Origin of the sequence: Acinetobacter nosocomialis, from assembly GCF_041021905.1 — a bacterium.
Taxonomy (GTDB): Bacteria; Pseudomonadota; Gammaproteobacteria; order Pseudomonadales; family Moraxellaceae; genus Acinetobacter; species Acinetobacter nosocomialis.
Genome location: NZ_CP157432.1, coordinates 230686 through 346028, shown reverse-complemented (window position 1 = coordinate 346028; position 115343 = coordinate 230686). Strand labels below are relative to the sequence as shown.

105 protein-coding genes, 5 tRNA genes, 2 pseudogenes and 1 riboswitch (2 of these 113 only partly in view) are annotated in these 115343 nt (G+C 39.6%); of the genes and pseudogenes, 40 read left to right on the top strand and 72 right to left on the bottom strand.

From position 1 onward, the window contains the following. Positions 1 to 101 carry the 5' end (the start) of a Na+/H+ antiporter family protein gene (locus tag ABLC00_RS01650; protein ID WP_033846376.1) on the bottom strand. The gene continues 1324 nt to the left of window position 1, outside the view, so 101 of the gene's 1425 nt are visible here — the first part of the coding sequence; it begins with the start codon at positions 99 to 101; its stop codon lies off the left edge, out of view. 104 nt (positions 102 to 205) lie between these two features. After that, positions 206 to 1084 (bottom strand): alpha/beta fold hydrolase, encoded by an 879-nt coding sequence (locus ABLC00_RS01645; protein ID WP_348941080.1) that lies wholly within the window; start codon positions 1082 to 1084, stop codon positions 206 to 208. Positions 1085 to 1201: 117 nt separating this feature from the next. Here ABLC00_RS01645 and ABLC00_RS01640 point away from each other — a divergent pair, with 117 nt between their 5' ends. After that, on the top strand, positions 1202 to 1687 hold the full coding sequence (locus ABLC00_RS01640; protein ID WP_002156984.1) for a DUF4442 domain-containing protein: 486 nt from the start codon (positions 1202 to 1204) through the stop codon (positions 1685 to 1687). A gap of 41 nt (positions 1688 to 1728) precedes the next feature. On the opposite strand, the gene ABLC00_RS01635 is transcribed toward ABLC00_RS01640, so the two are convergent. From ABLC00_RS01635 to ABLC00_RS01490, 30 genes are all read right to left on the bottom strand, one after another. After that, positions 1729 to 2085, bottom strand: a complete 357-nt coding sequence (locus ABLC00_RS01635) for a hypothetical protein (RefSeq protein ID WP_023187972.1) — start codon at positions 2083 to 2085, stop codon at positions 1729 to 1731. 212 nt (positions 2086 to 2297) lie between these two features. Further along, a complete protein-coding gene (locus tag ABLC00_RS01630) occupies positions 2298 to 2663 on the bottom strand; it encodes a hypothetical protein (protein ID WP_002157021.1) in 366 nt (121 codons plus the stop codon). A gap of 166 nt (positions 2664 to 2829) precedes the next feature. Continuing rightward, positions 2830 to 7023 (bottom strand): DNA-directed RNA polymerase subunit beta', encoded by a 4194-nt coding sequence (gene rpoC, locus ABLC00_RS01625; protein ID WP_002053534.1) that lies wholly within the window; start codon positions 7021 to 7023, stop codon positions 2830 to 2832. A gap of 86 nt (positions 7024 to 7109) precedes the next feature. Beyond that, on the bottom strand, positions 7110 to 11198 hold the full coding sequence (rpoB, locus tag ABLC00_RS01620) for a DNA-directed RNA polymerase subunit beta (RefSeq protein WP_002156925.1): 4089 nt from the start codon (positions 11196 to 11198) through the stop codon (positions 7110 to 7112). 304 nt (positions 11199 to 11502) lie between these two features. Further along, positions 11503 to 11874 carry a 50S ribosomal protein L7/L12 gene (gene rplL / locus ABLC00_RS01615; protein ID WP_001229360.1) on the bottom strand — a complete coding sequence of 124 codons (372 nt, stop codon included), beginning with the start codon at positions 11872 to 11874 and terminating at the stop codon, positions 11503 to 11505. Positions 11875 to 11916: 42 nt separating this feature from the next. Continuing rightward, on the bottom strand, positions 11917 to 12423 hold the full coding sequence (rplJ, locus tag ABLC00_RS01610) for a 50S ribosomal protein L10 (RefSeq protein ID WP_002157004.1): 507 nt from the start codon (positions 12421 to 12423) through the stop codon (positions 11917 to 11919). 319 nt (positions 12424 to 12742) lie between these two features. Continuing rightward, positions 12743 to 13438, bottom strand: a complete 696-nt coding sequence (gene rplA / locus ABLC00_RS01605) for a 50S ribosomal protein L1 (protein WP_002156922.1) — start codon at positions 13436 to 13438, stop codon at positions 12743 to 12745. Between the two features lie 3 nt (positions 13439 to 13441). After that, positions 13442 to 13870: a 50S ribosomal protein L11 gene (rplK, locus tag ABLC00_RS01600; RefSeq protein ID WP_001074682.1), complete on the bottom strand. Its 429-nt coding sequence runs from the start codon at positions 13868 to 13870 to the stop codon at positions 13442 to 13444. Between the two features lie 109 nt (positions 13871 to 13979). Next, on the bottom strand, positions 13980 to 14513 hold the full coding sequence (nusG, locus tag ABLC00_RS01595) for a transcription termination/antitermination protein NusG (protein ID WP_002115092.1): 534 nt from the start codon (positions 14511 to 14513) through the stop codon (positions 13980 to 13982). Between the two features lie 7 nt (positions 14514 to 14520). Continuing rightward, positions 14521 to 14961: a preprotein translocase subunit SecE gene (gene secE, locus ABLC00_RS01590; protein ID WP_002157045.1), complete on the bottom strand. Its 441-nt coding sequence runs from the start codon at positions 14959 to 14961 to the stop codon at positions 14521 to 14523. Between the two features lie 75 nt (positions 14962 to 15036). Continuing rightward, positions 15037 to 15112 (bottom strand) — tRNA-Trp (locus ABLC00_RS01585). Between the two features lie 60 nt (positions 15113 to 15172). Continuing rightward, on the bottom strand, positions 15173 to 16363 hold the full coding sequence (tuf, locus tag ABLC00_RS01580; protein ID WP_002157016.1) for an elongation factor Tu: 1191 nt from the start codon (positions 16361 to 16363) through the stop codon (positions 15173 to 15175). A 159-nt stretch (positions 16364 to 16522) separates the two neighbouring features. Next, a tRNA-Thr gene (locus tag ABLC00_RS01575) sits at positions 16523 to 16597 on the bottom strand. Positions 16598 to 16610: 13 nt separating this feature from the next. Continuing rightward, positions 16611 to 16686 (bottom strand) — tRNA-Gly (locus ABLC00_RS01570). 36 nt (positions 16687 to 16722) lie between these two features. After that, positions 16723 to 16806: transfer RNA gene (locus ABLC00_RS01565), tRNA-Tyr, on the bottom strand. Positions 16807 to 16862: 56 nt separating this feature from the next. Beyond that, positions 16863 to 16938: transfer RNA gene (locus ABLC00_RS01560), tRNA-Thr, on the bottom strand. A 98-nt stretch (positions 16939 to 17036) separates the two neighbouring features. After that, positions 17037 to 18530: an anthranilate synthase component I gene (gene trpE / locus ABLC00_RS01555; RefSeq protein WP_002053173.1), complete on the bottom strand. Its 1494-nt coding sequence runs from the start codon at positions 18528 to 18530 to the stop codon at positions 17037 to 17039. 108 nt (positions 18531 to 18638) lie between these two features. Next, on the bottom strand, positions 18639 to 19307 hold the full coding sequence (locus ABLC00_RS01550) for a phosphoglycolate phosphatase (protein ID WP_002053177.1): 669 nt from the start codon (positions 19305 to 19307) through the stop codon (positions 18639 to 18641). Between the two features lie 65 nt (positions 19308 to 19372). Further along, on the bottom strand, positions 19373 to 20002 hold the full coding sequence (locus ABLC00_RS01545) for an FHA domain-containing protein (protein ID WP_004710890.1): 630 nt from the start codon (positions 20000 to 20002) through the stop codon (positions 19373 to 19375). A 40-nt stretch (positions 20003 to 20042) separates the two neighbouring features. After that, positions 20043 to 22319 (bottom strand): type II secretion system secretin GspD, encoded by a 2277-nt coding sequence (gene gspD / locus ABLC00_RS01540; protein ID WP_044423594.1) that lies wholly within the window; start codon positions 22317 to 22319, stop codon positions 20043 to 20045. A gap of 41 nt (positions 22320 to 22360) precedes the next feature. Further along, positions 22361 to 23197, bottom strand: a complete 837-nt coding sequence (locus ABLC00_RS01535) for a type II secretion system protein N (RefSeq protein ID WP_033846939.1) — start codon at positions 23195 to 23197, stop codon at positions 22361 to 22363. Continuing rightward, positions 23197 to 23940, bottom strand: coding sequence for a type II secretion system protein N (gene gspN / locus ABLC00_RS01530; protein ID WP_004710896.1), 744 nt, complete (start codon positions 23938 to 23940; stop codon positions 23197 to 23199). Before gspN ends, ABLC00_RS01535 begins: the two co-directional genes overlap by 1 nt. Before the next feature lie 331 nt (positions 23941 to 24271). After that, positions 24272 to 24598, bottom strand: coding sequence for an H-NS family nucleoid-associated regulatory protein (locus tag ABLC00_RS01525; protein ID WP_002053185.1), 327 nt, complete (start codon positions 24596 to 24598; stop codon positions 24272 to 24274). A 194-nt stretch (positions 24599 to 24792) separates the two neighbouring features. Continuing rightward, positions 24793 to 25233, bottom strand: coding sequence for a thioesterase family protein (locus tag ABLC00_RS01520; protein WP_016803694.1), 441 nt, complete (start codon positions 25231 to 25233; stop codon positions 24793 to 24795). A gap of 7 nt (positions 25234 to 25240) precedes the next feature. After that, positions 25241 to 26434, bottom strand: a complete 1194-nt coding sequence (locus tag ABLC00_RS01515) for a hypothetical protein (RefSeq protein WP_033846938.1) — start codon at positions 26432 to 26434, stop codon at positions 25241 to 25243. A 9-nt stretch (positions 26435 to 26443) separates the two neighbouring features. Continuing rightward, a complete protein-coding gene (locus ABLC00_RS01510) occupies positions 26444 to 27283 on the bottom strand; it encodes a hypothetical protein (protein ID WP_031956189.1) in 840 nt (279 codons plus the stop codon). Positions 27284 to 27291: 8 nt separating this feature from the next. After that, positions 27292 to 28059 carry a uroporphyrinogen-III synthase gene (locus tag ABLC00_RS01505; RefSeq protein WP_031956188.1) on the bottom strand — a complete coding sequence of 256 codons (768 nt, stop codon included), beginning with the start codon at positions 28057 to 28059 and terminating at the stop codon, positions 27292 to 27294. A 4-nt stretch (positions 28060 to 28063) separates the two neighbouring features. After that, the gene (hemC, locus tag ABLC00_RS01500) at positions 28064 to 28981 is read right to left on the bottom strand and encodes a hydroxymethylbilane synthase (protein WP_193786317.1); all 918 of its coding nucleotides are present in this window, start codon (positions 28979 to 28981) and stop codon (positions 28064 to 28066) included. A gap of 99 nt (positions 28982 to 29080) precedes the next feature. Beyond that, positions 29081 to 29821, bottom strand: a complete 741-nt coding sequence (locus ABLC00_RS01495) for a LytTR family DNA-binding domain-containing protein (protein WP_004710910.1) — start codon at positions 29819 to 29821, stop codon at positions 29081 to 29083. Positions 29822 to 29881: 60 nt separating this feature from the next. Further along, a complete protein-coding gene (locus ABLC00_RS01490; protein ID WP_033846936.1) occupies positions 29882 to 31021 on the bottom strand; it encodes a sensor histidine kinase in 1140 nt (379 codons plus the stop codon). Here ABLC00_RS01490 and argH point away from each other — a divergent pair. Together argH and ABLC00_RS01480 are read left to right on the top strand one after the other, a co-directional pair. Further along, positions 31012 to 32445 carry an argininosuccinate lyase gene (gene argH, locus ABLC00_RS01485; protein WP_033846935.1) on the top strand — a complete coding sequence of 478 codons (1434 nt, stop codon included), beginning with the start codon at positions 31012 to 31014 and terminating at the stop codon, positions 32443 to 32445. The genes ABLC00_RS01490 and argH overlap by 10 nt on opposite strands. A gap of 9 nt (positions 32446 to 32454) precedes the next feature. Beyond that, complete coding sequence (locus ABLC00_RS01480; RefSeq protein WP_002053140.1) at positions 32455 to 32724, top strand: oxidative damage protection protein; 270 nt, start codon at positions 32455 to 32457, stop codon at positions 32722 to 32724. Between the two features lie 315 nt (positions 32725 to 33039). On the opposite strand, the gene phoU is transcribed toward ABLC00_RS01480, so the two are convergent. The 4 genes from phoU to ABLC00_RS01460 all read right to left on the bottom strand — a co-directional run bounded on the left by phoU (position 33040) and on the right by ABLC00_RS01460 (position 36776). Continuing rightward, positions 33040 to 33762, bottom strand: a complete 723-nt coding sequence (gene phoU / locus ABLC00_RS01475) for a phosphate signaling complex protein PhoU (RefSeq protein WP_000075183.1) — start codon at positions 33760 to 33762, stop codon at positions 33040 to 33042. Positions 33763 to 33870: 108 nt separating this feature from the next. Further along, the gene (locus ABLC00_RS01470) at positions 33871 to 35202 is read right to left on the bottom strand and encodes a TolC family outer membrane protein (RefSeq protein WP_016803687.1); all 1332 of its coding nucleotides are present in this window, start codon (positions 35200 to 35202) and stop codon (positions 33871 to 33873) included. A 94-nt stretch (positions 35203 to 35296) separates the two neighbouring features. Then, on the bottom strand, positions 35297 to 36202 hold the full coding sequence (locus ABLC00_RS01465; protein WP_033846934.1) for a DMT family transporter: 906 nt from the start codon (positions 36200 to 36202) through the stop codon (positions 35297 to 35299). After that, complete coding sequence (locus tag ABLC00_RS01460) at positions 36195 to 36776, bottom strand: TetR/AcrR family transcriptional regulator (protein WP_033846933.1); 582 nt, start codon at positions 36774 to 36776, stop codon at positions 36195 to 36197. The genes ABLC00_RS01465 and ABLC00_RS01460 overlap by 8 nt, the downstream gene beginning before the upstream one ends. Before the next feature lie 110 nt (positions 36777 to 36886). Here ABLC00_RS01460 and ABLC00_RS01455 point away from each other — a divergent pair, with 110 nt between their 5' ends. The 6 genes from ABLC00_RS01455 (at position 36887) to gluQRS (ending at position 43357) form a co-directional block, all read left to right on the top strand. Next, positions 36887 to 37969, top strand: coding sequence for a hypothetical protein (locus ABLC00_RS01455; RefSeq protein ID WP_205200837.1), 1083 nt, complete (start codon positions 36887 to 36889; stop codon positions 37967 to 37969). Between the two features lie 34 nt (positions 37970 to 38003). Continuing rightward, a riboswitch (TPP riboswitch) is annotated at positions 38004 to 38138 on the top strand. A gap of 89 nt (positions 38139 to 38227) precedes the next feature. Then, complete coding sequence (gene thiC, locus ABLC00_RS01450; RefSeq protein ID WP_001072861.1) at positions 38228 to 40105, top strand: phosphomethylpyrimidine synthase ThiC; 1878 nt, start codon at positions 38228 to 38230, stop codon at positions 40103 to 40105. Positions 40106 to 40180: 75 nt separating this feature from the next. Then, positions 40181 to 40807: an NUDIX domain-containing protein gene (locus ABLC00_RS01445; RefSeq protein WP_033846932.1), complete on the top strand. Its 627-nt coding sequence runs from the start codon at positions 40181 to 40183 to the stop codon at positions 40805 to 40807. A 4-nt stretch (positions 40808 to 40811) separates the two neighbouring features. Then, positions 40812 to 41624, top strand: coding sequence for a 3',5'-cyclic-AMP phosphodiesterase (cpdA, locus tag ABLC00_RS01440; protein WP_033846931.1), 813 nt, complete (start codon positions 40812 to 40814; stop codon positions 41622 to 41624). Between the two features lie 210 nt (positions 41625 to 41834). Beyond that, positions 41835 to 42371 (top strand): RNA polymerase-binding protein DksA, encoded by a 537-nt coding sequence (gene dksA / locus ABLC00_RS01435; protein ID WP_001262524.1) that lies wholly within the window; start codon positions 41835 to 41837, stop codon positions 42369 to 42371. A 2-nt stretch (positions 42372 to 42373) separates the two neighbouring features. Then, positions 42374 to 43357, top strand: a complete 984-nt coding sequence (gene gluQRS / locus ABLC00_RS01430; protein WP_033846930.1) for a tRNA glutamyl-Q(34) synthetase GluQRS — start codon at positions 42374 to 42376, stop codon at positions 43355 to 43357. Positions 43358 to 43407: 50 nt separating this feature from the next. On the opposite strand, the gene ftsW is transcribed toward gluQRS, so the two are convergent. The 5 genes from ftsW to ABLC00_RS01405 all read right to left on the bottom strand — a co-directional run bounded on the left by ftsW (position 43408) and on the right by ABLC00_RS01405 (position 48500). After that, the gene (ftsW, locus tag ABLC00_RS01425; protein ID WP_004710933.1) at positions 43408 to 44604 is read right to left on the bottom strand and encodes a putative lipid II flippase FtsW; all 1197 of its coding nucleotides are present in this window, start codon (positions 44602 to 44604) and stop codon (positions 43408 to 43410) included. A 24-nt stretch (positions 44605 to 44628) separates the two neighbouring features. Then, the gene (gene murD / locus ABLC00_RS01420) at positions 44629 to 45975 is read right to left on the bottom strand and encodes a UDP-N-acetylmuramoyl-L-alanine--D-glutamate ligase (protein WP_033846929.1); all 1347 of its coding nucleotides are present in this window, start codon (positions 45973 to 45975) and stop codon (positions 44629 to 44631) included. 147 nt (positions 45976 to 46122) lie between these two features. Next, a complete protein-coding gene (locus ABLC00_RS01415) occupies positions 46123 to 46374 on the bottom strand; it encodes a DUF6587 family protein (RefSeq protein WP_002053159.1) in 252 nt (83 codons plus the stop codon). A 12-nt stretch (positions 46375 to 46386) separates the two neighbouring features. After that, positions 46387 to 48243, bottom strand: coding sequence for a ferrous iron transporter B (locus ABLC00_RS01410; protein ID WP_004710937.1), 1857 nt, complete (start codon positions 48241 to 48243; stop codon positions 46387 to 46389). Beyond that, positions 48240 to 48500, bottom strand: a complete 261-nt coding sequence (locus tag ABLC00_RS01405; RefSeq protein ID WP_002053176.1) for a FeoA family protein — start codon at positions 48498 to 48500, stop codon at positions 48240 to 48242. Before ABLC00_RS01405 ends, ABLC00_RS01410 begins: the two co-directional genes overlap by 4 nt. Before the next feature lie 143 nt (positions 48501 to 48643). Between ABLC00_RS01405 and xerD the strand changes: the two genes are divergently transcribed. The 4 genes from xerD to thrC all read left to right on the top strand — a co-directional run bounded on the left by xerD (position 48644) and on the right by thrC (position 53267). Next, on the top strand, positions 48644 to 49564 hold the full coding sequence (xerD, locus tag ABLC00_RS01400; protein ID WP_002053149.1) for a site-specific tyrosine recombinase XerD: 921 nt from the start codon (positions 48644 to 48646) through the stop codon (positions 49562 to 49564). Positions 49565 to 49710: 146 nt separating this feature from the next. Then, positions 49711 to 50526, top strand: a complete 816-nt coding sequence (locus ABLC00_RS01395; RefSeq protein ID WP_004710941.1) for a DsbC family protein — start codon at positions 49711 to 49713, stop codon at positions 50524 to 50526. Positions 50527 to 50770: 244 nt separating this feature from the next. Next, positions 50771 to 52072: a homoserine dehydrogenase gene (locus tag ABLC00_RS01390; RefSeq protein ID WP_002048970.1), complete on the top strand. Its 1302-nt coding sequence runs from the start codon at positions 50771 to 50773 to the stop codon at positions 52070 to 52072. Positions 52073 to 52127: 55 nt separating this feature from the next. Continuing rightward, entirely contained in the window at positions 52128 to 53267 is a 1140-nt protein-coding gene (thrC, locus tag ABLC00_RS01385; RefSeq protein WP_002048893.1) for a threonine synthase, read from the top strand. Between the two features lie 108 nt (positions 53268 to 53375). Here the strand turns inward: thrC and pbpG are convergent, their stop codons facing one another. Beyond that, positions 53376 to 54422: a D-alanyl-D-alanine endopeptidase PBP7/8 gene (pbpG, locus tag ABLC00_RS01380; protein WP_004710943.1), complete on the bottom strand. Its 1047-nt coding sequence runs from the start codon at positions 54420 to 54422 to the stop codon at positions 53376 to 53378. Positions 54423 to 54633: 211 nt separating this feature from the next. On the opposite strand from pbpG, the gene ABLC00_RS01375 reads away from it, so the two are divergent. The 3 genes from ABLC00_RS01375 to ABLC00_RS01365 are packed head-to-tail and all read left to right on the top strand — an operon-like array spanning position 54634 to position 58293. Next, positions 54634 to 55269, top strand: a complete 636-nt coding sequence (locus ABLC00_RS01375; RefSeq protein WP_000633799.1) for a response regulator — start codon at positions 54634 to 54636, stop codon at positions 55267 to 55269. A gap of 10 nt (positions 55270 to 55279) precedes the next feature. Further along, positions 55280 to 56848: a PAS domain-containing sensor histidine kinase gene (locus ABLC00_RS01370; RefSeq protein WP_348941171.1), complete on the top strand. Its 1569-nt coding sequence runs from the start codon at positions 55280 to 55282 to the stop codon at positions 56846 to 56848. Between the two features lie 23 nt (positions 56849 to 56871). Further along, positions 56872 to 58293 carry a sigma-54 dependent transcriptional regulator gene (locus ABLC00_RS01365; RefSeq protein ID WP_033846927.1) on the top strand — a complete coding sequence of 474 codons (1422 nt, stop codon included), beginning with the start codon at positions 56872 to 56874 and terminating at the stop codon, positions 58291 to 58293. A gap of 3 nt (positions 58294 to 58296) precedes the next feature. Here ABLC00_RS01365 and ABLC00_RS01360 read toward each other — a convergent pair whose 3' ends face one another. From ABLC00_RS01360 to lptF, 4 genes are all read right to left on the bottom strand, one after another. Further along, positions 58297 to 59481: a S41 family peptidase gene (locus ABLC00_RS01360; protein ID WP_348941169.1), complete on the bottom strand. Its 1185-nt coding sequence runs from the start codon at positions 59479 to 59481 to the stop codon at positions 58297 to 58299. 15 nt (positions 59482 to 59496) lie between these two features. Further along, on the bottom strand, positions 59497 to 61044 hold the full coding sequence (gpmI, locus tag ABLC00_RS01355; RefSeq protein WP_022575138.1) for a 2,3-bisphosphoglycerate-independent phosphoglycerate mutase: 1548 nt from the start codon (positions 61042 to 61044) through the stop codon (positions 59497 to 59499). 125 nt (positions 61045 to 61169) lie between these two features. Next, positions 61170 to 62240 (bottom strand): LPS export ABC transporter permease LptG, encoded by a 1071-nt coding sequence (gene lptG, locus ABLC00_RS01350; protein WP_002048976.1) that lies wholly within the window; start codon positions 62238 to 62240, stop codon positions 61170 to 61172. Continuing rightward, positions 62240 to 63340: an LPS export ABC transporter permease LptF gene (lptF, locus tag ABLC00_RS01345; protein WP_002048889.1), complete on the bottom strand. Its 1101-nt coding sequence runs from the start codon at positions 63338 to 63340 to the stop codon at positions 62240 to 62242. The genes lptG and lptF overlap by 1 nt, the downstream gene beginning before the upstream one ends. A 143-nt stretch (positions 63341 to 63483) precedes the next feature. Here lptF and ABLC00_RS01340 point away from each other — a divergent pair, with 143 nt between their 5' ends. The 4 genes from ABLC00_RS01340 (at position 63484) to ABLC00_RS01325 (ending at position 66358) form a co-directional block, all read left to right on the top strand. Continuing rightward, complete coding sequence (locus tag ABLC00_RS01340; RefSeq protein ID WP_033846926.1) at positions 63484 to 64932, top strand: leucyl aminopeptidase; 1449 nt, start codon at positions 63484 to 63486, stop codon at positions 64930 to 64932. Further along, positions 64925 to 65332 (top strand): DNA polymerase III subunit chi, encoded by a 408-nt coding sequence (locus tag ABLC00_RS01335; protein ID WP_006581179.1) that lies wholly within the window; start codon positions 64925 to 64927, stop codon positions 65330 to 65332. The genes ABLC00_RS01340 and ABLC00_RS01335 overlap by 8 nt, the downstream gene beginning before the upstream one ends. Before the next feature lie 38 nt (positions 65333 to 65370). Next, a complete protein-coding gene (locus ABLC00_RS01330) occupies positions 65371 to 66009 on the top strand; it encodes a hypothetical protein (protein ID WP_017393526.1) in 639 nt (212 codons plus the stop codon). 130 nt (positions 66010 to 66139) lie between these two features. After that, the gene (locus ABLC00_RS01325; RefSeq protein ID WP_002048916.1) at positions 66140 to 66358 is read left to right on the top strand and encodes a hypothetical protein; all 219 of its coding nucleotides are present in this window, start codon (positions 66140 to 66142) and stop codon (positions 66356 to 66358) included. Between the two features lie 59 nt (positions 66359 to 66417). On the opposite strand, the gene ABLC00_RS01320 is transcribed toward ABLC00_RS01325, so the two are convergent. The 6 genes from ABLC00_RS01320 to glnK all read right to left on the bottom strand — a co-directional run bounded on the left by ABLC00_RS01320 (position 66418) and on the right by glnK (position 71922). After that, positions 66418 to 67077: a riboflavin synthase gene (locus ABLC00_RS01320; RefSeq protein ID WP_004710964.1), complete on the bottom strand. Its 660-nt coding sequence runs from the start codon at positions 67075 to 67077 to the stop codon at positions 66418 to 66420. 42 nt (positions 67078 to 67119) lie between these two features. Then, the gene (locus ABLC00_RS01315) at positions 67120 to 68412 is read right to left on the bottom strand and encodes a DNA adenine methylase (RefSeq protein WP_001083669.1); all 1293 of its coding nucleotides are present in this window, start codon (positions 68410 to 68412) and stop codon (positions 67120 to 67122) included. Beyond that, complete coding sequence (gene ribD, locus ABLC00_RS01310) at positions 68409 to 69494, bottom strand: bifunctional diaminohydroxyphosphoribosylaminopyrimidine deaminase/5-amino-6-(5-phosphoribosylamino)uracil reductase RibD (protein WP_033846925.1); 1086 nt, start codon at positions 69492 to 69494, stop codon at positions 68409 to 68411. The genes ABLC00_RS01315 and ribD overlap by 4 nt, the downstream gene beginning before the upstream one ends. 15 nt (positions 69495 to 69509) lie before the next feature. Beyond that, a complete protein-coding gene (nrdR, locus tag ABLC00_RS01305; RefSeq protein ID WP_004710970.1) occupies positions 69510 to 69968 on the bottom strand; it encodes a transcriptional regulator NrdR in 459 nt (152 codons plus the stop codon). Between the two features lie 160 nt (positions 69969 to 70128). Next, the gene (locus ABLC00_RS01300) at positions 70129 to 71526 is read right to left on the bottom strand and encodes an ammonium transporter (protein ID WP_002048891.1); all 1398 of its coding nucleotides are present in this window, start codon (positions 71524 to 71526) and stop codon (positions 70129 to 70131) included. A gap of 57 nt (positions 71527 to 71583) precedes the next feature. Beyond that, positions 71584 to 71922 carry a P-II family nitrogen regulator gene (gene glnK, locus ABLC00_RS01295; protein ID WP_000780326.1) on the bottom strand — a complete coding sequence of 113 codons (339 nt, stop codon included), beginning with the start codon at positions 71920 to 71922 and terminating at the stop codon, positions 71584 to 71586. A gap of 279 nt (positions 71923 to 72201) precedes the next feature. On the opposite strand from glnK, the gene ABLC00_RS01290 reads away from it, so the two are divergent. Both ABLC00_RS01290 and ABLC00_RS01285 read left to right on the top strand, forming a co-directional pair. Then, positions 72202 to 72429, top strand: a complete 228-nt coding sequence (locus ABLC00_RS01290) for an accessory factor UbiK family protein (RefSeq protein ID WP_002048939.1) — start codon at positions 72202 to 72204, stop codon at positions 72427 to 72429. A 65-nt stretch (positions 72430 to 72494) separates the two neighbouring features. Next, positions 72495 to 73334 (top strand): annotated as a pseudogene (locus tag ABLC00_RS01285) (YifB family Mg chelatase-like AAA ATPase); the annotation flags it as partial. Between the two features lie 141 nt (positions 73335 to 73475). On the opposite strand, the gene ABLC00_RS01280 reads toward ABLC00_RS01285, so the two are convergent. Next, complete coding sequence (locus tag ABLC00_RS01280) at positions 73476 to 73715, bottom strand: helix-turn-helix domain-containing protein (RefSeq protein ID WP_005301602.1); 240 nt, start codon at positions 73713 to 73715, stop codon at positions 73476 to 73478. A 69-nt stretch (positions 73716 to 73784) separates the two neighbouring features. Between ABLC00_RS01280 and ABLC00_RS01275 the strand changes: the two genes are divergently transcribed. From ABLC00_RS01275 to ABLC00_RS01235, 9 genes are all read left to right on the top strand, one after another. Further along, on the top strand, positions 73785 to 74267 hold the full coding sequence (locus ABLC00_RS01275) for a hypothetical protein (RefSeq protein ID WP_348941167.1): 483 nt from the start codon (positions 73785 to 73787) through the stop codon (positions 74265 to 74267). A gap of 542 nt (positions 74268 to 74809) precedes the next feature. Further along, positions 74810 to 75514, top strand: coding sequence for a metallophosphoesterase (locus ABLC00_RS01270; protein ID WP_033846923.1), 705 nt, complete (start codon positions 74810 to 74812; stop codon positions 75512 to 75514). 318 nt (positions 75515 to 75832) lie between these two features. Beyond that, a complete protein-coding gene (locus ABLC00_RS01265; protein ID WP_033846922.1) occupies positions 75833 to 76903 on the top strand; it encodes an XRE family transcriptional regulator in 1071 nt (356 codons plus the stop codon). Between the two features lie 239 nt (positions 76904 to 77142). Next, a complete protein-coding gene (locus ABLC00_RS01260; protein ID WP_000106063.1) occupies positions 77143 to 77271 on the top strand; it encodes a hypothetical protein in 129 nt (42 codons plus the stop codon). Positions 77272 to 77380: 109 nt separating this feature from the next. Then, a complete protein-coding gene (locus ABLC00_RS01255) occupies positions 77381 to 78421 on the top strand; it encodes a nucleotidyltransferase (RefSeq protein WP_033846921.1) in 1041 nt (346 codons plus the stop codon). Continuing rightward, entirely contained in the window at positions 78418 to 80148 is a 1731-nt protein-coding gene (locus tag ABLC00_RS01250) for a ThiF family adenylyltransferase (protein WP_033846920.1), read from the top strand. Before ABLC00_RS01255 ends, ABLC00_RS01250 begins: the two co-directional genes overlap by 4 nt. Beyond that, positions 80141 to 80632 carry a Mov34/MPN/PAD-1 family protein gene (locus ABLC00_RS01245; protein WP_033846918.1) on the top strand — a complete coding sequence of 164 codons (492 nt, stop codon included), beginning with the start codon at positions 80141 to 80143 and terminating at the stop codon, positions 80630 to 80632. Before ABLC00_RS01250 ends, ABLC00_RS01245 begins: the two co-directional genes overlap by 8 nt. An 11-nt stretch (positions 80633 to 80643) precedes the next feature. After that, on the top strand, positions 80644 to 82245 hold the full coding sequence (locus tag ABLC00_RS01240; RefSeq protein WP_033846917.1) for an SAVED domain-containing protein: 1602 nt from the start codon (positions 80644 to 80646) through the stop codon (positions 82243 to 82245). A 52-nt stretch (positions 82246 to 82297) separates the two neighbouring features. After that, the gene (locus ABLC00_RS01235; RefSeq protein WP_033846916.1) at positions 82298 to 84103 is read left to right on the top strand and encodes a hypothetical protein; all 1806 of its coding nucleotides are present in this window, start codon (positions 82298 to 82300) and stop codon (positions 84101 to 84103) included. Between the two features lie 73 nt (positions 84104 to 84176). Here ABLC00_RS01235 and ABLC00_RS01230 read toward each other — a convergent pair whose 3' ends face one another. From ABLC00_RS01230 to ABLC00_RS01195, 8 genes are all read right to left on the bottom strand, one after another. Beyond that, positions 84177 to 84542, bottom strand: a complete 366-nt coding sequence (locus ABLC00_RS01230) for a copper-binding protein (protein WP_033846915.1) — start codon at positions 84540 to 84542, stop codon at positions 84177 to 84179. Between the two features lie 32 nt (positions 84543 to 84574). Next, positions 84575 to 87721 carry an efflux RND transporter permease subunit gene (locus tag ABLC00_RS01225; protein ID WP_044423601.1) on the bottom strand — a complete coding sequence of 1049 codons (3147 nt, stop codon included), beginning with the start codon at positions 87719 to 87721 and terminating at the stop codon, positions 84575 to 84577. Between the two features lie 13 nt (positions 87722 to 87734). Beyond that, positions 87735 to 89234: an efflux RND transporter periplasmic adaptor subunit gene (locus tag ABLC00_RS01220; RefSeq protein ID WP_033846913.1), complete on the bottom strand. Its 1500-nt coding sequence runs from the start codon at positions 89232 to 89234 to the stop codon at positions 87735 to 87737. Further along, on the bottom strand, positions 89234 to 90538 hold the full coding sequence (locus ABLC00_RS01215) for a TolC family protein (protein WP_033854514.1): 1305 nt from the start codon (positions 90536 to 90538) through the stop codon (positions 89234 to 89236). The genes ABLC00_RS01220 and ABLC00_RS01215 overlap by 1 nt, the downstream gene beginning before the upstream one ends. Positions 90539 to 90615: 77 nt before the next feature. Beyond that, positions 90616 to 91011, bottom strand: coding sequence for a hypothetical protein (locus tag ABLC00_RS01210; RefSeq protein ID WP_033846944.1), 396 nt, complete (start codon positions 91009 to 91011; stop codon positions 90616 to 90618). A 161-nt stretch (positions 91012 to 91172) separates the two neighbouring features. Then, complete coding sequence (locus ABLC00_RS01205) at positions 91173 to 93002, bottom strand: ferrous iron transporter B (RefSeq protein ID WP_033846911.1); 1830 nt, start codon at positions 93000 to 93002, stop codon at positions 91173 to 91175. Beyond that, entirely contained in the window at positions 92992 to 93249 is a 258-nt protein-coding gene (locus tag ABLC00_RS01200; protein ID WP_033846910.1) for a FeoA family protein, read from the bottom strand. The genes ABLC00_RS01205 and ABLC00_RS01200 overlap by 11 nt, the downstream gene beginning before the upstream one ends. A 10-nt stretch (positions 93250 to 93259) precedes the next feature. Further along, the gene (locus ABLC00_RS01195) at positions 93260 to 94555 is read right to left on the bottom strand and encodes a cation transporter (RefSeq protein WP_033846909.1); all 1296 of its coding nucleotides are present in this window, start codon (positions 94553 to 94555) and stop codon (positions 93260 to 93262) included. Between the two features lie 86 nt (positions 94556 to 94641). On the opposite strand from ABLC00_RS01195, the gene cadR reads away from it, so the two are divergent. Beyond that, positions 94642 to 95034 (top strand): Cd(II)/Pb(II)-responsive transcriptional regulator, encoded by a 393-nt coding sequence (gene cadR / locus ABLC00_RS01190; RefSeq protein ID WP_033846908.1) that lies wholly within the window; start codon positions 94642 to 94644, stop codon positions 95032 to 95034. 127 nt (positions 95035 to 95161) lie between these two features. Here the strand turns inward: cadR and ABLC00_RS01185 are convergent, their stop codons facing one another. From ABLC00_RS01185 to ABLC00_RS01175, 3 genes are all read right to left on the bottom strand, one after another. Further along, positions 95162 to 96091 (bottom strand): copper resistance protein B, encoded by a 930-nt coding sequence (locus ABLC00_RS01185; protein ID WP_033846907.1) that lies wholly within the window; start codon positions 96089 to 96091, stop codon positions 95162 to 95164. Beyond that, positions 96078 to 97985, bottom strand: a complete 1908-nt coding sequence (locus ABLC00_RS01180; RefSeq protein WP_065675064.1) for a copper resistance system multicopper oxidase — start codon at positions 97983 to 97985, stop codon at positions 96078 to 96080. Before ABLC00_RS01180 ends, ABLC00_RS01185 begins: the two co-directional genes overlap by 14 nt. Positions 97986 to 98068: 83 nt before the next feature. Then, the gene (locus ABLC00_RS01175) at positions 98069 to 98410 is read right to left on the bottom strand and encodes a hypothetical protein (protein ID WP_033846905.1); all 342 of its coding nucleotides are present in this window, start codon (positions 98408 to 98410) and stop codon (positions 98069 to 98071) included. A 149-nt stretch (positions 98411 to 98559) separates the two neighbouring features. On the opposite strand from ABLC00_RS01175, the gene ABLC00_RS01170 reads away from it, so the two are divergent. Continuing rightward, positions 98560 to 99243 carry a heavy metal response regulator transcription factor gene (locus tag ABLC00_RS01170; protein ID WP_033846904.1) on the top strand — a complete coding sequence of 228 codons (684 nt, stop codon included), beginning with the start codon at positions 98560 to 98562 and terminating at the stop codon, positions 99241 to 99243. Further along, positions 99233 to 100609: a heavy metal sensor histidine kinase gene (locus ABLC00_RS01165; RefSeq protein ID WP_033846903.1), complete on the top strand. Its 1377-nt coding sequence runs from the start codon at positions 99233 to 99235 to the stop codon at positions 100607 to 100609. Before ABLC00_RS01170 ends, ABLC00_RS01165 begins: the two co-directional genes overlap by 11 nt. 77 nt (positions 100610 to 100686) lie before the next feature. On the opposite strand, the gene ABLC00_RS01160 is transcribed toward ABLC00_RS01165, so the two are convergent. Next, the gene (locus tag ABLC00_RS01160) at positions 100687 to 103026 is read right to left on the bottom strand and encodes a heavy metal translocating P-type ATPase (protein ID WP_033846902.1); all 2340 of its coding nucleotides are present in this window, start codon (positions 103024 to 103026) and stop codon (positions 100687 to 100689) included. A 284-nt stretch (positions 103027 to 103310) separates the two neighbouring features. Here ABLC00_RS01160 and ABLC00_RS01155 point away from each other — a divergent pair, with 284 nt between their 5' ends. The 3 genes from ABLC00_RS01155 (at position 103311) to ABLC00_RS01145 (ending at position 104912) form a co-directional block, all read left to right on the top strand. After that, complete coding sequence (locus tag ABLC00_RS01155; protein ID WP_033846901.1) at positions 103311 to 103691, top strand: copper resistance protein CopC; 381 nt, start codon at positions 103311 to 103313, stop codon at positions 103689 to 103691. A gap of 66 nt (positions 103692 to 103757) precedes the next feature. Next, the gene (locus tag ABLC00_RS01150) at positions 103758 to 104639 is read left to right on the top strand and encodes a CopD family protein (protein ID WP_348941164.1); all 882 of its coding nucleotides are present in this window, start codon (positions 103758 to 103760) and stop codon (positions 104637 to 104639) included. A gap of 15 nt (positions 104640 to 104654) precedes the next feature. Further along, a complete protein-coding gene (locus ABLC00_RS01145) occupies positions 104655 to 104912 on the top strand; it encodes a hypothetical protein (RefSeq protein WP_033846899.1) in 258 nt (85 codons plus the stop codon). Positions 104913 to 105017: 105 nt separating this feature from the next. Here ABLC00_RS01145 and ABLC00_RS01140 read toward each other — a convergent pair whose 3' ends face one another. Genes ABLC00_RS01140 through ABLC00_RS01120 form a run of 5 tightly spaced genes read right to left on the bottom strand, consistent with a single transcriptional unit; the run spans position 105018 to position 111009 of the window. Next, positions 105018 to 106460, bottom strand: a complete 1443-nt coding sequence (locus tag ABLC00_RS01140; RefSeq protein WP_033846898.1) for a hypothetical protein — start codon at positions 106458 to 106460, stop codon at positions 105018 to 105020. 18 nt (positions 106461 to 106478) lie between these two features. Beyond that, positions 106479 to 107564, bottom strand: coding sequence for a TniQ family protein (locus ABLC00_RS01135; RefSeq protein ID WP_033854511.1), 1086 nt, complete (start codon positions 107562 to 107564; stop codon positions 106479 to 106481). Between the two features lie 16 nt (positions 107565 to 107580). After that, positions 107581 to 108432: a TniB family NTP-binding protein gene (locus ABLC00_RS01130; RefSeq protein WP_033846896.1), complete on the bottom strand. Its 852-nt coding sequence runs from the start codon at positions 108430 to 108432 to the stop codon at positions 107581 to 107583. Then, a complete protein-coding gene (locus ABLC00_RS01125) occupies positions 108429 to 110318 on the bottom strand; it encodes a Mu transposase C-terminal domain-containing protein (protein WP_033846895.1) in 1890 nt (629 codons plus the stop codon). Before ABLC00_RS01125 ends, ABLC00_RS01130 begins: the two co-directional genes overlap by 4 nt. After that, positions 110311 to 111009: a heteromeric transposase endonuclease subunit TnsA gene (locus ABLC00_RS01120; protein ID WP_033846894.1), complete on the bottom strand. Its 699-nt coding sequence runs from the start codon at positions 111007 to 111009 to the stop codon at positions 110311 to 110313. Before ABLC00_RS01120 ends, ABLC00_RS01125 begins: the two co-directional genes overlap by 8 nt. Before the next feature lie 114 nt (positions 111010 to 111123). On the opposite strand from ABLC00_RS01120, the pseudogene ABLC00_RS01115 reads away from it, so the two are divergent. Continuing rightward, positions 111124 to 111774 (top strand): annotated as a pseudogene (locus ABLC00_RS01115) (ATP-binding protein); the annotation flags it as partial. 29 nt (positions 111775 to 111803) lie between these two features. Here the strand turns inward: ABLC00_RS01115 and ABLC00_RS01110 are convergent. Further along, a complete protein-coding gene (locus ABLC00_RS01110; protein ID WP_023188012.1) occupies positions 111804 to 113228 on the bottom strand; it encodes a PLP-dependent aminotransferase family protein in 1425 nt (474 codons plus the stop codon). A 111-nt stretch (positions 113229 to 113339) separates the two neighbouring features. On the opposite strand from ABLC00_RS01110, the gene ABLC00_RS01105 reads away from it, so the two are divergent. Together ABLC00_RS01105 and ABLC00_RS01100 are read left to right on the top strand one after the other, a co-directional pair. Continuing rightward, positions 113340 to 114116, top strand: coding sequence for an aldolase (locus tag ABLC00_RS01105; RefSeq protein ID WP_004883678.1), 777 nt, complete (start codon positions 113340 to 113342; stop codon positions 114114 to 114116). A gap of 15 nt (positions 114117 to 114131) precedes the next feature. Further along, positions 114132 to 115010: a dihydrodipicolinate synthase family protein gene (locus tag ABLC00_RS01100; RefSeq protein ID WP_031944163.1), complete on the top strand. Its 879-nt coding sequence runs from the start codon at positions 114132 to 114134 to the stop codon at positions 115008 to 115010. A gap of 42 nt (positions 115011 to 115052) precedes the next feature. Here the strand turns inward: ABLC00_RS01100 and ABLC00_RS01095 are convergent, their stop codons facing one another. Then, on the bottom strand, positions 115053 to 115343 hold the final stretch of the coding sequence (locus tag ABLC00_RS01095) for a TorF family putative porin (RefSeq protein WP_006582289.1). Its footprint extends 531 nt past the window's final position; the window shows 291 of its 822 coding nt (coding positions 532-822); the start codon falls outside the window, past its right edge; the stop codon is at positions 115053 to 115055.

Here is a 115343-nt window from a genome sequence, read left to right as displayed (position 1 = left end):
AGACCACCAACAATGGCAGAGACCACTAATGTCAATACGACAGAAACGCGTGCTAGTGATAGTAAAAACATCACAGCAATCGCCACAACAACAGCATTCATGAACAAATTCAGAACAAAACAAAAGGCGATATTCTATCAGATTCACATCTACGAAGCCGAAAATATCGCCAAATTATCAGTTTTGTAAATTAAACAGTCACTTATTAACTTTGTGATTCGATGAACTGACGAATATGTCCTGCCACTTTTTCAGCCTGACTCAGAATCGCCCAATGGTTTGCTTCAAGCTCAACATACTCAAAGTTTTCAACCCATTTTGGCATTGCTTCCGTAATATATTCAGGACTCACAAAAGTATCGTATTTTAAAATTATTGCTTTGACTGGACACTGTGCATAACGCTGGCGAGGAGTTGTTAAGCGAGAAATAAAATTCGCACGATATAAATTAATCCCGTATTTACCATCAGCAGAAATATTACTATTTAACGGTAAATTATCTTTTCTCTCTAAGTCTTTTAATATTTTGCCCCATTTTTCTGGAGTAAAAAGAGACCACACCGTCGGAGCAATTAATGGTAAATGGAAAGCACCGATATACCATGATTTTGTTAGTATTTTTAAGATTTTTGCAGGAGTCGTTTTAAATTTATCTCTTAAGAACAGCGCAGCATGATCTAAACAAGGACCAGAAATGGTTGTATAAGAGAGTAAACGGCCTTTAAATTTAGGTTCAGTTGCAGACTCCCAAGACTGAATTGATCCCCAATCATGGGCAGCCATATGGAACTGTCGATTTGGGAGTACTTCATCGACGACTTCTTGTAAGTCTAAAGATAAACGTTCTAAACGATAATCCCGTATTCGTTTAGGAATAGATGACAAACCCGCTCCACGGACATCATAAGTAACAATATAAAAATCATTGATTAAATGCTCAATGACCGATTCCCATACTTCCTGATTATCTGGATAACCATGTACTAAAACTAATGGAGTATTTTTCTCATCACCCCAAGCCTTAGCGCATAGAGTTTGTTGATCACTTGTTGTTACTGTATAAATCTTTGGCTGCATAATCATTTCCTATTTTGTTTTTCAATCGATCATGTCGTTAATCGGATAAAGCATTGCCATCAATATAAAAAAGATGATACTTATCTAGTATGACCAGTGTTGCAATAAAAAAAATTGACTATTATGGCTATTTTAAAAAAACTTCAGAACATTCCCTCAATTTCTAAATTCTTATTTAATTATTATCCTCCCTACCGTGGTGCAGGGATTCATATTGAAATCATGAATTTAGAGCTTTGTCATGTTCGCGTAAAAATGCCACTGACCTGGAAAAACCAAAATCTGGTAGGTACTCATTTTGGGGGTAGTCTTTATTCTATGGTTGATCCATTTTATATGCTGATTCTTATGCATCACCTTGGATCAAAATATATAGTTTGGGATAAAGCGGCTGAGATTAATTTTTTATCGCCTGGGCGAAGCACTGTTTATGCTGATATTCGAGTTGATTTAGCAGAAATTGAACAGATTCGAGAACTTGCCGAGAACTATGCTCCAGTGCTTAGAACATATCATTTAAATATTTTTGATGAATCAGGTGTGAGAATTGCTGAAGTGCAAAAGACGCTATACATCCGTAGAAAAAAGGCAAAAGCCTTATACCCATAAAAATAAGTGCCTAAAGGCACTTATTTTTATTTTAGTAAATTCTAACGCTTTTCTTCAATCGCAGCGCCGGCACCACCACCAAGTGCACCACCAATCGCAGCGCCTGTGTCACCACCAAAAATGGCTTTCCCTACTACAGATCCAATACCGGCACCGATAGCACTACTTGTTGTGGAACTCTTATTACTACCTTTAGCATTCGCACCTACACCCGCACCAGCTGCTGCACCTACACCAGCGCCTAGCCCGCCACCAACATGGTTACCGACACCACCACCAACAGCACCGCCTAATGCCGCTGCACCAATACGCTGATCAGATGGACTCATATTCTGACAACCAGTGAACATGAATGCAGATAACATTAAAGTAGAAATTAAACCAATTGTTTTTTTCATGACCATACTCACTCCATTGTGCTCTAATCAAAGCATAATCTTCTTTTATGAGGAATTTGATCAGTTTATGTTATCGCACTGTGGCAATAGATTGATATTTTGTAAAAGCATTCTAGGTCTAGTTATTATTTAAATTTCAATCTAATAAGCAAAGAAAATAGAAGCTCTTATTTTACAAAGAGCTTCTAGTTTAAATATATTTAAAGGTACTTTTAGTATTTCCCTTTTTTCTCTTCATAGGCCGCGCCCGCACTACCACCAAGTGCACCACCTGCAGCAGCACCAGCATCACCACCAATCACTGCACCACCTAAGATTGCACCAACACCGGCACCAATTGCACTGTTACGTACAGTTTTACTGTTAGACCCTTTTGCATTTGCTGCAACGCCTGCGCCAAGAGCTGCCCCTAAACCTGCACCAATATTACCGCCCACATGTTTACCTACCGCCCCCCCTGCACCGCCACCAATAGCTGCAGAACCAATACGTTTACTTTCTGGACTTGCATTTTGGCAACCTACAAATAGAGTGGTTGACATCAGACCCACACCTGCAATCATCATCATTTTTTTCATTGAAAGCTACTCCTCTACTCAGTTGTGCCTAGGATAGTATGCTTTCATGAAGAGTTTTTTCTCATTAAGTAATAGATTAAGAGTGCTTTAATAGACTTTTGTAAAAATAGCTTATTTTTTCCACAAAAAAGACGCCCTAAGGCGTCTTTTTAATAGAACTTTAAGCTTAGAATTGTTCTGAGTTTAAAGCTTGGCTAAATGCTTGGTCTACTTCGCTGAAGTCATTATGAAGCTCATGTTCTGCAGCTTCTGCTTCTTGACGACGACGTTCTAAATGGTATGCAAGACCAGTACCAGCTGGAATCAAGCGACCCACTACAACGTTCTCTTTCAAGCCGCGTAAATCATCTTCTTTACCTGTTACAGCCGCTTCAGTTAACACACGAGTTGTTTCCTGGAACGATGCAGCAGAGATGAACGAGTCAGTAGAAAGCGATGCTTTCGTAATACCCATCAATTGACGTTCAAACTTCGCAGGGAACTTGTTCTGAGCCAAGACAGCTTGGTTCTCTTGAACAACGCGGATGTAATCCACTTGTTCGCCTTTAATGAAGCTTGTATCACCACCATCGATGATATCAACTTTACGCAACATTTGACGTACGATAACTTCAATGTGCTTATCGTTGATTTTTACACCTTGGAGACGGTAAACGTCTTGAACTTCGTTCACGATGTAGTTAGTTAAAGCAACTTCGCCTTTCAAGCGTAAGATGTCATGTGGGTTTTGTGGACCATCAGAAATGGTTTCACCACGGTTCACATGTTCACCTTCAAACACGTTGATTTGACGCCATTTTGGAATCAACTCTTCGTAAATTTCAGAACCGTCATCTGGAGTAATTACTAAACGGTTCTTACCTTTAGTCTCTTTACCAAAGCTTACGATACCAGACACTTCTGCCAAGATCGCGTGTTCTTTCGGCTTACGTGCTTCGAACAAGTCAGCAACACGTGGAAGACCACCGGTAATATCACGAGTACGTGAAGATTCTTGTGGTACACGACCAATAACGTCACCCACACCAATTGTTTCGCCATCACGAACGGTAACAATTGTGTTTTGTGGCAAGAAGTAGAACTGTTCGCCGCCATCAGCCGTATCCAATACGATTGCTGGACGTAAATCTTTACCAGAAGCAGGACGTGCTGTTACAGGCAAGATTTCAACAGTTGTCATACCAGTTGCATCATCAGTTTTCGATGTTGCAGTTACACCATCAGCGATTTGGCTGAAACGTGCTTTACCAGCAACTTCTGTTACTAATGGATGTGTATGCGGATCCCAAGTCGCAACGATACCACCTGCCTCAACGACTTCACCATCTTTCAACAAGATGCTTGCACCGTAAGGAAGTTTATAACGCTCACGCTCACGACCTAACTCATCGGCAATACCAATTTCACCTGAACGTGAAACTGAAACCAAGTGACCTTTCGCGTGTTGTACAGTTTTCACGTTGTGGAAACGTACAGTACCTTTGTTACGTACTTGAACACTGTTTGCAGCAGAAGTTCGGCTCGCAGCACCACCTACGTGGAACGTACGCATCGTTAACTGTGTACCTGGCTCACCAATTGATTGCGCAGCCATTACACCTACTGATTCACCTGGGTTCACCAAGTGACCACGTGCAAGGTCACGACCATAACAACGAGCACATACACCGAATGTAGATTCACATGCGATTACTGAACGTACTTTAACTTCATCGACACCAGCCTCTTCAAGCTGAGCTGCGATTTTCTCGTCAATTAACGTACCGCGAGGTAATACAACTTCATCATCAGAAGCACGACGTACATCTTCAGCAGTTACACGACCTAATACACGGTCACGTAATGGCTCGATGACATCACCACCTTGAATGAATGGAGTCATTACTAGGCCGCCATTTGTACCACAATCAGGCTCAGTAATTACCAAGTCTTGTGCTACGTCTACAAGACGACGAGTCAAGTAACCAGAGTTCGCTGTTTTCAATGCTGTATCGGCCAAACCTTTACGCGCACCGTGTGTAGAAATAAAGTACTGAAGTACTGTTAAACCTTCACGGAAGTTCGCTTTAATTGGTGTCTCAATAATCGAGCCATCCGGTTTTGCCATCAAACCACGCATACCAGCAAGCTGACGAATCTGCGCCGCACTACCACGGGCACCAGAGTCAGACATCATATAGATGCTGTTGAATGATTTTTGCTTCTCATCTTCACCTTGTTTGTTTTTCACAAGTGTGTAAGACAAGTTATCCATCATCGCTTTAGCAACTTGGTCGTTTGTACGCGCCCAAATATCGACAACTTTGTTATAACGCTCACCAGCAGTTACGAAACCTTGTTCGAACTGTTGTTCGATTTCACGAACTTCTGTTTCAGCTTTATCAATAATTGTGTGCTTAGTAGGTGGAATTAACATGTCTTCCATACCTACAGATACACCTGAACGAGTCGCTTGACGGAAGCCCAAGTACATTAACTGGTCAGCGAAAATAACTGTATCTTTCAAACCAAGTTTACGGTAGCAAGAGTTGATTAACTTCGAGATGTTCTTTTTAGTCATCTCAAGGTTGATCATGTCAAAGCTTAAACCTTCTGGAACAACTTCCCAAAGTAAGCAACGACCTGGTGTCGTATCAACAATAATAGTTTGCTGTTCACGCTCACCATTTTCATTGATAACAGTTTGATGCACACGTACTTTAACACGAGCATGAATCGCAACTTGACCAGTTGCAAGTGCACGGTTTACTTCGTGAGTATCCGCAAACACCATGCCTTCACCTTTAGCATTTACTGCATCACGTGTGATGTAGTAAAGACCCAAGACAACGTCCTGAGAAGGAACGATAATTGGCTCACCGTTTGCTGGTGACAAGATGTTGTTTGTTGACATCATCAATGCACGAGCTTCTAACTGTGCTTCAAGTGTCAATGGAACGTGTACCGCCATTTGGTCACCATCGAAGTCGGCGTTAAACGCAGCACAAACGAGTGGGTGAAGACGGATTGCCTTACCTTCAATAAGAATAGGTTCAAATGCTTGAAGACCTAAACGGTGAAGTGTTGGCGCACGGTTCAACATTACTGGATGTTGACGAATTACAGATGCAAGAACGTCCCAAACTTCCGGAGTCTCACGCTCAACCATTTTCTTCGCAGCTTTAATGGTTGTTGCCTGACCTGAAGCTTGTAATTTCGCGAAAATGAATGGCTTGAATAATTCAAGTGCCATTTTCTTCGGAAGACCACATTGGTGAAGACGTAAAGTAGGACCTACAGTAATTACCGAACGACCAGAGTAGTCAACACGCTTACCTAACAAGTTCTGACGGAAACGACCTTGTTTACCTTTGATCATGTCTGCCAAAGATTTTAATGGACGTTTGTTAGAACCAGTAATTGCACGACCACGACGACCGTTATCAAGCAACGCATCTACAGACTCTTGTAACATACGTTTTTCGTTACGTACGATGATGTCCGGCGCTGCAAGGTCAAGAAGACGCTTCAAACGGTTGTTACGGTTAATTACACGACGATATAAATCGTTCAAGTCAGAAGTCGCGAAACGACCACCTTCAAGTGGAACTAATGGACGTAAATCTGGTGGAAGCACCGGAAGTACATTCATTACCATCCATTCTGGCTTGTTGTTCGAGTCTTTGAATGCTTCCATCAATTTCAAGCGTTTAGATGCTTTTTTCAACTTCGTTTCAGAAGTTGTTTGAGGAATTTCTTCACGTAAACGAGCAATCTCAGCTTCAAGATCAATGTCTTTCAACAAGTCTTGAACTGCTTCCGCACCCATTTTTGCAACGAACTCGTCACCGTGCTCTTCTAAAGCTGTAAAGTATTCTTCGTCATTAAGAAGTTGATACTTTTCGAAAGGCGTCATGCCAGGATCAGTAACAACATATGATTCGAAATACAATACACGTTCGATATCACGAAGTGTCATATCAAGTAATAAACCGATACGGCTAGGTAACGATTTTAAGAACCAGATATGCGCAACTGGAGAAGCAAGTTCAATGTGACCCATACGTTCACGACGAACTTTCGCTGTAGTTACTTCAACGCCACATTTTTCACAAATGACGCCTTTGTATTTCATACGCTTGTATTTACCACACAAGCATTCGTAATCTTTTACTGGACCAAAGATTTTGGCACAGAATAAACCGTCACGTTCTGGCTTGAACGTACGATAGTTGATCGTCTCAGGTTTTTTAACTTCACCATGAGACCATGACTTAATCATTTCTGGTGACGCAAGACCAATACGGATACGGTCAAACTCAACTGGCGCATGACCATCTGAATCCGTTTTCTTACGCATGATATCGAGCAAGTCTTTCAATTTTTTTCTCCGTGTGTCGGGAAGCCTCGCTTACCCGACTGGGTCACAAATATTGTTTTTTCCTAAAAAATCGTGAGTCTTACGACTTAATCACCATTTTTCAGTTCAATGTTGATACCTAAAGAACGGATCTCTTTGGTCAATACGTTGAACGATTCAGGCATACCCGGATCCATATAATGGTTACCATCTACAATATTCTTATAGATGCGAGTACGGCCTTCAACGTCATCCGATTTCACTGTGAGCATTTCTTGGAGTGTATATGCTGCACCGTATGCTTCAAGTGCCCATACTTCCATCTCACCGAAACGCTGACCACCGAATTGTGCTTTACCACCAAGCGGTTGTTGTGTAACTAATGAGTAAGAACCAGTTGAACGCGCATGCATCTTGTCATCAACTAAGTGGTTCAACTTCAACATGTACATGTAACCAACAGTTACTGGACGGTCAAACTGTTCACCTGTACGTCCATCAAACAATACTGTTTGACCTGTACGTGAAATGTCAGCCAACTCAAGTAAATCTTTAATTTGACTTTCTTCAGCACCATCAAATACAGGAGTAGCCAAAGGAACACCAGCACGCAAGTTGCCTGAAAGTGCTAGGATTTCATCATCAGTCAAGCTATCAAGATCTTCTTGCTCGCCACCGACTTTGTTATAAATCTTGTCTAAGAATTCACGTAGTTCTAAAACTGTACGCTGTTCTTTCAACATTTTTTCGATTTTGTCACCAAGCCCTTTAGCCGCCATACCCAAGTGAGTCTCGAGAATCTGACCCACGTTCATACGAGATGGTACGCCCAACGGGTTCAATACGATATCTACAGGTACACCGTTCGCATCGTGTGGCATGTCTTCAACAGGTAAGATGTTAGAAACAACACCCTTGTTACCATGACGACCAGCCATCTTATCACCAGGCTGAATACGACGTTTAACAGCTAAGTAAACTTTAACAACTTTCAATACGCCAGTTGTTAACTCATCACCTGTTGCAAGCTTACGTTTCTTCTCAGCGAATTTCTCATCGATTTCTGCGCTCTTCTCTTTCAAGAACACTTGAATCTGAGTTAAACGCTCAGCGATTGCTTCATCTGTCGGTTGAATTTCAAGTAAATCAACAAGCTCTAAACCAGACAATAAATCTTCAGAAAGTTTATCGCCACGTTTAGTTGAACCACCGCCATTAGACTCTTGGCCTTTAAGTAAACGGATTACACGTTCACGAGCCGCTTCTTCGAAGATTTTATATTCTTCTTTCAAGTCTTTACGATAAGAATCAAGCTGTGCTTTTTCAATCGCTAATGCACGGTCATCTTTCTCTAAGCCATCACGAGTGAAGACTTGAACGTCGATAACTGTACCTTTAGTACCAGATGGAACACGTAAAGATGAATCTTTAACGTCAGCAGCTTTTTCACCAAAGATTGCACGAAGCAATTTTTCTTCAGGAGTTAACTGAGTTTCGCCTTTAGGGGTTACTTTACCAACTAAGATGTCACCAGCAGTAACTTCAGCACCGATATAAACGATACCTGATTCATCAAGTTTAGAAAGCGCAGCTTCACCTACGTTAGGAATATCGGCAGTAATTTCTTCTGCACCTAACTTAGTATCACGTGCCACACATGACAATTCTTGAATATGAATAGAAGTTAAACGGTCTTCTTGAAGAACACGCTCAGATAATAAGATCGAGTCTTCATAGTTGTAACCATTCCATGTCATGAACGCTACACGCATGTTTTGACCAAGCGCAAGTTCACCCATGTCTGTTGACGGACCATCTGCCAAGATGTCACCACGAGCAACTTTGTCGCCCAAATTCACGATAACATTTTGGTTAATACAAGTATTTTGGTTCGAACGTGTATATTTGATGAGGTTATAGATATCTACACCTGCCTCACCTGCAACCATTTCATCTTCGTTTACACGAATAACGATACGAGAAGCATCTACATATTCAATTGCACCACCACGGTTTGCGATTACACACACACCCGAATCACGTGCTACATTCGCTTCCATACCAGTACCAACAAGAGGCTTGTCAGCACGTAAAGTAGGAACAGCCTGACGTTGCATGTTCGAACCCATCAATGCACGGTTCGCGTCATCGTGTTCAAGGAATGGAATAAGTGATGCAGCAACAGATACAACCTGCTGTGCAGAAACGTCCATATGCGTCACTTTTTCAGGTGGCATACGTACGAATTCACCTTGGTGACGAACAGAAACAAATTCTTCTGTTAAGTTGCCATCTTTATCTACTGCTGAGTCGGCCTGTGCAATAACAGTACCTACTTCTTCAATTGCAGATAAATATTCAACATCATCAGTTACACGACCATCTACAACTTTACGGTATGGTGTTTCCAAGAAACCGAAGTCATTCGCTTTTGCATATACAGAAAGCGAGTTAATCAAACCAATGTTTGGACCTTCAGGTGTTTCAATTGGACACACACGACCATAGTGAGTTTGATGTACGTCACGTACTTCAAAGCCTGCACGTTCACGTGTTAAACCACCTGGGCCAAGCGCAGATACACGACGCTTATGTGTAATCTCAGATAATGGGTTGTTTTGGTCCATGAACTGAGATAACTGGCTTGAACCAAAGAATTCTTTGATTGCAGCAGCAACTGGCTTAGCATTAATCAAGTCTTGTGGAGACAAGTTATCAGTTTCTGCTTGGCTTAAACGCTCTTTAACAGCACGCTCAACACGTACTAAACCAACACGGAATTGGTTCTCTGTCATTTCACCAACAGAACGTACACGACGGTTACCTAAATGGTCGATATCGTCTACTTCGCCTTTACCGTTACGGATTTCAACCAACGTACGTAATACATCGATGATATCTTCGTGCGATAAAATACCTTCAACTTCACGAGATTTTTGATCAGTGCCAACTTCGTAAGGACGACCTAGACGACGGTTGAACTTCATACGACCTACTGGAGATAAGTCATAACGCTCAGAAGAGAAGAATAAGTTATTGAATAGGTTTTCAGCAGCTTCTTTTGTTGGCGGCTCGCCTGGACGCATTACTTTGTAGATTTCTACTAATGCTTCTTCACGTCCCGCTGTTGTGTCTGCACGCAATGTATCAGCAACAAATGAACCACGGTCGATGTCGTTCGTGAATAGGATGTTAAATTGTTTAACACCACCTTCTGCCAACTTCACCATTACTTCATGGCTTAACAACGTATTTGCAGCAATTACTTCACCATCACGTAAAGTAATATCTTCAGCCGTAATACGTTCATATAAGTACTCATCAGGAACTGAAAGTTTAGTTAAACCTGCAGCTTCCATTTGACGTACGTGACGCGCATTAATACGTTTGCCTTGCTCAACAATGACTTTACCTTCATTGTCAGCAATATCAAATTGAGCCATTTCACCACGTAAACGCTCAGGAACAAGGTCAATTTGATAGCTGCCCATGTCAAGATACACAGGTACTTTTTCGTAGAACAAATTCAAGATTTGTTCATTGTTATAACCTAGTGCACGTAACACAACAGTAGCAAGTAATTTACGACGACGGTCAATACGTACGTAAACAAGGTCTTTTGCATCAAATTCAAAGTCTAACCATGAACCACGGTAAGGAATGATACGTGCTGAATACAACACTTTACCACTTGAGTGAGTCTTACCTTTATCATGGTCAAAGAATACGCCTGGTGAACGGTGTAATTGAGATACGATTACACGCTCAGTACCATTGATAACAAAGGTACCGTTTTCAGTCATGAGTGGAATTTCACCCATATAGACTTCTTGTTCACGTACGTCTTTAATTGATTTAGTTTCGCGATCTTTAATAATCAAACGAATTTTAACGCGCATTGGTGCCGCATAAGTCGAACCACGAAGAATACATTCGCGTACATCGAACTCAGGTTTACCAAGGCTATACTCAACAAATTCTAAAGCAGCATTGCCAGAATAACTTTCGATAGGAAAAACTGAACGAAATGCGGCTTGGAGACCGATATCTTCGCGGTTTTTTGGAGTTTTGCCATCTTGCAAGAATGTTCTGTACGAATCGACCTGAATCGATAGTAAGTACGGTGCATCCATTACTTGGGGCAATTTACCAAAATTCTTACGGATCCGTTTCTTTTCGGTATATGAGTATGCCATCTGGAGTCCTCGGAAAGTAAACTAAGCCCGCCTGCAGAACGGGCTCAGAAGGAATTACGCAGGCCGATATGGCCACCACTGTTTACAAATGCTGCAATTTTTAGTGGTATAAAAACGCTTAACAATATTTTTAAAAAAGAAAAATATTGGTAAACATTTGAAATTTCTTGTTTTATTTAGATTTTTCTAAAAATCAAACAAAACTAACAAAAATCGAGCCGATTATTGTAACGCAAAAAGGCTGATGACCCAAGAGCCATCAGCCATTTTATGGAGCCGATTTAAAAACCGACTCCTTTTACAATTACTTAAGTGTAACTGTAGCACCAGCTTCTTCAAGTTTCTTCTTAAGTTCTTCGCCTTCTTCTTTAGAAACGCCTTCTTTAAGAACTTGAGGAGCACCTTCAACTAGGTCTTTAGCTTCTTTAAGACCAAGGCCAGTTGCTTCACGAACTGCTTTAATAACAGCTACTTTGTTAGCACCGAAAGAAGTCAACTCAACGTTGAATTCAGATTGTTCTTCAGCAGCTGCAGCAGCGCCACCAGCTGGAGCAGCAACAGCAACAGCTGCAGCTGAAACGTTGAATTTCTCTTCGAAAGCAGAAATTAATTCAACAAGTTCAAGAACAGTTTTTTCAGCAACTGCGTTTAAGATTTCTTCGTTAGTTAAAGCCATGAGAATAACTCCAAATGGATATTGAATGGTGTGTAAAATTGATTAAGCAGCTTCTGACTCGTTTTTCTCTTTGAGCGCTGTAATGAGGCGACCCAATTTCGAAATAGGAGCTTGAAGAACAGAGGCAAGCATAGTAAGCGCTTTCTCTTGGTTTGGAAGATTAGCAATTACGCTAACATCAGCACCTTGATAAACTTTGCCGTCAAATGCAGCAGCTTTTAATTCAAATGCTTTGTTAGTTTTTGCAAATTCTTCAAACAAGCGTGCAGCTGCACCCATGTCATCTTCAGAAGTTGAAAAACCTAGAATTGTTGGACCAACAAGGTTGTCGTTCAAGATATCAAATTGAGTACCTTGGAATGCGCGCTTAGCCAAAGTGTTACGTACGATACGTGTAGTTACACCTAACTTACGAGCTTCAACACGAAGTGTTGTTAATTGCTCTACGCTTAAACCTTGATAGTCAGCAACAACGGCTGCAAACGCTTTAGAAGCAACTTCACTTACTTCTGAAACGATCTGTTTTTTGTCTTCGATAAGAAGAGCCATTGTAAAACCTCCTAAGGTGATTTATGCACCCAATGGGCACACTCCCAATTCGTAAGCCTTTCGACTTACACGCGGAGGAGGAACAAATCACACCACCGCGTCTACGCAGGCTGGATTATTAAGAAAAGCCGCTATCCGAAAATAACGCCTTCTCGCCTGAGGTCTTTGACGCTGATAAATTCTCATTCATCAATTCAAAGTCCGCCTGATAAGCAAGAGTCAAAGCGTTGCTTTAACTGCGCAAAAATAGAAACTTATTTCTATTTTTGCTACCTACTCAATCAGGACTTTAAAATTCTGTACAGAACTAAGTTAAAACTTAGTTAGAAACGTTGTTTACATCAACAGTAAGACCAGGACCCATAGTTGAGCTCAAAGTGATCTTTTTGATGTATACACCTTTAGAAGTTGCAGGTTTTAACTTTTTCAAGTCAGCAACTAAAGTTTCAACGTTTTGACGGATTGCAGCAGCATCAAAGCCAACTTGACCAATCGCAGCGTGGATAATACCCGCTTTGTCTACACGGTAACGAGCCTGACCAGATTTCGCGTTTTTAACAGCATTCGCAACATCAGGAGTTACAGTACCTACTTTAGGGTTTGGCATTAAACCACGTGGACCAAGAATTGTACCGAGCTTACCAACAACACGCATAGCGTCTGGAGCAGCGATCACAACATCAAAGTCAAGGTTTCCACCTTGGATGCTTTCAGCAAGGTCATCAAAACCTACAACATCAGCACCAGCTTCTTTAGCAGCTTCTGCTTGAGCGCCTTGAGCAAATACAGCTACACGTACAGTTTTACCAGTACCTGCAGGTAATGTAGTCGCACCACGAACAACCTGATCAGATTTACGTGGATCTACACCAAGGTTTACAGAGATGTCTAAAGATTCTTTGAACTTTGCAGCAGGTAAGCTGTTAAGAACCTGTACTGCTTCTTCCAAAGTGTAAACTTTGTTTGCTTCTACAGCAGCAGCAATGGCTTTTTGACGTTTAGTTAACTTTGCCATGTCTTATAGCTCCACTTCCAAGCCCATAGAACGTGCAGAACCAGCAATGGTACGAACACGCGCGTCTAAATCAGCACCAGTTAAGTCTGGTTCTTTAGTAGTCGCGATTTCTTCTAATTGAGCACGAGTCAACTTACCAACTTTAGTTTTGTTAGGTACAGATGAACCCTTTTGGATACCAGCAGCTTTCTTAAGAAGAATAGAAGCTGGAGGAGTTTTCATGATGAATGTGAACGACTTGTCGTTGTACACAGTAATCACTACAGGAATTGGAAGACCTGGTTCAACTTTTTGTGTAGCAGCATTGAATTCTTTACAGAATGCCATGATGTTTACACCACGTTGACCTAGTGCAGGACCAATTGGTGGAGATGGATTTGCTTTACCAGCTGGAACTTGCAGCTTGATATAGCCGTCAATCTTCTTAGCCATTTTAAAATACCTCTGGGTACAGGCGCCGTTAGGCTCCCCAATTTCTACGTAACAACACTGTTACAACAACAATGCCCGATAAAATCGGGCGCTTTTCAACCAATTAAGATTAAATCGTTTTTTCGACTTGGCGAAATTCGAGTTCAACCTGAGTTGGTCGATTAAACACGTTAATCGTCAACGTTAAACGTGACTTGTCGTATTGAACCTCTTCCACCACACCTTTAAAGTCTGTGAATGGACCGTCAATAACGAGTAATTCTTCACCTGGTTCAAACATCGTCTTAGGACGTGGAGCTTCACCAGTATTACGTACACGCGCAAGAATCGCATCTGCTTCACGTTGAGTGATTGGCGCAGGTTTTTCAGGTGTACCCCCGATAAAACCTAATACTTTTGGACATTCTTTAACAATGTGCCAAGTATCATCATTCATTTCCATTTCAACTAACACATAGCCAGGAAAGAATTTACGCTCAGATTTACGTTTCTTACCATCCTTCATTTCTACCACTTCTTCGGTAGGAACTAGGACATCACCAAAGCTATCGGCAACAGCGCTACGCTGGATTCGTTCTGTAAGTGAACGCATCACTTGTTTTTCATAACCAGAGTAGGCATGAATAATGTACCAACGTTTCATAGCTCTTTTACCCGATAATCAACTTAATTAACCAACCCAAACCATAGTCGAAGCACCATAATACTAACGATGCAACAACTACAACCAATAGAACTTGCCACGATGTAGTGACTGTTTCTTGTTTTGTTGGCCAAGTTACTCGACGCAATTCGACTCGTGCATCTTTCAGCAAACGAACGAAGCCTTTACCTTGATGGGTGGCGTATAATAAACCTAAAGCCACAACGATACAAGCAAAAATTACCCCAACGCGCACCCATACATTATTTGCAGGGGCCCAATACGCTGGTAAATGCTGATTCACCATGGTAGCCGAGAGCAATAATGCAATTGCTATCACCCATAGAACGATATCTAAAGGCGAACCAGTACGAACAACTTCAGCAGAATTATTTCTTTGAGGAATTGGCGCGTCGCTCAATGCGTCACGCGATTTATCATTCGACATTTTTGTACTCGTCGTAGAACTCGCGACTTATTATATGAACAACTAAGCCAGCATCAAGCTTTTTATTTCAAAATATGGCAGGTCAGGAGGGACTCGAACCCCCAACATTCGGTTTTGGAGACCGACGCTCTACCAATTGAACTACTGACCTATAAAGCAAGTTGAGAGCCAAAGCTCTCAACTTGAGACGTAATACGTCACTATATTATGCTTATGCAGTTACTTTCGCAACAACACCAGCACCTACAGTACGACCACCTTCACGGATCGCAAAACGTAGACCTGGGTCCATTGCGATTGGGTGGATTAATTCTACTGACATTTCAACGTTGTCACCTGGCATTACCATTTCAACGCCTTCTTTCAACTGGATCGCACCAGTTACGTCAGTTGTACGGAAGTAGAACTGTGGACGGTAACCATTTAAGAATGGAGTGTGACGACCACCTTCTTCTTTAGAAAGTACGTATACTTCTGCGTCGAATTTAGTGTGCGGCTTGATTGTACCTGGTTTAGCAAGTACTTGACCACGTTGTACGTCTTCACGTTTAGTACCACGAAGTAATACACCACAGTTCTCGCCTGCACGGCCTTCGTCAAGAAGTTTACGGAACATTTCTACGCCAGTTACAGTTGTTTTAACTGTATCTTTAATACCAACGATCTCTACTTCTTCACCAACTTTAACGATACCAGATTCTACACGGCCTGTTACTACTGTACCACGACCAGAAATTGAGAATACGTCTTCGATTGGCATTAAGAATGCTTTGTCGATAGCACGTTCTGGTTCTGGGATGTAAGAGTCAAGAGCTGCTACAAGAGCAAGAACTGATTCTTCACCGTAAGGACCTGCTTCACCGTTAAGAGCAGCAAGAGCTGAACCACGGATTACTGGAGTGTCATCACCTGGGAAGTCGTAAGTAGAAAGAAGTTCACGAACTTCCATTTCTACTAATTCAAGTAATTCTTCGTCGTCAACAAGGTCGCATTTGTTTAAGAATACGATGATGTAAGGTACACCAACCTGACGAGAAAGAAGGATGTGTTCACGAGTTTGTGGCATTGGACCGTCAGTCGCAGCACATACAAGGATCGCGCCGTCCATCTGAGCAGCACCAGTGATCATGTTTTTAACGTAATCGGCGTGGCCCGGGCAGTCAACGTGTGCGTAGTGACGAATTGGAGAATCGTATTCTACGTGTGAAGTATTAATTGTAATACCACGTGCTTTTTCTTCAGGTGCTGAGTCGATTTGCGAGTAATCTTTCGCTTCACCGCCGTAAGTTTTTGCACAAATAGTTGCAATCGCAGCAGTTAAAGTTGTTTTACCATGGTCAACGTGACCGATTGTACCCACGTTTACGTGTGGTTTATTACGTTCAAACTTGGCTTTAGCCATGATGATCTTCCTCGTTTACGTCGAACCAACTACAAATGGCGCTGAACTAACTCAGCTTATCGACATATCGCCTAAAAAACAGACACCCAATACTTGAAAAGCAGACTATATAGCCTGCTTTCTGAAAACTTTGTGGAAATCCACTCAAACTTTAATATCTGGAGCTCTTATCGAGATTTGAACTCGAGACCTCTCCCTTACCAAGGGAGTGCTCTACCACTGAGCTATAAGAGCGACTATCCTTCGATGGAGCGGGAGACGAGGATCGAACTCGCGACATGCAGCTTGGAAGGCTGCCGCTCTACCAACTGAGCTACTCCCGCAACGTTGGTAATAACCACTTCATTCGAAGTTTAGGATGGTGGTGAGAGAAGGATTCGAACCTTCGAAGCTTTCGCAACAGAGTTACAGTCTGCCCCCTTTGGCCGCTCGGGAATCTCACCAATATCGCACTTATCTACAGTGCTGTTCTTTACTCATTCAACTTAACACTTTAAAATGGTGCCGGCACACGGATTCGAACTGTGGACCTACTGATTACAAGTCAGTTGCTCTACCAACTGAGCTATGCCGGCGTTTCTTAGTGTTTCGTACGTTTCGTATCGGAACGGTGTGCAGTTTAGCAAAACTTCCAAACGATGCAAGCGGTTTTTTAAAAAAAACCGCTAAAAACTCATAAAATCAATCCGTTTGATGATAATTCAACCGCTTTGATCACTGCGCGAGCTTTTATTTGGGTTTCATTCCACTCAGATTCTGGATTTGAGTCAGCAACAAGCCCTGCTCCAGCTTGCACATACACTTTTTTATCACGGATAACACAAGTACGGATTGCAATCGACATATCCATTTCACCATGCCAACCTAAATATCCCACTGCTCCACCAAAGACACCTCGTTTTACGGGCTCTACTTCATCAATAATTTCCATTGCGCGTATTTTTGGGGCACCGGATAAGGTTCCTGCCGGGAAGGTTGCCTTAAATACATCAAGTGCATCGATATCATCACGCACTTCCCCTTGCACATTTGAAACAATATGCATGACATGTGAATAGCGCTCAATTACCATTTGATCTGTTACTTGGACCTTACCAATTTTTGATACACGCCCTACATCATTTCGACCAAGGTCAATCAGCATCAAATGTTCAGCAATCTCTTTTTCGTCAGAGAGCAAATCTTTTTCTAGTGCAATATCTTCTTCTTTAGTTTTACCGCGTGGTCTGGTTCCCGCTAACGGCCGAACCGTAGCAATACCATTTTCTAAACGAGATAAAATTTCTGGCGAAGAACCTACTATATGAAATGGTTTTTTATCAGTAATCGTTTGGCCTTGAACTAAAAATAGATAAGGTGAAGGATTTAGATGACGTAATGCACGGTAAACCTGTAAAGCTTCTCCATCAAATTCGGAAACCATACGTTGCCCTGGAACAACCTGCATCACATCGCCAGCACGAATGTATTCTTTAACTTTTTCTACTGTCTCTAAAAATTTTGCTTTACCAGTGATCGATTCAAAATGTGGAGGTGTATGCGGCTTCGCTTGCAAACTAACTGGTGTTGCCAACAGTTGTTCTAATTGATCTAATTTTTGTTGAGCATCATTATAGGCGTTACTCTGCTCTGCATCCGCATGAACAATTAAAAATAACGTATCTTTAAGATTGTCAAAAACAATAACCGTTTTTGAAAGCATCAACCATAAATCTGGAAGCGTAATTGGATCGGCTGTAGGAACATTCTTTAAACGTGGCTCGATATAACGGACTGCGTCATAGCCCAAATAACCTACTAATCCGCCTGTAAAGCTTGGTAAATCTGGTAATAGATCGGCTGGGGGTACTTTAAATTGTTTTTGGAATTCACGAATGTATTGAAATGGATCTAGACAATCTTGTTGTGTGATTGATCCATCAGCATGCTGTATAGATAAAACACCAGCATTGCAGGAAAAAACTGTTGATTCACCCAATCCAATCATAGAATAGCGAGCCCAGTTCTCTCCACCTTCAACTGATTCAAACAAGTAAGCTTGTGTTTGATCTTTAAAGCGGGCAAAAACCGATAATGGAGTTTCAGTATCTGCTAATCGTTGACGATAGACTGGAATAGTATTGTAACCAGCAGTTTTAAGTTGCTCAAATTGCGCTAATGTTGTCATGAATCTTCTCTAATATGGTTTCGATTTAAAAGTGTGTTTTTCTAGATTCGAGTTAGACACGCCATCGAAAAACCATACGCTTATTCATTCTTATCTCCATTTTCTTCATTAGACAATTAACTCAGCAAGACTATCAACAACTTGCTGAGGTTGGCAATCATAGATATTTTCTCCATGATTATAGCCATAGCTAACCACAATACAATCAATTCCGGCACGGCGGGCAGCTTCAATATCATTACTTGAGTCACCAATCATTAAGGACTGTGAAGCAGATGTTTTTAGGCTTTCCATGCAATGTAATAGTGGTAGTGGGTGCGGTTTTCTTTCAGGTAAGCTATCTCCTCCAAGTACAACTTGAAAATAAGGAGAAAGCTCTAAGGCATCCAACAGTCCCTGAGCAAGCTTGACAGGCTTATTGGTAACACATGCCATTTTTATATTCAAAGTTTGGCAATGTTTTAAAAATTCAGGTACGCCTGGGTAAATTTGAGTATTTACACACAGCTCTGCACCATATATGTCTACAAACTTTTGCAATAAAACCTGATGTTGTTCAGCATCCAATTTTCCAAATATATGAAGCAGAACACTTTCACAAAGTTTTGAAGCCCCTTTGCCTACCCATTCCCGTATTTGTGCTTCTGTTACTAATGGCCAACTAAGTGATTGCAGACTTAAGTTCATAGACCGATATAAATCGGCAGCAGAATCAACCAAGGTTCCATCTAGGTCAAATAAAATTAAATCGCGCTTACTTAGTTGTGCAACAGACATTTTCTTCTACTCAAAATTAAAAAGGCATGCGTTTAGCATGCCTTGATTGTAAATGCACCAACGAATTATTTAAAGAATAACCATGCCAATACAGCCAAAATCACTAAAATAATAATAGTAATTAAACCAATAGATGCATTCTTTTGCTGCTCTTTTTCTTCAGCTACACGAGAAACAGGTTCTTCAATAGCAACCGGAGTTTGCTCAGGCTGAGCATGAATATTCACTCCTTCAGGAATCGGTGCAGGTTTTGGAATAGAAATATTCTGCGGCATACCATCGTGGCGAACTTCCACCTCTGCAGCACGCTCTGCAAGGCTTGGCATGCCTTGATCACTTAAATCTTGTGCCGGTGCAGCTTGTACTGGCTCTGCTTCAATTTCAGGTAAATCATTATTTTCTTGAGCAGGCGCTAGTACTGAAAATTTAAAACTTGCAAATTGAACAATATCGCCATCATGCAGCTGCTTTTCTTGCTCAATACGAATATCGTTTATAAATGTACCATTTGATGAATTAAGGTCTTGCACCCATAACAATTGGTCCTTTAAAAGCAATGCCGCATGGCGACGCGAAATTTCAGCGGCCTGTAATAGCAAATCAGCATCTTGATGACGTCCCACCAACATATCACGATCAATACTAATTTCTTGACCAGTAAATTCACCAGTAATTGCTTGTAGTTTCCAAGTCATGCCTATGTCCTATTCATTTTTTATCAATCATAACATGCTACTACGGTGCCGTGCTTGGACGCAGTGTCGTTGTTGTTACTGTATTTTTAGTTCGATTCACTTCCGGATCAGGTAACTGCAAGGTCTGTTTCTGAACAGCAGGCTCTACCGCCACTGGTGTGGTTATGGTCGTGCTTTTTCCACCTGATGGAACCTGTTGATAATTTTTGGATTGAGTTCCAATACTTGGTGGTGTCATTTTTTGATTGTAAACATCATCAACCTGCTCAGGTAATTTTGCGAAATTACCATTTTTATCCATAGCCAATTGCAAGCTATAAAGCTGATTATAGCGCTGCTGAGATAAACGGCGAACATCATTCGCATCGCCTACAATTGTTGGGTGAATAAAGACAAGTAGATTACGTTTTACATTACTTCTATTATCCGATCGGAATAATCGCCCCACATAAGGGATACTACTTAATCCTGGTATACCTTGCCTTGAAAGTGATGTGTCATCTGATACCAAACCACCCAGCACTACAGTCTGCCCATGTTCCGCCAAAACAGCTGTTTTAATAGCACGTTTACTTGTCACCAAGTCAGCAGCTTGCCCACGACTATCCTGAACAGCAGAGACCTCTTGCTCTACTTCCAGACGCACTGTACCGCCTTCACCAATATGTGGAATAACTTTTAATGTTACACCGACATCTTTGCGTTCCACAGTAGTGTATGGATTAATACCCGTACTATTGGTAGTGACTGATCCTGTGACAAATGGAACGTTTTGACCTACAACAATATAAGCTTCTTCATTATCCATCGTTACAATGGATGGCGTTGAAAGTAAGTTTGATTTTGTATTGGTTTTGAGAGCTTGAATTAATGCACCATACGCCTTACGAGAGTTATCAAAACTACCCAATCCTAAAGTTGCACCATTACCTTTATTAGCTCCATTAGCGATAGCAGATGCAGCTCCAGCCGTCCCACCTGATAAATAACCAGCAGCAATAGAAGATAAACTCGCCCCTACATTACTAAAGCTAAGTAAACCAATTCCACTAGATAAATCGCCGAGCGCCCATTGAATTCCAAGTTGATCTGCATCATCTCCAGAGACTTCAATAATTGCGGCCTCGATAAGCACTTGTTGACGACGGACGTCTAGTTGTTGAATTGCAGATTCAATTTCACGCATTAATTGGGGATCAGCTTTAACCACCAATGAGTTCTGAGCATTATCTGCAATAATACTTACACCATTTTGGTTAAAGCTGGTGATATTGTTCTGATTACTATTGTTTGAATTACCACTTAGGTTGATTGATGGGGTAGATATTGAACTACCATTTGAACCCGACGTGTTTGAACTAGAATTTTGGTTATTCCCAATCAAACCATTAATCGAATTTGATGAATTAGATGAGTTCTTATTGTTGCCAGAAGAAGATACTGCTTGACCAGTGACTAGTCCTTGTAAAATTTCTGATAAATTTTTAGCACTCGCATATTTTAGTCTAAAAACTTTTAAGCCACCCAAACGATCAGCAGAAGGCACATCCAGCATTTCAATCATGTGGCGAATACGCTTACGTGTTTCTGGATCACCTTTTACTAAAATACGGTTTGTTCGGTTGTCTGCAATAATACGAATACGAGCACCGCTAAAATCTTTAGATGCACCTGTTGCGCTCATTGCTTCAAGTTGTGTGATGATTTCTTCTGCTTGGCTCGATTGAAGATTGATCGCTTCAATATCGTTTTGCCCAGTCCCGTCTAAGTTACGGATAATATTTTCAAGCTGATAGATATTTGCTGCACGGTCCGAAACAATCAGTGCATTGGTTCCTGCAATCGCAGCCATATGCGCAAACTGAGGCATTAAAGGGCGAAGTGCTGGAATTAAGTCATTTGGATTAGTATTTTCAAGCCAAATCACTCGTGTAACGATTTGATCTCCACGAACCCTATTTCTAGCATCATAAGGAATTCCTGAGTTTTTAACGTTGCTATCCGGCACAAGCTTAATCGTATTACCAGAAGGAATTGCAACAACCCCATTTACATTTAAAACCCCAAGAAATAGGTCATAAACTTCATCTTTATTTAATGGCTTATTAGAAATGACCGTGACGTTACCACGTACTCTTGGATCTACAGCGAAGTTCTTTCCTGTAATGTCTGCAACTTCATTAATAAAAGCAGTTAAGTCAGCATCACGTAAATTGATCTTCCATGTTTGGGCATAGGCACTGCTACTCACTGTCGCAATCAATGGGGCTGCTGCAAGTAATGCCCAAAGTGGACGTTGATGATTCAATAAAGCCATAACTCGCGATATTTCCTAACTCTTATGGTGACGTGTTATCACTAAAAATTTTGTTGTATGGTCATCACTTGATCACCACGTTTTATTTCTATTTTTACTTGCCCTGCTCGACGAGCTTGTTCAAGTAATTGCACATCCGTTTGCCCTTGCCCAACCGTTTGACCATTTAAAGAGACAATTCGATCGCCAGGCCTTAAACCTAACTTATTTCTAAGCGCAGTCGGTGTACGTTCTGTAACTTCATAACCTTCACTTGAGTTGCCACTGACCCCCATATCTTTGAGGTACTGCTCTCGATTACCTTGCATCTGCTGAATCGCTTGCCCTAGGGCTTGTTGGGTCGTATTTACAGGTGCCGCAGGTTGAGAAGGTGTAGTAGGTTGTTGTGAAGCATCTGGCGTCATCGGTTGATATAAACCATTTGGCAAACCTTTAAACTCAAGTTCTCGGGTACTGCCATTTCCTTGACGTAACACCACATGATCCCAATAAACTTCTGCCAGTTGGTAAGAAGTAGAACCAATGGTTTCACCAACCCGATAACGCTCAGCAATATTATCAACTTTAATAACAGCCGAAGAGAAGCGGTTTGGATAACCCACCATTACGCCTTGTAATTCTAGATTCACACTTTCCTGAGCCGCATTGGCAGAAGGTTCATTAAAAAGTGAAAAAGTACTAATGTTTGGTATTTGTGGCTGCTGAGAACCGAGCTCTACCCGATCAAACTGCATCATTTGTGGAGGAGCAATCACCAACCAAAAAAATGAAGCCAATTTCCAACACAACCATAAAATTAAAATGGCTAAGACGACTACACTGAGTCGATCTAATTTTTGCCATTGTAATTGCTGTAATTTATCAAGCCATGCTTTCATTAGTTACCACCTTGTAGTAATGGTTGGCGAGAACTAATGACAAAAGTGTCTAAACCAGCTTTTCCATCATAAGATGGAACGTTAAGCAATAAACGCTGCGTGAGTTGAACATCAAGCATCATATTGGCATCAAGTAAAAGATTCGCCATTTTTTGATTTCGCTGATCACGGATGTCAACTTGTAGCTGTCCATTGTGGTCAGCCAACTGCCCACTTAAAGAAGGCATGTTCATACGATCTTGACGATCACCAATATTATAAACTAGCGCTCCACCACCCCAATGCAACTGTCCATCAACCGCTGCAAAGCCTTGCTCTTTTTTATAATTAAATTGAATATCTTTAAGTTGAATACTATTTACAGGCCATTGCCAGTTCACAATCTGCTTCAGTGTTTCTGGAGCAACTTGACCATTCATATTTCGTACAATTACTTTTTTGCCAAAACCATATGCCATGATTCCCGCTAATTGTGTATTACCGCTATGAATATCAACATCTGCAGCAAAGCGTAATAAAAGTAAATCTAGAGGTCTCGTTTTCCAGTGAATGGTTCCCCGTAAAGCACCACGATGCCAATCTGCTTGCCCCTGCCAGATGTTGCCACTTACATTATGGACAGTTTGATTATTTTTTGAAAATTTAGAGATAAGCCAAGTCGCCGGAATCTGTAAAATAATAAAAATTAAAAATGCAATGAGGGCAAAAAACCACCACTTCCATTGCTTAGACTTTTTCTTCATTCAGCCTTACCAACATGCAAATTATCGTCCTTATATGAGAGTTCCTCTCTAGTCTGACATTATGCATACTTTTTCAACATCGCCAATTCACTTCATATAAAAAAACCAAGCAATCAGGCTTGGCGTCTTCTTAAAGACTATAAGTTGTACGTATGACAAAATCATGAAAATTGACGATTGATCTCACTAAATGCAAATTTAGTCTCAACAATGTATTTATTCAGGAATTTAAACACTTTATTGAATACTTTATTTTTTAAATAAAAGTTTTAATTCTTTTTAAAATAAAAAAGCCAAGCTAAATCGCTTGGCTTTTTAAGAAGCAATACAATTAGATTAAGAAATCTTCAAGTTTTGCACCCTTTTCAATTTCAGCAACTAACCAGCGTGGTTGTTTACCGCGACCAGTCCAAGTCTCTTCAGAGTTGTTTTTGTTACGGTAGCGTGGTTCTACAGATTTACGTGTTGTTTTCTTACGTTTTTGAGCACCAAACTCAAGAAGTTGTTCAACACTAAAACCTACATTTTCAGCAATCTCGATAATTTGATTATATGCATCTTCAATTGCTTGATCTTTTTTGCTTGCAATTAAAGCTTCTGCTTCTTCTTGTAAGCGTTTTAACTCTTCAACAGATAATTCACTAATATCCGGTTTCATTAATAAATACTCCAGTCTTACAGACAATTCAAATAATACAGACAAAATTTAAAAACATTAAATCATAACCAATAGTATTTATAATCTATTCAATAAGCAATAGTTTGAAAGACGAGTTCGTCAGAATAATGCTATAAATTTACTTTTTAATTACATTAATAATTATAATTGAAATATATTTTCTTAATATTTATTTAAGCTAAATGTATTAAGTCATGCCCTACTGATTTTTCTAATTCAATAATTTTACTTTTTACTTCATTTGGTATTTCACATTTTAAACCTGTAGATTTATCTACACAAACCATTACTGCTTCAGCTGTAGCAATGATTTGCTGCTGCGTTTCACTCCATAATATATAAGCCATACGGAATGCGCTATTGCGCATCTCTTCTACACGAACCCCTACTTTCAATACATCTGGATAAAACACAGGTTTTAAATATTTGCACTGACTTGAAGCAACAACAGTATATATATTTGGGGTCAATATATTTACATTTTCCATATATAAAATACGTGAGCTTTCAATATATCTATAATATTGTACATTATTGACATGACCAAAAGCATCCATATCTCCCCATGCTACTTTCTGGTCGTATATTACAGGGTAGACAGACAGTTCTTTCATTTTTACCTCATATTTTAAATTTTAAAAAATTCGCATCATTTTCAAAGATTAGGTTTAACTGTTTGATTAACTCATCATCTTCTTTTAAGGTTGATTTAATACGTAAATAGCTCATTAAAATATTATCTGGGTATAAACTTAATAATATTTCTGCTTCAGCTTGACGCTCCGTTGCCATGTAAACATGCCATTTTGCAAATGTTAAAACCGGCAAATTCATATATTGAGATTCGAATTGATTAATCTTTTCCTCAACATCTGCATAGTCAGGAACCTGCTTAAGCAATTGTTGCTGAAACCATAAGTAAAATACGTCTGGATCAAATTGCTCTTTGAGTAAATGCAAGGTTAATGCTTCATGCTGAATACTCATTTCTGGCATACGTGCCAAAAGTTTTAGCCATAGCAATTTACTACTATAAGGTCTGGTTTGAATTTCAGACTCTAAATCTAGATAGCGCTGTTGCAGTGCATGTAAATCGTCTACCGAAGCTTGATCGAATTGTTGTAGAAGCTGTTGCAACCATAAATCACGATGCTCAGCATCCAATAATCCATACTTCATTGAACGCAAATATATCCATGGTTGCTGTAAAGCAAGCTGCCCCCATAACGCGGTTAATCGTTGTTGATATGCAGTCTCGATCTCTTCAAGCCAAGGTGATAATTGATGTTGATATAGAAACTCAAGATGAGTTAATGCACGTTCAGCTTCATTTTGAGCTAAAAATATTTCAATACGCTGCAACTCGGCTAATTCAAAAGCCATTGGTGGGGATTGATCTAAAGCATCTAATGCTTTTTGATAATCTCCACTTAAAACTAAAAACTTGGCATCAATAATATTTTTTAAAAGACCCGACTGAGTAAAAACGCGTTCGATAAATACCCGTTGGTCTTCGGCCGCTTCTAATAGCCAAACAATACCTAATTGCTCATAAGGATGAAGGTTTTTAAATTGAAAAATATTTTCTCTTTTCCTCTGTTCACGCGAGGAATAACGTTTAATCCAAAGCCATATTAACTGAGCAATAAAACTCATCACAACAAAGGTAAGGACTAAGCCCCACACATTTGTTTGCAGTTGCAATTGACGCCAGTAGATATAGACGTAACCCATGCCGTAGCCATAACTCAATAAAGCTAAAGCCGCAAAAAGTACTAAGCTAATGAGTAGATAAACCCATAGGAGATGTTTCATATGTCCTCCTTATGAGCCTAATAGACCAAGAGTTGATAATTTAGGCACAGGCACGATAGATAAGTGAGCCACTTTAGCAATACGGTTTTTCAATTGTTGACTGGTGGCGTCTGGCAGTTCATTTAGTTTTTGCATTACTGATTGCAGCTCATTTTGATACTCTGCCATCTTTCCTTGATTTAGTGCCTGCTCAGCAATTAAGAGTCTTAATTGCACTTCTTTAAATACAACACTTCGATTCATTAAATTAATAGACGGCGTTTCTACTTTTTCAATACGGAACCATTTTTTCCACCAAGACACTGCCTCGGATTGATCCATTTCAAGTTTAGGTTGAGCTAATGCTTGTTGAATATTCTTATCAATAGTTTGCAGTAAATCATCAATCAATTGATGACGCTGATTTTGAGCAATTACGTATTGCTGTATTGCCTGTTTATCCTGTTCAATCGCCTGATTTAAACTGTGTTGTAATGCCGGGGCAATTTCATATTGGGGTAAGGATTGTTGTAGCTGAGTTAAATGATCTACCGCATAAATAAACTGTTGTTGATCTATCGCAAACTGAATTAAATCTAATTTTTGTTTAATGACCACCGTTGGCGCAATACCAGTATGAATGATTTCATGATTTGTTAAAGGTGCTGTTTGAACGTCACTACTCGACTGAGTCTGTGTTTGTCTTTTTAATGCCACCAATTGATCATTTAAATTGGCATACTGCTGCTCCGATTGCAGTAAGCTCTGCTGAAGCTCAGGAACAGTACGAGAAATTTGCCACATATCGTAACTGAGCTTAGCCAACCAAGCGATGCTCAGCAAAATGATGATAGAAACAAGTTTTCTCATACGAATCCTTATAATGCCTGAATGTGATGAATCATCCCCGAAGGCGATAAATTTTCAAGTTGAATAATGTGAAAATAGGCCTGTTGTTGATCGCGATATTTTTTTACAAGTTGAAAAAGACGTGGCCCTAAAACCAAATATACACAATCAGGTTGTACATTATTTTTTAAACAAAGCTCTAACCAATATTTCCAGCTTGCCTCACTGGTAATTAAGACAAGCCATTTTTCTAAATTATAATTTGAATTCTGTGTCAGATGTTTGAACTTTGAATATGAAACTTCTGGGCACTGTCGATGATATAAGACAAAATTCAAAATCTGAATGCCTTGCTGCTGCAAAGTTTCCATCATAAATTGACGGCCACCTTCACCTCTCCAAAAAGCCACACTACCCGTCTGTCGCATATTATGAAGAATAGGAAGATTGAGCATTCCTTCAGACGTTTCAACATCTGGAACATGTGCTTCAACTCCATATTCATAAAGACGATGTGCCGTAGCCTGTCCAACCGCAATCCACTGAATATGTTTTAAGTCGTCTAGCTTTAAACCACTTTGCTTTAAATATTGCATCCCCACATCAACAGCAGTGGGGCTCACAACTACAATCGCTTGTGCGCCAGATAACTGCTGATAGAGTTGAGCGAGTGATTCTGAAAAAGGTTGAGCAACCAGCTCTAAAAGAGGTAAAGACTCGACCTGAAACCCCTTATTTTGCAAAGCTTGAGTTAATTCAGCCGCACGTGAATCAGGTCGAGTATTAATAAACAGCATAACGTTAGTAAAGGGCCTTTAATAAATCGCCAGCGCCTTGTTCAAGTAAGTTTCGAGCAAGGTTTTCACCTAATTGCTGAGCATTGTGTGCTTCATCTGTGAGTTCAGCACGCAGTAATGTTTGCCCATCAACACTCCCTACACGGCCTTCAATATGAATTTTGCCGTCTTGTAGGGTTGCATAGCCTGCAATTGGAACCTGACAACCACCTTCAAGATAGGCATTAAAAGCACGCTCAGCACGCACACAAACATCAGTCTCTGTATGTAAAAGAGGTTGTATTAAAGCCAATACGTCTTGATCATCTGCACGACATTCTAAACCAAGAGCGCCCTGCCCAACCGCAGGCAAACTTACACTTGGCTCGATACAGTGACGAATGCGTTCTTCTAACCCTAAACGTTTTAAACCAGCGCTCGCCAAAATAATCGCGTCGTATTGACCATCATCTAACTTACTTAAGCGAGTTCCAACATTTCCACGTAAATCAATAATTTGTAGATCTGGGCGTTGTTTTAAAATTTGTGATTTACGACGTAAGCTTGATGTACCAACTCTAGCTCCTTGCGGCAAGTCAGCAAATTTTTCAAAATGATTTGAAACGAAAGCATCTAATGGATCTTCACGTTCGCAAATGACCGCTAAAGTTAAACCTTCTGGTAATGCCATTGGAACATCTTTCATTGAATGCACAGCAAGGTCGGCACGACCATCTAAAAGTGCTGCTTCCAACTCTTTAACGAACAACCCTTTACCACCAATTTTTGCTAAAGGTGTATCTAAAATTTTATCGCCCTGCGTGACAAACTTAACCAACTCCACCGTTAAATCTGGGTGAAGCTCCTGTAAACGGGCACGAATATGTTCTGCCTGCCAAAGAGCAAGTGGGCTTTGTCGTGTAGCAATTTTCAAGGTTTTCATAAATTCAAGCATGGGCTGGTCAAACAATACACCCTAAACTTAACTTGATCCCTTAAAATTGCAAGTAAAATCTCACTGAGAAAATAGGATGCTGACTCATTAAAGTTGGTGTATTCGCTCTCTAAGAGTAGATAAATGACGGCGGCTAACGGAAAGTCTTTCATCCAAGCCACGTAATCGAACCTGATACTGACCTGAACTCACAAGCTCTAAACCATCTAAATAAGCAATTGAGACCAAAGCATTTCGATGAATACGGATAAACTGATCTGCAAATTCAGTTTCAAGTTCTTTTAGCGTTTCATCAATCAAGACACTGCCATTTTTATGTCGTACCGTGACATATTTCTGATCTGCCAAAAAATAATAGATATTTTCAACAGGAATCAGCTCAACACCGCGATAGGTTTTAGCAGCAATTTGATGTCTTTGGGTTTTTAAATCCTGCAAAAGCGTAGGATTAGGTAAGGCACTGAGCTGCGCTTGAGTAAGTTGAGTTAATTGCTTAAAAACCTGCTCAAGTTCTTGAGGGTCAATCGGTTTAAGAAGATAAGCTTGTGCCTGTGATTTAAATGCTTCTAGAGCATGTTGATCATAGGCTGTGCAAAATACGATAGCAGGTCGAGGATTAAGCTGACTTAATTGCTCCGCACAGACGAGACCATTCATACCCGGCATTTGGATATCAAGTAAAATCACATCCGGTTGATGAAGCCGTGCCTGTTCCAAGGCATCTTGGCCATGATGAGCTGTTGCGACAACATCATGTCCCATCTTTGAAACTAAACGTGATAATCGTTCCACTGCAAGTGGCTCGTCATCACAAATTAGCACCTTCATTCATCCTCCTTGTCACCGTTAACTTGGTCCATTTTTTTATGGTTAACTCTGACTGACTTATTATTTTGATTGGTAGTGATAGCTCATAATAGTGGTATATAAAGTTTCACCCTTATACACCTGGAACCTAACAGAGTTCCCATAATACGCCTTCAAGCGCTGCTTAACATTTTCAAGAGCGATTCCATGCCCTTTCCGTGATTTTATTGTATCGTCTGTATAAGGGTTGGTAATGACTATACTGACCTGATTTTGCAATATTTCAACCAATACCCCAATGGTTGCTTTACCTATCATTGGTTCGACCCCATGAAAAATACTATTCTCTAACAAAGGTTGTAATGTCAATAAAGGAATCGTGACCTGCTTTAATTGCAAAGGTTCAATTTCCATTTTCCAGTCAACTTGTAAACGCTCACCTAAACGTATTTGTTCAATTATTAAATATTGTTTACTAAGCTCAATTTCTTCATACAAGCTTACCAATTTTAATTCTTGAAAACTCGCTCTAAATAAACGTGACAGACTAATCAGCATACTTTCTGCTTTATCTGGGTCTATGGTAATTAAACTCACCACATTATTTAAACTATTAAATAAAAAATGAGGATGAATGCGTGCTTGCATAGCCTGAATACGAGCATTTAATTCTGCATATTGTTGGTGTAACCATTGTTCCCGAACATATAAATAGCGTAAACAAAATGCGCCGAGTAATATTCCATAACTTAAATATAATGGGACATGAGTAAAATAAATACTCCAGTCCTGTCCTATAGCAGACATCCTTTTCAAAATTCCGAATTGAAAAAAATTAGTTATGATGGTGGTCGCCACCACAATTGCTTGCAACAAGACAAAACCAATGGCCAAAGCATATTTTTGCTGAAGCTGACTAAAAAAATTTTGAAAATATTCAACTAAAGCAAAAAAAGACAAAATCACCCAGTTAATAAAAATCATATATTGTAAAAGGCGTGACCCACTTAATGCATGCCAAGACTGCGCTTCCGCCAAGGCTAGAACCAATGCCAAAACATTACTTGCAATAATTAATTCTAATAAGTGTTGCCAACGATCAATTTTCGTAAAAAAATAGGAGGAATTTTGATTTCGATATGCTGTAGAAAACAACTTTGTTTGTTGAGCTTCGGCAAGTGATATACTCTTTTTTATTTTACTGAGCCACCATGACCACATCTTCAAATCCCCCTAATTCAGCAGCCCCAAACCAAACCTCAGGTATGTGGGGTGGTCGTTTTTCTGAAGCGACAGACGCTTTTGTAGCAGAATTTACTGCCTCTGTTCAGTTTGACCAACGTTTTTATAAACAAGACATCGCTGGTTCTATTGCGCATGCTACCATGCTTGCGAAAGTTGGCGTACTGACAGAAGCAGAACGAGACGACATTATTGAAGGTTTAAGCACCATTCGCGCAGAAATTGAAGCTGGAAACTTTGAATGGCGTATCGATCTTGAAGATGTTCACATGAACATTGAATCACGTTTGACTCAACGTATCGGCATTACAGGTAAAAAATTACACACTGGTCGTAGCCGTAATGACCAAGTTGCAACGGATATACGTCTTTATCTTCGCGACGAAATTGATGATATTTTAGGCTTATTAGGGCGTTTACAAAAAGGTTTGTTGGGCTTGGCTGCCAAAAATGTAAACACTATTATGCCTGGCTTCACTCATTTGCAAACAGCTCAACCAGTAACTTTCGGCCATCACTTATTGGCATGGTTTGAAATGTTAGTTCGTGACACTGAGCGTCTTCAAGACTGCCGTAAACGTGTAAACCGTATGCCACTTGGTTCTGCGGCGCTTGCTGGTACTACCTATCCGATTGACCGTGCTTACACAGCAGAATTACTAGGCTTTGAAGCTGTATCTGAAAACTCTCTTGATGCTGTATCTGACCGTGATTTTGCCATCGAATTTAATGCAGCAGCATCTTTAATCATGATGCACTTATCACGTATGTCTGAAGAACTTATTCTTTGGACTTCTGCACAGTTTAAATTTGTGAACATTCCTGACCGTTTCTGTACTGGTTCTTCAATCATGCCACAGAAGAAAAACCCTGATGTTCCAGAACTGATTCGTGGTAAATCTGGCCGTGTGTTTGGTGACTTAATTAGTTTACTTACGCTCATGAAAGGTCAGCCATTGGCGTACAACAAAGACAACCAAGAAGATAAAGAACCTTTATTTGATGCAATCGATACAGTTCGTGGTTCACTCATGGCATTTGCAGACATGATTCCTGCATTGGTTCCAAATATTGAAATCATGCGTGAAGCTGCACTTCGTGGGTTCTCGACTGCTACAGACCTTGCTGACTATTTAGTGAAAAAAGGCGTTGCGTTCCGTGATGCGCATGAAATTGTGGGTAAAGCTGTTGCATTAGGTGTGGCTGAAGAAAAAGATTTATCTGAACTCACACTTGAGCAATTACAACAATTCTCTGACCTAATTACAGCAGATGTATTTGATAAAGCTTTGACACTAGAAGCTTCGGTAAATGCACGTGATCATATTGGCGGAACTTCACCAAAACAGGTTGAAGCTGCGATTGCCCGTGCCCATAAACGTCTAGAACAGTTATACGCTTAAGGATACAAAATGAGTCGACAAGTATTTTGCCGTAAATATCAAAAGGAAATGGAAGGATTAGACTTTGCTCCGTTTCCAGGTGCTAAAGGCCAAGAATTTTTTGAAAATGTTTCTAAGCAAGCATGGCAAGAATGGCTACAACACCAAACTACGCTAATTAATGAAAAGCGTTTAAACGTTTTTGATCCAGAAGCGAAAAAATTCCTTGAAGAACAACGTGAGAAGTTCTTCAATAATGATGAAAGCGTTGAAAAAGCAGAAGGTTGGAAGCCAGAATAATTCGTTTTTTCTAAGCTCATCATCATTAAAAAGGCGGGTTTATATACATAGACCTGCCTTTTTTTACGTGAAACTTACACAAACATATAAAGCCTTACATAGAGCGCACAGGACTCTACATGACATAAATTGGCTCACACCTTAATATCAATTCATAGCAAGTAAGACACGATCCCTGTCGTGTTTTCTCTTAATGCACTTGATTTTCTGTCCTGAACTTCCCCCCAAAGTTCGGGACATTTTTTTATCTATTATTTCTAAAAAATAAAAAAAGCCTTGTTTCAAACAAGGCCTTTCGATACTTCAACTCAAGTATTACTTTTCGTGAACTTTTGCTTCAATTTCTTCAATTTTGGTATGGCGAGCATCAAAACCTTTTGCCATGTAAATCACTTGTTCAGCAATGTTACGAGCATGGTCACCAATACGCTCTAAAGAACGTAAAACCCACATCACGTTAATTACACGTGCAATATGACGCGGATCTTCAATCATATAAGTCATTAAAGTACGTGTTGCTGACTGATATTCACGGTCAATGTCGGCATCGGCTAAAAGTACACGTAATGCTTGATCAGCATCTAAACGTGCAAAAGCATCTAGGGCATCGTGAATCATGACACGTACTTGATTACCAATATGGCGGGTTTCCATGTAACCACGAGGAGAACCGCCCTCTTCACATAGATTTTGCGCAATACGGGCAATTTTTGCAGCTTCATCCCCAATACGCTCTAAGTCAGTATTGGCTTTACTCATGGCAATTACCATACGCAAGTCAATTGCGGCTGGATGACGACGTGCCAAAATCAGCGTCAGCCCTTCATCAATATCACGTTCATATTGATTGACTGCATTATCTTTAAATTGAACATCAATTGCTAAGTTCGCATCTGTATCAAGTAAAGAATGAATTGCATTGGCAACCTGTTGTTCGACCAAGCCACCCATGGTCATAAACTTTGTGTTCACATCTTGCAAATCTTCATTAAATTGAGAAGAAATATGATGGCTTAACACCGGATTACTCGGACTCAAGGGAAGCCTCCAACATGATGGCGCAGGGATAAAATGATTGAGCATTAAAACACATCAATCATTAAATTTTTATGACAAAATTAAATTTCAGATAAAAGCATTTTTTTATTACTGATACGTTAACCAGCTGTTTAATTCAACTAGATCTTTTTCGCCTAGCTGACCTACAGCCGCTTTTAAACGAAGTACATTTAATAAATAGTCATACTGAGCATTAAGATAATCCTGTTTTGCTGAAAAAGCATTACGCTGTGCTAATAAAACATCGACCATACTTTTTAAGCCCTCGTTATAACTTGCTTTTGAGGCTTGAGAGACAAGTGAAGAAGAGTCCATTGCCGCCTTTCTTGCTTCAAGTTTTGCACGGTCGGTATCCACCTGCATAAAAGCGCTTTTTACATCAACATTGGCACGACGAATGGCCGCATCGAGCTGGGATTGCGCTTTATTTAACTCTATAGTGGCTTTTTTAATAGAGGTTCGGGTCTGTCCTCCATTAAATAAATTCCAGTTCATCTCTACGCCAACCTGATCAAACTTTCCATCAGTCGAAATCAGTGTTTCTGGTGTTTGTTTGGTATAACCATAACTCGCCACAGCATCTATTTGTGGATAAAGTGCAGCTTTTTCCACACGGCGTTGATCTTCAGCATATCGCTTTTGTAAACGGGCTTGCTGAATCTTTAGATTTTGTTGTTGGGCTAAGCCAATCCAGTCATCAAGCTGGGCTGGATAAGGCTTTTGAAAAGTAAAATCACTTCGCAGTACTGCAAGCTTATCTTGATAAGGGCCAATATATTCAGAGAGCTGTTCTTGAGCTAAAAGAAGTTGAACATTAGTTGCAATACGGTTGGCTCTGGCATTTTGATACTGGGCATTTGCCTCACTTACATCACTACGTGCCACCAAACCTTCTTTAAGCTTGGCATTCATCATATTGAGTTGTTCAAGTAAAGCCTTTTCTTCTTGTAAATATGCAGCGGTAAGTGCCTGCTGACGTAGTACATTAAAATAGGCTTCTGCCACGTTTAAAACATGATCTTGTTTTTGCAGGCGTAAAGTAATTTCACTAAGTGCAACCGAGGTTTTAACCTGTTTATAACCTTCCCATGCATCCATACGAAAAAGAGGCTGACGAGCAGATAAAGTTGCTTGTTTGGTTGTTGATGTATTACTTACCAAAGCATCGGACAGTCCCTCTTGATCAACACCGGGAAAATTTGAACGCTTTACGGTTTGGCTATTACGATTAATCTTTCCAGATAATGTGACTGTAGGTAATAAAGCACCAGTTGCTAAGCCTAAATTGAGCTGATCTGCTTCAAATTGTTGTTGATTCGCTTGCCATGTCGGATCATTTTGCTTTGCGCGCTCATAAGTTTCAACTAAATCTAAAGCAAAACTCGGCGATGCAAAACTCCATAAACTCGCCACAAGCATTAATTTTATTTTCATTGTCTAAATCAACGATAAAACTTGGCTTTAAGACTAAGAAAAATTTGATTTAAACTCAAGCCAGTAAAAGTTTTCATTTTTATGTATTTTCAGGCTTTGATAACATCAAAATACAAATGAAAATCAAAAACATGCCTAGCCAGCCCACCCATGATATATGTTCACCGACCAACACAATCGCAAAAATCGCAGCAACTAAAGGCTCAGATAAAGTTAACGTAGTCGCTTTGCTCGCATTTACAGTCTTTAGCCCAAAGCCGAAAAGTAAATAACCGAGGAACATAGGAATTAGCATCATATAACCAGCCACAAGTAAATTTGTTGAGCTCTCTAATAAACCGCCCCCTGTAAGCAACAAAGTAGGAAGTAAAATAACTGCTCCGCCACCCATAATCATGCCCATTGCAGCTTTAGCAGCAATACCTCGATCTATTAATCTTTTTGCTGCCCATGAATAAAGCGAATAAGTTGTAGCAGCAACAAGCCCCAGAAAAATACCGAAGTATTTATTCCATTCATTTGTAATATCTTGTGCTGTGTGGCTTTCACCCATAGATAATAAACTTACTCCCACAACACCAAACACGAAACTCAGGAACCATGTTTTAGATAAAACTTTACGGTCAAAGAACCGCTCTAAAACTGCTGCAATGAGTGGAGCCGAACCAATTGAAACCACTGTACCAATCGTAATTCCGGCATAATGCATAGAAGAATAAAAAGCTAAGGGATATATCCCAACTGCTGCAATGCCCAAAAGAATAATAAGAATATTACGCCTAATAAATTGCCGGTTTTCCCGTATAGCTCGTGATGCAACCAGAGCTTGTAAAAGGCCTCCACCGCCCATCGCTACAGCACCAATTGCCAGTGGTCCAAGTGTTGGGGCAAATGCTGCCGCAGTTCCTGTTGTCCCCCACAAAACAGAGGCAACTAAAATTGCAATTGTGCCACCATAACTACTATTTTTAATAAGGCTAATCATGTTGGCATTCTCGATCTAAAATATCTTCTGCCATTTGCCTCGCTAATTGAAGTTGACGGCTACTACCCTCTAAACCAGCTCTTGCCATAGAACCTTCTAATAAAAAAGAAAGTTGTGAGGCGATATAGCTAATACGCTGTGAGTCTGGTATTAATTTTTTTAAATGCTCGGCAACAATAGCCTCAACTTCTTCTTTATGCCTTCTTACCGAACTTCGTCCTGCACTATTTACAGGAAACTCAGCAGCAGCATTTAAAAGTCCACATCCCCTAAAACCCTTTTCATAAGCAAACTCGGCATGATCTTGATAGGCATCAAATACGGCCAAAATAGCTTCTTTAGCTGTTTTTGTTTTTTCTAAACGGTTTTGATAAAGGTCTAACCACTCTTGATGTCGTGCAGCAATGTAGGCATCAACAAGATCTCCTTTTGAAGAAAAATTATTGTAAAGCGACATCTTGGCTACATCTGCTTTAGCCGTAACCGTATTAATTCCTGTTGCAGTAATGCCATCGTTATAAAACAGTGTTGCCGCTGCATCGAGAATTTTCTGTCTTGCTGTTTTATCATTCATAGCTTTCACCTAAGTAGACCGATCTACCCAATAATAAAGATTTCTAACAGTGATGCAATCTTTTTAAGCGTTATAATTTGAGCAATATCAATTTCGATAAAAATATAAAGATGAAAAAAATTCTAATGATGAGTATGTGCAGTGCACTACTTTTAGCTGGATGTAGTAAAACATCAGAGCAAGATCAGGCTGTATCTAAAGAGCAAAAATCAACTGCACAAAAGTCCACCGAACAGCGAGACAGTAGCTGCTTACAAATTATGGCTGCTATGCAGAAAATTAATCAAAACAGTAAAATAGAAGAATTAAACCAAATTAATGAAAAACTTAAAACCTGTGTTCCCTCTTTAAAAAATAATGAACAGCTTAAGCTAATTGAAGCATCGACGGCTATGTATCAGCGTTTTCTAAAACAAGAACATAATGAAAAAACAGCAAAAGCGTTTGAAGCTTTTGGATATGCCATTTTAGAACAAGAACCATTAGATGCTAAAAAAACAATGAAAACCAAGAAAAAGTTATTCGATCAACTCGTTACTCGTGATCAATATCTGATTCAACACGAGGGCCAAGCCTATATTGAGCTACTCTATCAAGGTGAGGGCATGTTTACTTACCGCCGTCAGCCGAACTATTTAGTTGATGTTTTTGCTAAAGCCCTACCCGCTGACCAAAAAGAGTTCTTAACTCGCATGGCAAAAGACAATAAAGACATTTTCTATGACGATGGTGCGTTGGCTATCTCATGGAAAGAGCTTACTGAGCGTGCATTATTTTGGGAGAAATTTATTCAAAAATATCCAAAGAGTTATTTTATTAATGATGCAAAATTATTGTTTAATGAGTATCGATATTTTATTTTCTTTGGGCTAGATAATACGCCTGTATCCGATGAGTTTGCTCCAAACACATGGATTGATAAAGATGCTCTACAACAAATTCGTTTCTTATCTACACAAAAACAATCCAGCTTAGCAAAACCCGCTCAACAATTTCTGAAGTTTATTGCCACTCCTGTGGATGAGCGTAATACACAATTCAAGACAGATTTAATTGATGAAAATGGGCAAAAGAAATCTACCTATCAGATTGTGCATGAACAACTTGAGCAATTATTAGAATTAGAGTCACCCTGGAATACCAAAAGTTATCGTGACTGCCACATGGATGCGGTTTGTATAGATACAAATTGACAATGCCAGCCAACCTAAAACATGTTAGTCTTTAAATCGCTTGACGGAGCGCGAGTAATAGCTCGCTGAGATTGTGTAAATTTCGTGTTATCGCAACACAAGTTTGATCACAAGTACCGTTGAACCTGATCAGGTTAAGACCTGCGTAGGAATCAAGCCATCTGAAAACCTAAGCCCTCAATTTATCTAGTTCAAGATAAATCCGCCATCGTTTTTGGTCGTGCTTGATTCGTTGATGTTATTCATAAGGATCATGTGATGAACCAATTAACGAATCTCTCTTCTGCTGAAATTTCAGCACAACATGAACAAGATGCAAAAGACTTAACCCGCATCTTACCCGCTTCTAAAAAAGTTTATATTGAAGGCTCTCGCCCTGATATTCAGGTTCCAATGCGAGAAATTTCTTTAACCGATACCCCAACTGGCCTTGGTGGTGAGCACAACCCACCTATTATGGTATATGACACTTCAGGTGTTTATACTGACCCGAATGTTCAAATTGATTTAAACAAAGGTTTACCTTCAGTTCGTCAAAAATGGATTGAAGAGCGTAACGATACTGACGTTCTTTCTGGCCTAACTTCAAAGTTTGGACAGGAGCGTTTAAAAGATATTCGTACTGCTGATATTCGCTTTGCACATATTCAAAACCCACGCCGTGCTAAAGCAGGCAAAAATGTCACTCAAATGCACTATGCCAAACAGGGTATTATTACGCCTGAAATGGAATATATTGCGATTCGTGAAAATCAGCGTCAACGCGAAGCTGTAGATATGCGCCAGCACCCAGGTCAAAACTTTGGTGCGAAAAACTTAAAAGAAATTACACCTGAGTTTGTTCGCCAAGAAGTTGCCGAAGGTCGTGCGATCATTCCTGCCAACATTAACCACCCAGAACTTGAACCAATGATTATTGGCCGTAATTTCTTGGTTAAGATTAATGCCAATATTGGTAACTCGGCGCTTGGTTCTTCAATTGATGAAGAAGTTGCGAAAATGACATGGGCAACCCGTTGGGGCGCTGACACCATTATGGACTTGTCTACAGGTAAGAACATTCATGAAACACGTGAATGGATTATTCGTAACTCACCAGTTCCAATCGGTACCGTACCAATTTATCAAGCACTTGAAAAAGTTGATGGTGTTGCCGAGAACCTGACTTGGGAAATCTTTAAAGACACGCTTATTGAACAAGCTGAACAAGGTGTTGACTACTTCACCATTCACGCAGGTGTTCTACTTCGTTATGTGCCACTTACAGCAAACCGTTTAACAGGTATTGTGTCTCGTGGTGGTTCAATCATGGCGCAGTGGTGTCTCGCTCATCATGAAGAGAACTTCTTATACACACACTTCGATGAAATCTGTGAAATCATGAAAGCCTATGATGTGTCATTTAGCTTAGGCGATGGCTTACGTCCGGGTTGTATTCAAGATGCAAATGACGAAGCGCAGTTCAGCGAACTTAAAACATTGGGTGAGCTTACACACCGTGCATGGGAACATGATGTTCAGGTCATGATTGAAGGTCCGGGCCATGTACCAATGCACATGATTAAAGAGAACATGGACTTGCAGTTAGAGGTATGTAAAGAAGCACCATTCTATACACTTGGGCCTTTAACTACAGACATCGCTCCGGGTTATGATCACATTACTTCTGCAATTGGCGCAGCTATGATTGGTTGGTATGGCACAGCAATGCTTTGTTATGTGACACCAAAAGAGCATTTAGGTTTGCCAAACAAGAAAGATGTAAAAGACGGAATTATTACCTACAAGATTGCAGCACACGCAGCCGATCTTGCCAAAGGCCATCCGGGTGCACAGGTTCGTGATAATGCCTTGTCTAAAGCACGTTTCGAATTCCGTTGGGATGATCAGTTCAACCTAAGCCTAGACCCAGATACAGCACGCAGCATGCATGACGAGACTTTACCGAAAGAAGCGCATAAATCTGCACACTTTTGCTCAATGTGTGGTCCGAAATTCTGTTCAATGAAAATCACCCAGAATGTACGTGACTATGCCAACAATCTCACCAATAGCGATTCAGAGGTTGAAGAAGGCCTCAAAGCAATGAAAGAGGTTTACCAAGAGCAAGGACAAAAACTGTATCATAAAGTGTAAATATTCAAAAAAAACACTTGCCTAGCCATGATTCTCGGTTAGGATGAAATAAATAGATTTCGTCCTGATCGAATCATGAGTATTGTCGAGCATCCAAGTTATACATCTAAAGATGTCGAAGTAACATCACGTGAACTTCTGTTCAGTGGTTTTATTCAAGTTGAAAAAGTCAGCCTTCGACATCGTCTATTTAATCAATCTGAATATACTCCTGTATTGCAGCGCGAACTTGTGCATCGACCTGAAGCGGCTGGCGTTCTACTCTACAATGACCAAAAACAACAGTTTGCCCTAATTGAACAGTTTCGTGTTGGTGCTTTAGATGACTCTCAATCGCCGTGGCAACTCGAAATTATTGCAGGCGTGTTAGATGGCAATGAGTCACCAGAAGGTTGTATTCGACGTGAAAGCCTTGAAGAATCAGGTTGTGAAGTTCAGGATTTAGAGCATCTATTTAGTTTTTACCCATCAGCAGGCGCCTGTTCAGAATTATTTCATCTATATGTCGCCGAAACCGAATTACCCGCTGTAGGCGGTGTTTTTGGAGTAGATGATGAGGGTGAAAATATTCAGCTGCATTTGTTTAGTTATAGCGAAATTCAAACACTACTCGACAGCGGACGTTTAAGAAATGCCCCTGTTATTATGGCATTACAATGGCTGGCTCAACACAGCAAAACGATAATAAATCCGAAGAGGTAGGACGGTGACTTTCCAAGTCTCAACACTTTCACAAAAAAATCATGTCATCATACAAATTACCGATACACATTTATTGGAGTATCCACAGCTAGAATTTGTGGGGATGAATCCTGAAGAAAGTTTCCATGCCATTATCCAGCAGATATTGAAACAACATCCAGAAGCGGACGCGATTATTCATACCGGAGACCTCGCGCAAGCCCCCACCCCTATTACCTACAAGCGTTATATCAACTTTATGCAAACCTTAGGTTTGCCTTTTTTCCACACGCTCGGTAATCATGACAATGTGGACCACTTTCCACTGCATAACGAAAATCATCAGGAACCTGTGGTGGTCGGTTTAGGGAATTGGCGCATCATTATGCTCAACAGTGCCGTAAAGGGAAAAGTAGATGGTCATTTGTCATTGGAACAATTAGAAAATTTAGAAAACTTACTTGAGCAATTTGCAGATCATCCAGTTCTGCTGGCTTGCCATCATCACCCATTTGCCATGAAATCAAAATGGATTGATCATCATAAGCTACAAAACTCAAATGCACTGCTAGATACGTTAAGCCCATTTAAAAATGTAAAGGCTTTAGTTTGTGGACACGTACATCAAGACTCTCTTAATATTTGGCAAGGTATCGAATTTTTCTCGACACCTTCCACAAGTGTACAATTTAAACCGTTTAGTAACGATTTTGCACTCGATCACAATGCACCGGGTTACCGTTACATTCGTCTGAATAATGATGGTACTTTTGAAACAAAAGTGTTTCGACTTGAAAATTTCGAAACCCATATAAACACTGATATTTCAGGATATTAGTCCTAAATTGAATACCTCTATGAGGAATTATGACTAGGGCAAACACGTTTTGAAATTATTTACGGGATAGAATGACTATCATCTTGCAGGAAAAATCTATATGATGACGACCCGATGGAAAAATCCATCGATGGTTTTCTATAAAAACACTTGCATATCACCATATTTTTTGCGTATAGATAATACGTGTATGATGAGGAATGCCCTATTATGGCGAATGACAACCACAACCAAGTTTTGGATGAACATACAGAAGTTGTAGTAGAAGGTGATAAAGCTTCTGCAAAACGTGCACGTAAAGTGAAACCTAAAACTTCTGACGTAGGCTCAACTGCAAGTTTATTTGGTATTGCACCTTATCAACCTAAGAAAAATGAAGAGTACATGTCTGAAGGACAGCTCGAGCATTTCCGACAAATTCTGCAAGCATGGAAAGCTGAATTAATGTCTGAAGTTGATCGTACTTTAAATACGATGCAAGATGAATCAACTGCATTGCCAGACGTAAATGACCGTGCTACCCAAGAAGAAGAATTTGCAATTGAATTACGTACACGTGACCGTGAACGTAAATTAATTCGTAAAATCGAACAATCTCTTGAAGCGATTAAAAACGAAGACTACGGTTTCTGTGAAACTTGTGGTATCGAAATCGGCTTACGTCGTTTAGAAGCACGCCCAACTGCAACGTTATGTATTGACTGCAAAACCTTGGCAGAAATTAAAGAGAAGCAAAATAACGGTTAATTGTGACGGTTAAGAATTCTCCAGCCGAGTTCGACTCGGCTCTTGCGCAGCAGTTAAATCGCTTGCCAGAAAAGCATAGCTTTTCTCTTGCTCAGCGGCGGAACAATGTTCCACTTAATCGCTGCTCATACTCAGGTCGGTTTGCGCCCTCGCCAACCGGCCCTTTACATTTCGGATCACTGATTACTGCTGTTGCCAGTTACTGTGATGCTAGAGCTCACAAAGGGCGATGGTTTGTTCGTGTTGAAGATACTGACATTCCGCGCATCTATCCTGGTAGTGAAGACCATATACTCGCATCAATTGAAGCTTTTCAGTTCGATCCTGATGCAGAGATCATCTTTCAAAAAGACCGCCTAAATATTTACGAAAGCGTATTAGACCAACTTAAAAAAGAAGGTTTAGTTTACGCATGTCAGTGTACCCGTAAAATGCTCGGTTCAAATGCAATCTATGCAGGTACTTGCCGTGATTTGCATCTCGATTTTCAAGATCAAGCGATTCGCGTAAAAGTTCAGGATCAGCAGATCTGTTTCGATGATCGATTGCAAGGACTTCATTGTTCTAATCTACAACATGACCTTGGTGACTTTGTTCTTAAACGCCGTGATGGCATTATTAACTATCAACTTGCTGTTGTCGTGGATGATTATCTACAAGGTATTACACACGTTGTTCGTGGTGCAGACCTTTTAGATAACACTGAACGCCAAATCTGGCTGGGTCAGCTCCTCGGTTACCCTAAACTAAGCTATATGCATCTTCCTCTGGCTATGAATGATCAGGGGCAAAAGCTTTCTAAACAAAATCTTGCTCAAGCACTCGATTTAACTAAAGCTCCTCAATTACTACAACACGCCATACAAGCCCTAGGTCAACCCAAGGTTGATTTAGATCGCCCTGAAGTGATGCTCAAGCAAGCTGTAGCGCAGTGGAATGTGGATTTAATTCCTCACGGACAAGAGCTTGGCGGAATATATTTATAAATAAAAAAAGCCCGATTCGATATCGGGCTTTTCATAACAACTGAAATAGTTTAGAAGTTCGATTCTTCTCTTTCAGGGTTTACTTCTTGAGTTGATGCATCAATCTTTAAGATCAAGCTAATCATAGCTGCACACATCATTAAAGACGTACCACCATAACTAATAAATGGCAGAGTTAAACCTTTGGTTGGCATTAAGCCCATGTTCATACCCGCATTTACCAAAATCTGGAGTAAGAAAATAATACTAATACCGTAAGCCAAATAGCCCGCGCGAAGATAATGATGTTTCAAGGCACGGTGTCCAATTTTGATACAACAAGCCAACATCAAGAAAGATAAGCCAATGACAATCGAAATACCAAAGAAGCCAAACTCTTCGCCTAACACGGCCAACATAAAGTCAGTATGCGCTTCTGGTAAATAAGATAGCTTTTGAACACTATGCCCTAAACCTGTTCCAAACCATTCACCACGGCCAAAAGCCATGAGTGCATTTGATAACTGATAACCCACACCTAATGGATCTGCCCATGGGTCGGTAAACGAAATCAAACGCTGGAAACGGTAAGGCTCAAACAAGATCAAAAACACGATACCAGTGACAATCGCACCAAGCATAATTAAGAACTGTGTTGGCGGCGCACCAGCTAAAAAGAACACGCCGACCATCATCATGACAATAACGATCGTCGCACCCAAGTCAGGCTCGGCAATGATTAAACCGACCGTAATCGCCATCACACCACTTAAACGCAGTAAACCTTTCCAATGTGTACGAACTTCTTTAGCACGGCGTACCACGTAGTCTGCCGTAAAGATTGCCATCATGACTTTGGCAACCTCTGTAGGCTGTAAGGTAAAACCACCGATTTTAATCCAACGTGTAGAACCATTGACTTCCGAACCTACAGCCAAAGCAGCAAGTAACAGAACCATGGTTAACAACCACAGCGGAAACGTATTTTTAAACCATGTATTGAGGGAGATTCGGTAAGTCAAATACGCCACGACCCCAGCAACCGCAATAGATATCGCATGGCGGATGACATAGTGAAACGGGTTCTCATGCATATATTCTGCATAAGGCATCGAAGCAGATGCTACCATCACCGAACCGATACATAACAATGCAACGACACAGAAAATCAAGACATTACGTGGCGTCACTTCCGCTGGCCATTTCGGCAATATCCGTTCATACCAATGATTGATTTTCTGGATTGTGGTCTGAGCTAAGCCTGCCATACTACATTCCTAATCATATTTTCTTTAAACCAACGAATTGACGCAGGCAACAAACTGCTGACCACGGTCATTATAACTTTTAAACATATCAAAACTTGCACATGCTGGTGATAGCAATACCACATCTTCAGCTTGTGTTTCACGTTGACATAGCTCTACAGCTTCTTTAAGTGTTGCCGCATGTAAAATTTTAGTTGCACCTTGAATGGCCTGCTCGATGACAGGCGCATCTTCACCAATCAATACCACAACTTTGGCATACTTTTCGATAGAAGAACGTAAAGGAGTAAAGTCTTGACCTTTACCCTGCCCACCTAAAATTAGGGCAACTTTACCTTTTTTCACTTCAATCGCAGCACCTAAACCATCAATTGCTGCAAGTGTAGCGCCAACATTGGTTCCTTTTGAGTCATTGTAATAACGTACATCATGTACGGTCTTTACATACTCACAGCGGTGCTCTAAACCTTTAAAGTGTTTTAAAGTTTCAAGCATAGATTCCATAGGTAAGCCAATTGCTTCACCCAATGCTAAACACGCTAAAGCATTGGCTACGTTGTGCATACCTTGAATATATAAGTCTGAGCTTTTAATTAAACGCTGCAAGCCACGAGCAAGCCAAAGTGTACCGTCAGCATCTCTTAAAACGCCGTACTGGTTTAAGTCAGGTGCATTTAGACCAAAGCTTTGCATTGGCGTTATATCAGGTACAAGAGGACGGCTTAAAGCGTCATCACGGTTAAATACAACTTTCTTGACACCTTGGAAAATACGGTGCTTTGCTTGGTGATACCCCAGCATATTGCCATGACGATCTAAGTGATCTTCACTCATGTTCAGTACCACAGCTACTTCAGCATTTAAGTGAGATGTGGTTTCTAACTGGAAGCTTGATAACTCAAGTACCAATAACTCTGGTTGATCTTTAAGTAAATCTAGAGCTGGGCGACCAAGGTTACCACCAACGGCAACTTTCTTACCTGCATCTTTAGCCATTAAGCCCATTAAAGTAGTAACAGTACTCTTCGCGTTAGAGCCTGTAATCGCAACAATCGGTACATCAGTTGCACGGCGAAGTAGCTGAATATCACCTACTACAGAAATACCTTTAGCAATAGCAGCCTGAATTTCTGGTAATTGTGGTGCAAGGCCCGGGCTTAAAATAATTTCTTCTGCTTGTAGTAATAATTCTTGATCCAGTTGACCAAAACTGGTCTTCACGTCTGCAGGAATTTGATCATGTCCGGGAGGTGTGGGGCGGGAATCCGTTACTGCAACTTGGTAGCCTTGTTCATGCAGGAAATTTACAGCAGAAACACCTGATATACCCAAGCCTGCTACAACTTTTAACCCACCACGTTGTATTAACATTTTTGCCCCACAATTTATCAATCGACAGAATGGCAAAAATGTTAGCACTTTGCTGTTTTGAATACTTTTTCAGTTTGACTTTTATTCTACTTTTTTTGTGTCAGTGCGTAAAAAAGCCATCATTCGATGGCTTTTTATACAGAAAAGTTAACGCCACTTCACCGTTTGTACCGGAGCGGACTTTTGGGTAGGTGCATCATCAGTAGAACAGCCACAATTGCCACCACAACCGGCAGCCTGTTTAGGCTTCAACCATGATGCCAAACGCTGCCAACCCAAGCGTTGACACTGGATTGATAATGCAAGAAATACTGAAGCGGACGTTTGAGGAAATACCTTTTTAAAGACAACAATGGCACTCCACAACACCAATACAGCAACAATAAGGTAATCAAACATAAGCGCCTCCTATTAACCCCAAATGCGTGATGCAATTTGGTAGGTTAAAAATGACATGAGATAAGCCAAACCAAATAGATAAGCCGTCATGACTGCCACATGTTTCCATGAACCTGTCTCACGGCGTACCGTTGCCAAGGTTGCTAAACAATGTGGTGCATAAATAAACCAGACCAATAAAGATAGCCCTGTAGCCAATGACCAACCCGTGCCGTTTGCACTAATCAAATGAGCAAGCCCCTGTGCAACAGCATTATCATCGGCACCAGATAACGCATATACCGTACCTAATGCTGCAACCACAACCTCACGAGCAGCCATTGCGGGAATGAGAGCCACCACGATTTGCCAGTTAAAGCCAAGCGGTGCGAATAAAGGCTGAATAAAGTGCCCTGCCATGCCCGCAAAACTATAATCAATTGCTGGTAGCGTTGCGCCTTCGGGTGGTTGAGGGAAAGTACACAAGAACCAAAGAATAATGGTCAATGCAACAATAATCCCACCAACACGACGCAAGAAAATCTTTGCACGTTCCATCAACCCAATAGCGATACTTTTTGGATCAGGAAAACGATAACTTGGTAATTCCATTAACAAGGCATGCTGTGATTTGTCTTTACGCAAAAACTTCATCACAAAGGCAACACAAAGTGCACTTAAAATACCTGCCATGTATAAACCAAACAGCACCAAACCTTGTAAGTTAAAGATGCCTAAAACAGTTTGACTTGGAATAAATGCACCAATTAACAAGGCATAGACAGGCAAACGTGCCGAACATGTCATGAGGGGTGCAACCATGATCGTGGTAAAACGGTCACGTGAATCACTAATACTTCGGGTTGCCATAATGCCAGGAATCGCACAGGCAAAACTTGATAATAATGGAATGAAAGAACGACCACTCAAGCCGGCTTTAAACATTAATTTATCGAGCAAGAACGCTGCACGCGGTAAATAACCTGATTCTTCGAGTACCAAAATAAAGAAGAAGAGAATCAAAATTTGTGGCAAGAAAGCCAGTACTGTACCCGCTCCTGCCAGAACACCGTCTACGACTAAACTGCGTAGCACAGGTTGATGGATGGCTCCATTTAACCACTCACCTAACCATGGGATTACCCCATCTTCAATTGCAGCTTTAAAAGGTTCAGCCCAAGCAAATACTGCCTGAAAGACAATAAACATCATTACTGCCAAGCTGAGTAAACCCAATACAGGATGTAAGAAAATTCGATCTAGAAAGTCAGTACGCTTATCATCATGATCAACAAAATTAACCACATCTTTAAAAATCGTTTCGATTTTCTGATGATGCCCACCACTTAAACCACTCAGTTCAGTATGAGGTACGGTATATTTTTCTTGATCGAGCGCATGCAATAAATTTTCAATACCTGAATTACGTACGGCAACCGTTTCAACAACAGGAACACCTAAACGCTCAGAGAGTTTCTGTGTATTGATTTGAATACCGCGACGACGCGCTTCATCCATCATGTTCAATACAACCAGAATTGGACGCCCTAATTCAATAATTTCAAGCACCAAACCCAAATGCAGTTTTAAGTTCGTCGCATCGACAATACATAAAAAAGCATCTTGCTGCCCTTCTTCGGCAATTTTGCCTTGGCAGACATCACGGGTAATTTCTTCATCTGGGCTAGTTGCCTGCAAACTATAGGTACCCGGTAAATCTAGTACACGAACTGCACGGCCTGAAGGTAATTGAAAGTTACCGACTTTACGCTCTACAGTTACACCCGCATAGTTAGCAACTTTTTGTCTTGTTCCAGTTAAATGGTTAAACAGCGAAGTTTTACCGCAGTTCGGGTTTCCCACAAGGGCAATACGTAGCGCATTACTCATGCGGGTACTCCTTCTAACTGAATCTCGATTTTTTCCGCTTCCGCCTTACGTAAAGCGAAACGAGTAAAGCCAATTTGGATTAAGATCGGATCACCACCAAAAATACCTTTGGTAATCACCTCTACTCGAGTACCTGGTACAAAGCCCAAGCTTTCCAAACGAATTGCGACCAAATCTTGTTGCTCGGATGTTTGTGTCATCCGATCTACTTTGGTGATGGTAGCCGCTTGCTTCACTTTCAACGCTGATAAACGCACCGCATCCGATCCTAAACCTTTTTTACTAGTATACATATAAATGAGAATAATTACCAAATAAGGTTAAATTTCAATTCTCACCTACTTTAATCGACAAATCTTAAAGTTTCTTTTAAAGTACAGTGGTTTAGAGGACATTGTTTATGATAAATAAGAAACCGCGTATTCCAAGCCCTGTTCAAATTCCTGAACATTTGAGCTTTTTACAAGGTTTTCGCGACTATTTAGTTGCACAAACAGTGAGTCCACATACTCGTAATGCTTATTTATCTGACCTGATTCAATGTGCTGAACTTCATAAAAAAAATAGCTTGCCGAAATGGTCGAGTGATGACATTTCTGATGTTCTCATTGAACTCACCAAAATAGGAAAAAGTCCACGCTCAATTGCACGTTGTTTATCTGCCCTACGCCAGTTTTACAAATTTTTACGTGAACAAAAATTACGAAGCGATAACCCGGTAGCGACACATCACTCACCCAAAATTGGCCGAGCTTTACCCAAAGATTTATCAGAAGAAGATGTCGAAGCACTGATTCAAGCGCCTGACATTACAACAGCTTTGGGGTTACGTGATCGAGCGATGTTTGAAGTTCTTTATGCATGTGGTTTACGTGTTTCTGAGCTAATCAACTTGCGCTTGGAGCTAATCAATTTAAAACAAGGCTATTTACGTATTACTGGTAAAGGCAATAAAGAACGTTTAGTACCATTAGGCCAATATGCTTGTGACTGGGTAGAACGCTACTTAAATGATGCACGTCCACAACTTTATAAAACTTCCACTGACTATTTATTTTTAACTCAACATGGCGGAATCATGAGCCGTCAGAATTTTTGGTATGCAATTAAACGATATGCATTACAAGCCAATATTCAGGCTGAGCTGTCGCCTCATACCTTACGCCATGCCTTTGCAACACACTTGCTCAATCACGGCGCTGACTTACGCGTAGTACAAATGTTACTGGGCCATAGTGACTTATCTACCACCCAAATCTATACCCACGTAGCGCAAGTAAGAATGCAACAATTACATGAAAAACATCACCCTAGGGGTTAAAAATTTTTAAACGAATTATATGAAATACACCGAACAATCATTTGATTTCGTTCACAAAGGTTAAGAAAGTTTTAACAATACACACTAGATTTTTTGTTATGCTTAGCAGCTTCTGACTATAAATACTGATGAAATAAGGGTTATCTATGTCCTTTACCCGATCTCAAATTTTTCTTGCCTGTGCTTTGGCTTCTAGCTTGTTGTTCAGTGCTTGTTCTAAAGAAAACAAACCACAAAAAGAAGATGCGCTCACAGCGACCGCACCTGCTACTGGGGAAGCTTCAACCATCATTGAACGTAATGCTAAACAGCGTTTAATCGAAACTTTGCAAAAACAATTTAAGAATGCAAACATCAACGTCAAAATTTTAGACATCAAACCGACTGAAGTACCTAATTTATATTGGGTAAACCTTGAAGGTATGACTTCTGTTTATACGACAAGTGATGGTAAGTACCTTATTCAAGGTGATGTCATCCGTTTAGGCGGTAAAGAGCTGCATAATATTGGCGACAACCTTCAAGCATCAGAAAACAAAAAGCACCTTGCTGCTTTAAAAAATGAAGATTTGATTGTTTACCCAGCTAAGGGTGGTAAAGCTAAACATGTAATTTATGTGTTTACCGATGCAAGTTGTCCTTATTGCCACAAACTACATGAGCATTTAGCCGAGATTAATGAGAAAGGCATTGAGGTTCGTTACATTGCGTGGCCGCGCGGCGAACAATTTATGCCAACGATGGAAGCCGTTTGGTGTAGTGCAGACCGTAAAGCTGCATTTAATCAAGCTGTACAAGGCATTAGTATTCCACCTGCTCAATGCAAAAACCCTGTTCGCGAACAATATCAACTTGGTTTAAACATGGGCGTAAATGGTACTCCAGCCATCTACAACGTTGACGGACAATATCTCGGTGGCTACTTAACACCAGATGAGTTAGTTAAACGTCTGGATAAATAATATTCTCAATTTTGATGAATAGTTCACCAGTTATCTTGTACACAAAGTGCTGCTCTTAATGCAGCGCTTTGTTTTTTCAACAAATAGTTCTTTACATGCCAGTGTTTAAAGACTGATCTACTCTGCTTTTCCGAACATCGCACTCTAATTGATTGAACAGGCACGAAAAGCGCTAGAGTCTGGCGTTTTTTTTAGCTATGATCTAGCTTCAATTAAATGATTCAATGATGATATGGAGTGTGACGTGAAACCAGTTCGCCTGGCAATACTCGGTCTAGGTACCGTAGGTGGAGGAGCCCTTAAACTACTACAAGAAAATGCCGCTGAAATTAAACGTCGCACCGGTCGAGAAATTCAAATTACCCACGTTGGAACACGTCGCCCTCGTCCAGATCTCGAATTGGAAGGGATTAAACAAAGCGCAGACTTACTTGATATCGTTCGTCAACCCGATGTAGATGTGGTTGTAGAAGTGATGGGTGGTATTCACCCTGCTTACGAAGTCATTATGGAAGCGATCAAACACGGCAAACAAGTTGTTACTGCAAACAAAGCTTTACTCGCTGAACATGGTAATGAACTATTTAAAGCAGCAGAAGACAACGCTGTCCAAATTGCTTATGAAGCAGCAGTTGCTGGCGGCATTCCAATTATTAAAGTGATTCGTGAAGGCCTTGCTGCAAACCATATTGAATGGCTAGCAGGCATCATTAATGGTACAGGTAACTTTATTCTCACTGAAATGCGTGAGAAAGGTCGTGCATTTGATGATGTATTAAAAGAAGCTCAAGAACTCGGTTATGCAGAAGCAGACCCAACTTTTGATGTTGAAGGTATTGATGCTGCGCATAAACTTACAATTTTAGCGTCTTGTGCGTTCGGTATTCCTCTACAGTTCGATAAAGTCTATACCGAAGGTATCAGCAAAATTACTGCACAAGATGTGAAGTATGCCGAAGAACTTGGTTTCCGCATTAAACATTTAGGTATTGCACGTCGTGCTGAACATGGTATTGAGTTACGTGTTCACCCAACGCTTATTCCAGATGAGCAGCTTATTGCCAACGTAAACGGCGTTAAAAATGCTGTCTTAGTTCAAGCCAATGCCGTTGGTCCAACGCTGTACTACGGCGCTGGTGCTGGCGCTGGTCCAACAGCTTCTGCGGTCGTTGCCGATGTGATTGATATTGTTCGTGACATCTCTTATACAGAAGATGGAGCAGGCACAATTCCTCAACTGGCTTTCGAAGCATTAACAAATATGCCAATTTTAAGCCGTGAACAAATGACTACAGGTTATTACATCCGCTTAAATGCTGAAGATCAGACTGGTGTACTTGCAGATGTAACAACCATCTTAAGCCGTGCTGGAATCAGTATTGATGCCATCATGCAACAATCACGCTTAAAAGACCTCATTCCAATCGTAATTTTGACCGATCCAATCGTTGAATCAAAAATGGATGACGCTCTTGCGCAAATTCAAGCATTACCTGCAATTCGTGGCGAAATCGTAAGAATTCGTTTAGAATCGCTCGATAGTTAATCAGGTTGAGGGAAAGATTCCCTCTCCCGCTTCACCTCATAATTGGAACACCATCATGTCTAATGCCAATCGTTATACTGGTCTTGTAGATCGTTATCGTGACCGTTTGCCAGTTTCGGCAACTACTCGTGCTATCTCTTTGGGTGAAGGCAACACCCCTCTCATTAAACTTGAGAATATTCCACGTATTATTGGCAAAGATGTTGAAATTTATGTGAAATATGAGGGCTTAAACCCGACTGGTTCATTTAAAGACCGTGGTATGACCATGGCTGTAACCAAAGCGGTTGAAGAAGGTTCTAAAGCAATTATCTGTGCATCTACAGGTAACACTTCTGCTGCTGCCGCCGCATACGCTGCGCGTGCTGGTATCAAAGCATTTGTTTTGATCCCAGAAGGCAAAATCGCGATGGGTAAAATGGCTCAAGCCATGATGTATGGTGCGATCACTATGCAAATCCGTGGTAACTTCGATGATGGCATGCGTCTAGTAAAAGAAGTGGCTGATCAAGCTCCTGTAACGATTGTAAACTCAATCAACCCTTACCGTTTACAAGGTCAAAAGACGATTGCTTATGAAATTGTTGAAGCTTTAGGCCGTGCACCTGACTATCACTGCTTGCCAGTAGGTAACGCAGGTAACATCACCGCTCACTGGATGGGTTATACAGAAGCTGTAGCAAACCAACCTGCTGATCAGTTCGAACAAGTTATATATGATGCTGCGACCGATCAATTTACCGGTCCTAAACCAGAAGGCTTACCAACAATGGTAGGTTACCAAGCTTCTGGTGCAGCTCCATTCTTGCGTGGTGCTCCAGTTGAAAGCCCTGAAACAGTTGCAACTGCAATCCGTATTGGTAATCCACAAAGCTGGAACCATGCAAAAGCTGTGGTACGCGACTCTAAAGGCTGGTTTGATGAACTTCAAGACAGCGAAATTTTAGAAGCTCAACGCTTACTTTCTATGTATGAAGGTGTATTTGTTGAGCCAGCGTCTGCTGCTTCTATCGGTGGTGCGATCCGTGACATTAAAGCGGGTAAAATTGCTGAAGGTTCTGTCATCGTATGTACAGTAACTGGTAATGGCTTGAAAGATCCTGATACTGCAATCAAACAATGTGCTGATGCAGTGATGTTGTCAATTGATGCAACAATGGATCAAGTAAAAGATTCGATTTTATCTAATATGTAAAATCTGAATTTTTATAAAAAACGGCTGTATTAAACAGCCGTTTTTTTATGCTATTTAAAATGGCATAAAAAAACGCTTCTTAATAGAAGCGTTTTTAAAATATTTAACTTAAATACGTTTTGGCAAATTACTCAACCAACCTAACAAGTTAGTTGCATCGTTATTACGCGCCTGTGTACTTGGTTCACCAAGCAATACAATGACTGCTGGACGTGAGTTCACAGTAGTATGCATAACAACACAACGGCCTGCTTCATTAATATAGCCAGTCTTAGATAAGTTGATATTCCAACCACCATTACGCACTAAAGCATTGGTATTGTTTGACTTGAGTACACGGTAGCCTAAATTAAAGTCGTAAGTTGGTGTTGTTGAGAATTGACGGATCAAACCATACTGAGACGCTGTACTCGCCAAAATTCCCAAGTCACGCGCCGAAGAGACATTACGTGGGTCTAAACCAGTTGATTCGTAATAATGAGTGGCATTCATACCCAAAGAACGTGCTTTAGCATTCATCGCTGCTACGAATGCAGGACGACCGCCTGGATAAGTACGCGCTAAAGCTGCTGCCGCTGGGTTTTCTGACTTCATTAAAGCAAACAGAAGAACTTCTGCACGGTTCATCTTGTCGCCCACACGTAAGGTAGAGCTTGAGTTCTTACCATTTGCACCGGCAAAATCGATTTGCTCAAGTGTAATTTCTTCTGACATGTTTAAACGCGCATCTGCGGTTACAACTGCTGTCATTAATTTGGTAATAGACGCAATCGGTACTGACGCGTTGGTGTTTTTACTATAAAGGACCTCACCCGTTTGCGCATCCATTACAAGTGCAGCACGTGCACTAACACTCGGCTGGGCATTATAGCCCACGGTATCACGGATTGGAGCAACTCTAGGTGTAGAGCTAATAACTTTCGGTGCATTACTGCCACGTAAAGTTGTAGTAACAGACGTTGAACCTTGCGGAGTCGGCTCATCATCTTCATCATTTAAAAGTTGACTAGCATCCGCTGCAGACCAATTTAAACTTGCAGTACCAGTACTCCCTGAGGACGGGTTATTGACGAGTTCTGCAAAGCTTGTTGAACTCAAACTAAGCAAAATAGACATGCTTAGCACATGCATTAAAGACTTTTTAGAATTTTTCACGGCACAATACTCGACTCAGGGTGACACACATTTGCGCTTACTATCATTATGCCTTACATTTGAGATATAAGGTATAAAGCTTTACCGACACAATTGTGCACAACTATTCGCTCACTATAGAAGAATAGGATTGCTAATTTTGTCATTCCATTGCAAGCTTATTTTGCTTTATGTAACAAAAAACTTGTTTTTTGAAAGAAAGGAGGTCTTCTTGATTACAGTTTTAGTTGTCGATGACCATGAACTGGTACGTACGGGTATTTGCCGTATGTTAGAAGATCATGCAGATGTTGAGGTAATTGGACAAGCCGAATCTGGGGAAGAAGCTATTGCTATCGTTCGCCAGCAACATCCGCAAGTCGTACTACTTGATGTCAACATGCCAGGCATCGGTGGTGTAGAAACAACTCGTCGTTTATTACAAACAGCTCCAGAGACGAAAGTCATTGCTGTAAGTGGCCTTGCCGAAGAACCCTACCCATCTTTATTGCTAAAAGCTGGAGCAAAAGGCTATATCACCAAAGGAGCCCCAATTGCCGAGATGGTTCGTGCAATTAATAAGGTCATGCAGGGTGGTAAATATTTTAGTGCCGATATTGCCGAGCAACTGGCAAGCTCTTATTTATCTGATACTCAACAATCTCCTTTTGATTCGTTATCGGAGCGGGAAATGCAAGTTGCGATGATGGTCGTTAACTGTATTAGCGCACAAGAAATTGCCGATAAACTTTTTGTAAGTGTGAAAACTGTAAATACTTACCGTTACCGTATTTTTGAAAAGTTAGGAATTGATAGTGATGTAAAACTCACACATCTTGCGATTCGTTACGGTCTGATCAAACCATAATCAGACTTACATGCACTCTCCTTTAAATTCATCCCTGTCCCATACGATTTTTCGTTTGGGCACTTGGTATGGTTTATACCGTCTTATTATTGCGGTTAGCCTGAATATTATTTTGGTTTTAACCAATGCTCAAACCGACAATAGTTTGCAGCAACCCTCTTTATATTTTTACACTTTACTAAGCTATTCAATTGTAAGTCTTGTGCAATTGTTATGCTTTAAATTTATTGCTATCCAAACTACTCGGCAGCTTATTTTATTTTTTATTGTCGACATTATTTGTTTAAGCCTCCTTTCATTTTCTGCTGGGGAGCCTAATTTACAAATTAGTTTGCTGTATGTGATTGCAATCTTTACTTCGGCGATTTTGCTCAGTGCAAGAGTGTCTTTAGTTATTACCTTACTTGCGGTTATTGCGGTTATTTATCAACGCTTCGTGGGTAGTTTATTTGACTACAACAATCTAAACACAATCGGTAATAGCGCTTTATTAGCTTTTTTATTTTTCGTTGTTCACGGGATTGGACAAATTGCAGTGCAGCGCTTTAAATTACTTGAGGCACTCACCTTTCACCAGTCAATCGAGCTTTACCAGCTTCAAAATATTAACCGTTATATTTTAGAGCAAATTGAACAAGGCTATTTAGTTTTAGACGAAAATTACGACATTGTTGTTAGCAATCCCGCTGCTTGTTCATTGCTTGGTATTCCTCCCCAGTATGCCAATGAAAAATATCCTTTAGCAAAGTGGCATGCCGATTTATTTGAAATATTGAAGTTTGGCGACTTAAAAGAAAATGACCGATTTATTTTTGAGTCTCGGCTATCGGCTTATTCCATTAATATTAAAGTACAGCATCTTTTAGTGCCGCAACAAGCTCTGACACTACTCATTTTACAAGATGCCCAACAAATTAATCAGCAAGCACAGCAACTTAAACTTGCCGCTTTAGGGCAACTCTCGGCAAGTATTGCACATGAAATCCGCAATCCTCTGGCTGCAATTGTTCAAGCAAATGAGTTACTTAAAGATAGTGATCTCGAACAACAAAATACTTTACGCCATATGATTGGCAAACAAACTAAACGCATTGATAGTATTGTTCAGGACACCTTAGGACTTGCTCGTAGCGAAAGAACACACCCTATTCAGATTGACTTAAACAATTTTATAAATACGCTACTCGATGAAGATTTATCTGACGTTAAGCACTCAATTCAACTCAAAATTTCTGATCGTTCTTTAAAATTTTTATTTGACGAAAAACAACTAAGACAAGTCATGATCAATTTAGTGCGAAATGCTTTACGACATAATGCACCCGACTCACCGAATGTCATGATCAACATTCATTCACAAACAAATAAAATTTATATTGATGTGATCGATTACGGTGAAGGTGTTTCAAAACGTGATATATCTCAATTATTTAAACCATTTTTTAGTACCGAAATTAATGGAACTGGTTTAGGATTATACTTGTCTCATAGTTTTTGTGAGGCAAACCATGCAAAGCTCACCTATGTAGAGCAAAAACAAGGGGCATGCTTCAGAATAGAATGCCCAATAATATTTTGATTTTTTATTAGGTTTTTGGGGAAATGGCAGAACAGCAACCACTCGTTTTGCTTGTAGACGATGAGGAAGATTTGTGCCTTTTAATGCAAATGACACTTGCACGAATGGGGATTAAAACACATCTTGCTTATCGGGTTGAACAGGCCAAACAACTCTTCACACAGTTTCATTACGATGCATGTTTAACCGATCTAAACTTACCCGATGGGAGTGGGTTAGAGTTAGTCAAACATGTCTCTCAAAATTATACAAACACACCCATTGCGGTTTTAACTGCTTACGGCAATATGGATATTGCAATTGCAGCATTAAAAGCAGGGGCTTTTGATTTTGTAAGCAAACCGGTCAACCAAGTACATCTAGATCAATTATTACAGAAAGCCTTAAATCGGCAAAAAATAGAGCATGATTTTGCAGAGAGTGCTCTAGAAAACAAATTATTAATCGGCCGCTCTCAGCCTATTCAACAACTACGCATCGCAATTAAAAAAATTGCTCGTTCTCAAGCACCTGTATTTGTTACTGGCGAGTCTGGAACAGGTAAAGAAGTGGTTGCCAACCTAGTTCATCGGCTGAGTAACCGTAGTGAAGGGCCTTTTATTGCGATTAACTGTGGCGCTATTCCAACTGAACTGATGGAAAGCGAGCTGTTCGGACATAAAAAAGGTAGCTTTACAGGGGCAACGCAAGACAAACAAGGCCTCATTTTATCTGCTCATGGTGGCAGTTTATTTTTAGATGAAATTGCCGAATTACCACTTAGTATGCAGGTTAAATTACTACGCGCAGTACAAGAAAAAAAGATTCGTCCTGTCGGTTCCGATCAGGAAATTGATGTTGATTTTCGGGTGATTAGTGCGAGTCATCAAGACTTAGATTTATTGGTTCGACAAGGCAAATTTCGTCAGGATTTATTCTTCCGTATCCATGTTATGGATCTCATGTTACCGCCTTTACGCGAACGTGGTGAAGATGTCTTGTTACTTGCGAATCACTTTATTCAGAAAATTTGTATGGAGTGGGAAACCCCACTTAAACAATTAACCGAGGGCGCTGAAACTTATCTGCTACAACAACACTTTCCCGGCAATGTTCGCGAATTAAGAAATATGATTGAGCGAGCAATTACTTTAAGTGACGATGCCAATATTGATGTACCACATTTGCACCCTGCCCCTTTAAGAGCAAATATTTCTAATTCAATCGCAACGGTATCTCAAAGCTTTCAGAATCCCGTAGCTACGCCACAGATTGTAAAAAAATTACCAAGTGAGGGTCTAGAGCGTTATTTAGAGAGTATTGAAAAAGATATTCTGCTCAATGCACTCAATATGACCCATTGGAATCGAACCTTAGCAGCTAAAAAATTAGGAATGACTTTCCGTTCTTTACGCTACCGTTTGAAGAAATTTGGGTTAGATACTGAAACTGAACAGGAAGTATAAAGCTTACTTCCTTTTTAGAAGTAGGTCGGCAACACGCTCTAAATAAACTTCGTCTTTCATTTCTGGAGGCAAGGGATAGGTCTGGTTAGGCTGAATACCTTGACCTTCGATCATATTACCATTTGGCGTGTAGTAATGTGAGACCGTCATTTGCAAGGCTGCCCCACTTGGCAAAGGGAAAAGTTTCTGTACAACGCCCTTTCCATAACTTTTTTCACCCATGACCCAAGCACGTTGATGCTCTTTCATTGCAGCAGTAAAAACTTCTGCTGCCGAGGCAGATCGGTGATTAATTAAAATACCAACTTTTATATTTTGAAAATCATTTCCCGGTAAGGCCTGAAATTGCTGATTACCTTCTGAACGACTTTTTGTAGAAACAATAATGCCATGATTTAAAAATAAATCGGCTGACTCAACAGCAGCAGATAGCAGCCCGCCTGGGTTATTTCTTAAATCAATTAATACAGCTTTTAAACGCGAAGAACTATTTTCTTCAATTAAACGTTTAATTTCATTGGCGGTATCTTGCTGGAATACTCTAATTTTTAGTACCAATACCTGATTATGTAACATGACAGGTTCGATATCAGTTTCAATCTTTTTATTACGGACTAAACTGATTGGAGTATTTGACTCTTCTGTCTGTACTTGCAGCGTTGAACCTATTGAACCATACAACAAACCAAGCACCTGATCTTGGGTTAGATTTTTAAGTTCCTGATTATCTATCTTTAAAATGGTCTGTCCATTTCTCAAGCCTAGTTTATATGAATCAGAACCTGCCTTCAGGTCACGAATCATCCATTTATGGACATGTGCTTCTGGGCTTAATGCAAAATCAACCGAAGCAAGATCACCTTCGGTGTATTGAATGAGTTGACGGTATTCTTCAGCTGACAAATAGCGTGAGTAACGGTCTAGACCACTAACAAGACCTTTAATTGCTTGTAAAAATAAAGCATCGTCCGATTTTTCATCGACATAGTTATCGCGAACAATCCCATAAATTTGTACAAACTGCTGAATCGACTCAATAGGGACTTCTGCATAACTTTCTTCTGATTCTGGTGAATCAGCATGCTGAGGCGATAATTTTTCTTTTACAACAGGAGCACCAAGAGCAAACTGGCTGCAACACATCAATACACTACCCAAAAAAGCTTTATATATATTGTGTTGCAGCATTTATTCACCTATCGCTTATGCAGATAATGTAATCAGATTACGACCTTGCATTTCCGCAGGTACAGGAATCTGCATTAGATGAAGGATAGTCGGTGCAACATCTGCAAGTACACCACCTTCTGCGATAGTCGCTTGTGTTGGACCAACATAAATAAATGGTACAAGCTCTGTTGTATGTTGTGTATGAACTTGGCCACTTTCGTAGTCCTGCATTTGCTCAACATTACCATGGTCAGCAGTAATAAGCATATGACCTTTCTTGGCCATCACAGCTTCGTATACACGACCTAAACATGTATCAACTGCTTCAACCGCCTTAACCGCGGCATCAAATACGCCTGTATGACCGACCATATCACCATTGGCATAATTCACAACAAGTAAATCGTACTCACCCGAGTTAATTGCCTTAACGAGTTCATCAGTTACTTCATAAGCACTCATTTCAGGCTTTAGATCATATGTCGCAACGTTTGGTGATGGAATTAGAATACGCTTCTCACCTGGGTATTCATCTTCTCGACCACCACTAAAGAAGAAAGTCACATGCGCATATTTTTCTGTTTCAGCAATACGTAATTGCGTTTTGCCAAGAGAAGATAAATATTCACCAAGTGAGTTTTTCAACTCTTCAGGCATATATGCCACAGGTGCATCAATGCTGGCCTGATAACGTGTCAACATGACAAATTTAGAAAGGTTCGGTACAACTTTACGCTCAAAACCTGCGAAGTCCTTTTCAACAAACGCACGTGTAATTTCACGAGCACGGTCAGCACGGAAGTTCATGAAAACAACGCTATCGCCATCTTGAACTTTAGCCACATCACCAATACGAGTTGCTTTCACAAATTCATCATTTTCATTGGCTGCATATGCAAGTTCTAAACCTTCAACAGCAGTATTTGCTGTACGAACTGCTTCACCTTCGGTCAATAGGCGGTAAGCCTGTTCTACACGATCCCAACGATTATCACGATCCATTGCAAAATAGCGGCCAATCATAGTTGCAATACGGCCCTTGCCTTCATATTGAGCAAATAGAGCGTCTAATTTTTCTAGTGAAGATTGTGCACTACGTGGAGGAGTATCACGACCATCAAGGAATGCATGAAGATAAACTTTTGCACCACGTTTTAATGCGAGTTCACACATCGCCACAATGTGGTCTTCATGTGAGTGAACGCCACCTTCTGAGAGCAAGCCCATAATATGAACTGCACCACCAGCAGCTTTGGCTTTTTCAACAGCATCAATTAATACTTCATGTTTGAAAAAGTCACCAGTACGGATGTCTTTAGTAATACGGGTAAAATCTTGATACAACACACGTCCAGCGCCAAGATTCATATGGCCAACTTCAGAATTACCCATTTGTCCATCAGGTAGACCTACATCTTCACCAGAACCAGAAATAAGACTATTTGGATGCTTTGCTTTCATTGCAGTTAAATTCGGGGTTTTTGCTGCAAGAAAAGCATTATCTTCAATCGCTTCACGGTGTCCAACACCATCCATAATGACCAGAACGTGAGGGATCTTGCCAGCAGTTGCATCCGTCATAATCAATTTCTCTTTTGTCTACAATTTCATCGCAATATCTTACCGAATTTTCGGTGAAGACTCTATTTTTTCCTATGGCTTTCACCAATGCATCTCATTGAGAAAGCCATTTATATTCTTTCGGATTAGCGAGCACGGTAAAGTAAGTAACTACCGGCACCAAACATTAAAATAATAGGTACAAGTACAAACCACGCTGGTGAAGGCGCGTATACCAAACTTGCGTAACCCAAGAAATCTTGTAAGTAATAAAAGCCTAAACCGATAAAGAGTGCGATCACCAAACGAAAGCCCATTGACTGTTGACGCAGTGGACCAAAAATAAAAGAACAAGCCACTAATACAAGCGTAATCAATGAAAATGGAGAAGCAACTTTTTGCCAGAAAGCCAATTGGTAAGTTTTAGGAACTTGGCTATATTCATCCATATAGCGCATAAAACTAATGAGCTGACTTGGAGATAAGTCTTCAGGGTCTAAAGTCACCATGTGGACATATTTAGGTTGTAGAGCCAATCCTAAAGACTGCTGATCATGATTATTTAGTATCGAATTACCATCTGTCAGAATGTCTGTCTGGCTGGCTTTTTGCAAAGACCATTGACCATCTTTAATAAACTTTCCTTGCTCTGCATTAATTACAGACTGCAAGTGATATTCTTTATCAAAGTCGACAACCTGAATATCTCTTAAGTTTCCTTGTGAGTTCGCATAGTCAATATAAATAAAACGTTGTCCTTCTCTTGACCAATAGCCTTTTACTTCGCCTAGAGCAGCAACTGAACGATGACTTTTGATACTTTGTGCTTTCTCATTGGTATAGGGAACAACCCATTCACTTAACGCAAAAGATAAAACAATCAGTAGCAAAGCTGAGCGCATTACCCAGCCCACAATACGCCATAAACTGATCCCAACCGAGCGCATCACGATGAGTTCACTGTTGGATGCTAAAGCGCCCAATCCAATTACCGCACCAATTAAAGCTGAAATAGGCAAAATTTCATATAGATAACGAGGAGCACCCCATAACACATAGATAAAAGCTTGCCATGCATTATAGTCAGGCTTTAACTCACCCAGTTCACCTAAATAGGTAAACAAGACTTGCAAAACAGATAAGACAATGGTGGTACCGAACATTGCAAGCGCAGTGGTTTTCGTCACATATTTGGCGACTATTCGACGTGCTAACATTATAATTTCACTCGCTTGATCTGTTTCTTGATTTTCGGCCCTAATTTCTGTTTACGTGAAAATAAGGCAGCTGCAATTGCATAAACCAATAAAGCCGCTGGATACGCCCAAATATCGAGCTCACCTTTACTAATACGAGTCTTAATCGCAATCATAAGTACAATCAAGCTCGCAAAAATAAAAATAGATGGAATGAGACGATAATAACGACCTTGTCGAGGACTCACCTCAGACAACGCAACCGACATCATGAGAGCAACAATAATGGTAAACGGACCGAATAAACGCCAACCTAATTCACTTCTAATGACTGGATCATTTGTTTTAGCCAATAGTTTAGAGGTTGGAAGTGCTTCTACGTCACTACTCTCAAACTTGACGTCTTTATCATTCTCAAGTCTTAAACGATAAGACTGAAACTCTGCTTGCGTATATTTAGGTTGTCCCGGATATATTTCATAACGGCGCCCTTGAACCAGATCGACGACATTGGCAGTATCATTGGCAACCTCAACACGTGTCGCCTCTTTCGCCAAAATCATGACATCTGGTTTGCCTTCTTTGGCAGCCCGCTGGTAAAAGAAAATATCCTTGAGGTTTTTACGGTCTTCCGACAGTGAACCTGCATAAATCGTATAAGGTCCTGAAGAAATAAACTCTCTTGGTCGAACCAAGTCAAAGCCTGTCCGTACAGCTTGGGTCGTTGTTAATTTTTCAAATTCACGTAGTCCCCACGGCGTCATCCACAGCATAAGCACAGACTGACAAACCATATAAACCAGTGTCATTGGAATGAGTAAGCGTGCCAATTGATGACGGCTTACCCCGCTACCATTCAAGACAGCCATTTCATGGTCAACATATAAACGACCAAACACCAACATTAAACCAATAAAAAATCCCAGTGGTAAAATGAGTGTTAAAAATTCAGGTAAGCGGTATCCAATGATGCTAAATAAAATACTTGCATCTAAACGCCCCTGTGCCGCCACACCAAAGTATTTGATCAGACGACCACCCATCATGATTAGGGTCAATAATGCGATGACCACCAATGAGGTAGAGACAACTTGCTTGACGAGATAACGCCGAATAATCAAATTAATACTTCCAAAAGGCTAAACGGGACGAACGCTAGTTTACCCGAATGTTAAAAATATAAAACCGCACATTGCAACGCTATGCTTGAAAGTGTTTCAATGTTTTAATTCAACATAACTTTCTATAGGCAATCACGGCAGCCATGAAATTTACAACTTATACAACTTTTCCTGAACAAACATCTAATGAATCTTTGTGGGTTTTAGTTGATTCAGAACAGCTACAAAGCAGCCTCAATACATATCAAATCAATAACCTAGAAAGTATTCTTACGGCGACTCAATATAAAGCTAACTTCAATGAGACACTGCCATTATTTGGTCAGCTTAGCAATCAACCTCACAGCCAACTACTTGGTTTAGGAAAAGCAGCTGAACTTCAAGCAGTTAAGTTAGCAAAATTGGCACAAACCATTATCAAATCGACACAAAATAAATTTAAGCATATCGCAATTGATATTGCTGCATTACCTGTCGAATACCATTATTTATTTGCATTAAGCTTAACTCAAGCAGCTTATGGTTATGATGAGTTTAAATCGAAAAAAAATGAATTTGTGTTACAACAAGTTGATTTAATTAGTCCACACACTAGCCTTGATGAAAATCAACTTGCTTTAGTACATGCCGTACAATCTGGTCAATCTTTTGCGCGTGACTTAGGTAACCGTCCAGGTAATATCTGTTTCCCTGAATATTTGGCTGAACAGGCTTTAGCTTTAGCAGCAGAATTCCCTGATTTACTCAAAGTGACTGTCTTAAATGAGCAGCAAATGGCTGACTTAGGCATGTATGCTTTCCTTGCTGTGAGTAAAGGATCTGAGCGTCCGGGTCGTATTGTCACTCTTGAATACCAAGCACAGCTTGAACAAGCCCCTGTCGTACTTGTCGGTAAAGGCGTTACTTTTGATACAGGCGGTATTTCTTTAAAACCAGGCCTTGGCATGGATGAAATGAAGTTCGATATGTGTGGTGCAGCCTCTGTACTTGGTACGATTCGCGCACTATGTGAAGCACGCCTTCCAATTCATGTGGTGGGTGCGATTGCAGCAGCAGAAAATATGCCTTCGGGTAAAGCGACCCGCCCAGGCGATATCGTAACGACCATGAGCGGCCAAACTGTTGAAATTTTAAATACTGACGCTGAAGGCCGTTTAGTTCTTTGCGATACGTTAACGTATATCAAACGTTTCAATCCGGCAGTTGTGATTGATATCGCAACATTAACCGGTGCTTGTGTAGTGGCATTAGGTAAAGTGTTAAGCGGTTTGTTCTCTCCTGACGATGCTTTAGCAACTGAGCTACAACAAGCTGGTGAGCAGTCATTCGACCGTGTATGGCGCATGCCAGTGATTGATGATTATCAAGAACTCTTGGACTCACCTTTTGCAGATATCGCTAACATTGGTGGACCACACGGTGGTGCAATTACAGCGGCCTGCTTCCTTGAGCGTTTTACTCGTGACTATCGTTGGGCTCACCTAGATGTAGCAGGAACAGCTTGGTTATCAGGTACAGCAAAAGGTGCAACTGGCCGTCCAGTACCACTACTTATGCAATTCTTGGCTAACCGTGTAAATACGAATGGCTAAAGTTAGCTTTTATCTGTTTGAAACCAGTGAAGAACGGCAAGTCGATAGTGCTTGCCGTTTATGTCGAAAGATCTTACTAAAGCATTCAAACATCTGGTGGTATTGCCCAGATGTACAGCTACAACAGACACTTGATGAAAAATTGTGGAGCTTTGATCCGACCAGTTTCATTGCGCATGGGATTGATCAGGCAGACGCAGCAGTATGTATTTCGGCTAAACAACCTTCTGAACAAGGCTGGTTGGTATTTAATTTTAACAATCATGCACTTGAACAAGTGAATCATTTTAGCCACATTATAGAAATTGTTGAAAATAATGAAGCAGCCAAGCAAATTGGCCGAGAAAAATTTAAAATGTATCGTCGTTTAGGTATAGAACCTCGAACCTTTAAATTATAACGCGCTAAAATGTAGATACTGTTGAGCAAAGGAGAACTGTGGTGGCATTAAATGTCGGGCAAGATTTTAAAAAAAGATGGTTAAATGCGCCTGAAGCTGTCCGTCATGCCTATCAACAGGATTTGGCACGTATTTGTGATTTATTAGAGCCTCAGACGCCTATTCAACTTTGGGTACTCAATGATGAGAAGGCACAGCTAGAATCACAGCAAAACATTGAACAAGCTTATGCTGACTTAAAAGCAGAGTTAATCGAACAGGCACGTATTCGTCGTCAGCTTGCTTTAGAAAAGTCTCTTGCAGATAAGCGCGCAATGGAAGCAGCCTATGCTGCTGAATTACAAGCAGACGAAGTTCGTAAATTTAGTGAACAAACTCAAGCTCTACAAGCTTTCCGCAGTCATTTAGAACAAGAAGTTGCTGAACACACTGCGCGTTATCAGAAAAATCCTGAAACACCAGCAGTGAACTACTCTTCTGGGGTAAAGCTTAGCATTACCGATGACCAAATCTTATCTGAGCTTGAAAGTTTACGTATTCGTTTAGAGCTTGAAGCTGAGAACTTAATTGAACAGTCTGTTACGGCTTTCCGAGCTAAGCTAAATTCGGCAGCTCAAGAAGAAATTGAATATATTTTAAAAAATTCTAAGTTTTCTGATGAAAAAATAGAAAAGTAAAGTTTATACAACGTTCCTTGTCATAAAAATGACATTTAATTGTCACAAAATAGTCATGCATAATATTCTTTTAGTTCAAATAATTATTAGAATAACGCATGTGTATTTATGAAAATTAATGAGGGTAAAAATGGACATTCCACATCAGATTTCAATGCAACTTGAGCAGCTTAATCAGGGTGAGCAATGGACATTTTCAGCACAAGAACTTTATATGAGTCATAACGACTTTAATTCACTTTCAATTTTACTCACACGAGCGTCAGAAAAAGGTGAGTTTTCAATTACACGCACCCAGCATAATAAACCATGGGTAGGCACACACTCGGTTACTCTGACCAAACATTAATTTCAAAAATAAAAAACCGGAACATATGTCCGGTTTTTTTATTTTAGCGATTTAAAACTTTATTTTAAAAAGCCATTTTCAGCTAAGAAAGCCATACTAATATTTGACTCGGTTTTTTGTTCAGCAGCTTTATCACCCAGTAATAAACGCTCAATATAACGCGCTAATACATCGACTTCTAGGTTAACTTTGCTACCGACTTGCCAGGTTCCAATATTGGTACGTTCTGCTGTGTGCGGAATTAAGTTCAAACTTAAAATATTACCGCGTAAATGATTAATGGTTAAACTAATACCATCTACTGTCACAGAACCTTTCTCTGCTAAGTATTTAGCAAGTTCTACAGGTGCTGTCACTTCATAATAAATTGAGCGAGCATCTTCACGGACTACGGTAATTTCACCTACACCATCAACATGACCACTTACAATGTGTCCACCAAAACGGGTTGTTGGCAGCATCGCCTTTTCAACATTGACACGTTGACCCACTTTCCAGTTACCCAAAGTGGTACGGTTTAAACTTTCGCGAGAAACATCAGCTGCGTACCAATTATCCCCCCACTCAATAACGGTGAGACAGATCCCATTGGTTGCAATTGAGTCACCTAAATGTACATCCGACATATCCAAATCGGTTTGAATACGTAAACGCACATCGCCACCTACACTTTGCAGGCTTTCTACTTTACCTAAACTTTCAATAATGCCTGTAAACATGGCTCAATCTCCAAATCTTTTACACTGCTTAAATTGCAGCGCTTACCAAAGTGCGAGCTGCGTACTGTTACCTGAAGTATCTACACCACCTAGCTCGGCAAAGTGGTAAAGCTGGCCTAACAATTGACGTAACGGCGGCCCTGGTTTGGCATGAGTATCTGTAATCACAATAAACTCAAGCACACGTGCGCGCTCTGACTGACGTTGTTTACTTACGCGATAACGTGGAACATCTTGAGTCAATAAAGTGACTTTTCCACGCTCCAGATTGGCCATTAGTAAGTCTTTTGGCTCAATATTACCATCGGTGGAATAACTGGTCAGAATATAACGCGCATTGATGGTTGAAAGTAATTTTTCATACGCATCTTTTGCATGTTTAGACGAGTTGTATGGACTTGGACGCTCTTTACGCCATGCACGGTCAATACCACTCTTATAACCTTTCGTGTCTGGCGGTGGTAGGTCGACTTGATCCCATAACGTCAATGCATTTAAAACGTGGTAGTTACTACTATAAGCATGCTGGTTATAAGGTGGGTCAAGATAGGCTACATCTACTTCAAAACCGCTCATCTGATTTGCTAAATGCTGAGCATCTACACACCACATTTCAGCAGCTGGACGCTTACGGTCACCAATCTCACAAAAACGGCTCGGTGTGAGCCACAGCAATGATTCAATTCGTTCTAAGGCCGTTTGTGTACGTCCGCCCCACCCTTGGTGGAAGCTTTTAAATACACCACTGGTATTACTCACAAAACTTGCCGAATAGAGTAATGGCGCAAGCAAGGCACTCATTTCTACATCATTAATTGCGCCTTGTGCCTGCCATGTTGCAATCTGCTGGCGAATCGCATCAATGCGCATACCATTACGACGCTTAAAGAACAAACGGTCACGAGATGGATCATAGACATCATCATTACGAGGGCAAAGGTTATGCGTTACCCAACCTTTAACCTCAGGTAAGCGGTTTAAATAATCGATGGCTTTCTGGTAGCCACCAAGCTCTTTAAACGCGGGTGCATCGACACACGCTAAAATTGCATGATTTAAAGCATGGCTATAAGGTTCCCAGTCATTTGCAATGACTCGGTAACCGTTTTGGCGTGCCAAGCGAGACACCACACCACTACCTGCGAAGAAGTCGGCAAAAATCGGAGGATTCTTTTTCTTGCTGTTCAGCGTCCCTGTAATTTCCAGAGCTTCTAAAATCAAGTGGAGCAATCGGCGCTTGTTACCCAAGTATGGTACAAGCTGATGAAAAAGATATTCGTCTGTCGTGCGGGCTGCATGACGACGTTTGTGGTAAACCGAAGGCTCTGAATTCATACTTTCTCTTGCGTAGGGATTAACCTTAAGCGTATATCTTGATCAAGTTGTATTACATCAAGAAGTTTAAAACGAAGTTGCTGTGCCATATATTCAAAATCTGCGTTGAACATGGCTCTTGCACTTTGCCCCAATAAAGTCGGGGCAACATAACTGATCATTTCATCTACCAAACCTTCTTGCAAAAAGACGGTAGACAATGTTGCGCCAGCTTCAACCAGCACATCATAAATTTGGTATTGCTTAGATAAGGCCTGTAATAGTGTTTTTAAAGGCTGAATTTCTAATTGTATCACGCCTAAGTCAGCAAGTTCCTGACGATATGGCCCCATCACCATGACAGTTTCAGGATTTTCTAAAATTTTAGCAGTGAGCGGTAAACGCCCTCTTCGATCTAGAATTACCCGTTTTGGCTGCGCAACTGTTTCGATATCAAGATTATGGAGTGACCGTACATTAAGCTGACAGTCATCAGCAATCACAGTATCAATACCTGTAATCACGGCACCTGAAATCGCACGCCAATGTTGGACATCTTGACGAGCAGCAGAACCAGTAATCCACTTCGACTCACCCGATGCCATTGCAGTACGCCCATCTAAACTAGAAGCAACTTTTAAACGCACATATGGCATGCCCGTAGACATCGCTTTTAAAAAGCCTTGATTAAGTTTGGCTGCCAAATCTTCACAAATCCCGATTTCTACTTCAATACCGGCATTTTTTAAGATCTGAACACCTTTACCTGCAACAAGCGGATTGGGATCGGGACACGCCACCACCACTTTTTTAACCTGTGCTTTAACCAATGCTTCAGCACACGGCGGGGTTCGTCCATAATGAGCACAAGGCTCAAGCGTCACATAAGCGGTTGCACCTTGTGCTTGTTCACCCGCCTGACGCAGCGCAAAAACTTCAGCATGAGGTTGACCAGCTTTCGGATGAAAACCTTCACCAATCACTTGATTGTCTTTGACAATAACACAACCGACATTTGGATTTGGTTTTGTCGAATAGAGTCCTCGTTTGGCAAGTTCAATGGCTTGCTGCATCCAGTACTGATCTTGTTTCAACTCAGACATATAAATCTCAAATGATTAATGTTCACGTTGTTGCATTTGCTCAATTTGACGGCGAAACGCTTCAACATCCTGAAAGTCTTGATAAACCGAAGCAAAACGAACATAGGCAACATGATCAAGTGCAAATAAAGATTGCATGACAATTTCACCAATAGTTCTAGACTTAACATCACGTTCACCTAAACGGCGAATCTGCAATTGAATATCACTCAGAACCGTTTCGATCTGCTCTTGTGTCACTGGACGCTTTTGTAAAGCATGCATAAGTGAACGACGTAGCTTCGCTTCATCGAATGGCTCATTCTTTCCATTCGATTTGATCACACGGGGCATCACCACTTCATAGCTTTCAAAAGTGGTAAAACGTTCACCGCAAACTACACACTCACGACGTCGACGAATCTGACAGCCTTCTGCGGCCAGCCGAGAATCGATGACTTTACTATCTGCGGCGTTGCAAAATGGACAATGCATAGCGGACTTAATAGGGTCAATTACTTTGACCTAGTGTAGCAAAATTTCTACGCTTACTGAACCAGCATTCTATGAGACAAAAAAACAGCCCTGAGCCAGATCAAAGCATCGCTTTGATCACAGCCCAAGACTGTTTTTAGTACAGCAAATATATTATGAATTATTCAATACGTTCGCCATGTTGGCTTAAATCCAGACCCATACGTTCATCATCGGCATTAACACGCAGACCAATCACCACATCAATTACTTTAAGAATAATGAAGGTTGCAATACCGCTGTAAACCATAGTTGCAAGTACACCTTCAACTTGTACCCACAATTGGCCTGCAAATGTTGGTGCTAAAGTCACACTAGCTGCTTTAATGATTTCATCACTATAGAACACGCCAGTTAAAATCGCGCCGACAATACCACCTACTGCATGTAAACCAAAGGCATCCAATGCATCATCCGCTTTGAGTAAACGTTTAAGTGCTGTAATACCCCAGAAGCAGACTACACCACCGATTAAGCCCATCACTAGAGCTCCGCCTACGCCGACGAAACCTGCTGCTGGTGTAATCACAACCAAACCAGCCACAGCACCAGATGCACCACCTAATACAGAAGCTTTACCACGAATCATACGTTCTACAACTAACCAAGAGAAGGCAGCAGCAGCGGCAGCAACTTGAGTCACTAAAATTGCCATACTTGCACGAGCACCAGCGCCTAACGCACTACCACCATTAAAGCCGAACCAACCTACCCAAAGTAAGCTTGCACCGATTACAGTTAAAGTTAAGTTATGCGGTGCCATAGATTCACGGCCAAGGCCAATACGTTTACCAAGCATGTAAGCTGCGACTAAACCCGCAACACCAGAGTTGATATGTACAACTGTACCACCAGCAAAATCTAATGCGCCTGCTTTAAATAACCAACCATCTGTTGCCCAGACCCAGTGAGTAATTGGCGCATAAACCACAAGTACCCAAATTGTAATAAAGGCCATGAAAGCTGAATATTTCATACGGTCAGCAATCGAACCACTCAAAATTGCGACAGTAATGATGGCAAAAGTCATTTGGAAAATAACAAATAAGCTTTCAGGAATTGTTCCACTTAGTGCGTTAAAACCTACGCCATTGAGCATAGCTTTAGACAAGTCACCAAAGTATGCACCTGTGCCAGAGAACGCGAGTGAATAACCAGCAATCACCCAAAGCAAACTTACCAAAATTGCAGCAGAAAGGCTGAACATCATGGTACTTAATACGTTTTTCTTACGGACCATACCGCCGTAGAACAATGCCAAGCCAGGAATCGTCATCAACAGTACTAAAGCTGTTGAAACTAAAATCCAAGATGTATCGCCTGTATCGAGTTTTGGTGTCGGTGCTGGAGCTGCCGGAGTTGCGGCAGCTGCTGGTGCTGCTGCAGATGTTGCAGGTGCTGCAGACGTTGATGTTGCTGTAACCTCAGATGTCGGTGTTGTTACAGTCTCTTCTGCCCAAGCGGCAGTACCACCCAAAAGTGCGCCTGTTAGACTCAGCGCCATAAGCATTTTTTTCATTCGTGTCCCCCAACCTCATTTGCGAGCTATTTATTGCTCAGCAAGCTTTGTGCCAATTTAGACAGCATCTGGTCCTGTTTCACCCGTACGGATACGGATGACTTGTTCCAGGTTAGTCACAAAAATCTTACCGTCGCCGATTTTCCCAGTGCTTGCCACACGAGTAATTGACTCAATTACTGCGTCGACCATTTCATCGCTAATCGCAATTTCGATTTTTACTTTAGGTAAGAAATCAACCACATACTCCGCGCCGCGGTAAAGTTCTGTATGCCCTTTTTGACGACCAAAACCTTTAACTTCAGTTACGGTAATCCCTTGTACACCAATGTCAGAGAGTGCTTCACGCACATCATCTAATTTAAACGGTTTTACAATTGCAGTTACAAGCTTCATGTTTGTTTCCTTCGGCTTCTTTTCACCAGTAAGGTTTTATGTTCAATTTTCATGCCAATATTTCAAAGGTTGGAGGAGATGAATCTTTTGCATGAGCTTTCTTTATAACCTATTTAGTTATCAAGATGTAGATGAGCTACTAAAAATAAAATGAATTTGCAGTCCTGTTTTTATTTCATTTTATCGTTATCCAATATGGAAAAGCCAAGAAGCCTATATACGAGGTTCAAGCAGTGTTAAACTGGCAAGCATAAGGTAATACAACAGTTTGGATATCTCATGCTAGAAACTCTATTACAGGCTATTTTGGAACAAATTGACGAGCCTAAAAAAGATTTAGAAAAAAACTTACGTGCATTATTAAATGAAACTGTCGAGAAATTAGACCTCGTGTCTAAACAAGAAATCGAAAGACAAAAAACTGCACTTCATTTAGCCAACCAACGTTTAGAAGAGCTACAAAAACAAGTAAGTCTATTAGAAGAAACTTTAAAGAATAAAAAATAAGCACCAATGTAGCGCACTTATACTTTACAACGATTAAAAATTAAGCACCACAATGGAACAAGAAGATGTCTTTTTCTAAAATTTATACTCGGGGACTTTTAGGCTTACATGCGCCTCTCATTGAAGTAGAGGTACATGTGAGTCAAGGCTTACCTTCTCTAACGATCGTAGGGCTTGCTGAAGCAGCAGTCAGGGAGAGTAAGGACAGGGTTCGCTCAGCAATTATTAATAGTGGATTTCAGTTTCCGACTAAACGGCTGACTATTAATCTTGCTCCCGCAGATTTGCCCAAAGATGGTTCACGTTTAGATTTACCGATTGCATTAGGGATATTAATTGCCTCAGGTCAGCTTCCAGAGAACTGCACTGAAGACTTTGAATTTATTGGAGAGTTAGCACTAGATGGTCATGTAAGACCTATTTCAGGTGCTTTAACTTTGGCAATGGCCTGCCAACAAGCCCAGCATAAAATTGTTTTACCCCAAGATAATAGTCAAGATATTAGTCATTTACCAAATCTTGAGTGTTATCCGGTTAGTCATTTAAAAGAAGTTTGTGAACACTTTTTAGGAAATACCAAGCTATCTCAGGTGCAATCATCTTCCCGCTCAAATGACATGCCGTATAAATTTGACCTTGCTGATGTAAAAGGTCAGCTACGTCCACGTCGTGCACTGGAAATTGCAGCTGCTGGAGGGCACTCCCTGCTCTTTAAAGGACCACCGGGTACAGGTAAGACTTTACTCGCCTCACGTCTTCCTTCAATTTTACCACCACTTTCTACTCAAGAAACGCTTGAAGTTGCGAGTATTTATTCGATTTCAAATACACCGCATATTTTTGGACAGCGCCCTTTTCGTGCACCCCACCATACAGCCTCAGCAATTGCACTAGTTGGGGGCGGCTGTGATTTACAAACAACTATGCGACGTTACAAACAACTATGCGACAAAATACTCTGTAATAATGTGTTTTGGAGAGTTAAAGCGTAATTTTGAGAGGTTGATATTAAGTTTTAAGACAAAACAAATCTTATCTAATTAAAATTAATGTTTTTCTAATTTAGAAATTATAATAAATTCTGAAAGTTGTATATCAAGGGCTTTTAGCCAGTCATGTAATTCAATTACATCCAATCTACGATCTAAATTTTCTACTTTAGCAACATACGACTGATGTTTTTTTAGAAATGAAGCTACTTCTACCTGAGTTATATTTTTTTCCTCACGTAAAGATATTAAACATTGTATTAGACCAATATATCTAGGGTCATGTATTGAGCTCATAACCGAAGATGGTGTACTATTTTAAAAAATATCCCAAAATAGGATATTAATTGTTACTTGATGGTAGAAATGACGAAAAGACAAATTCTGCAAAGATTGTTTTTACGTTTCCTTATGAAAAATTCTTTTCATAAATTGGCGTTCACAGAAATATGGTCGTTATTTGTAGGCCATAACAGCTATTTAAATAACGATGAAAACTTTGAAGTAGTTCATAGCTTTTTTATTCATCATTTAGTAAAGGAGTACTTTATTGTGGATTCTATAAATATTCCTCAAAAATACACTTCTAAATATCATGCATATCAAATCAAGAAGTTTTGTTTACCTGTGGAATTACAAGAGCCTTATGAATCTATTTGTGAGAAGACTAATCAACTTAATAAAACACTACAGCAAAATGAACTCGAAATTGAATGTCTTAACGAGTGTTTTAATGAGTTTCCTAGTATTAGATTTCAGATTGAACTTTTGATACAAAAAAAGAAAGATTATCAATTTTCACTTCAATCAAAAGTAAACGTATTAAAGGAGTTAATACAAACTTTCTAAATTATACATTGCCACTTCATTATATTTAAAAATCATTATGAAAAATAATAAATTAAATAAATATTAACTTATTAACAGATAGTTAATTAAGAGAATATTTTATTGTTAGGTTGAGAATATCTTGTGCTCTTCTTAAGCGTTAAATTGGGAGTTCACTGGCTAAATATATTTTTATAATCAATATTTTGGAGTATTAACCTTGAGCACTAATAATTCTCTACAAACGAAAACCACACAATGTATAACGTGTGATATTTGTGACCAGCCAACTTCAAGCAATTATGGTGTACTGAAATCAGACTGGGATCCGAACACCGATGATAAGAAAGATAAATATGAAGTTCGACTATGTAAATCCTGCTTCTTAGGGACACTTTCTTATTTAAGAAATCAGAAAAAATTAAATCACTTATTTGATGAAAATTTTGACTTTAACCAATTAGATAATCTTGGCTTAAGTTAAATGTAATAGTCAAAGTTGATATTCTTCATATGAACCATGATTATGTAAACTCATTATTTTTAACTAGTGAATTAGAATTATGAAAGAAATAGATTTAGGACATAATTTAATTGAACACTATTCTAAGCCTATACAGGGCCGTCTTTTTGTAGTGGGTGATCTTCATGGATGTTACACCCTACTCATGAATAAATTAAAAGAAATAAAATTCAATTTTCAGCAGGATTTATTAGTATCTGTTGGAGATTTAGTCGACCGCGGCAATGAGAATCTTGAGTGCCTAAACCTTATTAATGAACCATGGTTTAAGGCAATCCGGGGCAATCATGAACAGATGTGTATTGAAGCGACTCTTGATAATGAAATGAAGGATATGCATACCCATCATGGGGGAGCCTGGCTATACGATTTACCTATTGAGCAACAGCAAAGCATAGTTGATCAATGCCGTAATTTACCCATAATTCTTGAAATTCATCATAACAATAAGGTTTATGGTTTTGTTCATGCAGATATAAATATCAATGACTGGGAAGACTTCAAGCAAAAAATTCTTGAGAACGATTATTTCATTGCAGGCGAGCAGTCAGCTATACAAATTGCTTTATGGCATCGAGGACGAGTTAGATTTAGTAAATATCACCCTGGGTATAGAACTGTAACAGGGGTTGATGAAATCTATTTCGGTCATACCGTAGTTAAAGAACCAGTCCAGCATCAAAACTGTTTTTTTATTGATACAGGCGCTGTTTTTGGGGGAGCTTTAACAGTTCTAGAAATCTAAGAGTCTAATAACAATCATTCCAGAATAACTAAATTATCTATAGAAATATGGCCTTCAATAACCCGTCTTATGGTCCCATCTTTCAGAATATCTTAAGAACTTTAGCTGATCTAACTGCTTTAAAAACTAGCTTTCTTGTCATAAAATTTAATAAATGTTTCAGCCAAAAACTATATTTAGTAAAAAACTAAAAAACAAACACAATATATAGACCCAATTTTAATTTCGGTTATAGTTTCACAAAAAATTGACAGCCCCAAATATTTCCACTATCTTACCGGCATGAATCAAAAGAAATTTTTGTTTCAGGGAGGACATATGCCTACATTTAATCCAGACATGTTAAGAATTGCTCGGGACCTAAGAGGGATGAGCCAGACTGAGCTTGTCCAAAAAATGGGAAATATTACTCAAGCTGCTTTATCCAAAATTGAGAAAGGCGACATTAAGCCTTCAGATGAAACAAAGTTTAATATTGCTAAGACCCTTAATTTCCCAGAAAGGTTCTTTCATCAAGATGACCACTTTAAAGTGTCCCCAATTAGTCTACATGCATACCGAAAAAAAGCTTCAACTACAGCTAAAATCCTAAATCAAATCAATGCTGAAATGACAATTAAAGCTTCAAATCTAGATAAGCTTGATCTGTTTTGTCAGTTAGAATCATCTTTACCATTACCAAGTTATCAGATACATATAAATGTTAGTTCAGCCACTGAAGCTGCATTAAAGCTTCGTAAAGAATGGAATTTGGGACTAAACCCTATTGAAGATTTGACCGGACTCATTGAGAAAGCTGGAGTCTTTATTTTCTATTGTAATTTTGAAGAAGATCACATTGATGGGGTATCTTTACAAACTCAAAATAGCCCTCCATGTATTTTCCTCAATGCAAATCAACCTAATGACCGAATTCGCTTTACCTTAGCACATGAGTTAGGACATTTAATTCTTCATAAATATGCTCCATCTATAGACATGGAAGAAGAAGCGAATGAATTTGCTGCAGAGTTTTTAATACCAACTGACGCTGTGCAAGGCCAGTTACAAACAACTAATCTTAAGACTTACGCAACGCATAAGTTGTTCTGGAAAGTTTCCATGGCTGCTCTAATTGTGAAATCAAAACACATTGGAGACATAAGTGACAGACAGTCAGCAACGTTATGGCGTCAAATGAGTATGTACGGTTACCGCAAAGCTGAGCCTTATTCCCTAGAAAGAGAGCACCCTCAACGCTTTGCTAAATTAATGATGGATTTTTGCCAAGGTGATAAGTCAAAAGTCATTCCAGATTTATCATCCTTCTTTAACTTATACCCGGAAGATTTCACTCAGCTTTATAAAGCTGATATCGAAGAGATGGAGAGATTTTCTATGGCTTCTTAATATTTTAGCCGACCCGAAGGTCGGCTAGTAAACGTGAGAAAGGCAGATTTGGGCATATGCCCCTGCGATTTCAGGACAAAAGACTTGACTATCCATAAGTACGGATAGATGTCTTTCACGTTAGTCCTCGTGATGTGGTGTCTCGATTCTAACGTAAAAGCTCTCTCCTCCGCAACGGACAACCCTGTCTACTCCTAAGTCGCACTCACATTACCATGCCCTATGTGAGGAGTAGACCTATGTCTACAAACGACGATGGCATTGAATATGTGTACACACGATTCATTACCAGAAACGGCAAACGTATTTATCACCCAAAAGGTGGTTTATATAAGTTTCCGAAACGTTCAAAAAAGTCAAAGTCTTAGAGTGAATTAACTGAGCTAATGGCTTTTAAAAGTTTAAGTAATTGTTCTCTACCCAGTTTTTTTAGGGGGGCTGGGTACCAAATAAACTTACATTTTGAGAGAGCAACACATGAGTTTGCAAAATAAATTTAATACGTTTAATCAACGAATCTATCTAACCCGTCATGATTCCGAGTATTCAAATGCTCGTGAAAAAGACGATAGCATTACAGCTGCAATCAAGGCTAAATTTAAAGAAAAAGGTTATCCTGTTATTGATAACTTTGTTCAAGGGTCACTTGCTACTTATACGACTATTAAAGAACCTGGTAAAGATTTTGATATTGACCGTGCCATAGTCATTGATTATGAAGATTCTCCATCAGATCCTTTAGTTCCCAAAAAAGTCATTTTAGAAATTCTGGAAGATCGTGGATTTCAAAATGCTAAAATTAAAAAACCTTGTGTTACTGCTGATTATAAATTTAAGAATCTACATATTGATATCCCGGTATATAGAAAGAATTCCTGGGGAGGATATGAATTAGCAGTAGGGAAAAAAGACTCAGCTGATGAACATAAAATTTGGTCAGAATCCTCGCCAATAGAACTCATTGACTGGGTCAATGACTCATCTCAATATGGCGTATATGCCACAGAAAAACTACATCAATTTCGCAGATTGGTAAGGTACCTCAAACGTTGGAGAAACCTGAAGTTTAGTCCTGACGTGTGCAGAAAGATCTATTCAATCGGTCTAACTGTAATGATTAAACAGAACTTTAAACCAAGTATTGATGAAGACGGGTTTCCAAATGATTTACTCGCACTAAAAGCTACAGTTGATTCAATTCTGGATTGGTCTGGCTATTTTCAATTGCACTCTGATGATCAATGGAAAGTAAAAGTTAACCTCCCGGTTTATCCATCTAGAGATATTTTTCATGGTAGTAGCCTAAATACGGGCACTAGATTTAGAAATCAATTCACTAATTTACGATCTACCTTGCAGGATGTAATTGATACATCAGATGAAGCTGAACAATGCTCTTTACTGGTCAAAGTATTCGGTGATGACTTTCCAAATAATGTTAATACCAACAGTGCAAGCACGGCTCAAAAAGTGCAATTCGCTACCTCTGGAGCTGTAGGGACATCTCAAGGCGCATGAACTACTCTTCAATCATTAATCATCTGACAGACCGCGGATACCAAGTATCCGCAACAGAGTTCTGTTTGTTTCCGGCTCTGAGTATCGAATGTTCCGTTGCAGGTTACGATATCACCTTAATTCATCTAAAAGATGAAGAACTTACAGCTCTGCCTTCTTTTTTTCTAAAGTCTCCTGATAAGTACGGGCGAATCGCGCACACACTTGCGAATAAGACTTTAAATGTAGCTTCAATATGCGTAAATGTTCCGGATTCGGTGTCTATCAATTTTGAGGTGCCCGAACGAGCCTTTGAAGAATCCTTAAAACGGCATATTTCTTTATTAGAAAGATGTTTATCTGATCCCAAATGGAATGAAGAAGAGTTATTACGAGAATTTTTAGCAGGCTGGAATCATATTCAGGACCAAAAGTATGAGGACTTTTTATGCTTGTCTGATAAAGGAGAATTTGAGCTTCTTAATATTCTTCCTCCCAAGAAAGGCGTTAAATACGGACTGAATGCTTGCCATTTTGGGATACCTCAGGAATTTAAACAAAAGCCTCAGTTTTCAGTAATTAATGATCACATCAATAACCGTGGTAAACCTAAAGGAATTGGATGTATTGTTCCTTTAGAAAAGTTAATCCCTGCCCCATGGCAGAGTGCAGACTTAGAAGAATGGTATCTTGAAATACTCAAGTTTATTTCTCAGGATGTTTTTGAGTCTTTAACCCGTACCCTCGGACAAACTCGAGACCATGCCTTTTGGCTTGTATTTAATGCGGATACACCATCAGGTAAAACTTGGTTTGGTATCCATTTTCATTTAAAAAATAATATTAAAAGCAAAAAAGGCCTGCCTCTTAATCGTGAGCATTTAGAGTTCTGGGAACTCAAGGCAATGAATGTACGTTTATTTAATAAAGAACGAGTCATGCCCCGAAGTGGAGCTATTCAAGAATTACAAAACAAAAAAGTTTTACTGGTAGGTTGCGGATCGGTTGGGAGTCAAATTGCTAATCAACTTGCATCCACAGGTATTGGCCATATCACACTTTCAGATCCCGAGACTTTTTCTTTGGATAATTTATATCGCCATACTCTTGCAGCTCATTATATTAGCTGGCCTAAGACCTGGGGCTTACAAACAGAATTGAGTAATAAATATCCGTGGCTAGAAGTCCAGGTTATGTTTTCAGAACTCCTAAGCCTAAGATATGAAAATGTATTAAATACTTTCGATCTCATCATTATCGCAATCGGTTCACCTACACAAGAACGTATTTTTCATGATTACTGTATTAAGAATTCAATTGAAACTGCTGTCATAAATACCTGGGTGGAAGGTTACGGAATTGGGGGCCATGCTGTACTAGATATTCCTGATTCAAAAGGTTGTTTAAGATGTGCATATGTTGATCCAATTGATTTTTCACGAGGTCTAGGTTCCAACCTTAATTTTTTGAAACCTAATCAAAACCTTACGAAAAATCTTGCGGGTTGCGGAAATGCATTCTTACCTTATAGCAACTTAAGTGCATTACAAACCGCTCTTATTACTTCTAATTTAGCGATCAAGTTTTTAATGGGCCAATTACACAGCTCTTCAAAAGTGAGCTGGAAAGGCAGTGATTTTGATGTCGTCCAAGCTGGTTTCCAGGTAACTGATCGATATACACAGTTTTCAAAATCATTAGAAATTCTCCCTCTTCTAAATAGCGGGTGTGATCTTTGCAATGATTGAAAATTATTACTTGCTCCCCTCTAAACAGTTTGAACTCTATATTTCCCATGAAGTTATTCAAACATGGACGAGATATAAGCAACTTGATAGAAAAGATCTAGAAGCATGTGGTGTTCTGATTGGCAATCAGAGCTCCTCTAACCCTAATCAGTACTGGATTGAGGACTTAACTGAGCCTATGCCAAAAGATTGCAGATCTACGCATAGGTTCACCTTAAAAGATCCGGGACATCAAAAGAAAGTAGATTCGGCATTTTCAAAATCAAACGGAACCTCGGTTTATTTAGGAACTTGGCATAGCCACCCACAAAACATCCCAACTCCGTCAAATATTGATTATGCAGACTGGAAAAGTTGCATTTTGAGGAATCCTGACCGCCAGCTTTTTTTTGCCATAGTGGGCATTCAAGCAATACGAATTTTCTTTTACTCCTCCCTTCAAGGGTGGAATCAAGCAGAGATCAATAATCAACAAGTACGATAAGGACTATAAGAATGACTGAAGTTACTTTTACTGAAACACTTGTACAAACGGTAAATCCTCCATTTGATTCATTAAAGACTGCACAAGAGTTTACAACTACAATTCAAGATTTCATTACATGGGATACAGTCGGTCTACTTATTGATGAAAGTGGTCAAAATTTAGTTATTTTATTATTAGAAAACGATACTGTAATCAGTTCCCTAAGGGCTAACCTGTATGAGACTGATCTACTTCAATTCATATTAGAACTATCTAATAAACAAACCAAAAAAATTATTCTGCATGCTTGGCAAGGTCATACAATAAATTGTTCTCATTTGAGCGATTTAAAAAAACTTGAGCATATTTGGCATAATAAAAGCGCTTATCAAGCTACAGAATTTATTAAAGTAAATGACATTAAAAAATTCATCAAAAGCTATTTTAAGCCAGTAAAAAAAATTGGACGAGGTAATCCGTTTACTGCTGAGACAAAGCGACTCGTCATGCAAGATAGTCATGGCCGCTGCATGTTCACTGGATGCGGTGATCGTCTAGATATCGAACAACTTACAGGCATGAAGGGTAATATAGGATATCTGGCTCATAATGTAGCCTCTTCAGAAAGAGGTGAAAGAGGAATTCCGTACCTTTCCGACTTGCTTTCTGATGACCCGGCAAATGTACTCCTTTTGTGTGATAAACATCACCGGTTAATTGATAAAATTGCAGCAAGTGATTACTCAGCACAACAACTGAGCGAAATGAGAAAATCATATTGTGATTTAGCAAACACTTTACTTGACGCCCTAGCATTCAGCCCAATTCCTGTATATTCAATTTTATGGTCTGTAAATAGTAATGCTGTTGGTCATCCAGAGCCTAAAGAGATTGCTTCATGTTTATCACCATTACAACATCGGATGGATGGTTACCTTCAAAGGTTATGTGATAGTAATACGATATATATGAAAAATCCTGACCAGTTTTCACAACAACTCGTCATGATTATTCAGAATGAAGCTGACAAAATTATCCAGCAAACAAGTTTAAATGGACATCGTGCTGCCATCTTTGCATTCGGACCTATGCCGGCACTTATTGGCTTAGGTGCTTTATTAGGTAATAAAGGAAAGTTTCTCCCAATGTTAAGGGATAGAGAAGCAAATCGATGGGGATGGCCAAATACTTCAGCTGCTGATCAATCATATGAAACGATCGGAATTGAAACTCTTCGAAAGGCTCCCGATGTTGTTTTATGTATAAATTTCACAGCTCTTATTGATAAAATCAAAAATAAGGCTCTTGAGCTAAAAGCTGAATTGGGTGCTGATATTATTGAAATTAATGCGCTTGAAGCATATTTAGGAAGTAAGGCGGTTCCTCATCCCCATAATATTTCAAAGTTCACCGCTGAGCTTCAGAAACTTTTTCATCTATTAAAAGATAAACATGGTGTAAAGAGAGTCCATCTTTTAATTGCCGCACCAAATGCAGCCTGTATAGCTTTAGGACAAGCTATTGATCTACATCATCCTGATATTATTATCTATGACTTTGCGCAAGATACTATGCTTCCTAAACTCATTATTAGAAATGATTCACGCGGAAATCACTTAGAACTTCCCTAAAAAACCTATTTTACAAGCTTATTTTTAATATATTAAAAATGGGATAGACCTTATGACTAATACTTCTACTGATCAAGATAAAAACTCTTCTGATGAAAATAAAGTAAAACTATTATGGGAGATCCTTAAACCCTATAAAGATAAATATTTACAAGTTTGGTGGTATGGAGGGATGGAAAAAGGAAAAAGGCCTGGAGATCAGCCACAGGTTCATGTCTTATTCAGAGAAGTTTTAGAAGATTTGCGTCCCACTGATAATTTTATCCAGATTACAGCAAACATTACAGATCTTGTATCTTGGCGAGTTGATTCAATTTGGCATCAGCAACGAAAAATAGATTTTGCAAACCAGGATATCTATGAATTTGTTATTAATCATACTGATTTCGAATTTAAATTTTTAAAAATCTATGAGAATGTGGATGAGAAGAAGAAAATTAACTTTTTCAAAAATCGAGAAGAATGTGAAATAGTGGATACGAAAGAGAGAAAAAATTGTATTTCTTTCAAAGTGAACCACCCTGAATTTGATGAGCTTTTAATACCATGTCTAGAATTTCTCACTAGAGCATATGGTTTATCAACTGAGCTCATACGAATACTTACTACATATAATGAAAGTGAACGAGAATCTCGATTATATATTCCCCACGTAGGGGAAAAGGATCTTTGGAGTGTACTACTTGGCGATAGAATTACCCGGCAGGATGCCGACTTTGTCGCATATTATAAATATACTGAACTCGCTAAGAATGCTACACGTATCTTATATAGTAGTATCGTTAGAAATTCTGATTTAAAACAAGCCAATATCTATCCAAAAGTTGTCCCTTGGCATACGGAGACCTTACCTATCCGAGTGTCAGGGTTCCGCTTAGCGGGAACAAAAACATTTGTTGTGACAAGAATCAGAGGAATGAAGTCACCAAAAAATGATCATATTAGAATAATACCTAGAGCAACTGAACGTATTAATACCATTACAGACACTAACCAGCCTAATCCCCCTTTACCTCAATTAGGTAGCGGTGATATTAATGTTTCCACAAATCAGGGCGGTCGACGTCCGCCTTCTGATTATGAATTCTTAGAAGATGACTTTGAATGGATTGATGGCGGTCCAGCTAATGAATTAAGTAAATACAAATATGTAAAACAGACTAAACGTCCAAAAAGAAAGAAGAAATATATAGAAACACAGACTATAGGAACTGGAGCTCCTGACAACTCACCAGAAGTATTAAACGGCCAAATAGTTCCTTCAACAAATCAATCGACAGAGTTTCAGGCCTCCGAGGATGGCAGAATTATTGGATTATGGAAAGCTTGTGTAAAAGCCATGGATTTCAATCCAGATTTAATACAACAAGTTCACTACTACACATTTGAAAAGGGATTTAACTATTCCGAACTCCCGATGCTGATCGGTTTTTTTACAGAGTCGGAAGTGCAGGTTCACAAGACTTGGTGCTACGCAAATTCATTAAAAACTCAGATAAGAGGAGCATTAATTATCAGATTAACTGTATCGCAATTAGAACCTGTTTATATTTTTGATATACAGCCCGCAACATATACGTCTACTGTAGAAGGTGAAAATCTGACAAAAGAAAGAGGACATGCAGGATTAGTTTTCCGAATGAAACAAGAAAAAGATCTAGAACAATTCATATCTGATTTGATGTATTTACTTCCGCTTTACGAAGGTTCATATCCTCAAGAAGTTTTTCAGAGTCTACTCGTCACACAAGTATTCTTATTCCGGCATTCAAATACAAAGGGATTAACTGAAGGAGAATCAACGCTATTAAATGCTTTGAGGAAAATAGGTATAGAAAAAATTTCTTTTAAAAATTAGAAACATATAGTTGGAACCAATAGTATCAATCACATATCAACAGAAGATACTATTGGCCAAAATACACTTTTATTTATGCCGTTTTTGGTTTAACTGCAACAATAATATAGTTTTCACCTTCAGCTTTTAGCTCAAACTCTACATGTTGTCCTATGGTTAGACCTTCTAGAAGTGCAGGATCAGCAACTTTAAAGCCCATAGTCATTGCTGGCCACTTAATCGCAGGAATTGCTTCATGTTCGAGTGTTAAAATATTTCCTTTTTTATCAATAGCAGTAATCACCCCAACGGCTTGGGCTGTTACCGCTTTAGATGACTCTTTATTCATCTGTTCCATAGGTGCTTCCGCTTTCTTTTGCTCAGATGCTTCGTTTTTAGTACACGCACTTAACGCGGCTACTGTTCCAACAAATACTGCAATTTTCATAAATTTCAACATAATAAAACCTCTTAGACTAAATAATGAAACTATCAATGTTTTGATAATTTCCTTTTGATTAAAAGCTGATAGGCAGCCGGGATAACAAACATAGATAAGAGGGGGGCTGAAATCATGCCCCCAACCATAGGTAAAGCTATACGGCTCATGAGTTCAGAGCCGGTTCCATTTCCTAAAAGAATAGGAAATAAGCCTGCCAGAATGACAGCTACTGTCATGGCTTTAGGACGCACACGTAGCACGGCACCGGACCGAATCGCATCATTGAGTTGTTGTTCCGATAAGGATGCTGCTGAAGAAGATAGACTTTGCTGTGTATGTTTGATCGCTTGCTTTAGATAAAACAACATAACTACGCCAAACTCTGCGGCAACGCCTGCTAGTGCAATAAATCCAACAGCAATTGCAACAGAAAAATGATAACCACTGAAATACATGGCCCATATACCACCGATAAGGGCAAAAGGAAGAGTGGCCATAATCAGAACTGCATCTTGTACTTCTCTAAAAATTAGATAGAGCAATAAAAAAATAATCATCAAAGTAATTGGAATGACTATTTTTAGGCGAGCATTTGCTCTTTCCATAAACTCAAATTGGCCAGAATAACTGATACTCATACCAACTGTTCGTTTTACCTGCTGATCAATAGCCTGTTTTAGATCTCGAACAACTGAAGCTAAATCTCGTCCTTGTACATCGACATAGACCCAACCACTTGGACGGGCATTCTCACTTTTCAGCATTGGAGGGCCATCTGTAATTTGAATATTGGCAACACTACTCAAGATAATTTGCTGGCCAGAGCCCGTGACAATCGGTAAGTTTCTTAAAGCCTCTAATGAGTCTCGGATCTCTCGAGGATAACGCACGTTAATTGGATATCTTGCTAATCCTTCAACCGTTTCCCCAATATTTTCCCCACCTATCGCTGAAGACACAATTTGCTGTACATCTGCAATATTGAGACCATATCGTGCAGCTTGTATCCGGTTGATATCGACATCAATATATCGCCCACCAGTGAGTCGCTCTGCCAAGGCTGAGCTTACGCCAGGCACCTTTCTTGCTATTTTCTCAACTTGCTGTGCAACCTGATCAATATTTTGCAGATCATTTGCTGAAATTTTAATACCAATTGGGCTTTTAACTCCTGTTGCCAACATATCAATCCGATTACGAATCGGTGGTACCCATATATTCGTTAATCCTGGCACTTGAACAGCCTTATCCAGCTCTTTTATCAATTTGTCAGGTGTCATCCCTGAACGCCACTCTGATCGCGGTTTAAACTGAATTGTGGTTTCAAACATCTCCAGTGGTGCTGGATCAGTCGCCGATTCAGCTCTTCCAGCCTTACCAAATACAGTTGCAACTTCAGGTACAGTCTTAATCATCCGGTCAGTTTGCTGCAACAGTTCGGAAGCTTTAGCTGCGGACAATCCCGGTAAAGCTGATGGCATGTACAGTAAATCACCTTCATCCATATTAGGTAAGAATTCTCCACCTAAGCGTGTTAGGGGGAAAAGGCTTACTAAAAAAATGAATAGTGCAGCAAACAGGGTTATCTTTGGATGAGCTAATACTACGTCCAACATAGGACGGTATATTCTGATCAGAAATCGATTTAATGGATTATGCTGTTCTGAGGGTAATTTTCCTCGAATCCAATAACCCATCAAGACTGGAATCAAGGTAATGGATAAACCAGCTGCTGCTGCCATGGCGTAGGTTTTGGTAAATGCCAATGGTGAAAATAAACGTCCTTCTTGTGCCTGCAAAGTAAAAATAGGGATAAAGGATAAAGTAATGATGAGTAAGCAGAAAAATAATGCAGGACCAACCTCACTCGCTGAGCGTGTAATAATGTCCCAACGAACTTGAGTATCTAATACCTGATCAGGGTATTCATGCTGCCAAGCCTCGATATGCTTATGTGCATTTTCGACCATCACAACCGCAGCATCAACCATGGCACCAATTGCAATAGCAATACCACCGAGAGACATGATATTGGCATTTAAGCCCTGATAATGCATAACCAAGAAAGCTGATAAAATCCCAAGAGGCAGAGAAACAATGGCTACCATTGCTGAACGTAAATGCCAGAGGAATAATCCACAAACTAAAGCTACTACAATGAATTCTTCAATCAATTTATGGCTGAGATTCTCTACAGCCCGATCAATCAATTGACTACGATCATATACCGGAACAACTTGCACACCTTTCGGTAAGCTAACTTGTAATTCAGCAAGTTTTTCTTTCACAGCGGCAATCGTTTCCCGTGCATTTTTTCCTGCCCGTAGAATCACGACACCACCAACAGTTTCACCTTGTCCATTCAGCTCACTGATACCTCGACGCATTTCTGGTCCAAGCTGAATGGTCGCAACATCATTTAAAGTAACCGGAATGCCAAAACTATTTGTTCGTAGTGGAATCTGTCGAAAGTCATCTAATGTCTTTAAATAACCGGAAGCACGTACCATATATTCCGTTTCAGCCATTTCCAGTACTGAACCACCAGTTTCCTGATTGGCCTTTTGAATCGCTTCAATGACATTGTTTTGGGTAATACCAAAGGTTGCCATTTTGTTGGGGTCTAAAACAACTTGATATTGCTTAACCATCCCGCCAATAGAAGCAACCTCAGCCACATTGGGTAATGTTTTTAATTCATACTTTAAAAACCAGTCTTGTATACTTCTCAACTGGGAAAGATCATGTTTTCCTGTTTGGTCAACCAATGCATATTCATAAACCCAACCAACACCTGTCGCATCTGGTCCTAAGGAGGATTTTGCATTCGCAGGCATTTTCCCTTGAATCTGGTTTAGATATTCCAATACACGAGATCGTGCCCAGTAGAGATCGGTATGTTCATCAAAAATGACATAAACAAATGAATCTCCAAAAAAAGAATAGCCACGTACAGCTTTAACACCTGGTACCGATAACATCGTCGTTGTTAAAGGGTAAGTCACCTGGTTTTCAACAATTTGTGGTGCCTGCCCTGGAAAATTAGTTCTGACAATTACTTGCACATCAGACAGATCTGGCAAAGCATCAACGGGAGTATTCCTTACAGCCCAAGTTCCCCAAATCGCAAGAACTACAGCCGCTAACAAGACAAATATGCGATTTATAATTGAAAAACGAATAATACGGGCAATCATAATAGTTCTCCCGTTAGTTCTTCATAGGGGCCTGAGATATTTTGGAAATCTCAGAAATAGTGTAAGCATTTCCAGCATGTATAAAGCTAAAGCTGACCTGATCACCTTGCTGAACCTGGCTAAATGGTCGTACAGGCTGTTTAAAGCCCATTGTCATAGCTCCCCATCCCAGCTCAGGAATAGCCTGATGTGAAATAGTAATCTCTTGAGTGGTGATTTTTTCCACTTTACCGGTACTTTGATATATAGCGTTCTTAACTTTTTGAGATGACGTAATTGATTGTCCAGTATTTAGCTTATCCATTACACCTTGTAAATTTGCTTCAGAATCAATGAGGAATTGTCCTGAAATCACCACTTTCTGGCCAGCTTTCAAACCTTGTAGAATGGCAATCTTATTACCATCGCTTTGCCCTAGCTGTACAACAACAGGTTCAAAGCGTCCTTGATCATGTCCCACAATGACAACATTTCGAGTACCTGTGCGTATAACAGCTTGTTCTGGCACAACTAAGCTGCTTTGGGGATGATTCGATAATCTGACAGAGGCATACATTCCTGGCTTGAGGTGGCCATCACTGTTAGGTAATTCAATACGAACCTTTATGGTTCTACTGGTAGGATCTAAAGTGGGTAAAATATCTGTTACTTTACCAAGCACTGCTTGAGGGTATGCAGCTAGAGTTGCTTCGACTCTCATCCCTCGTTTTATACCGGCAATTTGTGTTTCTGAGACAGATGCTTCTAACCAGATTGGGTTAATCCCTTTAATCGTGGCTAGGGTTTGTCCCATCGCTAAAGTCATTCCATTACGAACTTCCAATGAGTCAATAAAACCACTCACAGGCGCAGACAAAGTCATACTAGATTGCACTCGATGAGTACGTTCGACCTGACGAATCACAGTTTGCGGAATTCCTAAAAGCTGCAAACGTTGTCGGCTTGCCTGAATCAGAGAACGGTCTCCAGTTCGGAGTACAGCTAAAAACTCGGTTTGTTCTCCTGTCCATTCGGGTATGGAAATATCTGCAATCGGGCTGCCTTGGTTCACCATATCACCAGGGGCATGTCCATAAACCCGTTGAACAAAACCATTTGCTCTGGTTTGTAAAATCGCGACTTGCCTTTCATTGGCCTGTAATATGCCATTAGTTAACAGGGCGTTTCCAATGACTGCTTGTTCAACTGTGACATAACGAATGGCTAAATTTTGTTGAATAGATGGATCAATCTTGACTGTAGAATGACTATCATCTTTTATCCCTGTATTTTCATCTGCATATTTAGGTACCAGTTCCATATCCATAAATGGAGACTTACCGGGTTTATCAAAATGCTGTTCCGGCTTCATTGGATCGTACCAATAAAGAACTTTTTTATCCTGTTTTTGGCTTTCCACCCACGGTTGAGATTCTTCTTTTTTATGGGCAAACCAGTATCCAGCACCGCCACCTGCAACCAGACTAATTGCGGCGACTCCCATAATAGCAACTGTCAATTTATTCCTTAACATTATGGCTGCTCCCCAATATGGTTTAAGGTCGGCTCTTCAAAGGTAAAGAAAAGCTGTGCTGTTGTAATCGCTTGTTGTTGTTGAAGATCAATGAGTCGTAGCTGTTGCTCCAAAAGAGTTTGTCGGACAGCAATCACATTGGATAAATTAGTTTTCCCCGCTTGATAGCTTGCCAACTGTAATTTCACTTTTTGTTTGGCTAATGGAATACCCGTTTGAATTGCACGCTTAATTTGCTGGTTAAGCGCTTCAAGATCAGATAGCCCATCATCTAATTTGGTAAGGTGTTCACGGTACTGGGCTTCTTGATCAGCGGTAATTCTGTTTTGTTCCGCTAAAGCGGCCTGGATGAGTGGTGTACTTCGTCTTTTTGAAAATACGGGAAGCTCAGTGGTTAGTTGTACTCCAATCATATCGCCAAATTCTGGAGCCCGATGCTGATAAGCAAGTTCAATACCCCAATCTGGTTTCTGTAAAGCTTGAGCTTGCTTTAATTTTGCTTCGGCAGTTTGCTTTTCTGCCTGAAAAGCTTTTAATTCAGGATGTTGATGCAAATGACCATACAACTTTGAAGTGTCGAGATGAATAACAGGTGGTTGGGAAGGCAAGGCTTCAATCTGGGAGAGATTTTCAGTAGGGTCTGCACTGATCAACCGATGCAATTCAAGTTTTGCCTTATTTAAATCACGGAGTAAATCATCCTTTTGGTCAAGCAATACGATAGTCTGCTGTCTTGGCTCAAGTGCATCGGCAATCATTGTCCGGCCAGACGTGACTTGAGTTTGCGTAATTTCAGAAAGTAATCGATTCTCAGCAAATAATTCATCGTATAGGGCCAATTTACGTTCAAGATAAAAGCGCTTAAACCAAGCAGATGCGACTTTTTGACGTAGTTCAATCCGTAGAATCTCAGTTTGGGCATTGGCAGAACCTAATTCAGCTTTTGCTAACTCGACCTCTGCTTGCCTTTTAGCCCGGTTTGGAAAATCCTGCATAACCCCAATTTTCTGCATGGTCATACCTTCGCGTGTGACTGACCATGCTGCATCACCCGATACAGGGTAATTATCTAAACCCACAAATAATTTAGGGTTAGGTAAAATACCTGAAGCTGAAACCATATTTTCAGCCCCTTCAATCCGTGCACTACTTGCTCTTAGGTTAGGTGCATATTGCTCAGCAAGCTTTAAAGCTGTATCCAAAGTCAATGGTTCAGCATAAGCCTGACCATAGATCAGACAGAAACAGATCGTAGCTATTGGCCATCTCTTACTAAGAGATCGCTTTTCTTTATAAATATTCATATTTTTTGCTCTAAAATGATTACGCGCACGCGCAGAACATCCATAGAAAATTCTATGAATGATAGAGGACTATCAAATTAGTTAGAGCGTGGGGGCTTCCATAAACCCGAAGGGTATGGAGAAGGGAGATTTTGATCTGGAGAGTAAAAAGCTGAGCGCTCTATAGGAAAGGAAACAGTTGAGTACAAAATACTCTGAACATCATGACCATATACAAGCTTGCTAAAGGACATAATGCAATCTTGTTCTGACATACAAGATGGGTCGTGTAGAGTTTTTTTGGTCTTTACTTCTACTTTCATACAATCCGTATGCATCATCTGCTGATTTTGAGATGCTCCCATTAACATGGGTGGCATTTGTTCAGATGGCATTAAACATCGTTTATGTACAGACGAAGCAACAGCGGCCGATCCTACTAACAGGATAGCAAACGATAAAAACAGCGATAGACATGTTTTTAACCACTGCATAGATATAGACCAAATTTTAAGCTTTATTAGTTTTGCAGATTCCATCACAAAGGGCAACAGATAATACGCAAAAACTGTATGACTTAAGAAAATTATTAAAAACAGGAAAGACTAAATAAAACAGTGACATAAATATCACTGTTTTATCTTAAATTAATTCATCACCACCGGCTGACAAGCTGATACGTTATGAAAGAGAATAAATATGCGAGAGAGAAAAGGTAAACTGCCATTATAGTTGGTTGCTTCCAACTCCCAGTTTCTCTTCTGATAGTCGCCAAGGTTGCTAAACAATGAGGTGCAAAGATAAACCAGACTAATAGAGACATCCCCGTTGCCAATCCCCATCCATCAGGGCCTGATATTTGCGACAAAAGGGTCTGCGTAACGGTATCTTCATCACCCGACATAGCATAGATTACCCCTAAAGCAGCGATGATTACTTCACGCGCAGCCATAGCAGGAATTAAGGCAATACAGATTTCCCAAGTGAAACCGATCGGCGCAAATATTGGATGAATTAAATGCCCCAACTGACCTGCAATACTATAATTAATCGGAGGCATAGTTGGATTATCAGGTGGTAAAGGGAATGTCACCAAGAACCATAATAAGACAGATAATGCTACAATAATTCCGCCAACCCTTTTTAAGAAAATAGTGGCTCTATCATAAAGTCCTAACGCAACATTTCTAACATCTGGAAGGCGGTAGGTTGGTAACTCAAAAATAAAAATACTTTCTGTTTTATCTTTTCTTACTAATTTCAAAAATAAGGAAACGAGTAGAGCCGATACGATACCAGACATGTACAGTCCAAACAAAACCAGACCTTGTAAACTGAGCCAACCGTAAATTAGCTTATTCGGTATAAAAGCTGCAATTAATAAAGCGTATACAGGTAGTCGAGCAGAGCATGTCATTAAGGGAGCAATCATAATTGTTGCTAAACGATCTCTTTCCGAGCTAATACTTCTTGTTGCCATAATGCCCGGAATAGCACAAGCAAAACTAGAAAGTAATGGAATAAATGAACGCCCACTTAACCCAGCTTTAGACATTAATTTATCTAATAAAAAGGCTGCTCTAGGTAAATATCCTGATTCCTCTAAAATTAATATAAAGAAAAATAGAATAAGAATCTGAGGCATATAAGCAAGTACACTACCTGCTCCTGCAATCACTCCATCAACAACTAAACTTCTTAATAACGGTTGAGGGATCAAGGAACCTATAAAACTTCCCAACCATGTAATCGAATCTTCAACAAAAGAAATGAATGGCTGTGCCCAAATAAAGACAGCCTGAAACATTACGAACATAGTAAAGGCTAATATTAATAATCCAAAAACAGGATGCAAAAATATTTTGTCTAAGAAAGCTGTTCGCTTATCACCGTTATCATTTTTCAAAATGACTTGTTGTGTAATGTATTTAATTTGATCGAAATGACTTAAATTTGAATGATAAGGCGTGACAAATAAATTCTTTTTATCTAATTCAGTCAATAAACCTTGTATGCCTTTTGTCTTGACAGCTATTGCCTCAACAACAGGAACTCCTAAGAGTTCAGATAATTTTAATGTATCAATTGAGATTCCGCGCTTTCTAACCTCATCCATCATGTTTAGAACTAGAATCATTGGCCTATTAAGAGCTCTAACCTCAAGCACTAAACTTAAATGGAGATGTAGATTAGTAGCATCAACAACACATACAAAAATGTCAGGTATTACTTCACCTTTTAACTCTCCAAAACATACAGCTCTGGTCACTTCCTCATCTAAACTACTTGGTTTTAAACTGTAAGTCCCTGGCAAATCTAACACTCGAATTGTATTGCCAGAAGGCAATTTAAAAAAGCCTTCTTTTCTCTCTACAGTTACACCTGCGTAATTTGCAACTTTTTGGCGTGTTCCTGTAAGTGTGTTAAAGAGTGATGTCTTACCACAATTGGGATTACCAATAAGTGCAATATTTTTAGTGTTCATTGGCAATCTCTACAATAATTCTTTCAGCTTCATTTTTTCTTAAAGCAAAACGGGAAGTCTCAATTTGAACTAGAATAGGCTCTCCACCAAAAAGTCCTTTGGCAAGTACTTGTAAAGATTCACCTACTCTAAAGCCAAGTAATTTCAAACGTTCTAGAACAGGATCATTATTATCTGGATAATGATTACCCTTTTTAAGTTCAATAATTTTTACAGTTTGAGCTTGCTTTACTTGAAATAAATTCATTTTCAATACCTTATTTCAATGCCAAAATTTTTCGTGCTCCATTCAGCACAAACAATGAAACAAGGATACCAATAATCAAATCTGGATAAGCTGAACCAGTCCAAGCGACTAATATTCCTGCCAAAATTACTCCCATATTCACGATGACATCATTTGCAGTGAATATCCAACTTGCTTTCATATGGGCGCCTCCATTTTTATGGCCTGTCAGTAAATAGAGACAGGCAGCATTTGCAATGAGTGCACATAAAGCAATAATAATCATGATATTGGATTCAGGTTCGCTACCAAACATAAAACGTCTAACTACATCTACAATAACGATTGAGGCCAATATAAGTTGTATCCAACCAGCCAAGTGTGCCGCTTTTACTTGATACCTCGCTGCTTTTCCTACTGCATACAATGCAATGCCATATACAGCCGCATCTGCAAACATATCAAGGGAATCAGCAATAAGACCTGTTGAAGCAGCGATAATTCCACTTATAAATTCAATAAAGAAAAGGACACCATTAATTGCCAACAATAATTTTAAGACTTTTGTCTGTTGAGCTGGATCAGGTGTTTCTGGTAAATCCTCGGTAGTTCTTACAGTTTCAATAAGTACTGCACCGAATCCTAAAGACTCAAGCTTTTCGGTAATTTCATTAATACCGTTTGTATGATAAACCTTTAAATTTCTTTGTGATAAATCAAAGGTTAAGCCCTTAATCTGTTGTAAAGGCGAAAGAGTCATTCTTACCATTTGCTCTTCAGCAGAACAATCCATTTTTGGAATTGAATAGGTACTTACTTCTTTCGCACTCGGTTGACTTTCCAGAATCTCTGATTTATTTAATTTGGCTCCAAATCCGAGATTCTCTAGTTTGGCAGTAATTTCATTAACTTCACCGCTGTGGCGAACTTTAAGGCTTCTATTTGGTAAATCAAAAATCAGCTTATCAATATTCGCGAGTGATGATAGTGTCATCCGAACCATTTGTTCTTCTGCGGAACAATCCATTTTCGGGATATGATATTCACTAATAAAAGTCACTTTACTTACGTTCTCAGCCGCCATTACTGCATTTGTTTTTGAATCTGAACCACATTGTGAATTCGTCCCACTTGAACAGGGCTTAGTACTGCCACAAGACAGCTTCTCTTTACCACCCAGCTCTTGCTCTGTATCACTTCCGCAACAAGAACTATTATTTTTTTCAGGCGCCGAACCTGATGCTTTACAAGCATCCTGTTGAGAAGTCTTTAATTTTTGCTCCGTTTCTTCAAAAGCGCTTTCTTTATTACAACCGCAACCACTCATTGACGTGCCTATAGTCATATCTTCACTTATTGCATATTTAAATCCCTATAGTTACTATAGAGTCAAGCTAGTTTTAGTTGATTACCATGTTTTTAAAAATAGGTGAGTTATCTGAAAAAACTTCTTGTTCAGTATTAACAATAAGGTTCTACGAAAAAGAAGGTTTAATCCCTCAGCCTGAAAGAAATCAGGGGAATTATAGGCTGTATTCTGAAAGCTATATTGATAGACTTAAATTCATTGTGAATTGCCGTTCACTAAATATGAATTTAAGTGAGATTAAGAAATTACTGTCTTACAAAGACATTCCTAATCAAAATTGTTCTGAAGTTAATGAGCTCATTGATTCACATATTAAAGAAGTGCAAAACAACATCCGCAAACAACAAAAACTTATCGAACAACTGTTAGAAATTCGGAAAACCTGCGATGGTATGTGTAATGCTGATCAATGCGGTGTATTGAAAAATTTAGGTTAAATAAGTAAAAATATCAATTAATTCAATGGCGTTTAAAATTCGTATTAGCTCCGATCTGATCAGTTAGTTATTAATATTTGTATAAATTATCTGATCGGATAGGAACTAATACATCAAATTGATTTATTTAAAATACCAATTCGATACCCGCACCATAGACCCATTCTTTTTCAGAATCAGTGGCTTCTTGCATGTTAGTCGCTTTTTGTCCTTTTTCATATTGGTAGGCCACATCAATGAAAGGTCGGATTCTTTTAGTGATCTCATACCGGGTTTTGATACCAGTTTTTAACTCAGATAAACCTGATTTTGCAGCATATTTAGAATCATCGCTAAACACAGCATCTACTTCTAAATAAGGTTGTGTGATCAATTTCTGGGTTAACAGGAAATCACGCTCGACTTCTAAGCTCGCCCCCCAGAAATTATTCTCACCACCGTACAAATAAGCTTGGGTTTCAAAGAAATAGGGAGCTAATCCCAATACGCCAATAACACCATCAACCCGATCACTGTTGCTGTTATTTTTATCTTCACTGTATCTCACCCCAGCCTGTACATCCCAGAAGGGTGCTACATTACGGCTATAAAGTGCAGACACATCATATTTTGGATCATGACTTTCCGCTTTATCCAAATTTGCTTCAATAAATAGGCGATTTTCATCTGTGCCTATCAATGTTTCAATTTTCGATCCTAAAGTACCTTTGCCATCTTCATCCACAGTCCACTCATTCTCAAATTTAGTCGTTTGAAAAACTTGTCCACCATGCTCTTTCAGATGTTTATCATGATTTCGGCTATTAGATGTTTCGGCTTCAAGACCTGTACTGTTATCTCCATCATTACCAGAAGTTGAATTTTGGTAAGTATTACGGTCAACGTAACCTAGCCCGCCAGGCTCTTTTAACAGCATTTTCATACTCTCGGACTGAAAGGATTTAGTACTATTATCCATGCTTTGAATATCTGTATCATTTGCAAAAGCTAGACCTGATAATCCAATTAAAGCTATTGATAAAAGTGTCTTAGAATATATTTTTTTAGTGGTGCGCATGTTGATTTACCCCCTTATCATTAGTATTAGGTTGAGCAACAACATCTTTCGAATCAGTACTATTACTATCGACATTTGCCACAATAAGTTTATTCATCATTCCAGCAGACATGTGATAGAGCAAATGGCAATGAATAGCCCATTCACCTAACTCATCAGCCGTTAATAAAGTTGTAACTGTTTTACCTGGTGGAACAATAATTGTATGTTTATTCGGCATATTACTTGGATCTTGGCCATTTTCCAGCTGCATAAACATGCCGTGTAAATGCATCGGATGAGCCATCATACTATCATTAACAAATTTCAAGCGTATACGCTCACCATATTTCACTTTAAATGGTTCAGTTTCATTAAACTTCTTACCATTAATTGTCCAAATATAGCGCTCCATATTTCCACCTAAGCGGATTTCAATTTCACGCTCTGGAGCACGGGTATCTTTTTGAGGGGTTAAAGATTGTAGATCACTATATTGAAGTGCTTTTAGTCCAGCTGGGGTTGAGGCATTCGCCCATCCGTAAACCACTTCATCTGATCCAGAAGAGCTCATTGTTTTTGGAGACATGTCATGGTCCATACCTTTCATTGAAGACATATCATGATCCATACCTTTCATTGAAGACATGTCATGATCCATACCTTTCATTGAAGACATGTCATGATCCATACCTTTCATTGAAGACATGTCATGATCCATACCTTTCATTGAAGACATGTCATGATCCATACCTTTCATTGAAGACATGTCATGATCCATACCTTTCATTGAAGACATATCATGATCCATACCTTTCATTGAAGACATGTCATGATTCATGCCCATATCTTCCATCGTCAGTAAAGCACGGGGACGAGGTGTCGGCATCACAATACTTTTTACAGGTGAAGTATTTTCGTCATGTAATGTACCGATAGAAAAACCACTTCGGTCAATAGATTCAGCTTCAATCTGATAATTTGCCTGTTTCGGTTCTACGATAACATCATAAGTTTCCGCTGTTCCTATCCGGAACTCATCCACTGGCACGGGTTTGACTGGTTGTCCATCCGCGCTGACTACTGTCATTTTCAGATTGGGAATTCTTACATCGAACAAAGACATTGCCGAGGCATTGATAAACCGGAGACGTACTTTTTCTCCAGCTTTAAAATTTCCAGTCCAATTTTGTTCTGGAGTCTTACCATTCATTAAAAACGTATAGTTTGTTACATCAGACATATCTGTCTTAAGCATTCGCATCTGATTCCACATGGAACGATCTTTCCATGTTGCTTTTAAACCATCTCTTTTAATCTGCCTAAAAACATCAAAAACTGTTTCTCTTCGATTCTGGTAGTAATCAGCTTCTTTCTTGAGATTACTCATAATCTGACCACTAGTAGAATTGTGAAAATCAGAGAGTAAGACTACGTAATCTCTATCAGCTTTTTCTCCGGCCGTTAAAGGAACTTTATTTTTGGGATAAATGACTAAAGGGCCATACAGACCATCTTGCTCTTGACCTTTACTATGCGAGTGATACCAATAGGTTCCATTCTGACGAACCTTGAATTTATATTCATAGGTTTTATTTGGTGCAATACCATCAAACTGGTTGAACCCTGGTACTCCATCCATGATGCCAGGTAAAATTAAACCATGCCAATGAATAGAAGAATCTTGGTTTTTCAACTTGTTGTGTACACGAATAACGGCATCATCGCCTTCCTCAAACTCAAGAAGAGGCGCAACAAACTTACCATTTACAGTAATTCGTTTTAGAGGCTTTCCTGTAATATTCACCGTCTGTTCAGCAATTGTTAAATCATATTCTTTAACCGCCGCCATAACCCAAGTCGACGAAAACAATCCGACTCCTATTAAAAGGACATGACTTAATTTTCTAGACATTTATTTTCACCTATCTATAGTTAATTGAGGGCTAAGCAGGTGGATAAAATACTTTTCCCTCAATATCTTATTTCGCGTATTAATTATTTATTTGGCATATTCATTTTAGAATGGTCCATGTCCATCATTTTAGAATGGTCCATATCCATCATCTTAGAATGGTCCATGTCCGTCATCTTAGAATGGTCCATTTGGGACATATCAGACATTTGGCTGTGATCATGCTGACTATGGTTCTGTTGATTTTCCTTACCATCTTTCATATCACAAGGCTTTTTGCATTTCTCTTGTGCTTTTGCATTTACTTTAACTTCTGTACTTAAAGTATTTTTATGTTGAGCGTCAGCAGCCCAAGATTGGCTTCCAGCAATTAAAGTCCCAACACACATAAAAGCAGTTAAGCTACGACGGAATAGAGTTTTCATTGATTGCTCCAAAAATAAATTTTATATAACTAACTTATAGGTTGGAACCGGACATCTATGTGACTTGAAAATGACATTTTTGTAATCTACATCGCATCGTGTATTTATAACGTTATTATGGTCTTAATATGCGATACGGGGCTTAATAAATGAGAATCTTACTAGTTGAAGATGAACAAAAAACTGGTGATTATCTAAAGCAAGGTCTTTCTGAGGCAGGATATATTACAGACTGGGTTACAGATGGCTTATCAGGTAAACATCAAGCTCTTTCTGAAGAATACGATCTAATTATACTAGATGTAATGTTACCGAAGTTAGATGGCTGGAATATCATTAATGATATTCGCAAAAGTGGCAAAACTATGCCCATCCTTTTTCTCTCAGCTCGTGATCAAATTGAAGATAGAGTTAAAGGACTGGAACTAGGAGCTGATGATTATCTCGTTAAGCCTTTTGCTTTTGCAGAACTTCTTGCCCGAATTAAAACCTTACTTCGTCGCGGTCAACAAAAGGAAGATAGCAACATTATTACGATTGCTGATCTTGAACTTGATCTTCGTAAACGTCGCGTCACACGTGCTGGACAAAGAATTGACCTTACAGCTAAAGAGTTCGCATTGATGGAATTGTTCATGCGTAGACGTGGCGAGATTCTGCCTCGTGCTCTCATTGCTTCTCAAATATGGGATATGAATTTTGATAGTGATACCAACGTTGTAGAAGTCGCTATCAAGCGTCTAAGAAATAAAGTAGATAGTAATTTCAGTCCCAAGTTGATTCAAAACATCCGCGGAATGGGGTATGTCTTAGAGGTAGAAGATGACTCATAAACTGTTTAATGCGATCAGTTTCCGTATTGCACTCATCTTTTCGTTATCTACCATTATTATCTTAATGATTATGGGGCTGGTCATTCATCAGCTTGTTATGCATCATTTCGAAACTCAGGACCGTACTCAGCTAGAAGGGAAAATTCAGCTTTTAGAAAATTTACTGGAACAGAATCCGAAAAATACTGATGAACTAAAGATATATTTAAAAGATGCTTTAGTTGGCCATCACGATCTAATTGTCCAGATTGAACGCCCAACTGGCCAAATCATTTTTAGTTCAGCACCTGCCGTTATAAAGGCTCAAACATTAGTAAAGTCTAAACATATCCCTTGGATAGAGTGGGAAATTCAAAATAAAATATACCGCGGATTAGTTTATAAAAAGTCGTTTGATAAAAATATGAGTGTTCCAACTGCTCAAATTATTGTTGGAATCGATACCTCCGAACATCAACATTTTTTAAACGTCTTTAGACGACAATTGTTATATATCGGAATTGTGGGCACAATTTGTTTAATGTTTTTAGGTTGGTTTGCCGCATGGAGGGGTTTACGTCCAGTTCAGAAAATGGCAAAAGTTGCAGAAGGCATTTCAGCTCAGCATCTATCTGAACGGTTAGCGGTCGATAACACTCCCACCGAACTAAAATCATTAGCCATAGCCTTTAACGATATGCTAGATCGATTAGAAACTGCTGTAGAAAAACTCTCAGATTTTTCATCTGATCTTGCCCATGAAATTAGAACGCCAATTAATAATTTAATGACTCAGACTCAAGTATGTTTATCTCGTAGTCGGGATATTAATACTTATCAGGAAGTCCTCTTTTCTAATCTGGAAGAGTTTGAACGTTTGGCTCGAATGGTTTCAGATATGTTATTTCTTGCAAAGGCAGAGCATGGCCTACACTTACCAAACCTGCAACAGGTCAACCTGGTACAAGAAATTTCTGCTTTATTTGACTTCTATGATGCTATCGCTGCTGAAAAGGGAATGTCCCTAGAACAAAGTGGACAAGGATATGTAAAAGGCGATCCTTCAATGTTACGTCGTGCACTGAGTAATTTACTATCAAATGCGATCAAATATGGCAAACCTGATACAGTAATTAAGATTAACTGCCGACAAAATATTGATACCACTATATTTACGATCGAAAATGTAAGCTCACCAATAACATCTGAGCAGCTGAATCGGTTATTTGACCGTTTTTACCGTACGGATGCGTCCAGACAAAGAGTTGAGGAAGGCACAGGTTTAGGTCTAGCAATTACAAAGTCAATTCTTGATGTACATGGTGCAACGATTCAAGCGGACTATAACAACGATCGGATAGCTTTTAAAATAATTTTTAAAAAATAAATACTTGTGAATAAAAAATAACTGACTACTCATATCTGTATCTAAAAAATTATGAGTAGTCAGAGAATGATCCTTTCTTAACTACGTAACCTTAAAGCATTACCAATAACCGATGCTGAACTTAGGCTCATTGCTAAAGCTGCGATCATAGGAGAAAGTAGCCAACCGGTAAATGGATATAAAATACCCGCAGCCAAAGGGATGCCTAAAGCATTATAAAGAAATGCAAACATCAGGTTTTGCCTCATATTTTTAATAGTGGCCTCTGACAGGGAACGAGCGATCTCTATACCCCGTAGATCACCTTTGACTAAAGTGACTTGAGCACTATTCATGGCCACATCTGTTCCTGTTCCCATTGCAATACCAATATCCGCTTGAGCTAAAGCTGGGGCATCATTGATGCCATCACCTGCCATTGCAACCATTCTTCCTTCTTTTTGTAATTTATTAACCAGTTCCAGTTTATCTGCCGGTTTAACTTCTCCATAAACTTCATCAATACCTAATCTAGCACCAACTGATTTTGCAGTAGTTAAACCATCTCCTGTGGCCATTATAATTCTTAAACCAGAATTCTTCAGAGCATGCACAGCCTCAGGTGTACTGGCTTTGATTGGATCTGAAACAGCCAATAACCCTACGAGCTTTCCATCAACAGCCAAATGCATAACACTCGCACCTTCTGTTCTTAATTGCTCAGCTTGAGGGATATATGTATCAACTGATATGCCAAGTTGTTCCATTAGGGCTGTATTGCCTAATGCTAATTGTTGCCCGTCTAACTCGCCCTTCACACCAATTCCGGAACCTGACTCGAAAGAGGTTGGTGTTGTTAGTACAAGATTTCTTTCACGGGCAGCCCGTACAATTGCATCCGCTAATGGATGTTCACTACCTTGATCCAAGCTGGCAGCTAATCTGAGAACTTCATTCTCTTCATATCCGGATAAAGCAATGACCTTATCAAACGAGGGGCGACCTTCTGTTAAGGTACCTGTTTTATCAATAATTAATGTATCAATCTTACGTAAATTTTCTATTGCTGCAGCATCACGGAAAAGTACGCCATTGGATGCACCACGACCTGTTGCGACCATGATTGACATGGGCGTAGCCAATCCTAAAGCACACGGGCAAGCAATAATTAAAACTGCGACAGCATTGATTAGTCCGTATACCCAACTTGGTTCTGGTCCAAATATTCCCCAGCCCAAAAAGGTAAGGATAGATATACCGATCACCACCAGCACAAACCAGCCGGCTACCTGGTCTGCCATTCTTTGCATAGGGGCTTTAGAACGCTGAGCCTGTGCCACCATTTGAACTATCTGTGAAAGTACGGTTGATGAACCGACCTTTTCCGAGCGCATCACTAATGAACCGTTCATATTCATTGTCGCACCTATTACTTGGTCACCTATACGTTTTGTTACCGGAACCGGCTCTCCCGTTAACATCGACTCATCAATAGAACTAGAACCTTCTGTAATTATTCCATCAACAGGTACTTTTTCACCTGGCCGCACTCTCAGTAAATCTCCAACATGGACATGGGAAAGTGGAATATCTTCCTCTGTGCCATCTTCATTGATTTTTCTTGCGGTTTTCGGTGCCAACCCAAGTAAAGATTTTATTGCTGTAGAAGTTTGCGAACGTGCTTTTAACTCAAGAACCTGGCCTAATAAGGTCAGTGAAATAATTGCGGCTGTTGCCTCAAAATATACAGCAACACGCCCCATAGAGATGAAAGATGCTGGGAAAACTTGTGGGGCTACAGTCCCAACGACACTATAAATAAATGCAGCTCCAGTCCCAATTCCAATTAAAGTCCACATATTCGGACTACGATTTAAAATTGAGTGCCAACATCTAACAAAAAATGGCCAACCTGCCCAAAAGACGATAGGTAAAGTAAGGACAAGTTCAATCCAGCTTTGCACCTTCATTTCAAACCAGTTCAACTGATGCCCGAACATCGCCAAAAATATGACGATGAGCGTTAAAGGTAAGGTGTACCAAAATCTTCTTTTAAAATCTTTAAGTTCAGGATTATCATCAGCTTCATCTAGATTGGGTAGTAATGGTTCTAGTGACATACCACATATGGGACAGTTACCAGGATGATTTTGCCGGATTTCCGGATGCATTGGGCAAGTATAAATTGATGAGGTATTTACACTATTTGACTGTGCTTCCATCTTATTTAAAGAGGTATTTGCGGAAGCAGATCCATCTTCTTTAGCAATATACAAAGCGGGATCATGCTTAAATTTTAGCTGACATTTTTCACTACAAAAGTAAAAAGTCTTATTGCCAACCTGTTCATGAAATTTAGATTCCTCTGTTACAGCCATACCACAGACAGGATCCTTAAGTGCTTCATTTATAGTTTTCTTTTCATGATGATGGTCCATATATAAACCTCCTTCATATTTAATTTTTTTAAAAAAATAATTAGCTTCGGACAGAAATAAATTTCCGGTTATTTGAATATTTAATGAACATTTTTCTTGATAAAGTCAGTGTAGCACTTGTGAGTTTTCAATTCTAAAAATGACAAAAATGTAATTTTGGAGTCATCAAGACGTTTCTCTCTTTCTTAAATAATAGGCATACAAAGAGTGATGACCAACTCGATCAATTTAGGAATTTCACTGGGTCATTACTTAGCATGTACTAATTTTAAAAAGGTGATGAAATGAAATTTTTCCAAAATAAAGTGTCAGCTCTACGTAATGTACTAGTAGGTGCGACTATGGTTGTAGCTGCTTCAAGCGCATTTGCTCATGTCAAACTTGAAAGTGCTACTCCAGCTATTAATGCATCTGTAGCAAGTCAGCCAAAAAATATAACTTTGAATTTTGGTGAAGAAGTCATGTTAATGAATGTCAAATTACTTGACGCTCAACGTAAAGACATCCCTTTAAATTACAAGGTAACTCATGATTTAAAAAAATCATTTGAAGTAGCAGTACCTAAACTTAAAAAAGGCAAATACACAGTGGTTTGGACCACAATGGGTACTGATGGTCATAACATGAATGGTGAATATAGCTTCACTATTAAATCAGCGAAATAACCATAAAACATCAGTAGTCTATATGCCAGCAGCTTGCTGGCATATTGCAATAGCAGGGGAAAAAATATGAATCCTGAAACTTGGATATATGCAACATGGCTGATTAAAGTCGTTTTATATTTAGGAATAGCCTTTGTCGTTGGGGGCGCCTTTAGCTACTTTCTACTGGGACGCTATGTAGAAATCAAGGAAACTCTCCTAAAGTACATTACTATTGGTGCCGGGTTAGGCTTTATTTCAAGTACTTTAGGTTTCTTCGTTCTTATAGGAAGTTTTGCCAATACAGGCCTTTCTGGGATGTGGGACAATAACTACATTAATATTTTAGTAAATACACCTACTGGGCATATCCATATCATCCGTACAGTTAGCTTTGCAATTTTACTGTTATTTATGATCGTAAAGCTTAGTAAAGGGACTATTCAGGTTTCCAAAGTAGAAGGGACAATTTTTACCATCCTGCTCATCCCCATAGTTTTTAGTTTTTCACAGCTAGGCCATGTTACAAATTTACCTTTATTCGCTCAATTCTTATTATCAATACATGTACTTGTAATGTCCTTATGGATGGGATCACTTTTCCCTTTATGGAGAACAACTAAAAAAATTACTGGTCTATCATTAAAAGATCGCATGCACTTATTTGGAAGAATCGCAACATTTGTTGTAGGAATTCTACTCGCTTGTGGTGCCAGTATTGCGCTGTTACTCATTAAAGATTTTAATACGCTACTAAATACTCCTTATGGGCATGGTTTTATTATTAAGATCGCATTTGTTCTAAGCATTTTATTATTAGCTGCCTTTAACAAATGGTATTTTACTCCTCGCTTAGAAGACCCAAAATTTGCCGGACAGTTGGGTTATGCCATTTTATTTGAAATGTCATTAGGCCTAATGATCCTTTTAACGACTGGATATATTACAACTGTAGTCGGGATTGAGTAACGGGAGTAATAAGCAATGATTTCATGGATGAAAAAAATCTTTATTGCTGTTATGTCTGTTGTAATGCTTACTTCGGTATGGGCTAAACCAGCTTCACCTAAAACTATGCATGCTCTTGATGACAGTGAATTAAGTAAAATTACAGATCATGATCACTCAGATAAAACCTCGCTTTCCCATAACCAAGCAGAAAAGAAAGAGGTCCCTCAAAATTTAACTAAAGAAAATAATCTTCAAAATTTAAAACTTGTACAAAGCCCTCAGCCCCAGTGATTTCATATGCGTTTTAATTACACACGGGGATAGAAAGCTTCTATTCCCTAGTCGGCATAAGTGGCCTTTATAATTTAAAAGCAGAGACATCAATACACTGCATATCTAGGTTTGTACTTGTCTTCTATCAAGGAAATTACTTCTTTTGGGTATCCAGAAACTTTCATTTCTAAAACTCACAACCAATCCATCTTCAACTTCATTGACCATATTTAGTTGTATTTGTTTAGCGTTGGCGACATCTAACTTATGGAAAAACCTTAAGCAAAGCCTAGTCCACAACAAAAGATCAAAACTACTCTCAGCTATCATTATTAGTTTGATAATCTCTTTTTCTAACTTCTTGTTTCTAACTGTTTTTAGAAAACTAGAGTTTTTAGTAAATGAAAAATCTAAATGGGTACCGTAATTCTGATTTAAAAAAATTAGAAATCCTGTAAGAGCGGCAGCCTGACCAGGATGCTCAGAAAGATAGTGCTTGATATGCCATAGCCGTGGCAGTTTAAACCTTGATTTACTGATCTGTATCATTAAGGCTGCTGCAGGTTTCATTGCTAATCGGGCAGAACGAATACTTGTTTTGCCGTTATATACTCTATTCATTAATACTTCATAGTACTCTTGAAGAATTTGAGCTGAGGATGAAGTTTCCGGGCAAATATCTTTCAACTTATTCAATTGGTCCAGCTCAGAACAAAATTCTTTTGCTTGTATATCTACTTCAAGATGATGTACTTGAGTTAACCATTGCATAGGTAGTACGAACTTACGTAAGCCACTTGATCTTAATCGTGCAAGGAAGTCACGATAAGCTGGAATTTGCTCCTTCCAAAGATCATTTGTTACTTCAAAAAACTTTATATGTTTAACACTAAATAATACTGCTTTATGTGGCCCAACTCGTTGTTCAAGCCATTTAGAATAATTTTTAAAATGTTGTCTAAGGTTTACGTCTTTTAGATTATTTACCAGCTTCGCAACTTTTCGCTCCAGAGCCTGGTGCCAAGAACATATTTCACAATAACTCCCACGTCCAGCCGGGATTTCCTGTTTACAAGACAAGCAAGGATGAGGTTGGCCAGTTAAACATTTTTTGCAGTACATCTGACCTGTTGAAATGTCTACTTCAAGTAGGCGATACCGGCGACAACACGGGCAAGTTCTACAATCACGAGTTGCACACTTAGGACAGACTCTTAAATTATCTGCAAAACGGCTAATTCGGAAAAGTTTCTGTGAAAGACATCCACAACGCTCACAAGCTTGAAACTCTCTAAAATAAACGGAACAACTTTTACAAACTGGACCATTCTCTGTAATTTTTCCTATGGAATAATCAACTCTTTGACAACGAATACATGGCCTATTGTTTTCACATTTCTGGCAAATTGCCAAATGATCATATTTATATAATCTAGCCAGACTTCCGCAGGATGAACATTCCCGTTTTTTAAATACCCGTACATAACATGTATGACAGAATTTATTTGATTTATAGTTTTTATGAATTTTTTTAACGCTTCGGCCACATTCATCACATTGAGGCATTCCTTATTCTCCCTCAATTTAGGAGATCTTTTGCTTTAATCTCCTCATCTTTCGCAATATAGTTTTTTTACTCGTAGGTTTAGGAATTTCTGAAACCTTTTTTATTAAGAGATACTTCCGAGAAACTTTGTCTAGTTGTCTTTCTAGAGGCTGTAATATTTCAGGTATTCTACATCTCTTATCCCAGAAAGAGGTTCTATTCATCTTTAAAGAATGAGCTATTTCGATAAGTCTTATTTGAGGGATATTTAAAAGTTGATAAATATAGGAAAAGATTCGCTCTCTTTCCATTACTGAAAGTTGGCTAAGAACTAAACCTGTCGATAAAAGTTGTATGTGGGGTATTTTAATTCCTAAAGCCTTTAAAAATGCCCAACCCTTACTATTTAAGGGACCTCTAAGAACTTTTCGAATGAATTGATTAAAGACCTGAATGACGTTCAACCATTCTGATATAGAAATTAAAGTATTTGTATAAATCGCATATCCTTGCCTTAGAAAAAGGTCAAAATCTTCCTGTAATCTCAAAGCATTTTGATCAATGGTATTGGCTTTCACATCAGGAAGTTTCTTTTTACATATAGCACAGCAAGATAGAGTTCGATCCGGGGCTTCCAATAACCTTGGTTGAATAGCCTTATGACAGTGGGGGCACTGGTCTACTAAGCGTAACTGATGCTTAGTACAACCCACATGTAATACATACCGCCAATTCAGGTGGTAGTAAGCAACAGGATCTTCTTCCAAGCACTTCGGGCAATATTGCCAGCCGCCACTATGTTTACGATTTCTTGTACCTAAAGCTAGAATCCATTGATGAGGGTTTAGTTCATTATTTTGTACAAATAATTCCTTAAAAGTAGCGTTATTTAATTGATCCTGACTGACAGCTGTCTTACGAGCTAATATTTCTAAATATTCTTGATTAAGTCCTTTATCAATATCTATAGTCCATACTCTCCATTTAGGCCAAATTATTCCCGTTAAACTTAATGGATCACAACCGCATCCAAGGGCAACCCGTATTAACCAAGAGGATAAAGCTTCATCCTGAAATAAAGGTGTTCGGGTTACCCAATAATAAGTCTCTCGGGTAGGTGCCATATTGGAGCCTCACAGACTATCTCACATCTTCTAATAAATGATGATCAATATATTCCTGACCTGAAATAATAGCTTTCTTGGCAGCCTCTCTTAACAAACTACGTAAATTTCCTAAGTTTCCTTCAGTAATGTCATGTAAATACTTTACCGTGGCTGGCTCAGCTAATCTTGAAGGTTGTTTAAGCGGAAGTACTTTTTCAAATTTATTTACTAGAGCCTGAAATTCTTTATCAAGCTGCCATAAAGGTAAGTTAACAACACGAAAACGGCTCACGTGCTGCGGATCTGTATAAAGTACACGGACTGCTTCTTCCGTACCAAAACCCACCACCGGGATCTGGGTTTCATTACACAAGTATTTGATCGCATTCATGACTGTTCTCTGCTTAATGGGGGTCCCACATAATAAAGAATTCATCTCATCAATAATGAGTAGCTTCACCTCATAAAGTTTAAGACAGTGCACAACCTGATACCTTAATTTAGCAACCGGATCTCTTTCCCGGAAAGGTTCCCAAAATCTATCCAGGATCGCCATATATAAAGCTTTCTCATCAGGGGAAACAGGTGCTTGAACAACAATGACAGGCTTTACTGCATTATTCAGCTCATTGATATATCCCTCACCATAGAGCTTAAAAAATTGGTTAATGATTGATGTCTTACCATTATTAGGCTTACTTAACACCAGTAAATTAGGCATACGACTTCGTTTTGGGAGGGTAAGCATGCCCTTTAACTGATCTAATAAATCATTCGCTGCCGGGTATCCGATCCAACGATCCTCTTCAAGAAAGTACAGCCGATCCTCATTAGATTGATCAACAATAGGGCGAAATTCCTGGAAAATATGTGGATAATTACTCATGAAATATCCTCATCATTTTCTAGCTCATCTAAAGGTAATAACCCATATAAGTTTTCAAGTTGTTGCTCCATAACTGTGCTCTCTTGCTGAGATTTTTTATCCTGAATTGAGGCAGGGTTAATACTCTGTTGATGTTGAGTACTACGCTGATATGATCTGCGAGCACGACGAGTCTTAGTACTCGCTTCTTGTACTCGTTCACGAAGTTTAGCCAAAGCCTGTCCAAGCTCATGATCTTTTAAATATTCACCAGTTTCTTTTTTCAGTTCCTGAATTTTTTTATGTTCCCAGATACTAAAAGGCGGAATACTTTGATCTGCTAAAGGAACCTTAAAATAGTTTTTGATTTCCGGGTCAAAGAACCATATTTCACTGATATTCCGTGGATCACGTCTAAAAATAAACTTACGTTTCTCTTTATGGTTATCAGGGTCTACTGAATTGATCCAGCCTCTCAATACATCCGAATAATATGACAGCCCATCAATAGTTACGCCTGTGGTTTGAATAGTTCGTTCAAAACTCGGTAAAAAATCAAGGAAAAAATTATGATCATTTGCAGGTAATCTGGCTGCACCAGATCCTAAAGTATTCTTATCACCAAAAATACCAAGTTCAAAAGCATGTAGAGGTGATGTACCTAAAGCTGAGTGTTTCCGTTTATGGTAAACATTACAGATAAAGTCAATCAGCCAATCCTCAAACTCTGTAAATGTGAAAACGGCTTCTGTATCAGAGTTATAGTCTTTTCTTTGAAAAATATTAGAGAAAGTAGTACCTGGTACTGCATGAATATCTGTAGCAAATGTCCCCATCAAACGTTCAATATGTCCACCAAAGCGTGGTTTTTTAACAGGTCGATATTCGAGACGAATATCATGCGCCATACAGGCATTTCTGAAAGTTTCTGAATGGAATTCGGAACCATTGTCTACATGAATCGTATTCATAATTCCCCAAACAGGCCACTCAGTCTGGATTTTGCGTAAGGCCAGCCATTTCTCTTTAGGTAATACTGCTTGAGATACACACATAGCAATCGACATTACAGAAGGCGCATCTAAAGAAAGGTAATAACCGACAACAACCCGTGAAAAGACATCAATTGCAAGGGTTAGATAAGGACGTCCAATAGGTTGTCGATTAAAATCATCTACTAAAATAAGGTCCACTGGGGTATGGTCAATCTGAACCACTGCAAGTGGATAATCTGCATGTGGAAATTTTCCAGCAGCAGGAGTAAATCTATTATTTGCCTTTTCTTTATGTCCTCTTTTACGAAGAGCTTCTTTTTGACTAATCGCTGCTATACGATTTCGTACCGTATTTGCATGAGGGACATCAAGAATATGATATTCATGGCATAAGCGTTTCACCTCAAGTACAACTTTTTGAACACTTATTCTCTGATTGGTCAGGTATAAATCTTTAATCGCTTTTTCAATAATTGCTTCGGCATGCTTATTAATCATTTTTTGACCTTGAGGCAAACCCTCTTTTTTAGGTCTCAGTCCATCAATAGTTCCATATGCGTTATAGATTTTTAACCATCTATATACAGTTGCCGGGTTTATATCATGTTGTTTCGCACGTAACTCTACTTCCTTACGACCACTCACACCCTCCTCAATGAAGGGGCGGATGATATTGAAACGCCTTTCAGCTTCCACCCAATCTTTATCAGGAATGAGATTTATATCTTCATACTTTTCAGTGGGTAGTGCTGGTTCCAATTCACTAATAGCAGCAATACCTTTTCTGCCCGTATTCTTGTTTTCAACAAAGACAGATTTAAGATCAATGATCTCAAGAATTGTATGCGGAACACCTTTAACCTGAACGGATTCACCAGCAGCAATCTTGATATTTATACGTCTATCATTCATAGTAATTTCCGCTTGTCCAAAGTTCCGTAGAAGGCTGCAAAGGCTGACTTAGATCACATACTAAATAACCATGAGCAACTAAATACCAAATTTGACTAATGCCATTTGCACGGTCCCATTTACCGGAAAAATGCCGTGCTAAAAGTGTGTCAAAAGTGACGACTTCCCGATCTCGTACATAATCTATTAAATGTTTTGAATCGGCGAAAGAAAAGTTCATTTTTCGGTATTTTTGCAGAAACATAGCATTTAACCATAACCGATCACGAATACGTCCTTCATGCGCGATATGGAATTTCCAGCCTTCTTCTTTGCAAATAGTCATAGCAGCACGGTATCTTGTTTTCCAAAGATTTAAATTCTGTTCTAACTCTGCTGCCGGCTTTACTTCGACTAATTTAGGGGGAATAAAAGGAAGATAGTTATCATGTTTATAAGTTACTAAAAAGTCGGGGGTATAAACCCGTTTCTTTCCATTATCAATATACTCAATAGTAAATGGTTGAGACTCAACAGCAAGAACGTTGGGATCAATTTCCAAACGGATAAGAAAATCTCTTTCAAGTGTAGATTCAAAAGCAACAGCAGAATCTTTTTTAAAAGGGTACAGACCAGATACACTAATGCGTGTATTACCAACTTTTCTTCGGGCCGGTACGATCTTTACCGTGTCGCATAATTGATTGTACATTCTTGGTTCCGTCGCATAGTTCATTATAAGATTTGTCGCACAGTTCTTTGTAAAAAGTGTTCTAAGTTATTGACTCATACTTAAATTGTCGCATAGTTCTTTGTAAATGACAGCGGCTCGCATCCTAAACCGGGTGAAATTACCTTATCTCACTTAGGGGTTCTCTTTTTAGATGAATTACCCGAGTTTGATCGCAAAGTATTAGAAGTCTTACGCCAGCCGCTTGAGTCAAAAGAAATTATCATTTCACGGGCAGCCCGGCAAATTACCTATCCTGCCAACTTTCAGCTTATAGCAGCAATGAACCCCTGCCCATGTGGTTACGCATTTAATCAAGACAGTCGTTGTCAGTGTTCACCCGAAAGTATTAAGCGCTATCAAAATCGTATATCGGGGCCATTACTTGACCGCATCGATTTACATATCGATGTACCGGCATTAAAAGCTCAGGAACTACAAGATCCAACACCCGCCGAAGGTTCAACAACTGTGCGACAACGTGTGATTTATGCTTATGAACAACAAATAAAAAGGCAGGATTGTTTGAATCAGGCACTTTCACCGAAACAATTAGAACAATTCGCTGTCCTAGATGACGCGTCACAGCGAATGATTGAAATGGCTCAGCAACGTTTAAATTTATCTGCACGTGCTTATCATCGAGTTTTACGGGTTGCTCGCACCATTGCCGATTTGTCTCAAAGTGAGATGATCCAAAGTCCACACCTTACAGAAGCTCTTTCCTATCGAGGCAATCATTCTTAAAATAAAACAGCGGATTATGAGTCCGCTGTTCATTTATTTTTATTAAGAATATTGTTTAAGTTTTCAATTAAAGCCGTAATTTCTTTCTCTGATAAAGCTGCAAAACCAAAGCGAATACTACAATTAGGATGTTCTTCCTGTTTAAACTTATGCTCTGCATCAATGTTGAGTTCTTTTAACTTTATGAGCTGTTCTTGGGTAAATGTTTTCTGAAATTTCACCCACAAAGCCATTCCACCTGCAGGTGGTTGTATTTGAATACTTTGAGCAAAAACTCTTTGAAACTCAGCTAAGGCATGATCACGACGTAACTTATAAATCTTTTTCATTTTACGTATGTGTCGTTTGATCTCTCCTCTCTGCATTAAATCCGCTAAAGCGAGTTCCGTAATATTATTGCCCTGCCGGTCAATCAATAAAATATCTCCAGTAATGGAGTGAATGATGGGGGGAGCTGCCACGATGTAGCCTAACCGAATACCAGGTGCAAAAACTTTAGACAATGAGCCCACATGAATGACCAACTCAGAGTGAGGTAAGCTCGCTAAGGGTGGCATAGGTCGGCTGTCATAGTGAAATTCATGGTCATAGTCATCTTCAATAATGTAAAACCCCCATTTTTTTGAAAGCTCTAAGAGTTGAAGACGACGACTCATTGGCATGGTAACTGTTGTGGGATATTGATGATGTGGCGTTGTATAAATGGCAGCGACAGAATATTCTTGTAAAATCCGTTCCAAATCTTCAATGACAATACCTTGCCCATCTAATTTGACAGTAACAACCTGAAAACCATTTGACTGGAATGCCTTAAAAGCAGATGGGTAATACAGCTCTTCAACCACAATGACGCCTTGGCGGTTTGGTAACGCGCGCGATGCAAGAAAAATTCCCATCTGGCTTCCACGTACAACACAGATCTCATCTTCGGCAACATTCATAAAACGTTCCATCGATAGCATTTGTTGCAAGGCTTGTCTTAACTCAATCATTCCTCTTGGGTCACCATATCCCATGTACTGATTTTGCGTAATTTTAATGAGTGCATGCCGATAAGCCCTCGAAAATAATTCGTATGGAATAAGCCTCGGATCTGGCACACCATCGTTATGTGGACGTTGAATCACTTCTTGAATAATTGGCTTATCATTAACTTTTAGCTCAGATACTGACTCTATTTGAAGCTGTTTTTCCGGCAAAACATCTGCCACAAATGTGCCTTTTCGAGGGCGAGTCACTAGCCATCCTTGTGCCTCTAATTCCTCATATACCGCTTGTACCGTTTTCCGATTAATTCCTAGTTCTTTTGACAAGCTACGAGACCCCGGTAGCATAGTTCCCTGTACTAAACGCCCATTTAAAATTTCTTGGCTAATCAAGTTAGTAAGCTTTAAAAAAACTGTTTTTTCTTCTCTTTCATCGATACGAAAATGTACTTGCCAAGGTCTTAGCATATTCGCCTCATCTGGACCATATAACTTATAAAAACTGGATGTATTGATTCATCCAGTTATTTTCTATTCTGCCTTCACCTACTTAATTTGGTCAACTGGACTGGAGAAGAGATGAAGACTGCTTCTGTAAACAAACAAGAGCTGATGCAACATGCACAGCAAGACATGCAAAAGTGGATTAGTGACTCAGATTTAACTGATCGTCAAAAGCTTGCACTTACTTGTCGTATTTTATTTGATCATGGTCATGATGCTGGTTTAGCGGGACAAATTACTTGCCGTAGTGAAAATAAAGAAACCTTTATTACCCAACGTTTCGGATTAGGTTTTGATGAAATTACTGCTTCAAACTTACTTGAAGTAAATCAAGATCTAGAACCCATCAATCAAGAAGGAATGGCAAACCCAGCCAACCGTTTTCACACTTGGATTTATAAAGAACATCCAGAGGTGAATTGCATTATTCACACACATCCCACCCATGTAGCTGCTTTATCTATGCTACAGATTCCACTCATGATTTCTCAAATGGACGTCTGTGCACTTTACGAGGACTGCTCATTTGTAGGTCATTGGCCAGGTGTTCCTGTGGGTAATGAAGAAGGCATTTTGATTTCATCTGCTCTGGGTAAAAACCGCGCTGTTTTGTTGTCTCACCACGGCCAACTGGTCACAGGAAAAACCATTGAAGAAGCATGTAACTTGGCTCTTTTAATTGAACGCGCAGCCCAACTGCAACTACTGGCAATGTCTGCCGGGCAAATTCAGCCTATCCCCCACAGTCTAGCAACAGAAGCACATGACTGGGTATCTACCGATAAACGCAACAAAGTGAACTTTGCTTACTACGCACGTAAAGCTTTGAAAAACCATTCTGACTGTATTTAAAAAGAGACTTCGACCATGAAACTAAAAGGCATTATTGGCTACCCTGTTACTCCATTTTCTGATGACAACACCATTAATCTTCCTGTTCTAAAACAAATGCTGAATTTGCTTATTGAAAATGGTTGCGATGCAATTGCACCTTTAGGCAGTACAGGCGAAAGCGCTTATCTTAAATGGGATGAATGGTGCTTAGTCGCAAAAACCTCAATTGAAAGCATTAATAAGCGCGTGCCTGTCATTATTGGAATTTCAGAACTCACCACTGATCAAGCCATCAAAAAAGCCCAGATCGCGCAAAGCTATGGTGCAGATGCACTTATGGTGATTCCTGTATCTTATTGGAAACTAACTGATCAAGAGATTTTTGAATATTATCAAGCGATTGCTCAGGCCACGAGTTTACCAATTATGGTGTATAACAACCCTGCAACCAGTGGCGTTGATATGTCTCCAGAGTTAATTGTGCGTATGTTTAACAACATCGCAAATATCACGATGGTAAAAGAAAGCAGCGGCGATATTCAGCGCATGCATAAAATTTATGAACTATCAAAAGGTGAACTTCCGTTTTATAACGGTTGTAATCCTCTAGCTTTAGAGGCCTTATGTGCGGGAGCAAGCGGTTGGTGTACAGCAGCACCAAACTTGCTGGGTCAACAACCTCAACAGCTTATTCAACACGTCAAAAATGGTGAATTAGAGCAAGCTCAGAAGTCATTTTACCAACAACTTCCTATCCTACGTTTTATCGTAACTGGTGGTTTGCCTAAAACGATTAAAGCAGGTTTACAGTTAAAAGGTATTTCTGCGGGGTCACCACGTAAGCCTTTGTCTAAAGCCACGAATATTGAGCTTAATCAGTTAAAACAACTACTTTCTGAAATAGAAAACTAATAAAAAAGCGGGTTTATTTACCCGCTTTTTTACAGCATAAACTTAGAAAGTTTTAGTTAAACTAAATACTAGACCAGCGTCATAAGGCTTTTTCTGAGCATCAGTCATACCAGAAGTACTCACATCAGTACCCACTACGTCTAATTCAGCCAAAATACCTAAAATGTTACGGTTTACACCAACTTTATAATCAATATAGCTGTCGTCTGTACCAGGGCCGCCCGCAACTACGGCTAAAGCCTCTTTGTTTTTGAATTTGTTATAACCAACTGATGCAAGTCCAGTAAATCCAGTGTTTGCAATTGGTGCCGAATAACCTACGTTAAAATACCA

Coding starts and splice junctions, on each gene's coding strand:
- ABLC00_RS01300 (WP_002048891.1), bottom strand. CDS start 71,526: ATGAAAAAAATGCTTATGGCGCTGAGTCTAACAGGCGCACTTTTGGGT.
- ABLC00_RS01445 (WP_033846932.1), top strand. CDS start 40,181: ATGAGTATTGTCGAGCATCCAAGTTATACATCTAAAGATGTCGAAGTA.
- ABLC00_RS01200 (WP_033846910.1), bottom strand. CDS start 93,249: ATGAATTTATTTCAAGTAAAGCAAGCTCAAACTGTAAAAATTATTGAA.
- ABLC00_RS01150 (WP_348941164.1), top strand. CDS start 103,758: ATGAATCCTGAAACTTGGATATATGCAACATGGCTGATTAAAGTCGTT.
- ABLC00_RS01195 (WP_033846909.1), bottom strand. CDS start 94,555: ATGAGTGGTTGCGGTTGTAATAAAGAAAGCGCTTTTGAAGAAACGGAG.
- ABLC00_RS01210 (WP_033846944.1), bottom strand. CDS start 91,011: ATGCAGTGGTTAAAAACATGTCTATCGCTGTTTTTATCGTTTGCTATC.
- rpoB (WP_002156925.1), bottom strand. CDS start 11,198: ATGGCATACTCATATACCGAAAAGAAACGGATCCGTAAGAATTTTGGT.
- rplL (WP_001229360.1), bottom strand. CDS start 11,874: ATGGCTTTAACTAACGAAGAAATCTTAAACGCAGTTGCTGAAAAAACT.
- ftsW (WP_004710933.1), bottom strand. CDS start 44,604: ATGGCAGGCTTAGCTCAGACCACAATCCAGAAAATCAATCATTGGTAT.
- ABLC00_RS01320 (WP_004710964.1), bottom strand. CDS start 67,077: ATGTTTACAGGCATTATTGAAAGTTTAGGTAAAGTAGAAAGCCTGCAA.
- ABLC00_RS01640 (WP_002156984.1), top strand. CDS start 1,202: ATGGCTATTTTAAAAAAACTTCAGAACATTCCCTCAATTTCTAAATTC.
- hemC (WP_193786317.1), bottom strand. CDS start 28,981: ATGAAAACCTTGAAAATTGCTACACGACAAAGCCCACTTGCTCTTTGG.
- ABLC00_RS01185 (WP_033846907.1), bottom strand. CDS start 96,091: ATGCGCACCACTAAAAAAATATATTCTAAGACACTTTTATCAATAGCT.
- thrC (WP_002048893.1), top strand. CDS start 52,128: ATGTCTAATGCCAATCGTTATACTGGTCTTGTAGATCGTTATCGTGAC.
- ABLC00_RS01325 (WP_002048916.1), top strand. CDS start 66,140: ATGGACATTCCACATCAGATTTCAATGCAACTTGAGCAGCTTAATCAG.
- ABLC00_RS01535 (WP_033846939.1), bottom strand. CDS start 23,197: ATGAAAGCATGGCTTGATAAATTACAGCAATTACAATGGCAAAAATTA.
- ABLC00_RS01490 (WP_033846936.1), bottom strand. CDS start 31,021: ATGTGGTCATGGTGGCTCAGTAAAATAAAAAAGAGTATATCACTTGCC.
- gspN (WP_004710896.1), bottom strand. CDS start 23,940: ATGAAGAAAAAGTCTAAGCAATGGAAGTGGTGGTTTTTTGCCCTCATT.
- ABLC00_RS01630 (WP_002157021.1), bottom strand. CDS start 2,663: ATGAAAAAAATGATGATGATTGCAGGTGTGGGTCTGATGTCAACCACT.
- xerD (WP_002053149.1), top strand. CDS start 48,644: ATGATAAATAAGAAACCGCGTATTCCAAGCCCTGTTCAAATTCCTGAA.
- ABLC00_RS01510 (WP_031956189.1), bottom strand. CDS start 27,283: ATGAGAAAACTTGTTTCTATCATCATTTTGCTGAGCATCGCTTGGTTG.
- ABLC00_RS01140 (WP_033846898.1), bottom strand. CDS start 106,460: ATGCCTCAATGTGATGAATGTGGCCGAAGCGTTAAAAAAATTCATAAA.
- ABLC00_RS01255 (WP_033846921.1), top strand. CDS start 77,381: ATGAGTTTGCAAAATAAATTTAATACGTTTAATCAACGAATCTATCTA.
- ABLC00_RS01280 (WP_005301602.1), bottom strand. CDS start 73,715: ATGAGCTCAATACATGACCCTAGATATATTGGTCTAATACAATGTTTA.
- rplJ (WP_002157004.1), bottom strand. CDS start 12,423: ATGGCTCTTCTTATCGAAGACAAAAAACAGATCGTTTCAGAAGTAAGT.
- cadR (WP_033846908.1), top strand. CDS start 94,642: ATGTTTTTAAAAATAGGTGAGTTATCTGAAAAAACTTCTTGTTCAGTA.
- ABLC00_RS01545 (WP_004710890.1), bottom strand. CDS start 20,002: ATGACTTGGAAACTACAAGCAATTACTGGTGAATTTACTGGTCAAGAA.
- ABLC00_RS01205 (WP_033846911.1), bottom strand. CDS start 93,002: ATGAACACTAAAAATATTGCACTTATTGGTAATCCCAATTGTGGTAAG.
- glnK (WP_000780326.1), bottom strand. CDS start 71,922: ATGAAGCTTGTAACTGCAATTGTAAAACCGTTTAAATTAGATGATGTG.
- ABLC00_RS01240 (WP_033846917.1), top strand. CDS start 80,644: ATGACTGAAGTTACTTTTACTGAAACACTTGTACAAACGGTAAATCCT.
- ABLC00_RS01550 (WP_002053177.1), bottom strand. CDS start 19,307: ATGTCTGTTGCACAACTAAGTAAGCGCGATTTAATTTTATTTGACCTA.
- ABLC00_RS01180 (WP_065675064.1), bottom strand. CDS start 97,985: ATGTCTAGAAAATTAAGTCATGTCCTTTTAATAGGAGTCGGATTGTTT.
- ABLC00_RS01470 (WP_016803687.1), bottom strand. CDS start 35,202: ATGCTTGTGGCGAGTTTATGGAGTTTTGCATCGCCGAGTTTTGCTTTA.
- ABLC00_RS01265 (WP_033846922.1), top strand. CDS start 75,833: ATGCCTACATTTAATCCAGACATGTTAAGAATTGCTCGGGACCTAAGA.
- gpmI (WP_022575138.1), bottom strand. CDS start 61,044: ATGACGGATGCAACTGCTGGCAAGATCCCTCACGTTCTGGTCATTATG.
- ABLC00_RS01145 (WP_033846899.1), top strand. CDS start 104,655: ATGATTTCATGGATGAAAAAAATCTTTATTGCTGTTATGTCTGTTGTA.
- ABLC00_RS01410 (WP_004710937.1), bottom strand. CDS start 48,243: ATGAGTAATGCGCTACGTATTGCCCTTGTGGGAAACCCGAACTGCGGT.
- ABLC00_RS01125 (WP_033846895.1), bottom strand. CDS start 110,318: ATGAATGATAGACGTATAAATATCAAGATTGCTGCTGGTGAATCCGTT.
- nrdR (WP_004710970.1), bottom strand. CDS start 69,968: ATGCATTGTCCATTTTGCAACGCCGCAGATAGTAAAGTCATCGATTCT.
- ABLC00_RS01395 (WP_004710941.1), top strand. CDS start 49,711: ATGTCCTTTACCCGATCTCAAATTTTTCTTGCCTGTGCTTTGGCTTCT.
- ABLC00_RS01170 (WP_033846904.1), top strand. CDS start 98,560: ATGAGAATCTTACTAGTTGAAGATGAACAAAAAACTGGTGATTATCTA.
- ABLC00_RS01505 (WP_031956188.1), bottom strand. CDS start 28,059: ATGCTGTTTATTAATACTCGACCTGATTCACGTGCGGCTGAATTAACT.
- ABLC00_RS01270 (WP_033846923.1), top strand. CDS start 74,810: ATGAAAGAAATAGATTTAGGACATAATTTAATTGAACACTATTCTAAG.
- ABLC00_RS01165 (WP_033846903.1), top strand. CDS start 99,233: ATGACTCATAAACTGTTTAATGCGATCAGTTTCCGTATTGCACTCATC.
- ABLC00_RS01160 (WP_033846902.1), bottom strand. CDS start 103,026: ATGGACCATCATCATGAAAAGAAAACTATAAATGAAGCACTTAAGGAT.
- ABLC00_RS01525 (WP_002053185.1), bottom strand. CDS start 24,598: ATGAAACCGGATATTAGTGAATTATCTGTTGAAGAGTTAAAACGCTTA.
- rplK (WP_001074682.1), bottom strand. CDS start 13,870: ATGGCTAAGAAGATTGACGGCTATATCAAGCTGCAAGTTCCAGCTGGT.
- ABLC00_RS01260 (WP_000106063.1), top strand. CDS start 77,143: ATGTCTACAAACGACGATGGCATTGAATATGTGTACACACGATTCATT.
- ABLC00_RS01135 (WP_033854511.1), bottom strand. CDS start 107,564: ATGGCACCTACCCGAGAGACTTATTATTGGGTAACCCGAACACCTTTA.
- ABLC00_RS01250 (WP_033846920.1), top strand. CDS start 78,418: ATGAACTACTCTTCAATCATTAATCATCTGACAGACCGCGGATACCAA.
- ABLC00_RS01415 (WP_002053159.1), bottom strand. CDS start 46,374: ATGTTTGATTACCTTATTGTTGCTGTATTGGTGTTGTGGAGTGCCATT.
- ABLC00_RS01290 (WP_002048939.1), top strand. CDS start 72,202: ATGCTAGAAACTCTATTACAGGCTATTTTGGAACAAATTGACGAGCCT.
- thiC (WP_001072861.1), top strand. CDS start 38,228: ATGAACCAATTAACGAATCTCTCTTCTGCTGAAATTTCAGCACAACAT.
- ABLC00_RS01110 (WP_023188012.1), bottom strand. CDS start 113,228: ATGCTAAGACCTTGGCAAGTACATTTTCGTATCGATGAAAGAGAAGAA.
- ABLC00_RS01520 (WP_016803694.1), bottom strand. CDS start 25,233: ATGAAAGAACTGTCTGTCTACCCTGTAATATACGACCAGAAAGTAGCA.
- dksA (WP_001262524.1), top strand. CDS start 41,835: ATGGCGAATGACAACCACAACCAAGTTTTGGATGAACATACAGAAGTT.
- ABLC00_RS01635 (WP_023187972.1), bottom strand. CDS start 2,085: ATGAAAAAAACAATTGGTTTAATTTCTACTTTAATGTTATCTGCATTC.
- ABLC00_RS01340 (WP_033846926.1), top strand. CDS start 63,484: ATGAAATTTACAACTTATACAACTTTTCCTGAACAAACATCTAATGAA.
- ABLC00_RS01460 (WP_033846933.1), bottom strand. CDS start 36,776: ATGAATGATAAAACAGCAAGACAGAAAATTCTCGATGCAGCGGCAACA.
- ABLC00_RS01120 (WP_033846894.1), bottom strand. CDS start 111,009: ATGTACAATCAATTATGCGACACGGTAAAGATCGTACCGGCCCGAAGA.
- ABLC00_RS01245 (WP_033846918.1), top strand. CDS start 80,141: ATGATTGAAAATTATTACTTGCTCCCCTCTAAACAGTTTGAACTCTAT.
- secE (WP_002157045.1), bottom strand. CDS start 14,961: ATGTCGAATGATAAATCGCGTGACGCATTGAGCGACGCGCCAATTCCT.
- ABLC00_RS01225 (WP_044423601.1), bottom strand. CDS start 87,721: ATGATTGCCCGTATTATTCGTTTTTCAATTATAAATCGCATATTTGTC.
- lptG (WP_002048976.1), bottom strand. CDS start 62,240: ATGTTAGCACGTCGAATAGTCGCCAAATATGTGACGAAAACCACTGCG.
- rplA (WP_002156922.1), bottom strand. CDS start 13,438: ATGGCAAAGTTAACTAAACGTCAAAAAGCCATTGCTGCTGCTGTAGAA.
- ABLC00_RS01315 (WP_001083669.1), bottom strand. CDS start 68,412: ATGAATTCAGAGCCTTCGGTTTACCACAAACGTCGTCATGCAGCCCGC.
- ABLC00_RS01275 (WP_348941167.1), top strand. CDS start 73,785: ATGACGAAAAGACAAATTCTGCAAAGATTGTTTTTACGTTTCCTTATG.
- ABLC00_RS01155 (WP_033846901.1), top strand. CDS start 103,311: ATGAAATTTTTCCAAAATAAAGTGTCAGCTCTACGTAATGTACTAGTA.
- ABLC00_RS01230 (WP_033846915.1), bottom strand. CDS start 84,542: ATGTTGAAATTTATGAAAATTGCAGTATTTGTTGGAACAGTAGCCGCG.
- murD (WP_033846929.1), bottom strand. CDS start 45,975: ATGTTAATACAACGTGGTGGGTTAAAAGTTGTAGCAGGCTTGGGTATA.
- trpE (WP_002053173.1), bottom strand. CDS start 18,530: ATGACAACATTAGCGCAATTTGAGCAACTTAAAACTGCTGGTTACAAT.
- ABLC00_RS01370 (WP_348941171.1), top strand. CDS start 55,280: ATGCACTCTCCTTTAAATTCATCCCTGTCCCATACGATTTTTCGTTTG.
- gspD (WP_044423594.1), bottom strand. CDS start 22,319: ATGGCTTTATTGAATCATCAACGTCCACTTTGGGCATTACTTGCAGCA.
- ribD (WP_033846925.1), bottom strand. CDS start 69,494: ATGTCTGAGTTGAAACAAGATCAGTACTGGATGCAGCAAGCCATTGAA.
- ABLC00_RS01215 (WP_033854514.1), bottom strand. CDS start 90,538: ATGAATATTTATAAAGAAAAGCGATCTCTTAGTAAGAGATGGCCAATA.
- ABLC00_RS01455 (WP_205200837.1), top strand. CDS start 36,887: ATGAAAAAAATTCTAATGATGAGTATGTGCAGTGCACTACTTTTAGCT.
- ABLC00_RS01175 (WP_033846905.1), bottom strand. CDS start 98,410: ATGAAAACTCTATTCCGTCGTAGCTTAACTGCTTTTATGTGTGTTGGG.
- ABLC00_RS01220 (WP_033846913.1), bottom strand. CDS start 89,234: ATGTTAAGGAATAAATTGACAGTTGCTATTATGGGAGTCGCCGCAATT.
- ABLC00_RS01105 (WP_004883678.1), top strand. CDS start 113,340: ATGAAGACTGCTTCTGTAAACAAACAAGAGCTGATGCAACATGCACAG.
- ABLC00_RS01335 (WP_006581179.1), top strand. CDS start 64,925: ATGGCTAAAGTTAGCTTTTATCTGTTTGAAACCAGTGAAGAACGGCAA.
- ABLC00_RS01365 (WP_033846927.1), top strand. CDS start 56,872: ATGGCAGAACAGCAACCACTCGTTTTGCTTGTAGACGATGAGGAAGAT.
- ABLC00_RS01100 (WP_031944163.1), top strand. CDS start 114,132: ATGAAACTAAAAGGCATTATTGGCTACCCTGTTACTCCATTTTCTGAT.
- ABLC00_RS01495 (WP_004710910.1), bottom strand. CDS start 29,821: ATGAAGGTGCTAATTTGTGATGACGAGCCACTTGCAGTGGAACGATTA.
- argH (WP_033846935.1), top strand. CDS start 31,012: ATGACCACATCTTCAAATCCCCCTAATTCAGCAGCCCCAAACCAAACC.
- ABLC00_RS01480 (WP_002053140.1), top strand. CDS start 32,455: ATGAGTCGACAAGTATTTTGCCGTAAATATCAAAAGGAAATGGAAGGA.
- ABLC00_RS01130 (WP_033846896.1), bottom strand. CDS start 108,432: ATGAGTAATTATCCACATATTTTCCAGGAATTTCGCCCTATTGTTGAT.
- ABLC00_RS01465 (WP_033846934.1), bottom strand. CDS start 36,202: ATGATTAGCCTTATTAAAAATAGTAGTTATGGTGGCACAATTGCAATT.
- ABLC00_RS01515 (WP_033846938.1), bottom strand. CDS start 26,434: ATGAAACATCTCCTATGGGTTTATCTACTCATTAGCTTAGTACTTTTT.
- ABLC00_RS01645 (WP_348941080.1), bottom strand. CDS start 1,084: ATGATTATGCAGCCAAAGATTTATACAGTAACAACAAGTGATCAACAA.
- ABLC00_RS01235 (WP_033846916.1), top strand. CDS start 82,298: ATGACTAATACTTCTACTGATCAAGATAAAAACTCTTCTGATGAAAAT.
- tuf (WP_002157016.1), bottom strand. CDS start 16,363: ATGGCTAAAGCCAAGTTTGAACGTAATAAACCACACGTAAACGTGGGT.
- nusG (WP_002115092.1), bottom strand. CDS start 14,513: ATGAAACGTTGGTACATTATTCATGCCTACTCTGGTTATGAAAAACAA.
- ABLC00_RS01360 (WP_348941169.1), bottom strand. CDS start 59,481: ATGCTGCAACACAATATATATAAAGCTTTTTTGGGTAGTGTATTGATG.